Below are 109,227 nucleotides of genomic sequence, written 5' to 3' on the forward strand. Positions count from 1 at the left end.
AAGGCGGCGCGACGCATCAGCCCTTTTTCTCCGCCACATAGGCGTCGACATTTTGCGCGAGCACGTCGAGCGGGACGTTGCCGCCCTCGACGACGACATTGTCGAAATCGCGGAGGTCATATTTCGCGCCCAACGCCTTTTGCGCCAGCCCGCGCTGCCGCACGATCTCGCTGTGCCCGACCTTGTAGCCGCACGCCTGCCCGGCCCAGCTGCAATAGCGGTCGACCTCGCTCGACACCTCGAGCGGGTTCGAGCCATTTTCCTTGACGAAAAACTCGACGCCCTGCTCGCGTGTCCAGCGCTTGGCGTGGATGCCGGTGTCGACGACGAGGCGGCAGGCGCGGAATGCCAGCGACTGGAGATAGCCCAGACGCCCGACCTCGAAATCGTCGTAGAGGCCAAGCTCATCGGCGAGTTGCTCGGCATAGAGCGCCCAGCCTTCGGAGTAAGCATTGAACGCCAGCATCGTGCGAATGAGCGGCATCTGGTTCGCATATTCGCCCTGCCACACATGGCCGGGAATCGCCTCGTGCATCGTCAAATCGGGGAGCGAATACTTGCTGTGCAGCTCTGTGGTGCGCAGGTTGATCCAGAATTTGCCCGGCACCGTCCCGTCGATCGATCCCGCGCCGCCATAGGCCGCAGGTGCACCGGGTTCTTCGGCCAGCGGCAGGCGCTTCACCTCGACATTGCCCTTTACCAGCGTGCGGAACGCGCGCGGTAGCTGCGCGCGGATCTTGCCGAGCCAAGTCTGGATATAGGCGGTGATTTCGGCGCGACCCGCGTCGTTGTCGGGGAACTTATATTTGGGATCCTTGGCGAGCGCGTTCATGCGGTCGCCGACCGAGCCTTGCGTATAACCAAGCTTCTTGAGGATCGGATCCATCCTGCCGTGGAGTTCGGCGAGTTCATGGCGGCCCATCTGGTGGACCTCTTCGGGCGTCATCCGCGTCGTCGTCGAAGCGCGCAATGCCCAGGCGTAGAATTCGTCGCCGCCGGGACGCGCCCACATGCCCGCGTCCATCGTCGCCTTCGCGCGCTGCGCCTTGAGTTCGGCGAGCTGGCGTTCGAGCGCCGCAGCGACGGGACCCTGCACGATCTTCGCCGAGCGTGTCGACCAGTCGCCCGCGATCTTCGCTTCGCCCGTGCGGCGGACGAGGCTTTCGACCATCGATCCGCCCGCTTTTGCGTCGGCGATCGTTGCTTCCATCTGCTTCACCGCCTTGTCGATCAAGAAGGCAGGGGCGATCAGCCCTTGTCCGCCGGCGGCTTTCAGCCGGCCGGTCTCACCGTCGAGGACGCCGGGGAAAGCGTTGAGGCGCGACAGATAGGCTTCGGCGTCGGCGGTATTTTTCACCGGATGATCGCTGTCGAGGAATTTGGGGACGTCGAGATAGGCGCCGACATTCTGGATCACGACATAGGGCGTGTTGCGCCAGCCGCCGACCGCGACGTCGCCATAGGGCAGGGCAAAGCCGTCGAGCGCAACGCCATAGGCGCTCTCCACGACCGCAAGGCTGGTGCGCGTCTTGTGATCGAGCCCTGCCTTGTCGAACGCGCGGACGCGCGCGACATCGGCCTTCAGCGTATCGGCGACGGCTTTCTGGCCTGCTGCAGACCGGTCGCCGAGCTTGCCGCGTTCGGCCGCGCGTGCACCGGTGTCGATGCCGAGCGAAGTCGCACCTTCGGGCGAGAGCGCGAGCAGATTGTCGGCGATCGAATCGAGCAGTTGCTGCGCGTCGCTCTTTGGCGCCGACTGAAGAGCGGCTGCGGGACCGGCGATGGCAAGCCCCGCGGTGCCCGCGCCGAGCGTGGCAAGCGTCTGGCGGCGACTGACGGGGGTGGAAAGCGGATTAGACACGGGCAGCTCCCTGGCGACTTGTTTCTTGTGAAACCTGTCTAGGCACACCCGCGCGGCGGTCAACGAAAAGGGGCCGGGAAAGCTTGCGCTCTCCCGACCCCCGTCGAAAATTATCGGCTGTCTATCAGTCGGTAAGATCGGCGGGCACCTTGCCGCCGTTCGCCGCGAGTTCGCGCATAACCGCCTTGTGCAGCCAGATGTTCATTTCGGCGCTGCCGTCGAGTTCGCCGGTGTAACCCAGTTCCTGCGCCAGTTCCTTGCGGTTGGCGAGGCTCGAATCAATGCCGAGCAGCTTCATGAGGTCGACGATAGACGTGCGCCAGTTGAGATCCTGTCCGGCGTTCGCGGCCTCGGCGGTGAGGATGGCATCGACATCGACGGGCGCGGCGGCGGCCGCGGCCATGGCTTGCGTCGCGGCGTCCAGCGCGGTGCCGACGGGGCTGGGCGCGGCCGGGGCGGCGGGTTCTGCGGCGACGGCCTTCTTGCCGAAGATGGCGTCCTTGATCTTGCCGAAAATGCTCATTGTTTAGCTCCCACTAGAAACCATGGCGCATCGCCGAAAGGCGAGTCGTACAGTCGCAGGCTAGGACTATGCATTTGAGAATGACAGCCAAATGAACGACTCCTCCTCGTCCTGCCTGCTGCTATACTCATTTGCATCGGCGCGGCGTCCGATCCGTGCCGAAGCGGGAGTATGACGACATGAATCTCACCGACATATTGGCGCAAGCCGGCGGCATCGAATCGATGGCGAAGGAGCTGGGCATTCCTCCCGCGATGGCGAAACAGGGCGCCGACGCGCTGCTTCCCGCGATTCTCGGCGGATTCAAAAAGCAGGCTCAATCGGCCGGCGGCGGAGCCGAAGGGCTTGGAGCGCTTGGAGGTCTCCTCGGCCAACTCGGCGGCGGCGGCCTGCTCGACTCGGTACTCGGATCGCAGCCGACTCCCGTTCAACAGGGCAATGATGTGCTTGGGCAGATTTTCGGGTCGAAAGATGTGAGCCGCACTGTCGCAGGGCAGGCCGCAGCACAGACCGGACTCGATTCGGGCATTCTCAAACAGATGCTGCCGATGCTCGCGATGATGGTTGCGGGCTATATGGCGAAGCAGGGCGGCCAGTCCGGCGAAAGCGGCGGACTTTCCGGCGGTCTGGGCGGCATGCTCGGCAATGTGCTCGGCGGCGCGATGGGCGGCGGCGCGGCGCCATCGGCGGGAGGCCTTGGCGGTTTGGGAAAAATGCTCGACATGGACGGCGACGGCAATCCGCTCGACGATATCATGGGCATGGTCAACAAGATGCGGGGATAGGCGGCCGCAGTCGGACGGTTCCCTTTCGACCGATTGCTGCCGTCCACGTCCTCGTCACCCCGGACTTGATCCGGGGTCCCGCTTGAAGTCGATGCCAGTGAGTGCGTCAAAAAAGCGGGATCCCGGGTCAAGCCCGGGATGACGGAAGTGGGGGGAGGCAACGCCCGCTCCCCACCCCTAAGCCGCCATGTCGCCTCAGCTCACCGCGCGATCGGCTTTACGCTGCCATCAGGCGCAATTCCTCACGGAAATCCTCGTCCACCCCGATGCGGCTTCGCATCGGGGTGACGGCGCCATCGGAATCGGCGTCGCCTTCCTCGAACAGCGCGCAGGGCGCTTCGCCGCCGCGCGCGAGGCTGTAACGCGGCGCGACCTTGCCGGTGGGCTTGAAACCAAGCTTGCGCAGCACCGCACCCGACGCCGGATTGTCGAGGAAATGGCCCGCCGACAGTTTCGGCAGGTTCATTGCCCGCGCGATATGGACGAGCTGACGCCCCGCCTCGGTCGCGAAACCCAGGCCCCAATAGGGACGGGCGATCCAATATCCCATTTCGGGGCCGCCTTCGGGGCTCGGCGAAATGCCGCAGCCGCCGACAAGGCGCGGCGCGCCGCCGGTGCGGGCAAAGATCAGGAAACGCGGCTGGTCGGGGTCGAGCGGTTTGCTCAGAAACTCCTGCGCCTGATCCTCGCCATAGGGCCAGGGTGCGGTCGCGAGGTTGCGGACCACCGCCTCTTCGCCGATCGCTTGGGCGAGCGCGGGGGCGTCTTCCAGCCAGCCGGGCCGCAGCAACAGTCTTTCGGTACGCGCGAACATCTTTTCTAACTCCCAATTGCCTGTCGCCTTGGCGCCAGATGGTGACGCTTTGACGACATTCGATACGGAGGGAGATGGATGGCCCGATTTTCGCGCCTGACCGCTAGAGCGCGGATTTCAGGCAAGAAAAAAGGGAGCCCGGGGTGACCCGTCTCCCTCTTTTCGAACTGGTTTCCGCTTGGGGCGGAAAGGACCGTTCCGGGTCATCCCTGGTGGACGACCCTGGAAGATCGTCCTTATTCGGCGGCTTCCGCCATGGCGTCGACCGACACATATTTGCGGCCAAGCTTGCCATCGTGGAATCGGACCTGGCCGTCGGCGGTTGCGAACAGCGTGTGGTCCTTGCCCATGCCAACGTTGACGCCCGGGTAGACCCGGGTGCCGCGCTGGCGCACGATAATGTTGCCGCCGATCACTTCCTGACCGCCGAACTTCTTCACGCCAAGGCGGCGGCCGGCTGAGTCGCGACCGTTGCGCGAAGAACCGCCTGCTTTCTTATGTGCCATGACTGATGCTCCTTAATTCGTTCGTTCGAGAGGCCGAGCCGCGTTGCCGCGCTCAGGCTTCCTTCTTGGGGGCTGCCTTCTTGGCAGCGGGCTTCTTTGCGGGCGCTTCGGCAGCGGCTTCGGCCTTCGGAGCAGCAGCCTTTTTAGGTGCGGCTTCCTTGGCGGGTGCTGCAGCCTTGGCTTCGGCAGCCGGAGCGGCCTCAGCCTTCGGAGCGGCTTCCTTCTTCGGCGCGGCCTTCTTGGCATCGCCGACAGCGAGGATGCGCAGCAGCGTCAGCGACTGACGGTGACCGTTGCGGCGACGGTAGTTATGCCGGCGGCGCTTCTTGAAGACGATGACCTTTTCGCCGCGCGTCTGGGCGATGATCTCGGCCGAAACGACGAGGCCTTCGGCGCTCTTCACTTCGCCGCCGTCACCGGCCAGCAGGATGTCGCCCAGCGACACGGTGTCGCCAGCTTCGCCGTCGATCTTTTCAACGGCGATCTTGTCTCCAGCGGCGACGCGATACTGCTTGCCGCCCGTGCGCACGATTGCGAACATGGTCTTCCATCCAATCAGAAACTAAAACACCCACGCTGCCAGTCACCCGCCAAAGCAGGCGATTTTTCCGGCATGCGGGAAAGTCAGCGCCACTAGCGAGACAGGGCGTCGCTGTCAACCGCCAAATCCCGTGCTTTTCGTCCAAAAGCGCGGGGCGAGGTCGATTATCGCCCACGCTGCCGATTCGGCACTTGCTGCGCCGTCGGTGCGCCCATATCAGGGACGGCAATGAAGCGCGCCCTTCTTTTTGCCCCGCTGCTCCTGTCGCTGCCCGCTTGCGCCGGGACACAGGCCAATGATGGCCCCTCGCTCGCGAAGCGCGCGGTCGAGGGGCGATTCGATGTCGCGCCGCCCGCGGTCGTCGTCGCGCCGCCGGGGCCGCTGCCCACCGACCTTGCCGGACGTCTCCAGCGCTGGGAAGCTGATGGTGCTGCCGGGCAGCAAGCCTTTGCCGCCGAGCGCGCCGCGACGGCATCGGCGGTTTCGGCCGCCGCAGGTGCTCCCGTCTCCAGCGAGCGCTGGGTCGTGGCGCAACAAGCGATTACGCGCCTGATCGCCGCGCGCGCGCCGCTCACGACGGCGCTTGCCGACATCGATCGTCTCTATATCGAGCGCAGTGTCGACGATCAGATCGACGGGCTTCCGGACATTTATGCGCTGCGCGACCGGCTCGCCGATCTCGCCTCGACGCAGGATGCGGTGCTGGAGGCGCTGAACGCGCAACTGCCGGGGCAGTAGTTTATATCCTCCCGTCGCTTTGCGGCAGGGAGGATCATCGTGCCTATTGGTTCAGCCCATGTTTCTTCAGCGCGTGGCGAATCTGGTCGTAACTCAGCGCCAGCGCCTCGGCGGCGACTTTCTGGTTGAAACGGCAGCGCGCCATCGTGTCCGACAATATCTGCTTTTCATAAGCGTCGACCGCCGCCCGCAGGTCGCTGACCGAGCCTGACGGCGCGGTCGCAGGCGCTTGCACCGCGTCGCTCGCGGGGCCCGGCGCAGACGCTTCGGATTTTGCGGGCGCCTTGCGCACCACCGGCTGCCAGGGGCTCGCGAACGGATCGAAGCTCAGCGCATCGACCGGCTTTTCGGGGTCGGCCCATCGATAGATTGCGCGTTCGATGACGTTCCTCAATTCGCGGACATTGCCGGGCCAGTCGTGCCCCTCCATAGCCGCGAGCGCGCGCGGCCCGAAGCCGGGCCATTCGTCCCAGCCGATCACCGCCGCCATGCGTTGGCCGAAATAGGTAGCCAGCACCTCGATATCGCCTTCGCGCGCGCGCAAGGGGGGCAGGGTGATGACTTCGAACGACAGTCGGTCGAGCAGGTCGGCGCGGAAGCGATTGTCCTCGACCAGCGCGGGCAGATGTTCGTTGGTCGCCGCGACGATGCGCACATCGACGCGAATCGGACGCGACGATCCGACGCGCGTCACCTCGCCATATTCGACCGCACGCAGCAGCCGTTCCTGCGCGCCCATCGACATCGTTGCGAGTTCGTCGAGAAACAGCGTGCCACCGTCGGCTTCTTCGAAACGTCCTGCACGCGTGCGCGTCGCGCCGGTGAAGGCGCCGGCCTCGTGCCCGAAAAGTTCGGACTCGATCAGCGTTTCGGGCATCGCCGCGCAGTTCATGATGACATAGGGGCGATCCCAGCGTGTCGACAGGCGGTGGAGGCGCTCGGCGATGAGTTCCTTGCCCGTCCCGCGCTCGCCGATCACGAGCACCGGACGGTCGAGCGAGGCGGCGAGGCTGGCGCGTTCGACCGCGTCCTGAAATGCCGCCGACTGGCCAATGAATTGCGTCTCGCGTTCCATTCCCAATCATTGGCAAATTTTCCCGTTGATTGGCAAGTTAAATCGATTGAAGGCTCGATTTGCGAGTGAAGTTCGGCGGTTTTGTGCGCCTTTGCGCAATTGGCACGCCTCCTGCAAAGATTTCTGTGAACCGGCGCACGATGCGTCGGTGCAGCGAAAAACACAGGGAAGGTTGATCCATGAAAACGATGTTTGCCCAGGCCGCCACTTTCGCGCTCAGCGCGGCCGGAGCGCTGGCCATTCTCGTCGGCGTGATCGACCAGCCCCAGGTTGCTGCCAGCGTCACCGGCACCCCCGCCGGCCCGCTGGTTGCCGCTGTCATGTCCCCGGCGGTCAGCGCTTTGGCCTGACCGGCACTGGTGCCGGGGCACTCTCCCCCCTTGCCCCGCCCCGGCACCAGCTTTTTATAAAAGACAATGGTCTCAAGATTTTCGACAGGAGTTTCAAAATGGGTATTTTTTCACGAACCCGCGACATCATCGCCGCCAACGTCACCGACCTGCTCGACCGGGCCGAAGACCCGGAAAAGATGATCCGCCAGATCATCTTCGAGATGAACGAAACGCTCGTCGAAGTCCGCGCTTCCGCCGCCCGCACGATCGCGGACCAGAAGGAAATGCGCCGCCATATCGCCAAGCTCGAAAGCCTGCAGGATAGCTGGAAGGAAAAGGCCGAACTCGCACTGTCGAAGGACCGCGAAGACCTCGCCACCGCTGCGCTCGTCGAAAAGCAAAAGGCTGGCGACATGGCGGAGAAGCTGAAAGCCGAGATTGCCGTCCTCGATGACGCGCTGACCGGTTATGAAGCCGATATCACCAAGCTGCAGAAAAAACTCAGCGAAGCGCGCGCGCGCCAGTCGAGTGTCGTCAACCGCCTCGAAAGCGCCGAGAACCGCTACAAGCTGCGCGAGATGACGAACGGCGACCGGGTCGAAGATGCCTTCTCGCGCTTCGAGATCCTCGAACGCCGCGTCGACGAAGCCGAAGGCCGCGCCGATGCGCTGGGCCTTGGCTATAAAAAGTCGCTCGACGAGGAAATCGCCGAACTGCAGGCCGCCGACAAGGTCGCCGACGAACTCGCCGCGCTGAAAGCCGCGCAGGCCAGCAAACAGTAAGGAGCCTGACCGATGGAAGAGATCATTATCGTCCCGATCGTTATCGGAACCCTCTTCCTCGGTCTGCCCTGGCTGATCCTCCACTACATCACGAAGTGGAAGCAGGCCAAGACACTGACCGGGGAAGACGAACAACTGCTCGACGAACTTTACGATACCGCACGGCGCCTCGAAAATCGCCTGCACACTGTCGAACGCATCATCAGCGCCGACCATCCCGACTTCCGCCCCGCGGTACGCAGCGATGAAGAGCTGGCGCAACTCGAAAACAACAGCCGGAGGAACTGAGATGTCTGCCAGCCGCACAAAATTCTACCTCGACAAGCAGAACGCCAAATGGAGCGGTGTGTGCGCCGGGATCGCCGACTATAGTGGGATCGATGTCCTCTGGGTTCGCGTCGGGGCGGTGCTCCTCACGCTGATGGGCGGCTTCCCCTGGACGCTGATCGCTTACTGGATGGTTGCATGGATGGGCACGCCCAAGCCGTTCGCGCTCTATGGTTCGACCGAGGAAGCGAAATTCTGGCAGGGGGTGCGAAGCAATCCGACGGCATCGACCCGCGACATCAAGTCGCGCTTCCGCGACATCGACCGCCGGCTTGCCGACATCGAGCAATATTACACGAGCCACAATCGCCGCCTCGCCGACGAGATCGACGCGCTGCGCTGAGCGGCACCCAAAGATCCTTGGGGCGCAAACAGGGAGATAGAAAATGAATTTCGGTGGTACCGGTTTTGTCCTCGCCATCATCGCATTGTCGATCGGCGGCTGGATGTTCACCACCTGGATCCGCGCAAAGCACGGCTATCCCGTTGAGAATGAATGGGGCGGCACGGTTCATCGAACCGACCCCGACGCTGATCGAAAAATCGCCCTGCTGACCGATGACAACGCCAAGCTGGCGGGGCAGGTCAGCCGGCTGGAAGAGCGGATCTCGGTGCTCGAACGCATCGCGACCGAGAACAACGGTCAGGCGGCGCAGCTCGCCGACCAGATCGACCGCCTGCGCTGAGAGGATTTGAGAGCATGAATCTGGATGTCCTGAATACCATCGCCCCCGTCGCCGCCGTCGTCGGCCTGGCCGGGGTCGGCGGTTGGGTCTTCACGACCTGGATCCGCGTCAAGAATGGCTATCCGCTCGAAAACAGCTGGGGCAAGGCGATCTATCCCAAGACCAGCGACGAAGCGATGGAACGCGTCAAGCTGATCAGCCAGGAAAATGCCCAACTGCGCGCCGAACTTGGTTCGGTGAAAGATCGCCTCGCGGTGATCGAGCGCATCGTCACCGACGAGGGCCACCGGCTGAGCCACGAGATCGAGGCGCTGCGGCGCCCGTCGAACTGAGGAAACGGAATATGGAAGCGATTGTCATCCTCATTATCGTCGTCGGTCTGCCCGTCACGCTCGGCATCGGCTACGCTGCCTATGAACGCCACCTCAAGTTCAAGGAACGGCAGTTCAAGGCGATCACCAACGAGACCGCCGAAAAGGCCGCGCAATATGCGGCGCAAACTGAACGGCTGGAGGCACGCGTCCGCGTTCTCGAGCGCATCGTTACCGACAAGGGAATTGATGTCGCCGACGAGATCGAAAAGCTGCGCGACGCCCCGCTGAACTGAATAATAAACGAAAGGATTCTTCCCCATGAACCCCTTTGAAATGGTCATCGGCATCGTTCTGATCGTGACGATCGGCAGCATCATTCGCGCCAAGCACGGCATCCGCCGCGACAATAAGGGCAATGAATTTTTTGTCGGCAACGCTGCGGACAATGCAGAGACCAAGGCGCTGCAGGCCGAAATCCGCGCGCTCAAGGATCGCATCCAGGTGCTTGAACGCATCGCCACCGACAATAATCGCGCCGTTACGCTCGATCAGGAAATCGAGAAGCTGCGCGACAGCAGCAAAATCTGAATGCCGGAAAAGGAGCAACGCTCATGGCTTTCATCACTCCAGACTTCACTGCCGCGGCCGTCGCGCTCACCGCGCTGAGCATCGTCAGCCTTGTCGCGCTCCGCGGCTGGCGCGACTGGATCCAGCTCAAGCGTGAGGAGCTCGCCGCGGGGCACGCGCCGCTGGCGCAGGATCCCGGCGTTCCGCACGCCGGGTCGCGGATCGAGATCGCCGACCTTAAGGAACGGCTGCGCAAGCTCGAAGCCATCGCGGCGGGGGTCGACCTTTAAACACCCCGCCCCGCGCGGCACCGGCCCGCTCCCCTGTCAGGCGCCATCCGTCCGGCGGCTGACAGGGGAGCGGGCCGATGTTGTTTCGGGGCCTTCCAACCCGGCGCCATCTGTGCGAGGGGCGCGGCCATGCGCAGTCTCGACGACATCTTCGAAGAATATGAGTTTCTCGACGGCGACGATCGCTATCGCCTGTTGATCGACCTCGGCCGGACGCTCGAGCCGATGCCCGACGCCCTTAAGACCGATGCGACACTGGTGCGCGGCTGCTCGGCGAGCGTCTGGGTCTATCCGGTCCCGCGCGAGGACGGACAGCTACATTTTCTCGCCGACAGCAATGCGGCGATTACCAAAGGGATCGTCGCGCTCGTGCTGGCCGCGGTGCAGGACAAGTCCGCGGCCGAAGTGGCCGACATGGACGTCGCCGCAGCGCTCGCCCCCTTCGACCTCACGCGCCAGCTATCGTCGAACCGCACGCAGGGCGTTCCGAACATGATCGCGCTGGTTCAGGATACTGCGCGCCGCATCGCCGCGGACTGATTTCCCCTGCCGCCATCGGCGCGGCTTGTCATTTCGCCACGCGCAAGAAAAAAGGGCGCGGGAGTTTCCTCCCGCGCCCTTTTCTTTCGGTCGAAGCCGGATGGCTTAGAAGTTGACCTTCACACCGACGCGGATGCCATACAGCGACACGCGGTTCGTGAGCACTTCGTTCGGTGCAAGAACGTTGCTGTAGCGATACTGCGCACAGGTTTGTGACAAGGACGCCGTCGTTCCCGCCGTTCCCGTCGGAGTAGCAGCCGTCAGGCAGGTAACCCGCGCGATCGCCGCGTTGTACGGGAAGTCGACCTGACGAAGCGAACCCCAATCGCTATCGATCAGGTTCAGGACATTCTCGACGTCGGCGAACAGCTTGAACTTCGCATTGCCGACAAAGGCCGGAATTTCCTGGCTAAAGTGGAGATCGACCTTGAAGAAATCGGGCGAGGTCTGGCTGTTCTTCTTCACGATCCGGCCGCGATATTTTTCGAGGCCGAGCTGCGAAATGAGGTTGTTGAACGCCGTCTCGCTAGCGGCCGAGTCGAAGCTGACCTTCGAATCGCCTCCGGCCGTCGGAACATACAGCAGCATGTTGCCAAGGTTCCCGACCGTGCCGAAGGTGGTGCCACGATTGCCACTGTTGTCCAGCATCGTCGCGCTGTACGGCCGGCCCGAACGATATTCGCCGAACAGGCTGATGCGCGTTTCATTGTCGCCAAAGAAGTCACGCTTGAAGTCCGCGCTGAACTTCCACTGATGGGTATATTCATAGATCGACCGGCCATAGGCTGCACGGTTCGGGTCCACGAAGGCGTTGTTGCCATAGTTCGACGACGAGGTCGAAGAGGTCATGGCCCCTTCATCCTTGACGTTCGAATAGGTGTAGCTGCCGTCGATCGACAAGCCGAAGTCCCAAGCCTTGGCGAAACGGGCGGTCGCAAAGAAGGAGCGACCCTTTTCGCTGTTGGTCAGTTGAAGATCGCGGTTAGTCGTGGCCGGGCCAAGCACATTATAACGCGGGCGACCGTCGGGCAGTGTGCCGTTCGGTACCGAACGCAGGTCGGTCCACGTGTAACCATAGATGTTCTTGTCGTACAGGAACTGGCCACCAACGAACCAGCCGTCGCCGATTTCATAGTCGGCCTGCAGCGAGGCCTTCCACTTGCGCGCGACCTTCAGGTCGGGATCGATATTATCGGTCGGCGCGAGGCTCTGCGAACCGCCAATGAGGAAGGTGTCGACACTGCTCGGAATGGTGCCGCCGGTAATACCGTTCAGCGCATTACAGGTGGCCGAAGCCGCGCAGTTCGTGCGGTTGATATCGACCGAGTTGGTGAGCAGGCCGGTGTTCGAGAAGCTGTTCGACAGATAGACGTCGGGCGTGCCGCCCGAGAAGATGCCGACGCCGCCACGGACGATCAGCTTGTCGGTGGCCTGCCAGTTGAAACCGAAGCGCGGCTGAAGAACGTCGCGGCCGTTGAAGGTTTCGCGGTTGTGGAAACCATAGCGTGCCAGGAAGTTGGGGTTCAGCGGCGGCTTCACATCGTTGCCGAACAGGTCGTAACGAACGCCGAGCGACAGCGTGAGATCGGGGGTGACCTGCCAGTCGTCCTGGATGCCAACGGTATAGTTCTGCGTGCTGAAACGGGCTGCGGCATCGTCCGGGTCGAGGCTTGGCACCGCGTTGCCGTAGCGCAGACGATTCGCATTGCCGGCGGCGAAATCGGCGAGGCTGTCGAAATAGAAATCGCCGAGCGAACGCTGCACAAACAGGTTGTAAACCGACACATCGGTGTAACCCGCGAGCAGGCGGAACGAATGATTGCCGGCGTCGAGGCGCGCCGTCAGGTCGAACGACAGGTTTTCGGTGTTCAGGTCGTTTGAATGGCGGCTGACGTCGGGACCGAAGAACAGGCGCGTGCCGTTGCAGCCCGTTGCCGTGCTGGCGCTGGTTGCAACGGGATCGGTGCAGACCTCCATCTGCGCGAAATCGCGGCCGCCGAAAGGCGTTTGGTCGCGATTATAGTCGCGGTATGAAGCGCGGAAGGTCGTTGAGAAACTGTCCGACCAGGTCGAGTTCAGTTCGAACGCCCCCGAATTGACTTCTTCGGCCAACTCATAGCCGTTCGACTGGAAACCCAGCGCGAAGGGCGTGGTCAGGAAGGTGTTCTGCTGGAACTGCTGCGTGCCGACGTTGCGGATATAGGTCAGCGACGCGCGCTGCGTGTCGCTGATGTTCCAGTCGAGCTTGCCGATGATCTTTTCATCTTCCTCGGTGGCGTTTGGCGACAGGCCAAGCGTGTCATAGCCATAGCGCGACTGCGCGATGCTGCTGACCTGGTCGATCACCGCCTGCGTCAGGCCGGGGACCTGATTGGCGAAGCCCGGACCAAAGCCGCTGTCGAACGGATCAGTTTCCTTGGTCTTTTCATAGGCAAGCATGAAGAACAGCTTGTCCTTGATCAGCGGGCCGCTGAGGTTGGCGCCATATTGCTTGCTGTCGAAATCAAGATTGACGTCGCGGCCACGGGTGCGGTTGCCGGTCAGACTGTCGTCAGTATAAGTGAAGAAAGCGCCGCCGTGGAACTTGTTGCCGCCCGAGCGGAGAATGACATTGACCGCGCCGCCCTGGAAATCGCCCTCGGCGATGTCGAACGGTGCGACCTTCACGGAGAATTGCTCGATCGCGTCGAAGGGAACCGGGCCGCGCGAGGTCGGCAGGCCGCCGTTGTTGAGGCCGAAGTCGTCGCTCATCTGGACGCCGTCGACCGAGAAGCGGTTTAGACGGCCGTTGTTGCCGGCGACTTCGATCGTGCGGGCGTTCGTCAGGTCGAGCGTGACGAGCGGGTCACGGCGCGCAAGGTCGCGGATATCACGGTTGATCGAGGCGGCGCCTTCGATCGCTTCGCGGTTGAGCGCGGTGATCGGGCCGTTCGAGGTTTCGACTGCGCCCTTGACCGACGATGCCGTCACGACAATCGCCGTGTCTTCGAGCGTGATCGGCAGGCGGAAAGGCTGACCGGCCTGCAGGAAGAGATCGGTAACCTGCGCACTGTCGAACCCGTCAGAGGTTACTTCGACCGTGTAGGGGCCGCCAACGCGAAGGCCATTGGCGCCGAAATTGCCGCTGCCGTCAGTGGTTGTGCGCGATACGGTGCCCGACGGGACGTGCGTCACGGAAACGGTCGCTCCGGCGACCGGCCCGCTTGCCGATTCGACGGTACCGCGAACCGACGATGAGGTTTCCTGGGCGGCCGCGGGAGCGGCGAGCGCAACGCTCATGCTGAGCGCAGCAGCGCTCGCAGCCAGATAGTGACGGAAATGCATTTGGATTGTCCCCTTTGGTGGTGCATTTGGCAGGCGCCCGAATGGGGCGCGCCTGACCTGCGAGCGCCCCTGAAGCCCGCATGTGGCACGATTGTGACAGCAATTGTGACAGTGCAAGTGGGGAGGGGCGCGCGGGTCAGCTCGGGGCTAAAAAAGCGCTATTTTCCGTCGCGCAGCAAATTTTATCCACAGGCGCAGATGTGTTTTTTCCGGAAACTGTTGCTGCAATGCAACATAAAAGGGCGCCTCGAAAGGCGCCCCATTTGCGACTCAGGCGGCGTCGCCGGCCGCTTCCTTCGCCTTGTCGGCATAGACGCGCACGGGATCCTTGCGGCCTTCGACAACATCCTTGTCGACGACGATCTCGACCACATCGGTCAGGTCGGGCAGGTCGAACATCGTGTCGAGCAGGATCGCCTCGACGATCGAGCGCAATCCGCGCGCGCCGGTCTTGCGTTCGATCGCCTTCTTGGCGACCGCGACGAGCGCGTCGTCGGTGAAGGTCAGCGCAACTTCTTCAAGGTCGAACAGCTTCTTATACTGCTTGACCAGCGCGTTCTTGGGCTCACCAAGAATCTTGACCAGCGCATCGACATCGAGATCCTCAAGCGTCGCGATGACCGGCAGGCGGCCGACAAATTCGGGGATAAGGCCGAACTTGAGGAGATCCTCTGGCTCGATCTGCTTCAATACTTCGCCGCTGCGGCGCTCGTCGGGGCCGGCGACATGCGCGCCGAAACCGATCGACTTGCCCTGCAGGCGGTCGCCGATGATCTTTTCGAGGCCGCTGAACGCGCCGCCCGCGATGAACAGGATGTTCGTCGTGTCGACCTGGAGGAATTCCTGCTGCGGATGCTTACGGCCGCCCTGCGGCGGAACGCTCGCGGTGGTGCCTTCCATCAGCTTCAGAAGCGCCTGCTGCACGCCTTCGCCCGACACATCGCGCGTGATCGACGGATTTTCGGCCTTGCGGCTGATCTTGTCGATTTCGTCGATATAGACGATGCCGCGCTGCGCCTTTTCGACATTATAGTCGCTGGCCTGCAGCAGCTTCAGGATGATGTTCTCGACATCCTCGCCGACATAGCCCGCCTCGGTCAGTGTCGTGGCATCGGCCATGGTGAAGGGCACGTCGAGGAAGCGTGCCAGCGTCTGCGCGAGCAGCGTCTTGCCGCTGCCGGTCGGGCCGACGAGAAGGATGTTCGACTTCGCCAGTTCGACGTCGTCGCCGCGCCCGCTGTTCGCCAGGCGCTTGTAATGGTTGTGCACCGCGACCGACAGCACGCGCTTGGCGGTGTTCTGGCCGATCACATAGGAATCGAGATGCTGGCAGATTTCGAGCGGCGTCGGCACCGCGCCGTCCTTGCGCGCGGCGATACCGCCCTTGATCTCTTCGCGGATGATGTCGTTGCACAGCTCGACGCATTCGTCGCAGATGAACACGGTCGGCCCGGCAATCAGCTTGCGGACTTCGTGCTGCGACTTGCCGCAGAAGGAGCAGTAAAGGGTGCTCTTGCTGTCCGAGCCACTCAATTTCGTCATAAACATTCCTATGGCGGGCCCAAAAGGGGCGTCGCCTTTCTTATCCTAGCCCCCGGTCACCCAATTACAATATGGCAATTGGGTGACATCGGTTCAATGTCCAGCCTGGCACCGAGGTACCAAGCGGACGTCAAGAAACGCGGTTACCGGGAACTTTCGTCGGCATGCCGAGTCGTCCCGCGCCCGTATCAGGGCGTCGGGCCTTCGCTCACGTCCTTCGCCGCGTCATCGCCGGGCAGGCCCGGACGGCGGTCGTAGACATGGTCGACGAGACCGAATTCCTTCGCCTCGTCGGCTTCGAGGAACGTGTCGCGATCCATCGCCTTTTCGATCTCTTTCAGCGACTTGCCGGTATATTTTACATAGAGATCGTTCATCCGCTTGCGGATGCGCAGGATTTCCTTGGCCTGGATTTCGATATCCGACGCCATGCCGCGCGCGCCGCCCGAAGGCTGGTGAACCATCACGCGGGCGTTGGTGAGCGCGACGCGCATCCCGGGTTCGCCTGCGGCAAGAAGGAAGCTGCCCATCGACGCTGCCTGGCCGATGCACACCGTGCCGACGCGCGGACGGATATATTGCATCGTGTCGTGGATCGCCATGCCCGCCGTGACGACACCGCCCGGCGAGTTGATGTACATATAGATGTCCTTCTTCGGATTTTCCGATTCGAGGAACAGGAGCTGGGCGACGATCAGCGAGGCCATATTGTCCTCGACCTCTCCAGTGACGAAGACGATCCGTTCGCGCAGCAGGCGGGAGAAAATATCGAAGCTGCGTTCGCCGCGGCTCGTCTGCTCGACGACGACGGGAACCAGAGCGGCGAGCGGGTCGATCATTGGAAATTCGTCCTTATGTTTATCGGGACGCCGCACCGGAGAATCCGGCAGGCTGGCCCCTCTAGGCTCCTACATCGTCGCCAAGCGGAGCTCTTTCAAGGGGGCAAAAAGAAGGGGCGGGAAAGTCCCGCCCCGTTCCGATTGTCCGATTTCGGTTCAGTCGCCTTCGCCGGGTTCCGGCGAGAAGAGCGTCTCGAACTTGTTCTCGACGCCCTTGAATTCATCGGCATCGGCCGGCGTTTCTTTCTTGACCGTGATGTTCGGCCATTCGGCGCTGAACTTGCTGTTCACTTCGAGCCATTTTTCGAGCCCGCTCTCGGTGTCGGGCAGGATCGCCTCGGCCGGGCATTCGGGTTCGCACACGCCGCAGTCGATGCATTCATTGGGGTTGATGACGAGCATATTCTCGCCCTCATAGAAACAGTCGACGGGGCACACCTCGACACAGTCCATATATTTGCACCGGACGCAGGCATCGGTGACGACATAGGTCATGGGTTCAGCTCCCTTTGTCGGCGGCACCCTTGCCGTCCGACATCCATCGGAAACGCCTCTATTCCGCGTTGACGCGGCACGTCAACGCAAAGCGACAGTTGCGAATCACTCTCACTCGATACGCAAAAGCGCCGGCTTTCGGGTGACAGCTTTTCCTGTCGGCCCAATAGCTCAGCTGGAGGCGGCGGGCGTCTGCGCCTCAAGGCGAACGTAGCAGGCCTGCGCCTCAGGCGCGGGGCCGCGGCGCAGGGGGATCGACAGCAGGCGGATCACCTCGATCCGTTCGCCGACGGGTAGCACCAGCGTCGCCCCGGCATGCACCGCGCACGACGAGCGCGTGATCCGCCGCCCATCTAGCCGGATATGCCCCGCCTCGACCATCGCCTGCGCGACGCTGCGCGAGCGGGCGAAGCGCAGGAACCATAGCAGCTTGTCCAGCCGGATACTCCCTGCGGCGCCCGGACTCGCCATCAGTCTTTGCGGGCGTCCGCGAGGAGCGCGGCGAGGCCCGCGAAGGGGCTGTTGGGCGAGGGGCCACGACGCGGCTGCCTCTCAGGACGATCGGGACGCGGTGGGCGCGGTCCATCGATCCTGGGCTTGTCCGGCTTGCCACGCTTGCCCTTTACCTGATGGGCAGGCGCGCGCCGGGCCTCGCCGTTCGCCGCGGGACGCTGCGGCGCGTCGGCATTCTTGCGATGCGGGTGCGGCTTCCGGCGCGGCCTTTTCTCGGGCTTGCGCAGCCCCGACCAGCGCCAGCGCTGGAGCGCGGGCTCGCCCACGGCGCGAAAGCCGAAGCTGCCGAGTAGCGCGCGGCGCGTTTCCTCGTCGAGCCCGAGCGAGGTCGCGAGGGCCGGGTCGATGATGAAGCCGGGGGGGAGGGCGGAGGGATGGCCTTCGCTGTCGTCATTGCCGTGGTCGTCGTGATGCTCGTCGCGCCCGGCGAGCGGTGCGGTCGGCGGCGCTGCGGCCTGCATTCGCGCGGCGTGCGCCTGGCGTGCGAGCTTTTCGGCCATGTCGATGCGCAGCCAGCCCGACGCGCAGCGGCGGAAGCCCGCGATCACCAATCCGGCGTGGCTGCCTGTTTTTTGCAGCACTGCGCCGTGCGGCGGCAGCGCGGGAACGGTCGCGCCTTGCTGTGCGGCGGTCAGCGCGGCGCGCCAGCGTACCGCCTCCGGCTTCAAGAGCAGCGGGTGGAACAGGTCGAGCGACCCGATCGTGAAGCCAAGCTTTCGCAGTTGGGGGCGTTCTTCGGGGGTAAGGGCGCTGAGCTGATCCTCGACGGCCGCGCGGCCGATCGTGCCGCTGTTGTCGGTGAGCGCCGCAAGCAGCGCCCGCACGCGCGGCGGGGTGAATAGGTCACCCGCCGCCTCGCCCATCGCGGCAAGCGGCCCCGCATGACGCGCGAGCTGCGCGGCGACGAAGCGCTGCAACCGTTCGGAAATCGCCTGCACCTGATGAAGCTCGAGCCGCCGCAACGAGGGGTCGATCTGGATCGCCGGCTGGACGAGCGTCGGCCCGCGCGCGAGCGTTGCAATGGCATGGCCATGCCAGGCAAGGCGCGGCACCGTCCCCGGTTCGGCGATCAGCGACAGCGCGCTGTCGTCACCCTCGGCAAGCGCGGTCGCGCGGCGCGCGAGTTCGGCGCGCAGATGTTTCTCGGCCGCCGCGAGCAGCATGCGATGATCACTCGCCTTGGCCACCGGATCGACCTTGAACTGAAAGCCCTTCAGCGTGCCGATCGGCTCGCCGTCGACCGCGACGGTGCCATCGGCGCCGACAGCGACCGGCAAGGCGGCGTCGCGCTGCCCCGCGTCGCGGAGCAACAGGGCGAGTCGCCGGTCGACGAAACGCTGCGCAAGCGCCGCGTGCAGCGCGTCGGACAATCGCGATTCGAGCGCCTGCGTCCGTTCGGTCCAGCCCGCCGCGCCCGCGATCCAGTCGCCGCGCTGTGCGATGAAGCAGAGTGTCCGCACCGCGGCGATGCGGCTCGCGAGTTGGTCGATATCGCCCTCGACGTCGCTCAGCCGGGCAAGGCGCCGCGCGAACCAGTCGGGGTCGATCATGCCGTCGCCGGTCGTGCGCCACTGCCACAGCTTGAACACGGTGCGGCTGTGATGCTCGGCGCCCAATTGCTCGAAATCGGGAAGCCCGCATACGTCCCACAGGCGCTGCACCGCGTCGAAATCGCCGCCGCGCGCGCGCACTTCCATATCGCCCGCCAGATGCTTGAGCACCGCGATATCGACCGCCTCCGGGGCTGTGCGAAGCATCGGCTGCGTCGGCGGCTGCGCAAGGTCGGACAGGAGCTGGTCGAGCGATCCGAAGCCCGGCGTCGGGTTGCGCCAGAACAGGCTTGGTAGTGGCGGGAAATGATGCCCCTCGATCGCCGCGATTTCCTCGGGCGTGAAGCCGCCTTGCGGCAGGCCGACGGTGCCGAAGCTGCCGTCCTGCTGGTGCCGCCCGGCACGGCCCGCGATCTGCGCCATTTCAGAAATCGTCAGCCGCCGCAGGCGCCGTCCGTCGAATTTCTGCAGGCTAGCGAAGGCGACGTGCTGGACGTTCAGGTTCAGGCCCATGCCGATCGCGTCGGTTGCAACGAGATAGTCGACCTCGCCCGCCTCGAACATCGCAACCTGGGCATTGCGCGTCCGCGGGCTGAGTGCGCCCATCACCACCGCCGCGCCCCCCGAAAAGCGGCGCAGCATTTCGGCGATCGCATACACCTCCTCGGCCGAGAAGGCGACGATCGCGGACCGCTTGGGCAGGCGCGACAGCTTCGACGATCCCGCATAGCTCAAGGTCGAAAAGCGGGGCCGGGTGATGATCTCGGCCTCGGGCACCAACCCCTTGACCAGTCCCCTTATGCTCGCCGAGCCCAGGATCATCGTTTCTTCGCGCCCGCGTGCGCGCAGCAGCCGGTCGGTGAAGACATGGCCGCGTTCGGGGTCGGCGCCCAGCTGCGCCTCGTCGATCCCGACGAAGGCGACGTCGCGCTCGACGGGCAAAGCCTCCATCGTACCGAGCAGGTAGCGGGCATCGGGCGGGATGATTCGCTCTTCGCCGGTGACCAGCCCGACCTGCGCCGGGCCCTTGATCGCGACCACCCGGTCGTAAACCTCGCGCGCCAGCAGGCGCAGCGGAAAGCCGATCATGCCGCTCGAATGGGCGGTCAGGCGCTCAACCGCCAAATGGGTTTTGCCGGTGTTGGTGGGGCCAAGGACAGCCTTGACCGGCTGGGAAGAGGAAGAGGTCATTTTCTTGAAAGCCACGCTGGCATGCGCGGGGTCCACGCGCAACAGCCTATCGTCGAACCGCAGGGTGGAGGCCGATTTTTCCCGCAGTGTTGCATAATATCCCGACCCCGCCACGCCTCGCCGCAACGAACTGCGGCAAATCCGCCATTAAATTGACTTTAACGACCTTTCTTTACAGACAACGCCTCGAAAACATCATTCGGCGGCCGGGTGTAGGGTTTGGTTGCCGAGCGGGGGTTGCAATTTGTTTCAGCGTCACGAACCGATCGCGGGGATGTCCGGCAACGCGGCCGCCCTCACGATGTCGCAGGCGATCCCGCTGCGGCGCGCCGATTCCGATGCCGAACCGCAGCTCGGCTGGCGCGACCGGCTGGCGCAGTTCGACCTCGTTCCCGACCTTGGCGACAATATCGGTTCGGCGGAGTGGTGGCGCGGTCTTGCGACATTAACCTTGCTCTGCGGAACGGCGATCGCGACCTTCCCCGGAATCCAGCCGTTCGAGATCGGGGGCACGCCTGCGCTCGATGCCGCCGATTTCAACGAAGCGCGTGCGCAGATGATCGTGCCGCTCGCGTTCGGCGGCGACACGGGGCGCCATATGGCGGCGACCGACGCGGTTCGCCCGCTGACGCAAACCCCCGAACGCCCGCAAATCGAGCTGACCGCCACGCTTGGCCGCGGTGACAGCTTCGCGCGCCTGCTCGAACGCTCGGGCGTCGGCAGCAGCGAGGCGCAGGCGCTCGCAAATCAGGTGTCGGGCGCGGTTCCGCTCGCCGATATCGCGCCGGGCACGCGCATCGACTTGATCCTTGGCCGCCGTGCCGCGCGGACCATGCCGCGCCCGGTAGAGGCGCTGGCCATGCGTGCGCGCTTCGACCTCCGCATCGAGATGGAGCGGCAGGGCGGCCAGCTGGTGATGCGCCGCATTCCGATCGCGGTCGACGCGACGCCGCTGCGCATCCGCGGCCGGGTCGGCGACAGCCTTTACCGTTCGGCGCGCGCCGCCGGGGCGCCGCCCGCGGCGATCCAGTCCTATCTGCGCGTCGTCGGCAAACAGATTTCGGTCGGCAGCGATATCCGCGCCGGCGATGAGTTCGACATCATCGTCGACCATCGCCGCGCCGAAACGGGTGAGAGCGAGACGGGCAAGCTGCTCTATGCCGGGCTGATCCGGGGCGGAAAATCAAAGCTTTCGATGCTCGAATGGAATGTCGACGGCCGGACCCAATGGTTCGAGGCATCGGGGGTCGGCGAACAGCGCGGCGGGATGGCGCGGCCGACCAACGGACGCGTCACGTCGACCTTCGGCATGCGCCGCCACCCGATTCTCGGGTATAAGCGCATGCACAGCGGCATGGATTTCGGCGGCGGCTATGGCGCGCCGATCTATGCCGTCACCGACGGCATCGTGACGATTGCCGGTCGCCATGGCGGCTTCGGCAATTATGTGAAGCTCAACCATGGCAACGGGCTTGGCACAGGCTATGGCCATATGAGCCGCATCGCGGTGCGGCCCGGCCAGCGCGTCAATCGCGGGCAGGTGATCGGCTATATCGGCTCGACCGGCCTCTCGACTGGTCCGCACCTCCACTACGAACTCTATCGCAACGGCCGCGCGGTGAACCCGTCGTCGGTGACTTTCGTTACCCGCGCGCTGCTCGAGGGCAAGGCGCTCGCCGATTTCCGCGCGCGCATTCGATCGCTGACGTCGATCGCGCCCGGCGCCGCGCTGACCCCGATCGCGCCGAAACAGGTCGAGGGACCGAAGCTCGGCAGCCTCGCCGACGTCGCCTCGAAACGCGCGGGCGACGGGATTTGAATATGCTCAAGCCCTCCCCTTGAGGGGAGGGGCTATAGAAGAAACATTTGCCCCGCGGCCCGGCGCCGCTATGCACCCCGCATGACCCAAGCCGCTTTCCCCGACCTGCGCCTGCGCCGCACCCGCCGCACCGGCTGGAGCCGCGCGATGGTGCGCGAAACCCAGCTTTCGCCTTCGAACCTGATCTGGCCGCTCTTCGTCGCCGATGGTTCGGGCACCGAGGAACCGATATCGAGCCTTCCCGGCGTATCGCGCTGGTCGGTCGACCTGCTCGTCGAACGCGCGCGTGACGCGGTTGCCGCGGGCATCCCGTGCCTCGCGCTCTTTCCATATACGCAGCCCGAGCGGCGCAGCGCGGACGGCGGCGAGGCGCTTAATCCCGACAATCTCATGTGCCGCGCCACCGCCGCGATCAAGCAGGCGCTCGGCGACGATATCGGCATTCTTACCGACGTCGCACTCGATCCCTATACCAGCCATGGGCAGGACGGGCTGATCGACGATGCGGGCTATGTGCTCAACGACGAAACGGTCGAGGTGCTGGTCGGGCAGGCGCTCAACCAGGCACGCGCCGGGGCCGACATCATCGCTCCCAGCGACATGATGGACGGCCGCATCGGTGCGATCCGGCAGGCGCTGGAGGCCGAGGGCTTCGGGCATGTCCAGATCATGAGCTACGCCGCCAAATATGCCTCGGCCTTCTATGGCCCGTTCCGCGACGCGGTCGGTTCGCGCGGGCTGCTGAAAGGCGACAAGAAGACCTATCAGATGGATCCCGCGAACAGCGAGGAAGCCTTGCGCGAAGTGGCGCAGGACCTCGCCGAGGGTGCGGACAGCGTGATGGTGAAGCCCGGCCTGCCCTATCTCGACATCGTCCGCGCGGTGAAGGACAATTTTGCCGTGCCCGTCTATGCCTATCAGGTGTCGGGCGAATATGCGATGATCGAGGCCGCGGCTGCCGCGGGTGCGGGCGACCGCGATGCGCTCGTTTTCGAAACCTTGCTTGCGTTCCGCCGTGCGGGCGCATCGGGGGTTTTGAGCTATCACGCGCTGCACGCGGCGCGGCTCCTCGGCGCCTGACAATATGATCGCTTCCGCATCGCCGCGCCGCTGGCTGTTCGTGCTGACGATCCTCGTCGGCAGTTTCCTCCTCTTCCTCGTCCAGCCGATGGTCGCGCGCATGGTGCTGCCCAAGCTGGGCGGCGCGCCCGCGGTGTGGAACAGCGCGATGCTCGTCTATCAGGCGCTGCTGCTTGGCGGCTATGCCTATGCTCATTGGCTGGGCCGGTTCACTGTGCGGCGTCAGGCGACGATTCACCTCGCGCTATTTCTCGTCGCGGCGCTGTGGCTCCCGATCGGTATTGCGCAGATCGCGCCGCCCGGGCCAGGGCAGGAGGCGCTGTGGGTGCCCTTGCTTCTGCTTGCGTCGATCGGCCCCGTTTTCTTTGTGGTATCGGCGCAGGCGCCGCTGATGCAGCGCTGGTTCGCCGCCGACACGCGCGCAGGCGATCCCTATTATCTCTACGCGGCGTCGAACCTCGGCAGCTTTGCCGGCCTCATCAGCTATCCGGCGCTCGTCGAACCGACGATGCCGCTTGCGACGCAAAGCTGGGGCTGGACTGCGGGTTACGCGCTGCTCGTCCTGCTCGTCGCGGGCGCGGCTGCAGCGCGTTGGCAGGGCGGCGCCGAAGCCCATGCGGCGGCCACCGACGAACCGCGTCCGACGCTGCGGCGTCAGCTCCACTGGTTGCTGATCGCGGCGGTGCCGTCGGGGCTGATGCTGTCGACGACGACGCATCTCACCACCGACATCGTCGCGATGCCCCTGCTCTGGGTGTTGCCGCTCGGCCTCTATCTCCTGAGCTTCGTGATCGCGTTTTCGACGATGGAGCGGCCGACGCAGATCGTCACGCTGGTTGCGCCCGTCGTGCTGCTCGCGGTCGGCGGACTTGGGCTGCTCAGCTCGGGCGGCGGGTCGATGATGGTCGCGCTCGCCAGCCTCGCGATGCTGTTCGTCGTCGCGACCGCGCTCCACGGCTATCTCTATCATCTTCGGCCGGGGGCGCAGTATCTGACGCTTTTCTACCTCATCATGTCGGCAGGCGGCGTGCTCGGCGGGTTGTTCGCCGCGCTGTTCGCGCCGCTGATCTTCGATTGGGTGTATGAGCATCCGATCCTGATCCTCGCTGCGGGGGTGCTGTTGCCGCTCCCCGCGCTGCTCCCGTGGGACAAATGGTTGGGGCTCGAGGCGAAGACGGCGCGGATTACTGCGGCAGTTCTCGTCCTGATCGCCGCCTTCGGCGCCTGGCATATGGTCGGCGATTGGACCGGCCGGCTCGACGGCGCGACGACCTCGTGGGGCATCGCGATCTTCGTCATCGGCATCCTCGTCATCGGCTGGCGCTGGGCCTTTGTGCCCGTGCTCGGATTGCTCATGATCGGCGTCGGCGGCTGGGACACGATTCAGGAAAGCTTCACCGACGCGCGCGTCCGCAGCTATTTCGGCGTTTATACCGTCACCGACTATCCCCAGTCGAACCAGCGCCGCCTGGCGCATGGCACGACGCTCCACGGCCTCCAGCGCACCGACGCCGCGCACCGGCGCGATCCGACGACCTATTATGGTCATCAGTCGGGGGTCGGGCTGACGCTCGACAAGGCTGGGGCGCTCGCGGGACCGGGTGCGTCGATCGGCATCGTCGGGCTGGGGGCGGGCACGCTCGCCTGTTATCGCAAGCCTGGCCAGCATTGGACGATCTTCGAAATCGATCCGGTGATGGTCGATATTGCGCGCGATCCGTCCAAATTCACTTTCCTGTCGGATTGCGCGGGTGACACGCCGATCGTCATCGGCGACGCGCGGCTGCAACTCGCCAACCAACCCGCGGGGCGCTTCGACGTCATCGTCATCGACGCCTTCTCGTCCGACGCGATCCCGCTGCACCTGCTGACCGAAGAGGCGATCGGCATCTATGCGCGCGCGATGAAGCCCGACGGCATATTGCTCATCCACATCTCGAACCGTTTCTTCGATCTGGAGCCGGTGCTGGCGGCGGAGGCGAAGGCGCGGGGCTGGACCAGTGCGATCCGCATGGACCCCGGCCCGATCGGCGACGAATATGGCGACCTCACCGGATCGAACTGGGTCGCGCTGACCGCGACGCCTGCCCGGATGCAACAATTGACCGGCGGCATTCGTCCGCGCAAGGACGCGATGGACCTCGATGCGTGGGTGCCGCTGGCGGCGCGTCCCGGTTTCGAGCGCTGGACCGACGATTATGCCTCGACGCTACCGGTGCTGATCTGGAAGAATATCATCGGAGGCCGCGACGAATGACCTATCAGGACGTCAGCATCATCAGCGTGAACGGCAAGACGCCGCAGATCGACCCCAGCGCCTTTATCGCGCCGGGGTGCCGGATCATCGGCGACGTGACGATCGGGCCCGATGTCAGCATCTGGTATAATTGCGTGCTGCGCGCCGATGTCAGCCGCATCGTCGTCGGCGCGCGCTCGAACATCCAGGACGGCAGCGTCGTCCATTGCGACGGCCAGATGCCGCACCGCCCCGACGGCTTCCCGACGATCATCGGCGAGGATGTGCTGATCGGCCATATGGCGATGGTGCATGGCTGCACGCTGGCGGATCGCGCCTTCGTGGGCCTCAAGGCGACGGTGATGAACGGGTGCCGCATCGGCAGCGACGCGATGCTCGCCGCGGGTGCGCTGCTGACCGAGAACAAGGAAATTCCGGGGCGTGAGCTATGGGCCGGATCGCCCGCGCGGCGCGTGCGCGAGATCGACGATGCGCAGGCTGCGGGAATGCAGATGGGCGTCGCGCATTATGTGATGAACGGCCGCATGCACAAGGCGGCGATCGAGGGCTGATGGCCCAAGAAAAAGGGCGCCCTGGTTTCCTGGGACGCCCTTTCGACTAGCTTCGCTGACTTAGCTGAAGTTCACCATCGCATAGAGCATCGGGATCGACAGCAAGGTGTTGGTCCGCGAAAAGATCATCGCGGTCTTTGCGGCCTTCGCCTTGGTCGCATCGTCGGCCTCGACGATGCCCAGCGCCTTCTTCTGGTTCGGCCAGATCACGAACCACACGTTGAACGCCATGATCAGGCCCAGCCACATGCCGACGCCGATCAGCTTGTACGGGTCCTGGAGCCCCAGCGCGGGTGCCAGATATTTGGCGTGGCCGGCGATCGCGAGGCCGAGCAGCACGGTGACCAGCGCCGCCCAGCGGAACCAGAACAGCGCGGCGGGCGCGATATGCTTGCCGACGGCGGGTTTCAGTTCGGCCGGGATTTTCGGCATCGTCGGAATCTGGACGAAGTTGAAATAGTAAAGCAGGCCGATCCACAGCACGCCGAAGAAGGTGTGCAGCCAGCGCATGATCGCGTTGCCCGCCGCGACCCCATCCTCAAAATTCTGGCCGTTGAGGCAGAGCATCAGGATGATCGCAAGCACAAGGCCGGTGCCCAGTACGGCGTGCAGATTTCCGAAAAATTTGTCCATGGCAGTTCCCCCTATTTTGTCGCGGCGCCCGCGTGCGACCCGGTGCCGGTGACGCAGCTATGCCAGTCCGAGAGGGAAATGCATCAATTTTTGTCGGTTGCAGGCTCTTCCGGCACCGCGAGCCCGTTCTTGAGCATCACAGGAACCTGGCTGAAAGTGAAGAGGAAGGAGAGGGCGGTGACGCCCCAGACCTTGATCGTCAGCCACAGATCGAAGCTCATCTGCTTCGCCTGGATCAGCTCGTACATCACATGATTGGCGATGCCGAGCGCGGCAAAGAATATCCCCCAGTTGCGCGAGAGCAACAGCCAGCCGCGGTCGGTCAGCCCCTCGAGCGCCGATTGCAGCAGATATTTGAGCATCGGTTTTTTGAACCACACGCCGCCGAGCAGCAGCACGGCGAAGGCGGCATAGATGATCGTCGGCTTCATCACGATGAAACGCTCGTCGTGAAACCAGATCGTCAGCGCGCCGAAACCGAGGACGAGGATGCTCGACATCCACAGCATCGGCGAAATCTTGCCGAGCTTCCATTTCGACACGATCATCGCAATGACGATCGCGATCATGAACGCCACCGTGCCCTTGATCGCCGCAGTCGTCGCGGCGAACCCGCCTTCACCGCCGGACGAGAATTTATAGGCAAGGAAGAAGACGAGCAAAGGCCCGAAATCGATGACGAAGTTGAGCCATCCATGCTTTGCCGGCGGCGGTGCCGGGACGGCTTCGGGGCCAGAGGGAAGCACGTCGCTCATCGGATATTTCCTGCAATAATGGCTGCGATCTCGTCCGCATCGAACGGGCGAAGGTCGTCGATGGTTTCGCCAATGCCGATCGCATGGATGGGAAGCCCGTGGCGCTCGGCGGCGGACACGAGCACACCGCCGCGCGCGGTGCCGTCGAGTTTGGTCATGACGAGGCCGGTTACCCCCGCAACCTCTCGGAAAACGTCGATCTGCGACAGCGCATTCTGCCCCGTCGTCGCGTCGAGCACGAGCACGACGTCGTGCGGCGCGGCGGGATTGAGCCGGCCAAGCACGCGCTTGATCTTGGCAAGCTCGTCCATCAGTTCGCGCTTGTTCTGGAGCCGCCCGGCGGTGTCGACGATCAGCACGTCGATCCCGGTCGCGGTCGCCTGTTTCACCGCGTCGAACACGATGCCCGCGCTGTCGCCGCCTTCGGGGCCCGCCATGATCGGCACGCCCAGCCGTTCGGCCCAGACCTTGAGCTGGCCGATCGCTGCCGCGCGAAAGGTGTCGCCTGCCACGAGCATCACGCCATAATCCTGCTCCTGGAACAGATGCGCGAGCTTGGCGATGGTGGTGGTCTTGCCCGACCCGTTGACCCCGATCACCAGAATGACCTGCGGACGCGGAAAGGCGTCGATGTCGAGCGGTTCGGCAACGGGACGCAGGACGGCCGCGATTTCGTCGGCGACGACCTTGCGCAGTTCCTCGGTTCCGTTCGCGGCGATATCGCGGCGTTCGGCCAGGCGGCCGCGAATGCGGTCGGCCATCGCGGGGCCAAGGTCGGCGGTGATCAGCGCTTCCTCGATCCGGTCGAGATCATCCTCGTCTAGCCGCGCCTTGCCGGTCAGCCCGGCCAGATTCTCGCCGAGCCGTTCGGAGGTACGGCGAAATCCGCCAAGTAGCCTTTCGCTCCAGCTTTTGCCGGTCATGCGGCGATGTCCTTTTCCTCAATTGGGGTTGCGACCATGCGGTCGCCCTCGCGCGCCGACAGGCGCACGTCAATGATAGTACCGGGCGCCACCGGCGTGGTCAGCGCCACGGCGGCGAAATTTTCGGCATGGCCGCTGACGCCGTCGCGTTCGACGAGCATCGATGCGGTATGGCCGATCTGTGTATCCAGCCAGTCCTGCCGCCGCCGGGCATTGGCCTCGCGCAGGATCGCCGCCCGCTCGCGCGCGATGGTGCGCCCGACCTGCGGCATGCGGGCGGCGGGCGTCCCGGCGCGCGGGCTGTATGGAAAGATATGGCCGAACATGATGTCGCAATCGTCGATCAGCGCCAGCGAGTTGGCGAACATCGCTTCGTCCTCGGTCGGAAAGCCCGCGATCAGGTCGGCACCGATGGCGATCTCCGCGCGCGCGGCCTTCAATCGCTCGATCAACGCAACGGCATCAGCGCGGCGGTGGCGGCGCTTCATGCGCGTCAGCACCATATCATCGCCCGCCTGCAGCGACAGATGGACATGCGGCATCACGCGCGTTTCCTCGGTCAGCAGCGCGAAAAGCGCATCGTCGATCCGGTTTGGGTCGAGCGACGAAAGGCGCAGTCGTTCGACCGGCAAAGCGAGCAATGCCTCGACCAGCGCGGCCAATGTCGTACCGCTGTCGTCGCCATAGCTGGCGAGGTCGACGCCGGTCAGGATGATCTCGCGCTGGCCGCGGTCGAGAGCGGTTTGTGCGGATGCGACGACTGCATCGACGCTTGCCGACCGCGCCGTCCCACGCGCCAGCACCGTCGCGCAAAAGGTACAGCTATGCGAACAGCCGGTCTGGACACCAAGGAAAGCGCGGGCATGATCGGCGCCTGAAAGGGCGGGGCTATAGGGAAAGAAAGCCTGTCCCTGCGAAGGCAGGGGCCCATCTCCCGCCGGTTCGAGCTGGAGCTCGCCAACGATGGTTCCCCGCCCGCGCGAGGACGCGGTGCTTTCATAGCTCTGGGCCAAGCCCTTGGCATCGTTGCTCACCACCCGCGCGCCCATCGCGGCGAAGGCGCCGCGTTCGAGCTCCGCCGCGCACCCGGTCACCACCACCTCGGTTCCGGGCCGCTCGCGCAGGGCGCGGCGCACTGCCTGCCGCGCCTGCCGCACCGCCTCGTCGGTCACGGCGCAGCTATTGAAGACGGTTATGCTCTGCGCACCCGCCGCCGCGACGGCCGAGCGGATGGCTTCACCCTCGGCGATGTTCAGCCGACAACCGAAATTGACGACCTCTTGCCGGTCGGCGAGGGTGGTGCTCATCCGAACTGCGCCCAGTCGGTCTCGCCTTCATAGACGCGCGTCGCGGCGCCGCTCATCACGATCGGCTCGCCCGGCGCCCAGCGGATGATAAGGTCGCCGCCGGGGAGCGATATGGTGACGGGCGATTGCACCTTGCCTGCGCGGATTGCCGCAACCGCAGTCGCGCATGCGCCGGTACCGCATGCCTGCGTCAGCCCGACGCCGCGTTCCCAGACGCGTAGCTGCAACTGGTTTTCGCCGTCGAGGCTGGCGACATTGACGTTGACGCGCTCGGGAAACAGCGGGTCGGTCTCGATCCGGGGCCCCAACTCGTCGAGTGCGACCGCGTCGGCCTCGGGCACGAAAAAGATGATATGCGGATTGCCGACATTGACCGCCGCGCCATGTTCCAGCTCGTCCCACGCGACGGGCATGTCGCGTGTGTCCATCGGCATCGCAAGCGGGATATGTTCCCAGTCGAATTCGGGTTCGCCGAGTACGACTTCGGCGCCGCCGTCGGCCGGCGTGACGCGCAGCATACCGCCCAGCGTCTCGATCACCGCGGGCTTGCCGATCAGCGTCGCGACGCAGCGCGTCGCATTGCCGCATGCCTCGACCTCGCCGCCGTCGGCGTTGAAGATGCGCATCTTCACGTCCGCGCTGGTCGACGGTTCGAGCAGGATCAGCTGGTCGCACCCGATGCCGTGGCGCCGATCGGCGATTGCATGCGCGCGTGCCGGCGTCATTTCGACGGGCGCCACGCGCGCGTCGATCACGACAAAGTCGTTGCCGAGGCCGTGCATCTTGGTGAAGCGGTCTGCCATAGGGCGCATTTAGGGGGGGAGGGCAGCGAAGTCTAGCGATGTGGGCGGGCATCCCCTCGCTCCCGCGAAGGCGAGGGCCGCGAGAGGTTTAAAGCGGCAGCGATGCGAAAGGTCTACGGCGACCCCCGCCTCGCGGGGGTGACGAACAGGTTACGCCGATTTGCGCAGCCGTTCGTCCTCGCCGGCGTCGGGACCGGCGGGCGGCACCATGGGGGCGCGGAGCAGGCCGCGCTCGGCAAGCAACCGTTCGGTGTCGGCGGCCGACGCGGCACGGCCGAAATACCAGCCCTGACCCTTCGAACAGCCGAGCCGCGTCAGTTCGATCGCGGTGGCCTCGTCCTCGACGCCTTCGGCGGTTATCGGCATCGCGAGGCTTTCGCCCAGTCGCACGATAGCAATGACGATTGCCTGCGCATCGGGGCTGCCCCGCATCGCAGCGATGAAGCTGCGGTCGATCTTGATCCGATCGAACGGCAGCGCACGCAGATGCGACAGCGAGCTGTAGCCGGTGCCGAAATCGTCGAGGCTCAGCGACACACCCTGATTCTTCAGGCTGGTGACGATCGATCGCACCAGCGGCAGATTTTCGAACAGCGAGCTTTCGGTGATCTCTACCTCGAGCTGCGCCGCCGGGAAACCGACCTCGACGAGCAGCTTGGTCAGCTTCTGGCTGAACCACGGGTCTTTCAGTTGCTGCGGCGAGATGTTGACCGCAAGCATGATCGACGGGTCCCAGCGTTTGGCGACTTCCATCGCCTCGCGGATGACCTGCAGCGACAATTCGCCTATCAGGCCGCTTTCCTCGGCAACGGGAATAAAGCGTTCCGGCGGGATCATCCCATATTCGGGCGATTCCCAGCGCATGAGCATCTCGAAACCGAGCAGTCTCCCACTGGCGATATCCACCTGCGGCTCGAAATGGGGGACGAACTCGCCGCGCGGCATGCCGTCGCGAATGCCCGTTTCGATCTGGTTGCGCACCTGCACCGCCATTTCCATTCCGGCCTCGAACCAGCAGAAGCGATTCCGGCCTTCGTCCTTGCAATTATACATTGCGATGTCGGCCTGACGGACCATCGTTTCCATTGTGACGCTGGCATCGCTGGCGAGCGATAGGCCGAGCGACGCGCCGACCCGAATCTGCTGCGCATCGTGCGCGATAACATTGTCGAGCGCCATGACGAGTTCGGCCGCCAGGGCGTCGATGTCGGCGCGCGCCGCAGGCTCGAACGCCAGCATCGCGACGAACTCGTCGCCACCGAGCCGCGCCTTGGTGGCATTTGGCGGTAGTACCGCCGAGATACGTTCGGCTGCGACCTGCAGCACGCGGTCCCCCGCCGCGTGACCATGAATGTCGTTGACGGTCTTGAAGTGATCGAGGTCGAGCAGGAACAGTGCGACTTGGCGCTTTTCGGCGATCGCGTTCGCGATCTGCAGTTGTCCAGTCGCGAGCAGGGCCCGGCGATTGAGGAAACCCGTCAGCGGGTCGGTGTCGGCGAGGTAGCGCGCGCGCTGTTCGGCTTCGGTGCGCTCGAGGATTTCGCGGTTGAGATCCTTGTAGCGGCGCCAGCCGAAGAGAATCAGCGCGACATTGAGAATGAGCGCCGTCGCCAGCGCCCGGTCGGGACCACCGCCGATGCCGATCAATGCACGCACCGCCGCCTGCATCACATTGCTGCCCGTCCCCACGAACAGCAGGATCGCGGCGACGACTATGCCACCGGCAATGATATCGCGTTTTGCGCCCTCGCTTCGGTCGAATGGCTTCGGCGTCGCTGTCATATGAATTTGTCCCACCCTCGCCGGTTCTATGGGGCAAAGCGGTGAAATTTGGGTTAAGTGCGCTTCGGCGCGGCACCTTGCCTTTGCGTGCGCTTTTGTGTAGAGGCCGCCGCGTTCGCGCGCATCTTGCGCACGGGCATATCGATGTCCGCGACGGAAAGTCTGTCCACGGATAGCCGCTGGTTGGCGAGGTTTCGCTCACCGGCGTCTTTTGCGTTGCGGGCCTCGTAAGCAAGGATTTGAGGCGCATGTTCGACAGTCTGAGCAATCGGCTTGGCGATGTTTTCGGGAAGCTCCGCGGTCGCGGCGCGCTGACCGAGGCCGACGTGCGCGCCGCGATGCGCGAAGTGCGAATCGCTCTGCTAGAGGCGGACGTCGCGCTGCCCGTCGTGCGCAGTTTCGTCGATCAGGTCACCGAACTCGCGATCGGCCAGAATGTCCTGCGCTCGGTCACGCCGGGGCAGCAGGTCGTCAAGATCGTCAGCGACGCGCTGACCGAAATGCTCGGTTCCGAAACCGCCGAGCTCGAGCTGGCCGTCACCCCGCCCGCCGTGATCATGATGGTCGGCTTGCAGGGTTCGGGTAAGACGACCACCACCGCGAAGATCGCGAAGCGGCTGAAGGAAAAAGAGCGCAAGAAGGTGCTGATGGCGTCGCTCGACGTCAATCGCCCCGCCGCGCAGGAACAGCTTGCCGTCCTCGGCCAGCAGATCGACGTCGCGACCCTGCCGATCGTCGCGGGGCAGCAGCCGGTCGAGATTGCGCAGCGCGCGATGCAGGCGGCGAAGCTTCAGGGTTATGACGTCCTGATGCTCGACACCGCGGGCCGCCTCCACGTCGACCAGCAGTTGATGGACGAAATGCAGGCGGTGTCGCGCACGGCGAACCCTGCCGAAACGCTGCTCGTCGTCGACAGCCTCACCGGCCAGGACGCGGTACAGGTTGCGCAGCGCTTCACCGATCAGGTGCCGCTCACCGGCGTCGTGCTCACCCGCATGGACGGCGATGCGCGGGGCGGTGCCGCGCTCTCGATGCGCGCGGTCACTGGCAAGCCGATCAAATTCGCGGGCACGGGCGAAAAGCTCGACGGGCTCGAGCTCTTTCAGCCCTCGCGCATCGCGGGCCGCATCCTCGGCATGGGCGACGTCGTCAGCCTCGTCGAACGCGCCGCCGAAACGATCCAGGCCGAAGAGGCCGAGGCGATGGCGGCGAAGATGGCCAAGGGCCAGTTCGACCTCAACGACCTCCGCACCCAATTGAACCAGATGCGTCGCATGGGCGGCCTCGGCGCGCTCGCCGGCATGATTCCGGGGATCAAGAAGGCGCAGGCGCAGATGGCGGCCGGTGCTGCCGACGACAAGATGCTCATCCACTTCGACGCGATCATGGGATCGATGACCCCCAAGGAGCGCGCGAAGCCCGAAATCCTGACCGCGAAGCGCAAGATCCGTATCGCCAACGGGTCGGGCACCACGGTGCAGCAGGTCAACAAGGTGCTGAAGATGCATCAGGAAATGTCCAGCGCGATGAAGAAGATCCGCAAGATGGGCGGGCTCAAGGGCCTCGGCGCGCTGTTCGGCAAGGGCGGCGGCATTCCCGGAATGGGCGGCGGCGGAATGGGTGGCGGTGGCCTCCCCGGTCTTGGTGGGGGCGGATCGATCCCGCCTGAACTCGCCAATTTGATGAATAAAAAGAAGTGACGACCCCAACAGGTCGTCATCCCGGCGCAGGCCGGGATCCAGTGAATTAAAACCCGAATTTGAACATTAAACTCTGAAGGAAAATATCATGGCAACCTCTATTCGCCTCGCACGCGGCGGTTCGAAAAAGCGTCCCTATTACAAGATCGTCGTCGCCGATTCGCGCAGCCCGCGCGACGGCCGTTTCATCGAGCGTATCGGCAGCTACAACCCGCTGCTCGCCAAGGACAATCCGGAGCGCGTGAAGCTCGATGCCGACCGTGCGAAGCATTGGGTTTCGGTTGGCGCGCAGCCGACCGACCGCGTCGCCCGCTTCCTCGACGCCGCTGGCGTTCTCGAACGCGCTGCCCGCAACAACCCGAACAAGGCTGTCCCCGGCGAAAAGGCCAAGGAACGCGCCGAAGAAAAGGCCCAGAAGCTGGCTGACGCCGAAGAAGCCGCAGCCGCTGCTGCCGCCGCTCCGGCCCCGGAACCCGAAGCTGCTGAAGAAGCCGCTCCGGAAGTGGCCGCTGAAGAAGCGCCCGCCGCTGAAGAAGCCGCCGCTCCCGAAGCCGCTGAATCGGACGCAACCGGTTCGGTGAAGAGCGAAGCGACCGCCGAAGCCGTTGCCGAAGCCGTCGCCGACGAAACCCCGGCCGACGCGACCGCCGAAGACGCGACCGCGATCGCCGAAGAAGTCGCCGAAGGCGGCCCGGTTGCTGCCGAAGCCGAAGAAGCTCCGGCCGCCGAAGCTGGCGAAGAAAAGGCCGAAGGCTAAGCCTTGGCCGACGCGAATCGCCCTGTCACCCTCGCCGCCATCGCCGGCGCGCATGGGGTGCGGGGCGAGGTGCGTCTCAAGCTATTTGGTGAAGGCGCGGAGGCTCTCCGCGCCTTTTCCGTTTTCGATGCGGGCGACCGCACGCTCACGTTGAAATCGGTCCGTCCCGCCAATCAGGGTGCGGTCGCGACCTTCGCCGAAATCGCCGACCGCAGCGCTGCCGAGGCCTTGCGCGGAACGGTGTTGACGGTGCCGCGCTCGGCGCTGCCCGCTCTGGGCGAGGGCGAATATTATCACCACGACCTGCTCGGCCTGCCATGCGTGTCGACCGACGGCGTCGCCATCGGCCATGTTGCCGCGGTCGAGAATTTCGGCGCTGGTGACATTCTCGAAATCGAGAAGCCCGACCGCAAACGTTTCATGGTTCCGATGACGGCGCAGGCCGTGCCGGCGTGGAACGACGACGGCGTCACCGTGAACGCCGCGTTCGTCGAGTAACGATATCCCCATATTTCCATCGCCACCCCGGGCTTGACCCGGGTCCCGCTTCTTCTGCTCATCGGAGCCCGAAGCGGGGGTTGACCTCAAGAGCGGGACCCCGGATCAAGTCCGGGGTGACGGACGAATTGTCGCGCCATCTTTTGGAGAGAGAGAATCGTCATGCGCTTGAAATCGGGTCTCGTTTTTGCTGCCATCCTTGGCTCGTTCGCTCCCGCTCACGCCCAGCAATCCGCCCCCAAAACCCTCGACCAACTCGCCCCCGAGATCGACACGCTCTTTGCCAGATATCAAGCCGAGCAGCACATCCCCGGCCTGGTCTACGGCGTCGTCAAGGACGGCAAGCTCGCTTATGTGAAGGGCATCGGCGTTCAGAACATCGCCGACAAGCGCGCCGTCACTCCCGACAGCCTGTTTCGCATCGCCTCGATGACCAAGGCGTTCACCGCGCTGTCGATCCTGAAGCTGCGCGATGACGGCAAGCTTCGCCTCGACGACCTCGCTGAGCAATATGTGCCCGAAATGAAGGGCTGGACCTACCCGACCAAGGACAGCCCGCGCATAAGGGTCAGGGATCTGCTCCAACATGTCGGCGGCTTCGTCACCGATGATCCGTGGGGCGATCGCCAGCAAGTGCTGCCGCAAGACGAATTCACGAAGATGATCGCCGCGGGCGTGCCGTTCAGCCGCGTACCGCAGAGCCAGCATGAATATTCGAACTTCGGCTATGCCTTGCTCGGTCGGATCGTCGCCAACGCCTCGGGCATGCCCTACACCGACTATGTCCGGCAGACGATCCTGAACCCTCTCGGCATGACCCGCAGCGGCTTTGACGCGCCGAAGGCTCCAAAGGCGCGCTACGCCCTTGGCTATCGCTGGGAAAATGAGAAATGGACCGCCGAGCCCGAGATGGTCGACGGGGCGTTCAACAGCATGGGCGGGTTGCAGGTCAGCGCGAACGACTATGCCAAATGGGTCGCCTTCCTGCTCTCGGCCTGGCCAGCGCGCGACGATGCCGACACCGGGCCGGTCAAGCGGTCGACGGTGCGCGAGATCGCACAGGGCTCGAACTTCGTCTCGGTGACGAACCGCATCGGCGCCAGCGGCGCTACGGCGTGCAAGCAGGCCGCGGCTTACGGCATGGGCTGGCGCGTTGCGCAGGATTGCGACCTTGGCCTGACGCTCGCGCACGGCGGCGGATATCCGGGCTATGGCAGTCATGTGATGCTGATGCCCGATTATGGAATCGGCGTCTTTGCGCTGTCGAACCGGACCTATGCCGGCCCGTCGGCCCCCGCGTGGGACACCGCGGTCGCAATCGACAAGGCGGGCCTGTTGGAAACGCGCCCCGTTCCGGTATCGCCGGCGGTGGCAGAGGCCTATGCGGCAGCAAGGGCGGCTTATGCCGCCGGCGATCTCGGCCCGCTACAGGGCCGGCTCGCGATGAACTTCCTCCTCGATCGTTCGGCCGCCAACTGGAAGGCCGAATTCGCGAAGTTGAAAGCCGAGGTAGGGGCGTGCCCCACCGACGAGCCGCTGGCGCCGACCGGCGCGATGTCGGCTGCCTTCCGCCTCAACTGCGAAAAGGGCAAGCTCGACGGGCAATTGCTGCTCGCCCCGACGAAGCCGGCGACGATCCAGGCGCTGCGCTTGCGCGTCGTGCCGCCCGAGGCGAACTGATGTCGACGGGGTGAGGCCTTTGCAAGGGACAGCCTCACCCCGTTTTCGCCCTGGACCTTTGAGAGGGGGGAGCAGGGTTCTTATCGCGGACGCTTATCGTGCCCGGCGCAGGCGGACGCCGCAGCGCGCGGCGGCACGGGTGAAGACGCTGTCTTCGCCGGGTGCGGTCGGCAGGGCGATCCACTCGCCGAGGCGGCGGAACGGGGTTGCGAGCCAGTGAAGGCCGCGGGTGATATCGGCGCTGAAATGATCATGACCGTCATTCCAGGCGCGCATGAACTGCTCGTCTTTCATCGTTCATTTCCTTTCGCTTGGGTGCATCCTAATTGCCCTCCCGCGCGCCGCAGCGCCAACAAAAGGCGTAGACCATATTATAAGCTGGCCTTATAAGGTCGTATGTCCCGACTGCCGCCCCTTTCCGCCGTGCGCACCTTCGAAGCCGCCGGTCGTTTGCAGAATTTCTCGCGCGCTGCCGAAGAGCTGGGACTGACGCAAGCTGCAGTCAGTTATCAAATCCGCCAATTGGAGGATCGGCTCGGCCGCGCGCTGTTCGTGCGTGAGAAAGGGCGCGTGCGCCTTTCCGAAACGGGCCAGCGGCTGCTGCCCGCGATCAGCAACGCCTTTGCCACCATGGGGGACGCCTTTGCCGCGCTCGGCAGCGACGAGGCCGACGTGCTGACGATCAATGCCGCGACCAGCTTTGGCGGCACCTGGCTCAGCGCGCGTATCGGCAGCTTCCAGCTCCAATATCCCGAACTCGCGGTGCGCATGGCGATGAGCAATGATCTGATCGATTTCGACGCCTCGAACGTCGATGTCGCGATCCGCATCGGCAAGGGCGCGTGGCCGGGGCTGCGCAGCGATTTCCTGATGCGCCAATATCTCGCGCCGATCGCCTCGCCCGCTTTCATCGCCGAGCACGACATAAACGAGCCCGCCGACCTGCTCCGCGTCCAGCGCCTTGCGCCGAACGATAGCTGGTGGGCCGAATGGTTCGCGCTGGCCGGGGTCGCGACACCGCCGGTGCTCTCACGTCGCGGGATCGAACTCGACAGCCAGTTGCAGGAGGCGAGCGCGGTGCAAGCGGGATTCGGCGTCGCGATGATGACCCCGCTCTATTGGCAGGGCGAATTGGCGAGCGGCCGCATGGTCCAGCCCTTTGACACATTCTATGTATCGAAGGGCTCGGGCATGTGGCTCGTCCACCGCGACAACCGCATCGGAGTGCGCAAGATCGAACGCTTCCGCGAATGGCTGCACGCCGAAATCGAGAAAGATCGCCACCTGCTGCCCGACGCGGTATGGGAGCCGCCGTTATGACCTTCACTGCCGTCCCCCTGACCCTCTACCCCGACATGTTCCCCGGCCCGCTGGGGCACAGTATGGCGGGGCGCGCGCTCGAAAGCGGGACGTGGAACTGCGCGCCGGTGCAGATCCGGGATTTCGCCACGGACAAGCATCGGACCGTCGACGACACGCCGGCGGGTGGCGGCGCGGGGATGGTGCTGAAGGCCGACGTGCTCGGCGCCGCGGTCGACCATGCCGTGGCGGCCCATCCGGGTCTGCCGATCCTGGCGATGACCCCGCGCGGGACGCCGGTCACGCAGGCGCGCGTGCGCCAGCTTTCGGCGGGTCCGGGCGCGATCATCCTGTGCGGCCGCTTCGAGGGTTTCGACGAACGCATCTTTGCCGCGCGCGATATCGAGGAAGTCTCGATGGGCGACATCATCCTGTCGGGGGGCGAGATGGGCGCGCTGTTGCTGCTCGATGCCTGCATCCGGCTGCTTCCCGGCGTGATGGGCGCCTCGGCCAGCGGCGACGATGAATCGTTCGAGCAGGGGCTGCTCGAATATCCGCACTACACAAGGCCGGTGAACTGGGAGGGGCATGACATTCCCGACGTGCTGCGTTCGGGCGATCACAAGAAGATTGCGAGCTGGCGCCGCGAACAGGCCGAGCACGATACGCGGGCGCGGCGCCCCGACCTGTGGGCGGCCTATGTCGCCGCGCGCGACGGGCGATAGCGCAGCAGCACCCACGGCACCTTCGCGCTGTCGAACATCAACCGGCTCTTTTGCTGGGTGAACGGCGGCATATGATCGCCGACGATCAATATGTCGGTCGGCGGGAAATCGGGGCGGCTCGCCATGTCGGCGAGCGCCGCTGCCGTGTCGTCCCAGACGGCGAAGAGGCGGCAGACCTGCGGATAATCGCCGTCGAGCACGGGGCCTAGCTGGCGGCAATTCTCGGTACGCAGCTCCGCATTGGCGACCACCGGCAGGTGCGAATTGAGCGTCAGCCAGTAGATGAACTGCGGCTCTTTCGCCGCGGCCAGGTCGCGCCCGATCAGCCGCGGTATGTCGCGATCGCATGCGCCGGGAAAGACATTGGGGCAATGCCCCGCGCCCTGCGCCTCGATTTGGTCGCGGAAGCTCATCCCCTCGAACCCGATCAGCGGATACCAGCGATCGCGGTCGAAGAATTTCGGCGAAAAGCCGTGATAGGCGTGCGTGGCATAGCCGCGCCGCGCAAGGGTCGCGGGCAGGCAATCGGGGTCGCGCGCGACGATCTCCTTATAATCGCCCCAGCGCTGACACAGCTCGCGAATCTCGCCCTTGGTCGTCGAGTTATAGAAGGTCGTGCTGCCCTGGCTAATCGCGAAGCGTTCGGCGAGTTCGGGGCGCGTCCAGATCGCGTCGAGCCGGTCGCGCAGCGTCGCCTCGGTCGGCAGTCCCATCGCCTCGACGACGACGATCATCACGTTCCGCTTGCCGTCCGCGAGCTTCAGGAAATCGGTCTGGCGCGTCGCCGAGGTGAAGGGGGCATCGGCGGGCGCCAGCCGGTTATAGGCGGTCGACCCCTCGCGCGCCCGGATATAGTCGGCCTGCGCCAGCGTATAGGTGAGCGCGGCAGCGGCGATCATCCATTGCAGCCCGCGCAAATTCTGCTGTCTGCGAAGCTGCCGCGCAGCAAAGCCGAGAACCGCGATCAACAGGCCGGCCCCGACCATATATTCGGGCGAAGCGGCGGGGCGCAGATCGAGCACCAATGCGATGACCGACAGGATCACGCTGATGTCCATGTTGAACATGCTCGCGATGAAAACGAGCGTCAGATAGAGGAGAAGGCCGAAAAAGGCGGCGACGCGAAACCAGTAGCCGAACCAGCAGGCCACGAAGCCGACCGCGCCGCAGAGCATGATCTCGCCCGCGCGCATCGGCCCGCCCATGATCGTGATCGGCAGGAAGGGAAGGTTGGGCAGCACCAGCCAGCACAGCGCCCAGTTGAGGAACGCCGTCAGCCCCACACCGTCGGCGGGCGCAAAAGCGCGGCTCGCGAGCGGCTTTATGGCATTCATGTGCAGCATCGGGTCCCTTCCGTGCCGTCCATGGCGGATTTTGGTTAATGTCGGTTTAAATCGGCCGCGTGCGTCATCCGCCGAACCCCTTGCATTTCGCGCCTTTCCAGCGTAGTGGCCCCGGCTTCAAGTGGAACCGGGCGAATCGCGTTCATCGCGCATGCCTGTCGTCCGCTTATCCCCGACCGGATATCCGGACGGGGCGCAGGGTTTCCGAAGTGCTGCGATCGGGAAACCTTGCCGATAAAAACGGTTAAGCAGGCCGGACCTTTGGGAGCGTCATATCGATGCTCGGGACCGACCTGCCTCTGGCGCGCGGCGAAAAGAAAAGGACTAGAGGACATGAACCTCATCCAGACGATCGAAGCCGAAGAAATCGCCAAAGCGGCGAAGACCATTCCGACCTTCCGTCCCGGCGACACGCTGAAAGTCGGCGTGAAGGTGGTCGAAGGCGAACGCACCCGCGTCCAGAATTTCGAAGGCGTGTGCATCGCACGCTCGAACAAGGGCATGGGCTCCAACTTCACCGTGCGCAAAATGTCGTTCGGCGAAGGTGTCGAGCGCGTGTTCCCGCTCTATTCGCCCAACATCGACTCGATTACCGTCGTCCGTAAGGGCGCTGTCCGTCGTGCGAAGCTTTACTATCTGCGTGGACGCACTGGTAAATCGGCACGTATTGCGGAGCGCCGCGAATACCGGTCGGAAGCCGGCGAAGGCTAAGGGGAGCTTCTCCACACCAAAGCCGAAACAGCTTTCAAAAACGACCGGTTCCGCCAACAGGCAGAGCCGGTCGTTTTCATTTGGGCAAAGCGAATTTGATGCAGCAGTCCGTCCTCCCGTTCCAGCCGACGCGGCGCGCCTTCCTTGGCGCGGTGCTTGCGTTCGGCGTGTCGGGGGAGGCGATGGCGCTCACCAGCGCGCAGCGCCTTGTGATCGCGGCGCGGCGGCAGGTCGGCGTGACGCTGACGTACGATCCGGCCTATACCGTGCTGCGCTTTCCGAACGGCGACGTCGACCGCGCCAAGGGCGTGTGCACCGACGTCGTGATCCGCGCCTTTCGCGATGCGCTAGGCGCCGACCTTCAGGCCCTTGTAAACGCCGACATGCGCGCCAATTTTACTGCCTATCCCAAAAATTGGGGGCTCGGCCGCCCCGACCGCAACATCGACCATCGCCGCGTACCCAATCTCGCGACCTATTGGCGCAGACAGGGCGCGGCGCTGCCCGTCACCGACGACCCGGCCGACTGGCGGCCGGGCGACATCTTCACCCAGATGGTCGGCGGCCGGCTGCCGCACACGGGCATCGTATCCGACCGCAAGGATACGACCGGCGTGCCGCTGGTGCTCCACAATATCGGCGGTGGCACGCGCGAGGAGGATGCCTTGTTCAAGCATCGGCTCACCGGCCATTTTCGCTGGAAAGTCTGAGTTTAAGTTACGTTTTCAACCGAGTTCTTGCCTTGAGGAGTGAGTAAATGGGTTATCGTATCGTAGTCGCCGGAGCCACGGGCAATGTCGGGCGCGAAGTGCTCGCCATTCTCGCCGAGCGCGAATTTCCGTACGACGAACTGGCGGCGGTCGCATCGTCGCGCAGCCAGGGCGACGAGATCGAAATCGGCGATACCGGTAAGACCGTTAAGTGCCAGAATATCGAGAATTTCGACTGGTCGGGCTGGGACATGGCGATTTTCGCGATCGGCAGCGATGCAACCGCGATCCATGCGCCCAAGGCCGCCGCCGCCGGCTGCGTCGTGATCGACAACAGCTCGCTCTATCGCATGGACCCCGACGTGCCGCTGATCGTGCCCGAAGTGAACCCCGATGCGATCGACGGCTATACCAAGCGCAACATCATCGCGAACCCCAACTGCTCGACCGCGCAGATGGTCGTCGCACTGAAGCCGCTCCACGATGCCGCGAAGATCAAGCGCGTCGTCGTCTCGACCTATCAATCGGTGTCGGGCGCGGGCAAGTCGGGCATGGATGAGCTGTGGAACCAGACGCGCCAGATCTTCGTCGGCGACGAGAAGGATGTGCAGAAATTCACCAAGCAGATCGCCTTCAACGTCATCCCGCACATCGACAAGTTCCTCGACGACGGTTCGACCAAGGAAGAGTGGAAGATGGTCGTCGAGACCAAGAAGATCCTCGATCCCAAGATCAAGGTCACGGCGACCTGCGTCCGCGTCCCCGTCTTCGTCGGCCATTCGGAAGCGATCAACATCGAGATGGAAGACGAGCTGTCGGCCGAGGATGCGCAGCGCATCCTGCGCGAAGCGCCCGGCGTGGTGCTCCACGACAAGCGTGAGGATGGCGGCTACATCACCCCCGTCGAATGCGTCGGCGATTTCGCGACCTTCGTGTCGCGCGTCCGTGAAGACCCGACGGTCGAAAACGGCCTCAACCTCTGGTGCGTCAGCGACAACCTGCGCAAGGGTGCGGCGCTGAACGCGGTGCAGATCGCCGAACTGCTCGGCCGCCGGCACCTCAAGAAGGGTTGAAACTAATCCTCCCTGTCGCGAAGCGATGGGGAGGGGGACCGCTCGCGAAGCGAGTGGTGGAGGGGCTGTGACGGCAACGTCAAGAGCCCCTCCGTCAGCCTCTTCGAGGCTGCCACCTCCCCATGCCTGCGGCACAGGGAGGATCCCTTGGCGCTGGCGTGTCATTCAAGCTATGCCTCTGAAATGACCAGCCCCTATGCCTTCACCCGTGCCCTCTGCCGCGCTCCTGCCCGATCCGCTGTGAAGGGCATCCGCGCCGATGGCGGCCCCGATCCTGATTTCTACGGCCTCGTCGCCGAGCATGAGGCCTATGTCGCGACGCTGCGCACCCTCGGCCTCGCGGTCGAGGTCCTCGAACCCCTCGACGATTTCCCCGACGCGCTGTTCACCGAAGATGTCGCGCTGACCTTTCCGGCGGGTGCCATCCTGCTTCGCCCCGGTGCGCCAACGCGCGCGGGCGAGGTCGAACATATCCGCGCTCCGCTCGCCGCGCATCATCCGCGTCTCCTCGAAATGACGGGCCCCGGCTACGCCGACGGCGGCGACATATTGCGCCTCGCCGACCGCGTGATCATCGGCCTTTCGGCACGCACCGACCGCGTCGGCGCCGAGGAACTCGCCGCGCTGCTCGGCACGCTCGGCTACCCTGCCGAGATCGCCGAAACGCCGCCGGGCGTGCTGCACTTCAAGACCGGCTGCGGGCTGATCGACGACCGCACGATCCTCGCCGTCCCCGCGCTCGCCGATTGTCCGCAGTTCGCCGGGCTGGAGGTCGTGACGACCCCGCCGGGCGAGGAGCCTTCGGCGAACATCCTGCGCATTCGCGACACCGTCCTCGTCGGCGACCGCTGGCCCGCGACGCACGCGCTGCTCGCCGCGCTGGGCATCGAAATCCGTCCGCTACCCACCGACCAGATCGCGCATATCGACGCGGGACTTAGCTGCATGTCGCTGCGCTGGTGACGCATCGAAAATGTCTGTCCTACAATGTCTTGCTGCATTAGGTCATCGATATGATACCCGCCCCGACCTTCCACCCGATACATGCATTTGCGAGTGAAGTTAGGCAGTTTTCCGTCACTTCTGACTCGACGGATTTCGGTCGATGACGGGTGGAGCGGCGCAATCCAAAACTCAAAAACGCCTTCTGGGCCTGCTCCTCGCGCTCCTCCTCCTCGCGCAGATCGACCAGCCCTATCCCGAGGTCGCGTTGCTCCAGCACATCCCGACGATGCTGTTGATTGTGGCGGGGCCGCTGCTGCTCCGCCGCTGGCCGCTGTCGACCGCCTCGGTCGCGTGCATCGTGGCCTTCATGGCGCTCCACACGCTTGGCGGACGATACGCCTATAGCAATGTCCCCTATGACGACTGGGCGCGCGCGCTGACTGGAACGAGCCTCTCCGACGCCTTTGGCTGGACGCGCAATCATTATGACCGCCTCGTCCATTTCGCCTTTGGCGCGCTGTCGGTCGTTCCGGTCGCCGAGATTGCGCGGCGGTGGGGTGGGCTTTCGCGGTACGGCGCGACGTTAACCGTGCTTGCTTGGGTATTGGCGATATCCTGCCTTTACGAAATCTTCGAATGGCTGCTCACCATCGTCGCGGCGGGCGAAACCGCCGACCGCTATAACGGGCAGCAAGGCGATATCTGGGACGCGCAAAAGGATATGGCGCTTGCGACCCTCGGTGCGATACTGGTGCTCGCGATACCGCACCGCGACAGGAGATAGGCATGCGCAAGTTCATAACCCTCGCAATGATCGGCCTGCTCGCTGCGTGCAAACCCGCCGCCGACAAGGCCCCGGCCGATGCCGATCCGGTCGCGCCGCCGGTGCCCGAGGCAAAGAACGACGGCCCGAACGCTGCGACCATGGCGGTCAGCCTCGACGGCGAGGGGCTGCGCTTCGTCGACAAGGCCAGCGGCAAGACCAGCCTGCTCGCCTTCGGCGTCCCGCGCGCGCAGGCGGAGACCGCGCTCGCCAATGTCGCGGGCAAGGAGGACGACCGCAGCACCAACGAGGAATGCGGCGCGGGCCCGATGGAATTCACGCGCTACGATGCGATGACGCTCAATTTCCAGGACGGCAAGTTCGCCGGCTGGTTCCTCGGCAACGAACCCGGCGCCGCAACCTATTCGACGATGAGCGGCATCGGCATCGGCACGACGCGCGCCAAGGCGGCGGAGTCGGTGTCGATCGTCGACCTCGAGGACAGCACGCTGGGCGAGGAATTCAGCATCGGCACCGGTGACAATGTCATCGGCGGCATGTTCGCGGCGCCCGGCGATGCGGCAAAGGTCGACGCGCTGTTCGCCGGCACCAACTGCTTCTTCCGCTGACATGGCGACCGAAATCACCGGCGGCTGCCGCTGCGGCCAACTGCGTTACAGCTTCGAGCAGGACGGGCCGCTGCTCAACTATTGCTGCCACTGCCTCGACTGCCAGAAATCGACCGCGAGCGCCTTCGCCGATCAACTGATCGTGTCGACCGACGCGCTCACGCTGACCGGACGGCGCGTGACCTATTCGACCGAGCGCCCGTCGGGCGGGACGACGACGAACCAGCACTGCCCCGACTGTTTCAGCCGCGTTTGCAATGCGAACACCGTCTATCCCGCGATGACGATCGTGCGCGCCGGCACGCTCGACGATCCGTCGGACCTCGAACCCTTCGCGCATATGTGGACCAGCCGGAAACGCGGCTGGATCGCAATCGACCCGGCGGTGCCGACCTTCGAGGAAACCCCCGACCCCGGGGAATTCATGCGGCTTGCGATGGAGCGCCGCGCGGGCTGAACGGCTGGAGGCGACTGGAAGCCACGCTCTTCCATATCGTCACCCCGGACTTGATCCGGGGTCCCGCTTTTTGACGCACTCACTGGCTTCGGCCTCAAGCGGGATCCCGGGTCAAGCCCGGGATGACGGAAGTGGGGGACGGGATGTCCGCTCCCCACCCCAAAGCCGACACCCCACTAATGCCCCATATCCGCCGCCGACGCCCTCGGCCCGCCTGGCTTCGGCGGGCGTAGCAGCAGGACCAGCGGCACCGACGCCAGCGTCACCCACATCATCAGCCAGAAATCGTCGATATAGGCGACCATCGCCGCTTGCCGATTTATCTCGGCGTTGACCATCGCCATCGCCGCGTCGCCCGCGATGCCGAACCGGTCGGCGGTCGACGGATCGAGCAGGGCGACCGAGCTGTTGGTGACATGCGCCGCCAGATCCTCGTGGCTCCGCTGGATATTCGCGCCGAGCAGGGTGGTGACGATCGAGATGCCGACCGACGCCCCGATGCTGCGAAACAGGTTGAGCAGGCTCGACCCGTCGGTGCGATATTGCGGCTGGATCGTCGCGAACGCCATGGTGTTGAGCGGGATGAAGATCAGCCCCATGCCGAGCCCCTGTACCAGCCCGCTGATGATCACCGGCCGCATCCCCATTTCAAGCGACCAATGGCTCATCTGCCACAGCGAATAGGCCGCGATCAGCAGGCCGGTGCCGACCATCCAGCGCGCGTCGATCTTTCCAAGCAATTGTCCCGCGACCCACATGCTGGCGAGAATGCCGATCCCGCGCAGCGCGAGCACCACGCCCGTGTCGATCACCGGCCAGCCGAAGAGATTCTGCAGCATCGGCGGCAGCAATGCCATCGACGCAAACATCACGACGCCGATCACGATCATGAACCCCATTGCAGTGACGAGGTTGCGGTCGGCGAGCATCAGGCGGCTGAACAAGGGAGCGCGCGCGGTGAACATATGGACGATGAACATCCACAGGCACGAAATGGCGACGCCCAGCTCGATCCAGATTTCGATGCTGTCGAACCAGTCGAGATGCGCGCCGCGATCGAGCATAAGCTGCAATGCAGCAAGACCCAGCGCCAACATCGAGAAGCCGAACAGGTCGAACCGCCGCGTGATGCTTTTGGTCTTGGGCAGTAGCGCCCACATCATTGCGAGCGTGAGCAGCCCAACGGGCAGGTTGACGTAAAAGACCCAGCGCCAGTTGACGCTTTCAGTCAGCCAGCCGCCCAATATCGGTCCCAGGATCGGCCCGATCATGATCCCCATGCCCCAGATGGACATCGCGCGCGCGTGGCGTTCGGGCGGGTTGATGTCGAGCATCACCGACTGCGACAGCGGCCCGATAAAGGCGGCGCTGACCCCTTGCAGGAAGCGGAAAGCGACCATTTGTTCGAGCGTCTGCGCCGCGCCGCACGCCATCGATGCGACGATGAAGCCTGCGACTGCCGCCATGAACAATTCGCGCCGTCCGATGCGGTCGGCGAGCCATCCGGTGATCGGCATCGCGACGGCCGAGGCGAGGATATAGCTCGTCAATACCCACGTCACCGTCTCGCTCGTCGCGCCGAGCGCCGATTGCATATGCGGGATGGCGACGTTGGCGATCGTCGTGTCGAGGATCTGCATGATCGACGCGCCCATGACGGCGACCGTCAGCAGCCCGCGATAACGCACGCGCTCGTGCAGCGGGATCGAATCGTCGTCGGGAAGCGCCGCGGCGGCGGAGCGGCGGGGGAGGGCGTTGCTCGCCATGCTTTACCCTAAAAAATGTCGTCATTCCCGCGAAAGCGGGAACCCAGCGAGCAAATGTCGCAATTGGGTTCCCGCTTTTGCAGGAATGACGAAGGGAGGGGGAGAGGGAGCATCCCGCTTACTTCGTAAACACCCGCACGTCGGCCGACAGCCCGGCGATCATGTCGCGCGCGGGCTTTTCGTCGAAGGCGATGCGGACGGGCACCCGCTGCGTCACCTTGACCCAGTTGCCGGTCGCATTCTGCGCGGGCAGGACCGAAAATTCGCTGCCCGTGCCTGCGCCGATCGTCAGCACATGACCGCGCACCTTTACGCCGGGATAGGCGTCGAAGCTGATTTCGGCGCGCTGGCCGACGCGCATGTCGGCGAGATCGGTTTCCTTGAAATTGGCCTCGACCCACGGATGCGTGGTGTCGACGAGCGTCACCGCGGGAAGCCCCGCGACCATCATTTGGCCGACCTGCAACCGGTCCGACTGCGCGATACGGCCGGCGCTCGGTGCGCGAACGGTGGTGCGGCCGAGGTTCACCTGCGCCTGCGATCGCTGGACGCGCGCCGCCTCGACCTGCGGGTTGATCCCGCTCGACGGGCCGGCGGCGAGCTTGGTCCGTGCTTCGGTGGCGGCGGCCTCGGCTTGGCGGACGCTCTCGCGCGCTTGGCTGAGCGCGTGGCGCGAAGCATCATAGGCGGCCTTGGTCGTGAAGCCCTTTTCCATCAGCGCTGCCTGGCGGTCGAAGGTCACCTGTGCGAATTTGACGTCCTCGCGCGCCGCGGCGATGTCGACGTTCGATGTGTTCGCGCTCGCCGAAAGATTGCCGACCTCGACCTCGGCGGCGTCGATCGCCGCAGTCGCTTGCGCGACGGTCAGTGCATATGGCTCGCCGTCGATGCGGAACAGAAGCTGGCCTGCGGCGACTTGCTGGCCGTCGCGCACCGCGACCTCGGTAATCCGCCCCCCCACTTCGGCGGCGACCGAGACCTTGTCCATCTGGACATAGGCATTGTCGGTCGACACCGACCCGCCGCTCGTCAGCCACCAGCCGGCGCCGCCCGCGATCAGCGCCAGGGGCAGGCCGAACATCAGGATGCGCGTGCGCCAGCTTGCCTTCGGCGCGGCCTCGGTTTCGAGTGCCGGGCTCGGCAAAGGATCGGCCTTCGGCGCCGCTTTGGGCGGGGCAGCGTTTTCGGCTTTTGGGCGGGATGGGGAGAGCTGGTCCATCAGGCGGTCTCTTTTTCTTTTTGGCAGATGCGGCGGGATAAATTGGCGCGGACACGCTCGACGAGGCTGGTGAGCTGCTCGACTTCGGCGGCGCTCAATCCTTCGATCGCCTCGGCGGTCAGCGCGTCTGCAATGGGGCGCATCCCGCTCAGAAGCTCGCCCGCGCGCGGCGTCAGGTACAACTGCCAGGCACGGCGATCGGCGGGGTCGGCGCGGCGTTCGACCAATTCGGCCTCGACCAGCCGGTCGACCATGCGCGACAGCGTGATCGGTTCGACCTCGATCAGTTCGGCGAGCGGACCCTGGCGAATCCCTTCATGGCGCTTGAGATAGGTGATCAGCCGCCATTGCAGCGCAGTGATCCCGCTGTCCTTCGTGCGCGCGTTGAACGAACGCCGGAACAGGCGTGCGCTGTCGTTCAAAAGGAATCCGATCGTCTCACTCATGTCATACGACATAATAGCAATTGCTACTAAATTCAATGCACGCTGCGCGGCACTTTCGCTAACTTCCGCATCGGACCAATCGCCCGCCCTCTCCCCCTTGCCGCCCGCAAATCCATGCGGCAGGATGACGTCATGACATTGACCGCCGACCTCTTTTGGTCCTTTCGTTCGCCGTACAGCTACCTCGCTATCGGCCGATATCGCGCCCTTGCGGCGAGCCATGACGTGACGATCAATCTGCGCCCCGTCTATCCGCTCGCGATCCGTCAGCCCGACTTCTTCGAACGCAACCATCCCAACTGGCTGAGCTATACGGTGCGCGACATGATCCGCGTTGCGCAGTTTCATGGCATTCCTTTTGGCCCGCCGCGCCCCGACCCGATCGTGCAGGATATGACGACCCGCGCGATCGCGGCCGAGCAGCCCTATATTTATCGCCTGACGCGGCTGGGGCAGGCGGCGTCGCGGCGCGGCAAGAGCCTTGCCTTTGCGCATGAGGCTGCGCAGCTCATCTGGGGCGGGGCGCAGGATTGGCATCTCGGCGACCATCTGGCGGGGGCGGCGAAGCGCGCCGGTCTCGACCTCGCCGAACTTGACGCCGAAGCCGTGAGCGACGCCGAGTTACTCGACAACGAGATTGCGGCGAATCAAGTCGCGCTCGAAATCGCTGGCCATTGGGGCGTGCCGACATTGGTGTTCGATGGCGAACCCTTCTTCGGCCAGGACCGCATTGAAATGGCGAAGTGGCGGATGGAGCAAAAGGGGCTGCGCCCGCGCTGATCGGCGCTTGCCGAACGGGGCGTGAAGGGCGCATAGCGCGGCGCATGACGAACGAACCGCAATATTTCGACGCGCGCGACGGCGTGCAACTGGCGTGGCGCGAAATGGGGGAAGGGCGGCCGCTCTTCTTGCTTCACGGCTTGTTCTCGAATGCCGAGGTCAACTGGATCAAGTTCGGCACTGCGGCGCGCGTCGCTGCCGAGGGGTACCGCGTGATCATGCCTGACCTGCGCATTCACGGGTCGAGCGATGCGCCGCACGAGGAAGAACATTACCCGCCCGACGTGCTGGTCCATGACCTGCAGGATCTGGTTGCGCATCTTGGCCTCGGCGATTTCGATCTCGGCGGTTTTTCGCTCGGCGCGCGGACCAGCGCGCGCGCGGTGGTCGCGGGGATGCGACCAGGGCGGCTGATCCTTGGCGGCATGGGGCTGGCGGGGCTGGCCGGCTGGCAGCGGCGCGGGCGCTTCTTCAAACGCGTGATCGCCGAATATGAAACCGCGAAGCGCGGCGACGACACTTGGCTGTCGATCCAGTTCATGAAGACGATGAAGGTCGACCGCATCGCGGCGGGGCACCTGCTCGACAGCTTTACCGACACGACCCCCGAAATGCTGGCGGCGTTGACGATGCCGACGCTCGTCGTGTGCGGCGAGCAGGATCAGGATAATGGTTCGGCCGAGGAACTGGTCGCAGCGCTGCCCGAGGCGCGGCTGGCGACGATTCCGGGGACGCATATGTCGAGCGTGACGCAGCCCGAGCTGGGCGAAGCTATCGCGGCCTTTCTCGCGGCTTGACCGGACTCGCGGCAAGCGCCTAGCTGTTCCGATGCGCCGTAGAGCGCTGCGATAACATTCCAGAGGACGCACCCCATGAAAGCCATGATTTCAACGCTGTCGCTTGCCCTGTCGCTCGCGGTGGCGACCCCCGCTTTTGCCCAGACTGCGCCGACGGCCGCCGATGCCGAGGCCTTTATCGCGTCGGTCGAAAAGGACCTGTTCGACTATACGGTCGAGGCGAGCCAGGTGAACTGGGTCAACAGCACCTACCTGACCGAAGATACCGATGCGATGGCGTCGCGGATCAACGCGGTGGGCACCGAAAAATCGGTCAAATATGCTCTCGAGGCCGCCAAATATAAGGACGTCGCGGGGCTCAGCGCCGACACGAAGCGCAAGCTCGACATATTGCGCACCGGCATCGTGCTGCCCGCGCCGACGACGCCGGGCGCCGCGACCGAGCTCAACACGATCGCGACCGACCTGCAGTCGCAGTATGGCAAGGGCCGCGGCACGCTGAACGGCAAGGAAATCTCGGGATCGGATATCGAGGCCGAGATGGGCAATCTGCAGAATACGCCCGCGCAATTCGCCGAAATGTGGACGAGCTGGCACGACAAGGTCGGCGCGCCGATGAAGGACGATTACGCCAAGATGGTCGGCATCGCGAACGCCGGCGCCAAGGAATTGGGTTTCGCCGACACCGGCGCGATGTGGCGTTCGGGTTACGACATGCCGCCCGAAGAGTTCGCGAAGGTCACCGAGCAGATCTGGAGTGACATGAAGCCGCTTTACGTGGCGCTCCACACCTATGTCCGCTGGAAACTGAACGAGAAATATGGCGACGCGGTACAGCCCAAGACGGGCCCGATCCGCGCCGACCTGCTCGGCAATATGTGGGCGCAGGAATGGGGCAATATCTACCCGCTCGTCGCGCCCGCGGGGACGGGCGACCTCGGTTATGATATCGGCGACCTGCTCACCGCACAGGGCAAGGGTCCGCTGGACATGGTCAAGGCGGGCGAGAATTTCTACTCGTCGCTCGGCATGGCGCCATTGCCCGAAACTTTCTGGAAGCGCAGCCAGTTCCTGAAACCCGCGGATCGCGAAGTCGTGTGCCACGCCTCGGCATGGGACGTCGATAACAAGGACGATATCCGCATCAAGATGTGCATCAAGGTGAATGCCGACGACTTCATCACGATCCATCACGAACTCGGGCACAATTATTATCAGCGTGCGTACAACAAGCAGCCGTTCCTCTATCTCAACGGCGCGAACGACGGCTTCCATGAGGCGATCGGCGATTTCGTCGCGCTGTCGATTACTCCGCAATATCTGGTCGACATCGGCCTGCTCGACAAGGCGAAGGTGCCGAGCGCCGACAAGGACGTCGGCTTGCTGCTGCGTCAGGCGATGGACAAGGTCGCGTTCCTGCCCTTCGGCCTGCTCGTCGACCGCTGGCGCTGGGGCGTTTTCGACGGTTCGATCCAGCCCGCCGACTACAACAAGAAGTGGACCGAGCTGCGCACCCAATATCAGGGCATCGTCCCGCCGGGTGAGCGGCCTGCGAATGCGTTCGATGCGGGTGCTAAATTCCATATCCCGGGCAACACGCCCTACACGCGCTATTTCCTCGCACGCGTGCTGCAGTTCCAATTCTATCAGGCGGCGTGCAAGCAGGCCGGGTGGAAGGGGCCGCTCCACCGCTGTTCCTTCTATGGCAACAAGGATGTCGGCGCGAAGCTGAATGCGATGCTCGAAATGGGTGCGTCGAAGCCCTGGCCCGATGCGCTGCAGGCGTTCACCGGCAGCCGGGAGATGTCGGGCAAGGCGATGGCCGACTATTTCGCGCCGTTGAAGAAATGGCTCGACGCCCAGAACAAGGGCAAGCCGCAAGGCTGGTGAGCCGCCCTTGGGCAGACAGCAGAAGGGCCGGGGAGTGATCTCCGGCCCTTTGTTTTTGGACGGCTGTTGAGAATGCCCGCATTGGGGTGGTGAGCTGACGTTGCCCTCTTTGGACATCGCCCGGCTAGATATTACAAAGTTCAGTAAAGTTCAGCCCTATGAGCGCCCCGATTTGCAAGTCGCGGAGTGCTGGATGTGCGCGGCACGTCCGATCATAGTCGCACCCGCAAGCAGGCAGCGACCGCTTTTTGTTCACTGAATGAAAGAGCCAGATGAGGGCTGGCACAGCCGGATAATGTAGGAAAGACCTAATTTGAAGGCGATGTTTGTTTTGGGGTGGGGAGCGGACATCCCGTCCCCCACTCCCGTCATCCCGGGCTTGACCCGGGATCCCGCTTTTTTTGCGCGCCCAATGGCTTCGACCTCAAGCGGGACCCCGGATCAAGTCCGGGGTGACGAAAAGGATTGGTCTGCAACCGGTCGCTTTGAGCTCCGCCCTTTCTCCGTTCGTGTCGAGCGAAGTCGAGACATCCATCGACGAAACGCCCAGCCCGATGGGCATCTCGACTGCGCTCGATGCGAACGGTTTAGATTGGGTGGAGTGTCCGCTTCCGGTCGAAATCTGCCATCGTCGAACTCATTGCGCCTCGATCGACTGTTTGAAGCGGGCGAGCCGCGCGCTCGCGGCGGCGGCGTGCGGGCCGATCCAGCGGTCGTGGATGTCCTGGATCGGCATCGCGTTGAGGTGGTTCCAGCGCTCGCGACCGCGGCGTTCGGCGATGACGAGGCCGGCATCCTCCAGAACCTTCAGATGTTGCATAACGGTGCAGCGGTCGATGTTGGCGAAGTTGCTGCACAGCGTGCCGGTGGTGAGCGGCTGATCTTTGAGATCGTCGAGTATCTGGCGGCGGACATGCGAGGACAAGGCCTTGAAAACGCGATCATATTCTTCGTGGATTGACATGTTATAAATATATAACATAATGATGAAGAATCAAGCGGAGATTGTCGATGGAGTTGAAGTTCAGGGTTGCGGCGCGGATTGCGAAGCCGGTGCACGAGGTGTTCGAGGCGGTTGCCGACCCCGCGAAGCTGTCGAACTATTTCACGACCGGCGGCGCCAAGGGGCGGCTGGAGACGGGCGCGACGGTGGAATGGGATTTCCACGATTTCCCGGGCGCATTTCCCGTCTATGTGATCGAGGTCGTCGATGACGAGAAGATTGTCCTCGAATGGCAGGCGAACGAGGGCGAGGCGCCGAATGTCGAGGGCGGCGAGTTGAAGGACGCCGATTATCGCACACGCGTGACGATGAGCTTCAAGGAACTCGACGACGGCCGTACATTGGTCGAGATCGCCGAGGAAGGCTGGCGCGAAAATCAGGGCGCGCTAAGCGCCTCCTACGGCAATTGCCAGGGCTGGTCGCAGATGCTGTGCGCGCTGAAGGCGTGGATCGAGCACGGCATCAATCTACGCGAGGGCATGTATAAATAGCGAGCCGATCCCGTCTGTCGTGCGGCGATAGGGAGGATTTCTAGTCAGGATATTCCATCCGCAGCGGGCGCGAGCCGATCGGGGCGCCGGTGTTGGCGTCGACGACGACCGGCCGCACCGCCTTGCCCGTTTCGACGTCGAGATGGCGGCTGAGCGCGCCGGCGCCATTATATTTGCGGCCCCATGCGCCGATCGCCATCAGGATCGGTAGAAAGTCGCGCCCCGCGTCGGTGAGCAGATATTCGTCGCGCGGCGGGCGCTGGCTGTAGCGCTTTTTCTCGATCAGTCCCGCTTCGGTCAGCGCCGACAGACGCCGCGACAAGATGTTTGGCGCGATGCCGAGGCTGGAGCGGAGCTGTTCGTAGCGCGTCAGTCCCCGCTCGATATCGCGCAGCACCAACATGCTCCAGCGGTCGCCGACGCGCATCAGCCCGCGGTCGACGGGGCAGGTACCCAAATTATTTTCGTCCGTACTCATTGAAGTCATATGGAGCAGTCACTATCATTTTGCAAGTGACCCACTCAGGGCCGCCTGCAAAGGAGACTGAAGATGACTATCCCCACTGGAACGGCCCTGATCACGGGCGCCTCGACCGGCCTTGGCGCCGTTTATGCCGACCGCCTGGCAAAGCGCGGGCACGACCTGATCCTCGTCGCGCGCAACGGAGCGCAGATGGAAGAACTGGCTGCGAAGCTGCGTGCCGAAACCGGCGTCCAAGTCGATGTGATCGCCGCGGATCTGACCAAGAGCGACGATGTGACGCGGATTGAGCAGCGCCTGATCGACGATGCGGCGATCACGCTGTTCGTGAACAATGCAGGCATGTCGCTGAATGGCGGCACGCTGGAAAATAGCGCCGCCGAGATCGAGACGATCATCGCGCTCAACGTCACGGCCGCAGCGCGGCTTGCGATCGCGGCGGGCAAGGCGTTTGGCGTGCGCGGCAAAGGCGCGATCGTCAACATCGCCTCGGTGCTCGCGCTGGCCCCCGAAACATTCGAAGGCGTGTACAGCGGGTCGAAGGCATTTCTGCTCAACCTCAGCCACGCGCTCGCAACCACCGGCCGCGAAAAGGGCTTCCATGTCCAGGCGGTGCTCCCCGGTGCGACGCGCACCGAAATTTGGGAGCGTTCGGGCAAGGATGTCGATGCCTTCCCCGCCGAGATGGTGATGAGCGCGGGCGACCTTGTCGATGCTGCGTTGCTCGGACTCGATCGGGGTGAGGAGGTAACGATACCCCCGCTCGCCGACGAAGGGCAGTGGAAGGATTATTATGCGGCGCGGCTTGCCATGGGGCCGAACCTGTCGAAGCGTGATCTGGCGCCGCGTTATCGGGTGAGCGAAGCGGTTTGAGGGAAAAGGGGCGGCTGACGAGAGAAGGCCGCCCTCTCACATCCCCGGGTGACGAATGATAGTGGTTGCCAGATGGGGCCGTCCCCTTGCCCAAGTCCGCCCCCATGCCCTATCGCGCTGCCATGGCAACGAAGAAGGACAGTCCCGGACAAAGCACGCGTGAGAAGCTGATCGACGCGGCGTTCCGCGCGGTCGCGCGCAACGGGCTTGCCGACACCAATGTCAAATCGATCGCGGCCGAGGCGGGGGTCAATCCCGGCCTGCTCCATTATCATTTCGCCAGCAAGGATGCCTTGATCGAGGCGGCAATCGAGAGCGCAACCGCGCGCTATTTGGCCGAGATCGACGCGTTGATCGAAACGACCCCGAGGGCCGACCTGTTCGATGCCTATGCCGCTTTCGCCGCGGCGACGCTCGACGCCAACCGCGACCTTTTCCGCGTCCGGCTGGCGCTCGGCGCGCGCGCTGGCGCGTCGGCGCCCCGATCTCGCCGCGATGAGCTTTGACCCCGGCTATGTTCCGTGGACCGGGCTGGCGCGGTCGAGCGGGAAGATTGTGTCTTCGCTGGTCAGCCTGATCCTGCCGCTGACGATGAAAAGCGACCGGAAAAGCACGATTGCACTGTCGGGCAAATATCTTGCGGCGCTGGCGGCGGACCCCGCCTATGCCGAGGCGCATGGCGATTACTGGTCGGTGCGCAATCCGGCGCTGGTGCGGATCGAGCCGTCGGCGCTGGCGCGCGACGATGCGGCGTGCGCGAAGCTGTGGGATGATTGTGTGGGGTTGTTGGGGTTGGAGGGGTAGCTATGGCCGGTTTCGGCCGGGAGTTGCCATCGCCACTTTTCGTCGTTCCCGCGAAAGCGGGAACCCAGCGACAACGCCGGCTCGCTGGATTCCCGCTTTCGCGGGAATGACGAAGCTGGAGTAGGAACCGTCGGCTAACGACCGATTGCGGACCCTGCCATCCTCGTCACCCCGGACTTGATCCGGGGTCCTGCTTGAGGCCGAAGCCAGTGAGTGCGTCAAAAAGCGGGATCCCGGGTCAAGCCCGGGATGACGGAAGTAGGGGACGGGGTGTCCGCTCCCCAATACAAAACAAACATCGCCTTCAATTAGGTCTTTCCTACATTATTCGGCCGTGCCAGCCTTCATCCGGCTCTTTCATTCGGTGAACAAAAAGGTGGTCGCTGCCCGGCTTGCGGGTCCGACCATGATCGGACGTGCCGCGCACATCCAGCACGCCGCGACTTGCAAATCGGCGCGCTCATAGGGCTGAACTTTCCTGAACTTTGGAATATTGCGCGGCCCTTGCGCCGACCCGATCCGGATCCAGCCGGGCGATGTCCAACGAGGGCAGCGACAGCTCGCCACGCCAAAGCGGACACCGATCAGGCGGAAGGCCTTGTCCTCAATGCCAGGGCGAGGTTCGCACGCTCCAATATACGATATAGAGCAGCCCCGCCCAGAGCAGCAGGATGAACGCCATGCCGGTCCGGCTCGACGGCCGCTCGCTGGCGGCCTCGGCAGACGCGTGGAGTTCGGCCCATAACGGGGCGGGGATCAGCCGGCGGACGGCGAGCAGGCCGAGCGGCACGATGACGAGGTCGTCGAGCCAGCCGAGCACGGGAATGAAATCGGGAATGAGGTCGATCGGCGATAGCGCATAGGCCGCGACCGCGACCGCTAGGATGCGCGCGAGCATCGGCACGCGCGGGTCGCGGGCGGCGAGCCAGGCGGCATGCGCCTCGACCGCGAGGCGGTGGCCAAGATCGCCGATGCGTTCGGAAAGGGATTTGCCGGTCATCGCTTCCCTCATTACTGTCCCCGCATGGCTATCCAACTGAAAAGCGCACGCGTTGAACGCTGGCCCGTCGCGGGGGCGTTCGTGATCAGCCGCGGATCCAAGACCCATGTCGATGTCGTCGTCGCCGAAGTCGAGGGCGATGGCGCCTATGGGCGCGGCGAGGGGACGCCGATCTATTATCTGGGAGAGGATGCCGCGGCGTGCCGCGACCAGATATTGCGCGTGGCGCCGCATATCGCCGACATGGGCGCGGCCGAGGCGCGCGCGGCGGTGCAGGAACTGATGGCGCCGGGCGCCGCGCGCAACGCGCTCGATTGCGCGCTATGGGACCTTGAGGCGCGGCAGCGCGGCCTCAGGCTGTGGCAGGTCGCGGGGTGCGACGGCGCGCCGACGTCGCGCGTCACCGCCTATACGATCTCGCTCGGCACGCCAGGGGCAATGGCCGAACAGGCGGCAACGGCCGCCGCCGACGGTTATCGACTGCTGAAGATCAAGCTGACCGGCGAGGGCGACCGGCTTCGCGTCGCGGGCGTGCGAAAGGGGGCGCCCGAGGCGCGGCTGATCGTCGACGCGAACGAAAGCTGGGGCGAGATCGATATATTGAGCGAGACCGAGGCGCTCGCCGACATGGGGGTCGAGATGATCGAGCAGCCGGTCCCCGTCGGCGCCGATGCCTTGCTCGATCCAGTCTATGCGCCGCTGCCCTTCGTTGCCGACGAAAGCTGCCAGACCGCCGCCGACATCGCGCGGATCGGGCCCTTTTACGACGGGGTGAACATCAAGCTCGACAAGGCGGGCGGGCTGACCGAGGCACTGAAAATCGCCGACGCGGCCGACGCGGCGGGGCTGTCGATCATGGTCGGCTGCATGTTGTCGACCAGCCTCGCGATCGCGCCGGCGTTCGTGCTGGCGCAGCGCGCGCGCTGGGTCGACCTCGACGGCCCCGCGCTGCTGGAGCGGGACCGCGAGGGCGGGTTCGAATATCGCGAGGGGCGGATTGGTATCTAAAGCGCCACTTCCGCATGCTGGCCGAGTTCGCCTTCCTTCATCGTCATACCCGTCGCGAGTTTGAACAAACCCTTGATGCTTGGGTCGGCGGTCCAGATTTCGGCATTGTCGAGGTCGAAGCGCAGCAGGACGAGCTTGGGGTCGTCCTTGCCGCCTTCATACCAGGCCGCGATGCTGTTGTTCCACAGCTTGTCGAGGACCGCGCGGTTACTTTCGCGAACGAGCGTTCCCGAAATGCAGGCGAAGAGGTCATGGCCCTTGGCGGCGAACTGCGCCATCGCGGGGCCGCCGCCGGCGAGCCGGTTGTCGGTCGCGGTGAAGAACCAGAAGGCGCTGTTGGCGTCCTTGTCGAGTTGCGCGTTCATAGGGATATGATGCTCGCGCTCGCCGGTGGCGCCGACCATGACATAAGGGCTGTCGGCCAGCGCCTTCCAGAACTGCTTTTTGATATCGTCGCTCATCGAAAGGCTCCTTCGTGCCCCCCGACGATCGATCAACGCGGCAAATGCATGGTTGTTGCCCGGTTCAGCGCATCCGCGGCTCCGCATAGCTGACGACCTCATATTCGATGCCGTCGGGGTCGAAGAAATAGAAGCGGCGGCCAGGTTCGTAATCGCCGTGGTTGAACGGCGTCAGCCCGACCGCCTTCACGCGCATCTCGATCGTATCGAGATCGTCGACTTGCACCCCGACATGGTTGAGCGGTGCGCCCTTTGGATATTGCACATCGGCGTGTTGGCCGTCGGGGCCGGTGTAGAGCGCGACATAGGCGGCGTCGCTGCCAAGGTGGATCGTGCGCCCGCCGTCGCGCGCGGGGCCGCGCCAGCGTTCGTGCCAGCCGAAGATCGCCGAGAGGATCCCCGCAGTGCGGTCGGGGTCGCTGACCGTCAGATTTACATGTTCGATGAAGGGGTGCGCCACCAATATTCTCCTGATTCGCGTTGACGCCCGGCTTATGAAAGCTCAAGTCAGGTTTAGATCAAGGATAAATGGCGCGCCGATCGATTTGGGCCGTCATTGCGAGCGAAGCGGGCCGCGGGCGACCGCAGGTCAACCAATCCAGAGCGGCTCTCGCATGACCTGGATTGCCGTGTCGCTTCGCTCCTTGCATTGACGGAGGAAGGGCATGCACAGAACAGACCTGATCGCGATCGGCGAACTCGCATCGCGTACCGGCGTCGCGGTTTCGGCGATCCGCTTTTATGAGGCAAAGGGGCTGATCGAGGCGCTGCGCACCGGCGGCGGGCAGCGGCGGTTCCTGCGCGCCGATATCCGCCGTGTGTCCTTCATCCTGATCGCGCAGCAATTGGGGCTGAGCCTTGAGGAGATTGCCGCCGAGCTGGCGCAGCTTCCGGCGGGGCGAACGCCCAATGGGGCCGACTGGACGCGGATCAGCACCGGGCTGAAGGCGCGGATCGACGCGCAGATCGCGGCGCTCCAACGGACGCGCGAACTGCTGGGCAATTGCATCGGCTGCGGATGCCTGTCGCTGAAGAAATGCGGGCTGTACAACCGCGACGACAAGGCGGCGCAGCGCGGGGCCGGGCCGCGCTATGTGCTGGGCGACCGGTCGGGGGAGATTGCCGAGGTCGGGTGACGCTTGCCCGGCCGGGGCATGATATGTAGTATCACTTTTATGCTAACTGTCTGGAGAGGTTGAATGAAAGCGCTTTATGCCGCCTTGCTCGCCGTTGCCGCGACAAATGCTACGCCAAGCTTTGCGGCGCCTGCCGCATCCCCACTGATTGGCAGTTGGGCCGTCGACACGTCGCGCCTGACGATGCCGCCCGAGGCGCGGCCGAAAAGCGTTACCATCAGCTATGACGATGTCGGCGGCGGCAAGTGGCGGACGAATGTCGAGGTCGTGTTGCCCGACGGAAAGAAGGTCCAGGCGATCTCGACCTATGTCCCCGACGGCACGGCGACGCCGGTCGAGGGCAATTTGGAGGCCGACATGGCAGCAACGCGGCTGCCCGAACCCGGCGTGATGGTGACCGCGCTCGCGCTGCGCGGTAATCCCGGATCGATGCGGACCTATACCGTGTCAGCCGACGGCAAGACGATGACCGAGACGGTGGTCTATTTCACGCAGGAAGGCGTGCCCGCGATGCGGACGAACCATTTCAATCGGGTGCGCTGAGGGCGATTGCCGGAGGCGGGTTTGGGGTGGGGGTTGTCGTTCCATCACCGACGTCCGTCATCCCGGTCTTGACCCGGGATCCCGCTTTTACGCGCATCGACCGGCCTTCGACTTCACGCGGGACCCCGGGTCAAGTCGAACGAGCCACGTGTCGCGTTCGAGGGTGACGATGATGGGGAGGTCTGCAACCGGTCGCTTTGAGCTCCGCCCTTTCTCCGTTCGTGTCGAGCGAAGTCGAGACACCCATCGACGAAACGCCCAGCCCGAGGGGCATCTCGACTTCGCTCGATGCGAACGGGCCGAGAAGCCAGAGCGCTGCAATCGGTCGTTTCTTCACTCTCGTCATCCCGGGCTTGACCCGGGATCCCGCTTTTTTTGACGCACCCACTGACTTCGACATCAAGCGGGACCCCGGATCAAGTCCGGGGTGACGATGATAGAGTCTGTCCGCAACCGGTCGTTAGCGGCAGCTGATCAAACGGCGGGCAGCTTTTCAATCTCCGGTGCGCCGGCGAGGCAGGGGCCGAGTTTGGCGCCGAGGGTGCGGAAATGGTCCGATGCGCGGTGCGCCTCGACCGCCGCGTCGTCGTCATAGCATTCGAGCACCTTGTACACACCGGTTTCGGCGGTGCGGAACAGCTTGTAATAGCTGTTGCCGGGCTCGTTCGCGCGCACCGCAGGGGCGAGTTCGGCGAACACGCCCTCGAATTCGGCTTCCTTGCCGGGCTGGACGCGCAGCGTTGCGATCACACCGATACCACTCATGTCTCTCTCCTGAATTCAGGCCTTGAGGTCGGGGTCGACGGTCCAGCCGTCCTCGACCTGAATGCCGAAGCTGTTCAAAATCATCGATACTTGCGTGTATTGGCCGACGGTCATCACCAGATCCATGCGGCCCTTGTCGCCGAGCGGCGCCAGCGCCGCCCAGCTTGCGTCGGTGACGAAATGATTGCCGGTCAGATCGTCGGTGGCGCGGAGCATCGCGCGGTCGAGGTCGTTCCAGCCGTCGGCGTCGGGCCCGGCCTTGATGCGCGCGATCTCGTCTTCGGTGAGCCCGCAGTCGAGCCCGATGCGCTTGTGCTGCGTCCACTCATAGCCCGATCGGCAATTATAGCCGGTGCGCAGGATGACGAGTTCGCGGTCGCGCGGCGAAAGCGCGTTGCGTTTTGACAGGATGTAATTGCCCCAGCCGAGAAAGGCGGTCAGCGCCTTGGGCGCATGGGCAAGGGTGCGGAAGATGTTCAGGATCTTGCCGCCCCCGACCTTGCCGCCTTCGGAGGCAAGGAAGGGTTCGAGCGCGGTGCGCTGATCGGCATCGAGCCGGTCCAAATCGACCGGCTCGATACGCGGTTGGCGGAGTCTCACTTAAAGGGGCCGCAAATCAGAAGACCTCGAACAGGCCTGCTGCGCCCTGGCCGCCGCCGATGCACATCGTCACAACGGCGTATTTCACGCCGCGGCGCTTGCCCTCGATCAGTGCGTGGCCAACGCAGCGCGCGCCGGTCATGCCGAAGGGGTGGCCGATCGAGATCGAGCCGCCGTTGACGTTGAGCAGCTCGTTCGGAATGCCGAGCTGATCGCGGCAATAGAGGACCTGCACGGCAAAGGCTTCGTTGAGTTCCCAGAGGCCGATGTCGTCCATCTTGAGGTCGAAGCGTTCGAGCAGCTTCGGGATCGCGAAGACGGGGCCGATGCCCATTTCGTCGGGCTCGGTGCCCGCGACCGCCATGCCGACATAACGGCCGAGCGGCTGGAGGCCCTTCTTCTCGGCAACCTTGGCTTCCATCAGCACCGCGGCCGATGCGCCGTCGGCGAGCTGGCTGGCGTTGCCCGCAGTGATCGAGAAGCCTTCGCCCATCACGGGCTTCAGGCTGAGCAGCCCTTCGAGCGTCGTGTCGGGACGGTTGCACTCGTCCTTGTTGGCGACGACGTCCTTGAAGCTGACTTCCTTCGTTTCCTTGTCGACGACCGCCATGGTCGCATTGCAGGCGACGATCTCGTCGTCATATTTGCCCGCAGCCTGTGCCGCGGCCGTGCGCTGCTGCGACTGGAACGAATATTCGTCCTGATATTCGCGGCTGATGTTGTAGCGCTTGGCGACGACCTCTGCCGTGCCGATCATCGGCATATAGGTGTCCTTGTGCATCGCGATCAGCTCGGCGTCGGTTTCGATGAACACCTTGCCGCTGCCGCTGACCTTCGAGATCGATTCGATGCCGCCGGCGACCGCGATATCCTGACGGTCGACGATGATCTGCTTTGCGGCGGTGGCGATCGTCATCAAGCCCGACGAGCATTGGCGGTCGATCGACATGCCGGGGACGGTGACGGGCAGGCCGGCGCGCAGCGCGATCAGGCGCGCGACGTTCATCGTCTGCGAGCCCTGCTGCATCGCGGCGCCGAACAGCACGTCGTCGATCTCGCCGCCCTCGATGCCGGCGCGCTCGACCGCGGCGCGGACCGCATGGGCGCCCAGCGTCGGTGCAAGCGTGTTGTTGAACGAACCGCGTGCCGCCTTGGTCAGCGGGGTGCGGGCGGTGGAGACGATAACTGCGTCACGCATGTTTGGAGTCCTTTTCGTTGGTTCCGGTTATCTTAACGGGGGAGGTCCGCTGGCAAAGCTATGCTTTAGACGAAGAACTGGCTGATCCATTCGGCGATCAGGGCGGGCTTTTCCTCGCCCTCAATCTCGACCGTCACTTCGTTGGTCTGTTGCCACTGGCCGGGGCGCTTTTCTTCCAGCTCTAGCAGTTTCACATGGCTGCGCACGCGCTTGCCCGAGCGGACAGGCGACAGGAAGCGGACCTTGTTGCAGCCGTAGTTGACGCCCATCTTCACGCCGCCGACCTTGGGGCCGTCGGTGCTCGCGCCGAGCATCGGCATCAGCGACAGGGTGAGGAAGCCATGCGCGATCGTGCCGCCAAAGGGCGTCAGCTTCGCCTTTTCGTCGTCGATATGGATGAACTGATGGTCGCCGGTCGCGTCGGCAAACTTGTTGATCATCTCCTGATCGACGAGCACCCAGTCCGACGTGCCGAGATGCTCGCCGACTTTGGTTTGCAGTTCCTGCGGCGTGATGGTGGCCATATTCATCCCCTCAATAGCTGGTTCGGGGCGCGTTCTAGGCCTCTCTTGACGCGTTGCACAAGGGCCAAGCCCCGCAGCCGCGGCGCCGTAGCGTCAGCCGGGCTTTGCTGCCTTTGCCGCCGCCGCCCTGGGCTTTGGAGACTCGGGATAGGGCATGATCATGGTCCCGTCGGGCGCCGCGGTAAAGCTGGTCTGCGTCGGATAGGCAAAGCTGTATCCCGCGCGCGTCATCGCGTCGAACAGGCGGATGGCGATATCGGTCCGCGCCGCGGCGACTTCGTCGAACTGGTCGCTGAACACGTCGAAAAGCAGCTCAAAATCGAGGCTCGACGGGCCGAAGCTCAGGAAGCTGGAGCGGATGAACTCCTGGCCGCCCGCGACGACCTGTTCCTCGAGCAAGGCCGGCAGGTCGCGCAGCATCTCGGGCGTCGTCTGATAGATGACGCCGATCTTGAAGGTGATCCGGCGGCGATGGAGATGCGCGAAATTGGTGATCTCCTTGCTCAGGAGATTGGTGTTCGAGATGACCAGCAACTCGCCGTTGAGCGAGCGGAGGCGCGTGCTCTTCAGCCCGATACGCTCGACCGTCGCGGTGCTCATGTCATATTTGATCGTTTCGCCGACCCGGAACGGGCGGTCGAAGATGATCGACAGCGAGGCAAAGAGATCCGAGAAAATGCCCTGCGCCGCGAGGCCGATCGCGATGCCGCCGATGCCGAGACCGGCGATCAGGCCGGTGACATTCACCCCCATATTGTCGAGGATGACGATCGTCGCGATCGCGAACAGCGCGACGCTGATCAGCAGGCGGATGATGCCCATCGCATTGCTGAGCGTCTCGTTATTACCCTCCGCGGCGCGGCGCTGGATCAGCCCGAGGACGATCTCGCGCGCCCAGATCGCGACCTGCAGCACGACCGCGACGGTAAAGGCGAACTGGATGATCTGCATGATCACCGCGGGCGGCTGCGCATAGCCCGCGACCATGCGGATCGCGATGATCGCGAGCACGGTCGACTTGGTCTTGTGGATCACGCGGCCGGCGATGTGGGTCAGCGTCAGCTCGCCTTCGGCCGATTGCGCGTGCTTTAGCGCGAAGGTGCGGACCATCGACAAGATGAAATAGATGAGCAGCCCGGCGCCGATCGCGATGCCGATCTGTAGCCAGTGGCTGTTCACCCACGCGACGCTGAGATCCCAATAGCGCTGGAGGTCGTCGAGCGGGTTGGTTGGGGCGGCCTTTGCGGGCGCGGCTTTCGGGGCAGCATTGGTCGCGGCGGCGAACAGGGAGAAGGTCACGTCAGGTCCTCTTGGGTCGGATCAGGCGGATTGAAGCAGCACCGCGGCCGCGGGTGCCTGCTCCAGATAGGTCAAAAATCCGCGTTCGTAACGCGAAAGATAGCGGGCCGCGCGCGGGAGCTTGCCGACCGCAGCGGCAAAGTCCTCACGCGCCTGCGCCGCAGCAAGCATCGCGGGGTGGACATAGGCCTTGCGCGCGATGGCGGGTGTGTTGCCGAGGCGATCGGCGACATGTTCGAGCATCGCTTTCAACGTCGGCGGCTGGGGCGCGTCGTAGAGGAAGGCGAAGGCCTCGACGCTCGCGGTCCATGTGCGGAAATGCTTGGCGCTGAATTCGTCGCCCATCGCTTCGCGAATATAGGCGTTCACATCTTCGGAGGCGACGGCGCAGACGCCGTCGCCATCGTCATATTGGAAGAGATTCTGACCGGGCAGGTCCTGAAGCCGGCGGACGAGCGTCGTCAGGCTGCGGTCGCTGATCGTCACCTCACGCTTGGCGCCGCCTTTGGCGATATATTTGAGGCGGAGCGTCTTGCCCGAGAGTTTGGCATGGCGCTGGCGCAGCGTCGTTGCGCCGAAGCTTTTGTTCGCCGCGACATATTGTTCGTTCCCGACGCGCAGCGCGGCAAGGTCCAGCAACCGCACCACCGCCGCGACGACGCGTTCGGAACATAGCGTCCGGCGATTCAGATCGTCTTCGAGGCGCGCGCGCAGCAACGGCAGCGCATGGCCGAAGGCGGCGCAGCGGTCATATTTGTCGGCCTCACGCGCGATGCGAAATTCGGGATGATAGCGATATTGCTTGCGCCCGCGTGCGTCGTATCCGGTCGCGAGGATATGGCCGTTGGGGGCGGGGCAGAACCACGCATCCTCATAGGCCGGCGGCAGCGCGATCGCGTTGAGGCGGTCGATCTCGTCGCGGTCGCGGATGACCTTTCCCTTGGCGTCGCGATAAAGCCAACCGACGCCCGAGCGCGTGCGGCTGATGCCGGGCAGGCTGTCGTCGACATGGATCAGGCGCGGGGCGGGCATGGGGCATTAGCGCCCCGGAGGCCCGGTTGGTTCCGGCCGAACGGTTTCAGGGTCAGCCGGCGTTCGGCATCATATGCCGCGCGGGTACCTGCGCCGGGCGATCGGTCAGCGGGCGCCATCCCGCCTCCTGTTCGCGGCGGCGGCAATAGGTCGACAGCCCCATTTCGAGCGCGAGCATCATGTAGATGAACGGCTGGAAGGCGATGCTGACGAACAGCGATCCGATCATATAGGTGATGTGACCATGCTGAAGCGCGGTCGCGAGCGGTGCGATCCACTGCTCCTCGGCGCGCCGTGTCTTGAGGTAACGCCGTCGCAGCTGCTCCATCCGGAAGAGTCCGGTGACGTGCAGGATCAGCCACAGCGCCAAACCGGGATAGCCCTGTTCGCCCAGCATCTCGAAATAGCTGGAATGGAAGGCGCGCGACTTTTCATCGTGCACGGTCGCCTCGGCCGCCATCGGCTGGTTCGGATCATAGGCGCCGCCCGTCGTTTCGACGCGCAGCGAGTTTTGCAAATAGGCGTTGAAGCCGCCGCCGAACGGATTGTCCTTCACATATTCCCAGGTCCACGCCCACACCGCGACGCGCGTCGAGGCGGATTGGTCCGATTTATAGCCCTGGATCGTTTCCATCCGCTGGGTGAAGCTTTGCGGCAGAAAGGGCACGACCGCGAGCGCGAGCAGCGCAGCCCCCGCCATATAGAGGAGCCGATGCTTGACCGCGCGCAGCGACAGGATCGCAAGCACGACAAGGCAGACGAGCCCGGTGCGCGCCTGTGTCCCGACGGGCAGCAGCGCACAGGCAAAGACGAGCGCGAAGCAGAAGAGCGACACGCGCCAGTCGGGCGGGAAGATGGTGCCGTGGCGGCGATACCAGAGGATCAGCGGGATGATCGATATGCCGACCGCCGACATGATCGACCCTTCGTAAAGGCCGTAATTTTCAGCGAGCAGCAGTTGCAGCGAGCCATATCCGCCGCCGCCGCCCGCCGTCTTGATCCCGCCCGCGATCGCGATCGCGCCCGCCGACAGGAGCATGATGACGATCAGCGCCTCGATACGCAATTTGGTGCGCAGCGTGAGGGGCAAGAAAATCGCCCAGACCAGCGCCTTCCACACCCAGCTCCATTTGTCCGCGGCCTCGACCGGAAAGTCGGCGTTGATCGTCGTCATCCAGCAATAGAACATCAGGATCAGCAGAAGGATTTGCCGGCCCGACCACCGTGTATCGCGCTTGTCATCGGCTACCAGCCAGCCCACGATCGCAAGTCCGAAGACGATCAGCGAGACGGGGATCGAGTTGATCAGGAAATAGCTCAAACGCTGCGGCGCGACGATGTCGATGTAGCAAAAGCAGAGTATGAACAGGAACGGCTTGCGAAAGCCGATCCCGATGAAGGCAAACAGAAAGGCGACGAACGCGATGTCACGCATCGGCGCGGACATCCGGTTCGGCGCGTTCGGCGTCGCGGCGCTGTTGCCATAGCTGTCGCGGGCTCACCTCGCGATCGAGATCGTCGCGATAGAGCAGGCGCCAGAGCGCAATCGCCATCAGGACGTGAGTCAGGGCAATGGAAAAATTGTCGACCATATAAGGTGTTGCCTACGCTATCTGGGTTGACGCCGCGTTAAGCCTTGTCTGCGAAAGACCTGCTCGATGACCCGAATTTTGCACGTTCTCGACCATAGCCTGCCCGCGCATAGCGGCTACACCTTTCGCACGCGCGCCCTGATGAAGGCGCAGGTGGCGAAGGGATGGGAGGTCGCGGGCGTGACCGGCGTGCGCCACCCTGAACCCGGCGCTGATGGCGAAACCGTCGACGGGCTGACTTTCTATCGCACCCCGCCGATCGCGTCCGCGCCGCCGCCGATCCGCGAATGGCGCGAGATCGGCGCGCTGGCGAAGCGCGTCGAGGCGTTGGCGAAAATATGGAAGCCCGATGTACTCCATGCGCATTCGCCGGTGCTCGACGGGCTCGCGGCGCTGCGCGTCGGCAAGAAGCTGGGCATTCCGGTCATCTATGAAATTCGCGCCTTTTGGGAGGATGCGTCAGTCGGCAACGGTACGGGGCGCGAGGGTAGCTTGCGTTACTGGCTGACCAAACAGCTTGAAACGCATGCGGTGAAATCGGCCGATGCGGTGGCGGTGATCTGCGAAGGGCTGCGCGGCGACTTGATCGCGCGCGGGATCGACGCGGACAAGATCACCGTCTCCCCAAATGGCGTCGACCTTGAGCTGTTCGGCGATCCGCCGCCACGCGACGATGCGCTTGCCGACGCGCTGGGTCTTTCCGTCGACGACGCGATCATCGGCTATATCGGCAGCTTTTACGACTATGAGGGCATTGACGATCTGATCGCCGCGATGCCCGCACTCGTCGCTGCGCAGCCGACGGCGCGCCTGCTCCTTGTCGGCGGCGGCCCGATGGAGGCAGCGCTGAAGGCGCAGGCAGCAGCATCGCCGGCCGCCGAACATATATATTTCGTCGGCCGCGTGCCGCACCAGGAGGTCGAGCGTTATTATTCGCTGATCGATATCCTTGCTTATCCGCGCAAGAAGATGCGGCTGACCGACCTGGTAACGCCGTTGAAGCCGCTCGAGGCGATGGCGCAGGGCAAGCTGGTGGCAGCGTCCGATGTCGGCGGGCACCGCGAACTGATCGAGGATGGCGCGACGGGGACGCTGTTCGCGCCCGACGACCCTGCCGCGATCGCCGACGCGCTCGCCAAGCTGCTGGAAAATCGGACAATGTGGCCGGACCGGCGACGCACGGCGCGTATTTTTGTCGAAAGTCATCGTAACTGGTCATCAAACATTTTACGTTACGAGCCAGTTTACCAGCGATTGTTGCGCGACGCCTGAGTGCGGCGCCTGTAAGTGAAGCGGATGGCCCGCCGGGGCCGATGGATTTGAAACGATATGGAAGAGACGAGCGAGAACCGGGCCAAGACGACGGCGATCGCGCTGCTGCGCGCGCTTCAGCCCGCGATTCCGGCGGTGATCGGCGCTGCGGCGCTGACCTTTCTGTTCGCTGCGGTCATGCCCTTTTCCTGGGTTTCGGCGATTAGCTGGAACCTTTATCTCGACCGCCTCTCCGACCTGTTCGTCCAGCCTATCGGCAATGGCGGACGGCTTGCGCTCGCGTTCGGCATGTCGGCATTTGCCGCGGTCATCGCGGGCCTTGTCGCACTTGTGATCGCAAAGCCCGAAGCGGCAGGGCTGTCCGCGCTGCGCAATCCTTTCCGCCGCGCGTCGACGGTGGCGGATGACGACGAGCCCGTTCTGACGCGCCGCCGCGTCGACGTACATCCCGACGACCCACCGCGCCCGCCGATCCGTGCGGGCCGCGACCTGCCCGCGGGCGGGCTGGGGCCGGTGCGATCGCCCGGCGCCTATGAAGCTGCCGAATTCGACCCCTGGCCCGGCAAGGAAGCGGCCGAAGCCGAGGACGAACTGGTGCTCGCCGATCTTGCACCCGAAGAGGAATTCGAGGGCGAGGCGCCCTGGCTGCAACCCGCCGAGATGACGTCGCCGCCGCCGATGCCAGATCCCGCCGACAAATCGCTCGGCGCGATGGTCGCGCGCTTCGAGGCGGGGTTGACCCGGCGTCGGCAGGCTACGCCTCCTTCGACGGCGGCCATCCCGGTCCCCGAAGCCGCGAACGCCGAAGAGCAGGAGCTCGAGGTCGATTTCGCGCTCGAGGCTGCGCTCAGCACGCTTCAACGCATGACGCGCCAGTCGGTAGGCTAATCCTCGACCGTCAGGATTTCGATCCGCAGCATATCCGGATTCGCTTCGCACTCGACCACGACATCGGCGACAATATGCCCCGGCAGCGACCATTCGATCGCGCCGAGCCGGTCGTGCAGTGCACGGCGCACCATCTCCGCATCGCCCGTCGTCAGCGTGCAGGGGAATATGTGACGTGCGCCGACGAAGCTCGCGCTCGCCCACGGGCGAAAGGTCGAGGCGCCGGGTGTAATCCCTTCCTGTAATTCGCGCATGAGCAGGCGGCGCAACCGCCGGTGCGGACAGCCGGGGCGCGGCGGCCGTGCGGGGGACCAGCGCATCATGCTGCTACTCCCGCCTCTAGCCGGCGCCCGGCACGCGTCCGGCGGTCGCCGCACGGCGCGACCTGGCCCGCTCGGCAGTCCGCGCGCCATTTGTTCATGAAATGTTCCACACGGCATATCAATTCGCGCCCCGGTTCGCGCCCGCTCCGGAGGTCGGCGACAAGGCGTGGATCGCGAACCGCGGCGCGGCCGAACACGCTCGGCGGCATCGCCGATTCTTTCAGAAAGGCGTCGATCCGTTGCAACAGGCTGCGCTCCATCATTTCCTCCCGATTGGCTCAAAACCGGGCGACTCACCCGATAGGATATTTCCTATTTGATGCCGCATTTCCTGCTTGTCTAGGAAAAATCCTCTTGCTAGGAACGAAATAGGAAGGACCAGCCCCAAGCGACCCATGGCCGACTATGTTCAGGATCCGCGCGCCGCGCTCGACCGTCTCTTGACCGACAAGGGGATCGACTATGCGCGCCTGTCGCAGGTGATCGGGCGCAATCCTGCCTATATCCAGCAATATATAAAACGCGGCTCGCCGCGGCGGCTTGCCGAACAGGACCGGGCGCGCATCGCGGCCTATCTTGGCGTTTCCGAAGCGCTGCTTGGCGGCCCGGTGCAGCGCGTCGCCACCGCGGCGAGGGGTCGGGGTCCCGGCATGATATTGGTGCCGAAGCTTGCGATCGGTGCGTCGGCAGGCGCTGGGGCGAGCGTCGATGGCGAGCCGGTGGAAGGTGAGGTCGCGTTCGACCCCAAATGGCTGCGCGAGCTGGGCGCCGATCCGCGCGCGCTCAGCATCATTCGCGTCGAGGGCGATTCGATGGCGCCGACACTGAACGATGGCGACGACATATTGGTCGACGGCGGCGACGCTGCGGCGCGACTACGCGACGGCATCTATGTGCTGCGCATGGACGATGTGCTGATGGTGAAGCGCGTCGCGCGCTCGCCGGGCCAGGGGCGCATCTCGGTGATCAGCGACAATCCGCATTATCGCAGCTGGGATGACCTGCCGATGGCGTCGGTGCAGTTGGTCGGCCGTGTCGTATGGACGGGCCGGCGGGTGCGATAAGCGGCTTAGCGCGGGGCCGCCATCAAGGCTTCGATCTCATGCTCGAGCACTTCGGCGCGCTGGCATTGGTCTTCGTTGCCGTCACGGCATTTTTCGGCCGCCTTGTCGCGCTGGCGCGACAGCTTGCCCATCTGCTCCTCGCGTTTGCGCATTTCGCGCCCGCGGTTGCGGTCCGCTTCGTCCTGGCTGGTGGTCGACCAGTCGGCGACCTGGCCGACGGCTTTGACCGGAGCCGTGACCACGGTCTTCACCGCGCTGACGCAACCGGTGAGCAATGGCGCGGCCATGACCGCAATGATGATAGCGCGCATTTCATTCTCCTCACCGACGCCGCGCAATCGCATAATCCTCTCGATCTGAACAGGATATTGCGACGGGGTGACGTGACACTTCGGCCATGTGTCACATCACTGAAATAAATGGTTAAATTCGTGTTTACCAAGTCGTTCTAGGTCGGGGCGCGAACGGTCGCAACATGAAGAGAGTCGAATGAACGCCATGGGATATGCCTTTACGCCAGCGTCGGGCCACGCGTCCGCGATCGGCGCCGATGCGCATATGTCCGAGGTCATCGACCTGTTCCGCGGCAATCCGCAGCTCCGCGCGCTTGCGGTGATCGATGGCGAAGACCGGCCGGTGGGGATCATTCGCGAACAGCGCGTGCGCGAGCTGTTGTTCTGCCCCTTCTGGTTTTCGCTGATGCAGAACCCGACGATCGGCGGTTCGATCGCCTCGATGATCGAACAATGCCCTGTCGCCGACGTGACGCGATCGACCACCGATTTATTGCGTATCGTCGCGCAATCGCCGGGGCAGCAGGAATTGATTCTCGTGCGCGCAGGGCGTTTCGTCGAGACGCTCGACAGCGGGCAACTCGCGAAGCTCGCGATGCTGCGCGACGTCGAAGTCGCACAGGAACGTGCGGCGCGCGCGACGCATATCGACGATGCCGGGCGGCGGTTCCAACAGGAGATAAGCGCGCTTACCGAACGGCTGTCCGAGATGGCGCGCAAGGTCGAGACAGTCGCCGCCACCTTGTCCGAACGCGCGCAGCAAACGGGGCGCGACGCAGTCACCGTCGCGGGCGCGACGGCGCAGACGCTTGCCGGACTGCAGGACCTTGGCGACCGGGGTCATGCACTCGCCGCGACGATGGCGAGGATCGTCGACGACGGATCGCGCGCACGCGCGGTCCGCGGCGACGCGCACCGCAAGATCAAGCTTGCGAGCGAGCGGGCTGTCGCGCTGAAAGCGGCGAGCCAGTCGATCGAGCAGATGCTTGCCCTGATCATCGACATGGCGAGCCGGACCAACATGCTGGCACTCAATGCGGGGATTGAGGCGGCGCGTGCCGGCGATGCCGGCCGCGGCTTTGCCGTGGTAGCGTCGGAAGTGAAGACGCTGGCCAGCCAGACGCGGTCCGCCGCCGGCGATATCACCCAATATGTCGACCGCATCCGCGATATTGTCGAACAGGTCGCGGCGGGGTTTGTCGAGGTCGAGAAGGCGATCGACGCGAACAACGGTTTTTCCGATGCAATCGACCATGCGGTCGACGGGCAGAGCGCGACGACGCTGACGATTGCCAGCTATGTCGAACAGGCCGTCTTTGCGGGCCGCGAGATCGACGCGCGCGTCCGTGAGATCGGATATGGCGCGAGCGCGGTCGGCGACGGCGCGCAGTCGCTGGGTCAATTGTCCGCCGGGCTGAGCGAGGCCGCATTGTCGCTGCACCAGCGCGCGCGCAACTTCGTCGAAACGGTCGCTGCGGCCTGATTCATCGCGCTCGGACAAGGGCTTGCCCGACGGCGCAACCCTGATAGGATGAACCCCGCGCCGGAGGCGTCTGAGGCCACCGGCGGGGAGGAGGGTCATCATGACGAATATCCAAAAGGGTCTGGCCGAGTTTATCGGCACGTTCTGGCTTGTGTTCGGCGGCTGCGGCAGCGCGGTCCTCGCTGCGGCATTCCCCGATGTCGGCATTGGATTGCTTGGCGTATCGCTTGCCTTCGGCTTGACGGTCGTCACCATGGCTTATGCGATCGGGCATATTTCGGGCTGTCACCTCAACCCGGCGGTCACGGTGGGGCTGTGGGCGGGTGGGCGTTTCGACGCGCGCGATATTCCGCTCTATGTCATCGCACAGGTGCTGGGCGCGATCGTCGCGGCCTTCCTGCTCTTCTATGTCGCCAGCGGCAGTCCTGCCTATGATCTCGCCACCAAAGGCCTTGCCGCCAATGGTTTCGGCGCGGGTTCGCCGGGAGGCTATGACATCTGGTCGGGCTTCATTATCGAAATCGTGCTGACAGCCTTTTTCCTGTGGATCATCATGGGGGCGACCGATGGGCGTGCGCCAGCGGGCTTTGCGCCGATCGCGATCGGCCTTGCACTGACGCTGATCCACCTCATCTCGATCCCGGTTACGAACACCTCGGTCAACCCGGCGCGCAGCACCGGCCCGGCGCTCGTCGTCGGCGGCATCGCCCTTCAGCAACTATGGCTGTTCTGGGTCGCGCCGTTGATCGGCGGGGCGATCGGCGGCCTGCTTTACAAGACGCTAGGCGCCGACAGATTCCCGAAACCGAATATCGAGGGCGAATAATCGCCGATCCGGCGGGGGCCTGGGGCCTCCGCCGGCCTTATTTCAGCAGGTCGACCGCAAAGGCGCGCACTTGGTCGGCCATGTCGGGGCGCGCCAGCGCGACCGCGAGATTGGCCTGGATATATCCGGCCTTCGATCCGCAGTCATAGCGCGCGCCGTCGAAGGTGACGGCGTGGAAGGGCAGGTTGCCGATCATCGTCGCCATCGCATCGGTTAGCTGGATTTCGCCGCCCGCGCCCTTTTCCTGGCGTTCGAGTAGCCGCATCACTTCGGGCTGGAGGATATAGCGGCCCGAAATGATCAGATTCGATGGCGCTTCGGCGACCGGCGGTTTTTCGACGAGGCCGCGGACTTCGGTCAGCGCCCCGTCGCGCGCGCCGGGCGCGATGACGCCATAGGAGGACACCTGCTCGTGCGGCACTTCGAGCACCGAGATCAGGTTGCCGCCGACCTTTTGATACGCATCGACCATCTGCTTCATGCAACCAGGCGAGCCGTGCATGAATTCGTCGGGAAGGAAGATCGCAAACGGCTCGTCCCCGACGATATCGCGCGCGCACCAGATGGCATGGCCCAGGCCCAACGGTTCCTGTTGCCGCACATAGGCGCAGGCGCCGGGGCCGAGGCGGGTCGGTTCGAGGACGGACAGATCCTTGCCGCGTTCCGACATCGTCTTTTCGAGTTCGAAGGCGACGTCGAAATGATCCTCGATCGCGCTCTTGCCGCGACCGGTGACGAAGATCATCTGTTCGATCCCCGCCTCGCGCGCTTCGTCGACCGCGTACTGAATCAGCGGCCGGTCGACGACAGGCAGCATTTCCTTGGGGATCGCCTTGGTCGCGGGCAGGAAGCGGGTGCCGAGACCGGCGACGGGAAAGACGGCTTTGCGGATCGGTTTCATACGCGAGGGCTTAGCGGCGAACTTCGATCAAGAAAAGGGCGCGGACTGCGCCGCGCGCCGCGTCACTGCGGCGTGACGATCACGACGACGCGCCGATTGTCCTGCCGCCCCTCCGGCGTTGCGTTGCTCGACAGCGGCAGGGTCTCCCCGCGGCCGACGATCTGATCCGCGGTAAACTGCATGCCGCCCGCCTGCATCGGCCCCGCGACGGCCTGCGCCCGCGCCTGCGACAGCGTCAGATTATAGGCCGAGGTGCCCGTCGAATCGGTGTGACCTTCGATCCGCGCGGTCGGGATGCCGACCGCGACGAGTTTCGCGGCGATATCGGTGATGCGCTGTTGCTGCTCGGGCGTCACGCTGCTCTCGTTCGATGGGAAAAGCAGTCGTTCGGGCATGCTCAGCATCCAGCCGGGGCCGGTTTCGACGAAGCCCTGCGACTGGAGGACCGCAATCTGCGCGGCGTTGAAACCGGTCATTGGCGGCACGCTTTGGCACGCCGCGAGCAAGGCGGCGAAGCCGATGAGGAAGAGGGTCCGGATCGATCGGGGGAAATCAAGGTTCACGGCGTCACTCCGTTTGTCATCAGATGGAACGGTTGGTCAGCTTGTCGGCATACATCGCCGCGTCGGCGGCGGTCAGCAGCGCGGTGGCGTTGCTGCCATCGTCGGGAAAGACCGCGACCCCGACGCTGACCGCCGCGCGATAGGTCGCGCCGCCCGGCAGCGCGATGGGCTGCGACACGCAGGCGCGGATGCGGTTTGCGAGATCGTCGGGAACGGCTTCGCTGTCGAGCGGGTCGATGAGGACGATGAATTCGTCTCCGCCGATCCGCGCAGCGAAATCGCCCTTGCGAAGCGTGTCCTTGATGCACGACGACAGCGCCACGAGCACGGTGTCGCCCGCCGCATGGCCGAAATTGTCGTTCGCCGCCTTGAAATTGTCGGCGTCGATGAAGAGCAGGGCAAAGCGGTCGCCGCGGCCCTCCGCCACCTGGATGCGCTTCGTCAGTTGCTCGTCGAAGGCAGCGCGGTTCGGCATCGCGGTCAGCGTGTCATGCGAGGCGCGGTGCGCGAGCATGGCGCGCTCGCTTTCCATATGGCCCTGCCACCCCTGCAATTCGTCGAGCAGCGAATTGATGTCGCCGCCCAGCCGGTCGAGTTCGGCAATGCCAAGCGGCTTGACCCGCTTGTCGAAGCGCCGGTGCAGCCGCACGTCGTGGGCGACGGTCGCGATTTCGTTGAGCGGCTTGACGAGTTCATATTCGAACCGCCGCGCGAGGAAGATGGTGCCGAACGCGGTGATGAGCAGGCAGCCGAGGCCGGCAAGCAGGCCGAGGCGGACATAATCGACCAACGTCGAGCTGTCGCCCCACACCTCGATCTTGCCGATCGCCGATCCGTTGCGCTGGACGGTGACGGCAAAGGGGCGGGGGAAGAAGATGCGGGTCAGGATCGGCGCCGGATCGGCGACGGGCGAGGTCCATTCGGTGACCGGCCGGCCGACGTCGTTGAGCACGCGAAGCCGGGCGATCCCGGGAATGCGAGTCAGCGGCTCAAGCCCCTCGCGGACCGCCTGCGGATCGTTGAATACCAGCGCGGGTTCGACGCCATAGGCGCCGAGCTGTGCGGCGAGTTCCATATTGCGGTCGGCATAGCCGCGCAGCGCGGTGACACCCGCGAGCAGGATGGTCAGGCCCGAGAGCGCGACTGCGAACAGTGTGATGCCGAAATGAAAGCGCGACAGCAGCTTTTGCAGCGTCGTGCGGGCGCCGATCCGTTCGACGGGGGGCGGGGTGGCTGCTGGGCCGGTCATGACGTCCCCCCTTCGCCGACGCCAATCCGTAACACGCGCGGGTCGATCCGGAGTGGGCCGCGACCGATCGCGTCGATATTGACCGAAAAGCTGAGGCTTCCCGCCTTGTTGTTCAGGCAGAACATCGCGCCATAGATGCAGGCGGCATCGTCGTCGGTGATGGTGAGGACCGGGCGCCCACGCACCCAGGCGATCAACTGCCGGCGGTCGGCAACGGGCATCCGGCCGAGAAACAGGATATCGCAGTCGGGGTTCACGGCGGCCGCGGCGATCCGGCGAACCGTGACCGAACCGGGGCCCGGCACATCAGGGGCCATGCGATCGGCCAGTCGCGGCGTTCCGACCATGCACATGATGCGTCCGGTCGGCGGCGCGGCGTCGGGCCAGCGCGCATAGCTGACAATGCCGCCAACCATCCGGTTGACGGCGCGCGTCATTCCGCCGTTGCTGTCTTCGACGATTGTCTGGCTTGCGGCCTGCGCCGCCATGTGCGGTGCCGTGACCAACGTGCCAATCAGAAACAGTGATGCCAGCACCCGGCAGCGCCCCCAACTGCGTTTCAGGGGCATCCTGCCCCAGCGAAGGCGCGTCCGCTAGTCAAAACAATTGGAAAGTCAATGAAAACTGACGTCATGCGGCCATCTTGCAACAGCGGCCGCATGACTGGTCGAACGATTACGCGCTACGCAAACGATCACTGAATCCTTTGCGCAATTTGGCCAGTTTCGGCGGGATGACCGCCATGCAATAGGGATTGCGTTGACCTTCGCCTTCCCAATAGGCCTGATGATAATCCTCTGCCGGATACCATTCGGACGCGCTCTCGATCGTGGTGACGATCGGTGCGGGCCAGTCAGCGGCCGCACGATCGATCCCCGCACGCGCCGCATCGGCCTGCGCCGCATCGAGCGGGAAGAGCGCGCTGCGGTACTGGGTGCCGATGTCGTTGCCCTGGCGGTTGAGCGTCGTCGGATCGTGCGTTGCAAAATGAACGTCGAGCAGGTCGTCGTATGAAATGACGGCGGGGTCGAATGTAATGCGAATCGCTTCGGCATGGCCGGTATCGCCGCCGCACACCTGCTTGTAGGTCGGGTTGGCGACCGATCCGCCGATATAGCCGCTCTCGACGCTCTCGACGCCTTCGAGCGACTGGAACACCGCTTCGGTGCACCAGAAGCAGCCTCCGGCAAAAATGGCGGTCTCTTGGGTCATGGGCGTCGATCCTTGTTGGGAAAGGGGGATTGTCCGCAAAATAGGATGTGCGCGCACCTATTCCAAGGGCGCCGGCTCACCGATCAGCGGTGGGCGGAGCGGCTGGCCCGCGGTGCGCGCGGCAGCGACCGCCGCCGCTTCGGCTTCGAGCGCGGCGACGCGTTCGCGCCAGGGCGGGTGTGTGCCCGCCTGGAACAGCGGCCGGCCCTTTCGTTGGCCAAAGCGGGTCCAGAACCGCGCGGCTGACGCGGGGTCGTAACCCGCACCGGCCAGCAGCCACACCGACAGCCGGTCAGCCTCGACCTCAGTCTGTCTGAACAAGCGGGCGTTGCGGCCGAACTGCTTACCGAGCCCGCGATCGACCCCCGCCGCGTCGAGCCGGGCCCGGTGGTGCAGGATATTGTGCGCGAGTTCGTGCGCGATCGCCGCCGCAAGTTCTTGGTCATCGGATGCGAAATCGGCGAGTCCCTGATTAACGAGGACCATTCGCCCATCGGCGACGGCGGCAGGCCTGTCGCTGGTTTCGACACGAAAATCGCTGATGCATCCGGCCACGGGCGTGACGCTGACGATGCGTCCTGCACCGATGTGGAGCGTCAATGGAGTGCCAGCGGGTAGCGCGGCGAGGCTCGTTTCGATCGCGGTGATCCGCGCAAAAGGATGGTCCCCGACGCCGTCAGGGACGGGGGCGCTGCCGATGCCCGTCACCGGCGTGCCGACGGTCATTCCGGCCGATGCAGCAGGAGAGGCTGGCGCGAGCGCGGCAATATAGGCGTGATTATGATCATCCGCGCCATAGGCCGCGAGAGCTTCGGAGCGGCGGTCCGCCGCATAAAGGCGCGGGTCGCCCCATATCCATCCGAACTGCGGCTGGCGCGCCGGGCACCAGGCGGCATTGGCGACCGTCAGGCGAAAGCCGATCGCCGCGACGCGCGCCTCCGTTGCCGCCAATGCGGCATAAGGCGATTGTTCGGCAGGGGCCGCCGCGAAGACGGGCGCAGCCATCGACAGCGACAGGATAAGGAAGATCGATCGGGCGCGGCGCAGCATCGCAATAGCCCTATCAAGGCGCGCCTGTCGGGGCCATGAATTTCCCTTGGCGGCCGGTTTCCGACCTCTTGCCTATCGCCCGGCAAGCGCCGATAGGGCGGGCAATGACGCACGCCTCTGTCTTGCCGGCGCCTGCCGCCCGCCAACCCCGCCCCGCCGCGCTGGCCCGCTGGCTCTGGGCAGTCGCTCTCCTGGTCATCATCGTGGTCGGGGTCGGCGGCATCACCCGCCTGACTGAATCCGGGCTTTCGATTACCGAATGGCGCCCCGTTTCGGGCGTGCTGCCGCCGCTGAGCGAGGCCGGCTGGATCGCCGAGTTCGAGAAATATAAGCGGATCCCGGAATATAAGGCGATCAACCTCGGCATGACGCTTGAGGGTTTCAAGGCGATCTTCTTCTGGGAATGGCTGCACCGCATTCTCGGCCGCCTCGTCGGTATGGCGCTGCTGCTTCCGCTGATCTGGTTTGCATGGCGCCGCGCGATTCCCACCGGCTATGGCTGGCGGCTGCTCGCGCTCGCCGCGCTCGTCGGGTTGCAGGGCGCGATCGGCTGGTGGATGGTCGCCTCCGGCCTCGAATATCGCACCGACGTCAGCCATTTCCGCCTTGCGACGCATTTGCTGACCGCACTGTTCCTGCTTGCAGGGCTGGTGTGGACGGCGCGCGACCTCGATAGGTTGGCGCGCGATCCCGCGGCGCGTCCGGCGCGCCTGACCGGACCTGCGCTGGGGGTCGTCGCGATCCTCTTCGTCCAGTTGCTGCTCGGTGCATGGGTTGCGGGGCTCAATGCCGGCTATGTCGCCAGTAGCTGGCCGTTGATGAACGATCACTTCGTCCCCGAGGGCATCGACTGGGCGGGCGGCGCGTGGCTTGCCCTCACGAACGATCCCTTCCTGATCCATTTTCTCCATCGCTGGTGGTCGTGGATCGCGGCGCTCGCTCTGCTCCTGCTTGCACGCACATTGGCAAAGCGCGGCGCGCGGATCGAGGCGCGGCTGCTCGTCGCCGTCGTCGCGGCGCAGATGCTCCTCGGCATCTGGACCGTCGTGTCGGGCGTGTCGATGTGGGTTGCCGTGTGGCATCAGGTGACCGGTGCGATCCTGGTCGCCATAGCTGCCGCGGGGCTTCACCGGCTGGGTCGCCGGCCGGCATGATATCGGCTCCACGCCGGCGCGGTGCAGGCGCCGGAGATCGCTCCGTGGGCACGCGGGTATCATAATACCTGTCAGCAAAGCCGCGATCTTCTTGACTTTCTGACGCGCTTTCGCCATTGGCCCGCTCCGAAGCGCCGCTTCGTCCATTTGGGACAGGCGGCGCGGTTTGTTTCGGGGCGCTGTTGCTCCGGTCCATATCTGTCAAGGAGCGTGCCATGAAGGCGCTGACCAAGACGACCGTTTCGGCGAATGCCGCCACGGTCGAAAAGAAATGGGTGCTGATCGACGCCGAAGGTCTCGTCGTGGGCCGCGTCGCCTCGATCATCGCCAACATCCTGCGCGGCAAGCACAAGCCGTCGTTCACCCCGCACGTCGATTGCGGTGACAATGTCATCGTCATCAATGCGGAGAAGGTGGCGTTCACCGGCAAGAAGCTGCAGGACAAGCGTTACTACAAGCACACCGGCTATGCCGGCGGCATCAAGGAAACGAGCCCCGCGAAGATCCTCGAAGGCCGTTTCCCCGAGCGCGTGCTCGAAAAGGCCGTCGAACGCATGATCCCGCGCGGCCCGCTCGGTCGCCAGCAGATGCGCAACCTGCGTATCTTCGCCGGGGCTGAACATCCGCATGAAGGGCAGAGCCCCGAAGTGATCGACGTCGCGTCGATGAACCGCAAGAACAAGGTGGGTGCATAATGGCTGACGAACAGACCATGACCGATCTCAAGGATCTCGCCGGCGCCGTCGAAGGCACCGTCGCTGCTCCGGTCTCGAACGCGCCGCTGCGTGAAAAGATCGTCGACAAGCAGGGCCGCGCCTATGCGACCGGCCGCCGCAAGGACGCCGTTGCTCGCGTGTGGGTCAAGCCCGGCACCGGCAAGATCACCGTCAACGGCCGTGACCAGGAAGTCTATTTCGCACGTCCGACGCTGCGTCTTGTCATCAACCAGCCCTTCGGTCTGACCGAGCGCGTTGGCCAGTATGACGTGATCGCAACCGTCAAGGGCGGTGGCCTCTCGGGCCAGGCGGGCGCCGTGCTGCACGGCATCGCGCAGGCACTGACCCGCTTCGAACCCGCGCTGCGCGGCGTTGTGAAGACGGCCGGCTTCCTGACCCGCGACAGCCGCGCCGTCGAGCGTAAGAAATATGGCAAGGCCAAGGCCCGCCGTAGCTTCCAGTTCTCGAAGCGCTAATCAGTTTTCCGTCGACGGACGGACAAGGGAAGGGCGGTCCGGCAACGGGCCGCCCTTTTCCGTTGTGCGTTGAAGAAGCAGGCCGGGTGCCATAGATTGGCGCGATGGTTTTCGACCTTCGCAGAGCCCTCCTGGCCAAGGAGGAAAAGGATTCGGCGCGGCTGATGGATTTCGAATTCCGCCAGCGCGCGCGCAGTTTTCGTTTGCTTGCTGCCATACTCGATATCGACCCCGCGGCGCTGGTGCGCGAAATCGCGCAGCATGACGATCCGGCGATCCTCGATGCGCTCGCGAACGACCTGCCGATGTCGCGCGAGGAGCTTGGTCTTCACTACGCCAGATGCCGTGCCGACGCTTATGCCCAGCTCGTCGGCGAACTGGGCGACCCGACACCGCATCGGCTCGGCTAAAGCAGGTCGAGGCTTCCCAGCGCTAACGCCTGCCGCGCCGGACGTTCGGCCATCACCGCGAACATCTCGTCGCCGCGTTCGGTACGCTCGACGCTCATCGACGCGAAGACGGCCATGAAATAGCCGCTGAGCGCGCCGACGCGATAGTCCGTCCACAGACCCGCCGCGTCGGGCGCTATGCCGCGCCGTTCCAGCGCGGCGATCCAGTGATCGAACGCCGGCCGGTCGGCGGCCGCGCGCTCGAACGGGTCGGCGATGCTGGTTCCGACCAGATAGGCGAGGTCGGTGGCGCCGCTGCCGCGCCCCAGCGTCTGCCAGTCGACGAGCCAGCAGCTCTCGCCGTCGGGGGCGAACAGGATATTGTCGATGCGCAGGTCGCCATGGACGATCGTCCGCGCGGCGGTCTGACGCGAAAGATAGGCGTCGAGCCGCTGGGCGATCCCGGCGCCGAGGTCGAGCACTTCGGGGTCGAGCCGCTCGGCATAGCGTTCGCGAAACCCCGCATAGAGCTGCGGGAACAGCGCGCGGATCACGTCGCCATTGTCGCGTGCAAGCCAGGGCAGCGTGTCGAGCCGCGGATCGTTCCACAGCAGGGCGTGCAGCCCGGCCGCCGCCTCGATGCAGGGAATAAGGCCCGCGAGGCCCAGCCCCGCGAGCTGGTCGCCCTGTCCTGCCGGAGCGAGATCCGAGAGGATCAGGACGAAATCGACATCGTCCTCGGCAATCTCCGCATGGTGACACAAGGGTGCGGCGACGCCGCTCCCCGCCGCGAGTTCGCGGTACCAACTCACCTCTTTGACGTAGGTGCCCGTCAGCTTGGCGATATGGCGGCTGGCGTCATCATGGCTCGGGCATTTGGCGACGACGGTCGATGGCGCGCCCACGTTTCCCGCCCAGTCCAGCGTCAGGCGAAAACTGTCGCACATCTGTCCGGTACCGACCTTGGCGACGGTGAAGCCGCGCAGCGCTTCGGGGGCCTGTCCCAGCGCCCGGGCCAGCCACGCGGGCGACATCGCATCGGGCGAGGTCGGGAAGCTCACCGCGCCGGGTCCATCAGGCCTGACAAGCCGGTGGGTTCATGCGGGCCGACGAACAATTGTTCGAGCACGCCGACCCCGCGATGCGTGGCGGCGCCATCGGCCAGTTCGGCGGTGACCAGCGCCTGGATATGCATCGCCAGCGGATTGCCCCAGCCGCGCTCGGCTTCCGAGAGGCTGTCGTGTGCGACGGCGAGTTCGGGGCCGTGGTCGAGACCGTGGCCCCAGACGGGATGCGTATAGCCGAGCCCGCTCATTGCGAAGACCGGCCCGGCGGGCGTCAACGTCAGCGAGCGACCGTTCCCCAGGTCGGCGATCATCCTGGCGATCCGCCGCGATCCCGCTTGCCAATCGGCGCTGAAGGTAGCGGCGTCGAAATGCCGCTCGGTCCCGCCATCGCCCGCGATGACGGCCCGGCGGTTCCACGGATTTCCGGCGCCGTCGTCGTTGCTGTGAAAGAAGAGCGAGCTGTCTTTGAAATTGCACGGCGTCCACAGCCAGAAGAATTGGGTGAAATTGCCCTCGGGCGGCGGCTGCGGTTCGCTTGCGCCGACGGGCCGTACACCCCAGCTACGGTCCCGCGTGCCCGTCCAATCGGCGCCGACGTCGACGCGCCGGCCATCGACCGACAGCCAGCCCGACCAGCGGCCGTTCTGCGTCATCCGCGTATAGTCCATGAACAGGCGCGTGCCGTTGCGGCGGATGAAACGCGGTTCCTCGATCGGGAAATGGCGGCCAGTGAAGCGCAACTCGCCCGCGAGCGGCCCGTCGTTCGGCGCGATGGTCAGCGTGACGATTTCGAGCGGCATGTTGATGTCGAGCGCGATCGGCCCGACCGACAGATCCAGACGCTCGCCCCCCGATCGCCGGCTCGCGCGAAGGTTATGCTGCACCCCGTCAATAATGACGCAGAAGCTGGCGTCGACGATGCCGAGCTGCGGATAGAAGCCCATCGCCGCGGCGAAGAAGACCGAACCGTCGGGCGAATAGCCGTTGAAGAAATAGCGGTCGTAAAAGTTGCGATCCGTCCCGGCGAACGCAATCGGTTCGCTGGTCTGGTGCAACGGAAAATCGTCGCCTCGTGTCAGCATATGTCCTCATCCCGTTTTTTCTTGCAACGTAACGGGATGACACGCGGCGTCAATGCACCGGTGGATCGACCGGCGGCACCGCCGCAACGGGTGCGACCGGCTCACCGGGTTCGCGCGGCGGCAGCGCGTCGGGCGGGACTTCGTCGATCTGCATATCGGGGGTCGAGACATGCTCGAGGTTGCGCACGCGCACGCCGATCTCCGCGCCTTCGACGGTCAGGTCGTTGAAGCTGGGTGGGGTCGAACGGATGCGCTGCGACAGCGTGCCCGCGCCGATCATGCGGACGGGACCGGCCGCCGTTTCCTTCACCAGGTCGAAGGCATCGTGGACATGGCCGGTGAGCACGGCCGCGACGCCGCGCTCGGCCAGTGCAGCGAGCGCGCGCTCGCCGCCGCGGGTCAGCGCGCGGCCCTTCGTGCCCGCTTCGACCAGCGGGTGGTGCGCGGTGACCAATATCGTCGTACCGCGCGGTAGCGCGTCGATCGCTGTGAGCGTCTTTTCCAGCGCTTGGCGCGTCACCCATCCCTTTGACCAGTCGAGTCGCCATTGCGCACGCGCCGTGGTCTTGAGCGGCACCACCGCGACGCCCGCCAGATCGAGTTCGCGCTCGACCAGCCGCTCGATCCCGCGAATGCGGCGATAGGGATAGAAGAAGCGTTCCAGGGGGTTGAAATAGGGCAGGTCGTGATTGCCGACCTCGACCGTCACCTTGACGTCGAGCGCGCCGATCCAGTCGCACGCCGCAGCGAACTCGCGGCTGCGCGCGCGCATCGTAAGGTCGCCGGTAATCAGCACGGCGTCAGGCCGGTCGGCCCGGACGCAATCGGTGAACCAGCCGAGCGCGGTGCGATCCTCCAGCCCGAAATGCAGGTCGCTGATGTGGAAGAGGCGCGTCATGTGGCAGCGGGCGCCGTGGCGAGGAATGCGAGCGGGCTCGCCTCCAGGCGATAGGTCGCCCCCGACGGCAGTTCGGCGGGTTCGCCGTCGAGAAGCAGGCCAATCGACCCTTTACCCTCGATGACGACTGCGCGGCGTTCGGACAGGTCGACGCTTGGTCCCTCACGAAAATCGCCACCGAGCCAGGCGATCCCGTGGCTCAGGATCGATCCCGCGCTGTCGGTGATCAGCCCCTCGGCAAGGATGCGGTCGGGTTTCGGCGTCAGGTTGATCGCCTGGAACGACTGGTCCGACCCGCGAATGCGCACGCCGTCGCCATGGAGCGTCGCGTCGATCGCTCCGGGGATGGTCTCGGCAAGACCGCTGAGGCTGAGCGAACGGAATTGCTCGCGCACCTCGGCCCATGCGGTCGTCGGCCCGGCGATCACACCGATATAGGCGCGGCCGGCGTCGCTGAGGATGGTCGGCGGATGGACCATGCGCGCCTTGCCCGCGAGCGCGTCCTGCAAGATATCCTCGGGACCGCGATCGCCGTGCAGCGTCTTGTGGAACAGGTTGAGCGTTCCGCCGGGGAGCGGGAGCATCGCGCCGTCCCATGTTTCAAGCTTGCTCGCGGCGGCGTTGAGCGTGCCGTCGCCGCTCAGGACCAGCAGCAGGTCGACGTTCGCATCGTCGAGTATGGCCACTGTCGGCAGTTCGGCGTCCGGAAGTGTGACGGTGCGGACGAGCGGTGTCCCCGCGGCATCGCATATCTCGCTCAAGCGGCCGACGAGAGCCTCGTCGGAACTGCCGCTACGCAGGTTACAAACAAGGGCGGGGCGGGAGAAGGCGTTGGTCATCGCCCTGTCCTACGCGCGAATGCGGAAAAGGTGGCGCGCTTCATTTCACCCTTTCGTCACCCGGACCCTTCGACAGGCTCAGGACAGGCTTGATCCGGGGTGACGAAAAACTGAGATACAGTCCTTTCGCCCCCGCTTGTTCCCGGAACCGCCGCCCTGTAGGGCGCGAATGATGACGGGGCCGGTTTCCAAAGGACGACGGTTGATCAAATTCCTTTTCGTGGTGCTGTTGCTTGTGTTGCTGTTCGGCGGCGGCGCCAAGATGATCGTCGCGGGCGGCGCCAAATCGCTCAACATGGCCGACCGGCTGCTCGGGCAGGGCGATGGCGCACGGTTGCTGCTCGCCGATCAGCCCTATGGCCGCGGCCCGCGTCAGTCGCTCGACATCTGGGTGCCCGAAAACGCCAAGGCGGACGACCGGCTGCCGGTGGTCGTCTTCTTTTACGGCGGCGGCTGGGACAGCGGTGATCGCGACAGCTATGGTTTTGCCGGACGCGCGCTGGCGCGGCAGGGTTTCGTCGTCGTGATCCCCGACTATCGCCTTGTGCCCAAGGCGCATTGGCCCGACTTTATCGAAGATAGCGCCGCGGCGGTCGCGTGGACGCACGAGCATATCGCCAAGCTCGGCGGCGACCCCGACCGGATCGCGTTGATGGGCCATTCGGCGGGCGCCTATAATGCCGCGATGCTGGCGCTCGACCCGCAATGGCTGCGCGCGGCAAGGAGCGATCCGTCGGTCATCCGCGGCGTCGCGGGACTCGCCGGACCCTATGACTTCCTGCCGCTCGAAAAGGGCGGCCGCGGCGACCGGGCGATGGGCAAGGTCAAGCCGATCGAGAAGACGCAGCCGATCCACTTCGCGCGCGGCGATGCGCCGCCTTTGTGGCTCGCGACGGGCGACGAGGATGACACGGTGCGCCCGCGCAACAGCCAGAACCTCGCCGCGGCGATCGAAAAGGCGGGTGGTCCGGTGACGCTGCGCATCTATCCCGGCATGGGGCATACCGGCGTCGTGATGGCGCTTGCCGCGCCGTTCCAGAACAAGGGGCCGGTGCTCGAAGAGGCGACCGATTTCCTGCGCGGCGTGACCGGTCGCCGCATTGCGCCCGCTTCGGAAGCGGCACAGTGAGCGCGCCGATCCCGGCGATCGTGCTGGCGGGTAGCCGGCCCGGTCCCGACCCATTGCTCACCGGCAGCGGCGTATCGACCAAAGCCTTGCTGCCGATCGCGGGGCAGGCGATGCTTGTCCATGTTGTGCGAGCGCTTCGCGCCTCGGCCGAAATCGGCGCGATCACGATCCTGGCGCAGAATAGTGCAGAGCTGGCGGCCGAACCGGGGTTGGCCGGGCTCGCCAACCTGCATTTCGCCGATTCGGGGCAGGGGATCAGCAGCTCGCTTGCCGCCGCGCTGCCGCCGGGCGACGATCCGTTGCTCGTCACCACCGCCGACAATGTGTTGCTTACGCCGTCGATGATCGCCGAATTTCTTGGCGGCGCTACGGACAGCGATGTCGCGGTCGCGATGGTCGAGCGCGACGTGCTGCTCGCGCGCTATCCTCAGTCGAAGCGCACTTGGCTGAAATTTCGTGGCGGCTGGTGGTCTGGCGCGAACATGTTCCGGCTGCGCGGACGCCGTGTGCTGCCCTTGCTCGATTTCTGGGGGCGCATCGAACGCGACCGCAAGAAGGGGCTGAAGATCGTGGCCGCTTTCGGCCCGTGGCTGCTCATCGGGGCGCTGCTCCGCCTCTTTACGATCCAGCAGGGCGTGGCGCGCGCGTTGCTGCGTTTCGGGCTGAGGGCAAAGGTCGTGCCGATGTCCGAACCCGAGGCGTGCATCGATGCCGACAAGCCCGCAGACATCGAACTGATCGAAGCGATATTTGCCGCGCGGCGGCAAGGCGCTATAGGGCAGCCCCTATGACCATCGACAAAGCCATCATCCTGTCGGCCGGACAGGGCTCGCGCCTTCTGCCGCTGACCCGCGACATCCCCAAATGCCTGATCGAGTTCAACGGCCGCAGCCTCATCAGCTGGCAGGTCGCGGCGCTCGTCGCGAACGGGATCAAGGATATCGTCGTCGTCACGGGTTTCCGGACCGAACGCGTCGAGGATCATGCGCTGCAGCTTTACCGCGACACCGGCGCGCGGATCCGCACCCTGTTCAATCCTTTCTTTCAGGTCGCCGACAATCTTGGCACCTGCTGGATCGCGCGCGAGGAGATGGACCGCGACTTCATCATCCTCAACGGCGACACCATCATCTCGGACGAAATCGTCGCAAAGCTGATCGCGGGCGCGAACGAGCCGATCAACGTCACCGTCGACGTCAAGGCCGACTATGACGACGACGACATGAAGGTGAACCGCGACGCCGAGGGACGCCTTCACCACATCGGCAAGCGGCTGTTGCCGCCAGACACCAATGCGGAATCGATCGGCATGCTTGCCTTTGTCGGCGACGGCCCGTCGATATTCCGCAACCAGGTCGACCAGATGATGCGCACCCCCGACGGGGTCGAGCGCTGGTATCTGCGCGCGATCGACATCATCGCGAAGGGCAACCGTGTCGGCACCGTGTCGATCGAAGGCCTGGAATGGCAGGAAGTCGATTTCCCGCAGGACGTCGAAGCTGCCGATGCGCTTACTGCGAAATGGGCCGCCGAAGGCCGCTACGCGAAATAGGGTTTGAGCCAGCCGGCGATTGCGGCGATCTGCGCCTCGTCGAGCTTCACGGCCTGCCCGAGATCGGGTTGCGCTGGCCAACCGGCGTCGGCGACCGTGAGCCCTGCGCCCGAACGTTCGCCCTCATAGCGCGGCAGCACGTGGAAATGGACGTGCGGGTCGACCATCATCAGCATCAGATAGTTGATCTTGGCATAGCCGACGGCCTGCGTCAGTGCCCCCTCGATCGCGGCGGTCGCCACTTTGAGTTCGGCATGCGCTGCGGCAGGCAGGTCGCCGAAGGCTATCGCGTCGGACTTCGCCGCCAACACGAGCGCACCGAGCGTCGGCTGCGCGGGGCGCAGCAGGACGACCCAATGATCATATTCGGCGATCAGCGTCGCTGGGTGGCCGAATTTGGCGATGGTCTGGTTCATGCTTCCTCCATCCAGCTCACGATCGGGCGACCCGAACGCTTCACGGCATAGGCCTGCACCAGTCGCACGGCGTGGACGACCAGCGAAATGACGGTCCACCAGGCAACTGCGATCAGGCCGGTATCGGGGCGGCCGGCTAGCGTCGCGAGAAAGAGTATCGCGAAATTGGGGTTGCGCCGCGCGGTGACCAGCCGGAACTGGCTGTCGAACTTTTGCCAGACATGGATATCCATGCCGAAATCCTTGATGAACAGCCCCTCGATCACGCGCTGGAGTATATAGCCTGCGACGACGGCGAGCATGACGAGCAGGAAGGTCTGGTTCGACAGCGCAAGGCCCCATGTGCCGAGCCCGACGCCCCAGAAATACCACCAGAAGGGCGGGTGGACCAGGTCGACGCCATGGTCGGCGACATTGCCCCATTTCGACGAGGTGATCGTGCAGCGCGCGAGCTTTCCGTCGACGGTGTCGAGCACCATGAAGATGAAGCCCGCGAGCATGCCTTCCCAATAATGGCCATAGGCGAACAAATAGGTCGCATAGACGCAGAGCGTTGCGCCGATCGCAGTGACCATATTCGGGGTCATGCCGATACTCGCGGCGCCGCGCGTCAGCCACAGCGCGAGTTCGGGCCACAGATATTTGGTCAGCGCATCGGTGACGCCTTTGTACGCGCCGAAATAGCTCTTCCGCTCGATCTCGCGCCGCGTTTCAGGCGTCAGCCGCTGGATGAAGGGGCAGTCGAGCTTGCGGAGCTGGCGGTTGTAGATTTGCGGATTGCCCCGATAGTCGATGATCGTCAGCGTATCGCGGTGTGCCGCGATATCCTCGGCCCGCATGCCGCCGGTCAGATGCGCCATCACCAGCGCGTCGCCGTCCATGACCACGGTGCCGGGCAGCGTCAGGATATGGCGAAGCCACACGGGGTCGAAGACATAATCGAGATTGACGTAGAGCTGCGCGCCCGACGGGCCGACGCTCTCGGGCAAACCTTCGGCGCGGGCCAGCCGCCGCAGCCGCTCGGCATTGGTCATGCCCCACAGCAAGGTCGAATTTTCGCCGATCGGCGTCAGGGCGGGCAGGGACTTGGCGTCGGTCATCTGCCGCTCTTATCCTGCCCGGCGTCCATTGCAAGGAAGCGGAGGATCGCTTCGGCGCCGCGCCGCGCCGCGCCCTCCGGGTTGCCGCCGATCGATTCCGCCAGCCTTTCGCATTGAGCGGCGGCATAAAGCGGATGTCGGGCGTGGGCCTGATCGAGCGCCGCAGGCAAGTCGGCAAGATCGCTCACGACATCGCCGAGCGTCCAGAACAGATAGTCGGGATCGCCCCGCCACTCGACGCCGTAGGCGTTCAAAAAAAGGCATGGGCGCTGCGTCGCGAGAAACTCGTAAACCTGACTGCTGACGTCGCCAAGATAGATGTCGGCGCCGCTCGTATAGCTCATGTCGAACAGTCGGTCGGACGCGAGGTCGATCGCTATCTTGCCGGGCACCGCCAGCTCGGTCACCGCCACGCGCTCGGCATCGCTCGCTTCGGCGAACAGGCGTACATGCGGCGCGACGACAAGATTATAGCGGTCCTGCGCAGAAAACCAGTCGATGACATCGCGCCCGAACCGGTCCCACGACGACAGGTCGCGTTTGAAATGCGGCGCATAAAGGACGGTCGGACGGCCGTTTGCGAACAGCGGTTCGCGCGTCGCCTGCAGCCGCGGCATCAGGTCGAGCTTCACATAGCCGTTGACCGCATAGCGGCCCGGCTGGATCGTCCCGGCGTCGATCAGGCGCTGTTCGCTCTTTTCCCCCGCGACGAGGACGAAATCGAAATGCCGGTCGCGCGGATCGAGCATGATCGCGCGGTCGCCAGCGCCGTGCGGGGTAAAGATCAGCCGCGTCTTGCGCGGCAGGAAATGCCGGATCGCGGTGGTCGTCCGTTCGGGCACGACGATCGCGTCGAACTGGCGCAGATAGGGAAGCGCATCGATCAGGATCGGCAGCCGTGGGTGCCGGAACAATCCCTTATCGCGCAGCCAGCGGGCGAAACCCCTCTGGCCAAGCAGGGTGATGTGCGGCGCAAACCCCGGGTAGGCGTGTGTGACCTGTTCGACGACGCGCAGATGGTCCGGGCTTGCGACGGCGACTTCGACCGCCTGTCCTGCGGCGGCCATTTCGGCGGCAACGGGCAGTGCGTGGAAGACGTGATGTGGCTCACCGATGAAGAGGAACAGGATGCGCATCAACGGACCTCGGCCACCGCTGCATCCTCGAAATCGGCGGCATGCCAGCCATATTTTGCGGCCAGCCGGACATACTTGTCGCCGCGCCCGACGAGCCAGGCTTCGCTAGCGAGCGCAAAGGTTGGCGCGTCGCTGACATGGTCCGAATAGGCCCGGATATGGGCGGTCCCGTCCTTGGCGTTGGCCGCGAGCCATTCCGCAACCCGCCGCGCTTTTTCATCGCCATAGCAATTCGGCCCGTCGAGCATGGGAAGCCAGTTGCCCGCACTGTCGCGGAGGTGGCGCGAGGCGACAATGGCGTCGAAGCCCAGCGCATCGGCTATCGCGCCTGCATAAAATTCGGGCGCCGCGGTCGCCATCAGCAGTCGATATCCCTCGGCCCGGTCGCGCTTGATACAGGCGGCTGCTCCCGGCGGTACGTCGCGCGGGACGCGCCAGGCGGCAAAGGCGGCGGCGAGGCTTTCGGCGCGCGCAGGCGTGATCGCTCCGCCCAGCATCAGGCGGATCGAGGCGGGCTTGAAGCGGTCGCGGCCGTAAAGGCGCAGGGCGTAACCGATCATCAGCGCGGCGAGCGCGGGGAGCAGCAGCAGGCGCCATGCGGCCTCGCGCCATGCGGCCCACAGCAGGAACAGCGTGAAGGTGGGGGTGCGCAGCACGGTGCGGTCGAGATCGTAGATCGCGATACGGATGGGTAGCGGGTCGGTCATGCGTCTTCGTGTTTGAACAGTCGGAGTTTGCGGCCGGTCTTCCCCAGCGACATGCGATCGGCAAGCGGCAGCGCAAAGCGGAGGGCCAGCCAGATCGAAGCCACCGCGGTCAGGAGGAGCAGCGGCAGGGAAAGCCAGTCAGGGAGGAGGTCGACGAGCACGGCCACCGTGCCCGCGACGAGCGTGATTGCAATTCCGCGCAGCGCCACCGCCGGAAACTGCGCGTCAAAGGGCTGGAGCTTTTCGGTGATTGCGAGCTGGAGCGTCGGGATCGCGGCCATCACGACGAGACCGATGGCGGTCGCCAGCGTAACGCCGGTCAGCGGATCGAGATGGCCGACGATCAGCCACCCCGAACCGATCGCAACCGCGACGCCAACGATGCTCGCGGTGAGTTGCTGCCGGAACGCGGCGACGACCTGCAGCACCGGTGACGAAATGCCGAGCACCGCTTCGGCGGCGCGCGCGAACAGCAAGATGACGAGTGCGGCTTGGGCTGTCAGCGCTCCGTGTCCGAACAACCCGAGCAACGACGCGCTACCCGCTGCGAGCACTGCGGCGAGCGGTAGCGCGATCGCCGAGATCAGCCGCGTCGCATAGGCGTAGATGTCGGCGACTTGCCGCCGGTCCTCGCGTTCGGCGCTCGCGGCGAGCGGCGCCATGACATAGGTGAAGGCGATGCGAACCAACTGAACGACGCTCGACAGTTTGCGCGCGATCGTGAAGAGGCCCGCCGCGGCGGCGCCCGCCGCCCCTGGAAGCAGGAGATTGAGGATTAGCGCCGGTGCGTCGCCAAACAACCGCCCGATGATGTTGGACGGCAGGATGGAAAGACCGGCCCAGAAGGTGTCGCGCGCCGTATTGCCGACCTTTGGCGGGCGGGCGACGTCAGCAAAGCTATAATGACGCGCGAGCAGGCGAATGCTGAGCGCGGCCGTCCCCGCCAGGGAACAGAGATGCGCCATGAATAGGCCTTCGAGGCCGAGGCCACCGGCAAAGAACAGTCCGGCGAACACCAGCCGCATCACCTGTTCCCATACGATCCGCAGTCTGATTTCGGCGCCGAACACCATGCGCGCACGCAGCGCCGATGTCGCGATTTCGACAAAAGCCCACAGCGGCAGCGCCCATATGAAGGTACGGATCGCGGGGGTGACGAGTTCGCGATCATGGTCCGCGACGTTCAGCAGCGGGCCGAGATCGGCGGCAAAGACGGCTATGATGGCCGCGACGACGATGCATGGGCCGACGCCAAAGACCATTGCGGTGCGCAACGCCGCTGCGGCCTCGGCATCGCTTGCCGATTGCGGTACCGTGCGCTGCATCGCGCTCGTCATGCCAAGGTCGAAGATATTTTCGAGCAGGTTCACGGCCGCCCACAGCACGGCATAGAGACCATAGCCCGCAAGGCCGAACATCAGCACGTAGAGCGGTTGCGCGACGATCTCGACCACTGCGCCGAGGCGCGCCAGCACGGTCGTGCCGAGCCCGCGCGCGACGCTGCGGCTGGTTATGGCGGGTTGGGCGACGTCTTCGCTCATCGTTGCCGCACCTAGCGGCTCGTCCGCTGCGCCGCCAGCGGCTTTCGCGCGATCACCCCGCTTCACCCCCTTGTCGACTCCGGCAATCGGGTCTAGGCAGCGCGCAATTGCATAGGGAAGACCGCGATATGGCTCAATTTGTCCTGCCCAAGAACAGCCGCCCGCAAAAGACGGGCAACGTCCACAAGGCCGAGGGCGCGACCGCCGTGAAGAAATTCAAGGTCTATCGGTACGACCCCGACAAGGGCCAGAATCCGCATTTCGACACGTTCGAGATCGACACCGAAAAATGCGGCCCGATGGTGCTCGATGCGCTCATCAAGATGAAGAGCGAGCAGGATTCGACGCTGACCTTCCGCCGTTCGTGCCGCGAGGGCATCTGCGGTAGCTGTTCGATGAACATGAACGGCAAGAACGGTCTCGCCTGTACGACCGCGATCGAGGATCTGAAGGGCGACATCACGATCACCCCGCTGCCCTCGATGGATGTCATCAAGGATCTCGTCCCCGACTTCACGCATTTCTATGCGCAATATGCGTCGATCGAGCCCTGGCTCAAGACCAAGACGACGACGCCGAGCGGCAAGGAACGGCTGCAGTCGCCCGAAGAGCGCGAGAAGCTCGACGGCCTCTACGAGTGTATCCTGTGCGCCTGCTGCTCGACGAGCTGCCCGAGCTATTGGTGGAACAGCGACAAGTTCCTCGGCCCCGCGATCCTGCTTCAGGCGTATCGCTGGCTGGCCGACAGCCGCGACGAAATGACCGGCGAGCGGCTTGACGAGCTGGAAGATCCGTTCCGCCTCTATCGCTGTCACACGATCATGAACTGCGCGAACGCCTGCCCCAAGGGCCTGAGCCCCGCGCGCGCGATCGCCGAGATCAAGAAGCTGGAAGCCGAGCGGCACGTCTGATGCGGCGGTGGCTGCCGGCGCTGTTCGCGCTGGCGCTCGTCGGCTGCGCCGCCAATCCCAAGGTCGAATATGCCGCGATGCCGCGCACCTATGCGCATGGCATTGGCGGGGCGACCTTTCTGGTCGGCGGCGGCTTCGACCCCGGCCGCTCGCCCGACGGTAACAGCCTGATCCTTTACGGGCCCGAGGGCGCCTTTGTCATCGACACAGGGCGCCATGCCGAGCATCTGACGGCGATCAAGCAGGGGTTGAGCGGGATCGGCATGACGCCCGTCGCGATCATCAACACGCACTGGCATCTCGATCATGTCAGCGGCAATCCCGAGCTCAAAGCGGCCTTTCCCGATATCAAAGTCTATGGCACGTCGGCGATCGACGGCGCGTTGGCTGGCTTCCTCGCGAAGAGCGCTGAATCGTCGCGCAAGGCGCTGGCCGAAGGCAGCATCCCGCCAAGCGCGATTGCGGAGGTCGAGGGCGATCTTGCGACCATCGCGCGCGGCGCCGAGCTGCGGCCCGACGTTATAGTCGACGAATCGCGCGACCTGGCGATTGCGGGCCGGCCGCTGTCGCTGCGCGTCGCGCCCCATGCCGTGACCGAACGCGACCTCTGGATTTACGATGCGGCGGAGAAGCGTGCGATCGTCGGCGATCTGGTGACCGTTCCCGTCCCCTTCCTCGACACGGCCTGTCCCGAAGGCTGGTTGAATGCGCTCGATGCGGTCGCCGCGTCGGGCGCCGAGCAGATCGTGCCCGGCCACGGACCGATCATGGCAATCGCCGATTTCAACCGCTGGCGCGTTGCGTTCGGCGATTTTATCGCTTGCGCCAACGGAACGGGCGCGCTTGAGACCTGTTCAGCCGGCTGGCTCGCGGGCGCTGCAAAATGGATCGGCAGCGATACCGCGCGGGCGAAGGCGATGGCCGATTATTATGGCGAGCTTGTGCGCTCGAAGAAATTGGACGGATATTGCAAGGTATGAACGACGGGATCGAGGAACCGAAGCGCCGCGAATATTTCAGCGCCGAGGAACTGGATGGCGGCTGGATCAGCTGGGATCTCAAGGACGCGACGCGGTTCAACAGCTTCATCGAGCCGCTGACGGTGCGGGTCGAACCGCCGACCGCCGATGGTCGCCCGTGCGCGCGGGTGCGGATGCTGCCCGAACGTAAGCACAGCAACCTCGGCGATAATGTACATGGCGCGGTAACGTTGGCGCTCGTCGATATCGCGCTGTTCGCGGCGTCGCATCAGTTCGGTTCGCTCAATGCCGGCCATTCGGTGACACTCGACCTCTCGACGCAGTTCGTCGGTGCGGGCCGCGTGGGCGAGCCGCTCGACGCGGTGGTCGAGCTGGTGCGCGAGACCGGGCGGCTGATCTTCCTGCGCGGGCTCGTCGTGCAGGGCGAGGGCGACAGCCATATCGTGCTGAGCTTCGCCGGGACGATCCGCAAGGCAAGCAACAAGTGACCACCGTCCTTGCGGCCTATGACGCGCTCGTCGCGGCAGGCGAACTTCGCGCCGATCCAGAACAGCGCGCCGCCGCCGAGCGGCTGAACCGGCTGCAGGCCGAACTCGAAGCGGTGCCGAAGCGCGGCAGCCTGCTCTGGCGGCTGACAGGCCGCAAGCCCGAGGCGCTGCGCGGCGTCTATCTGTGGGGTGCGGTCGGGCGCGGCAAGTCGATGCTGATGGATTTATTCTACGACCAACTCGCCATCCAGCGGAAGCGGCGCGTCCATTTCCACGCCTTCATGCTCGACGTTCACGCGCGGATGCGCGAGGTGCGCAAGAGTGAGAGCGGCGACCCGATCCCGCTTGTCGCCGACGCACTCGCCGAAAACACGCGCTGCCTCGCCTTTGACGAGATGGTCGTGAACAACAGCGCCGATGCGATGATCCTCTCGCGCCTGTTCACCGCGCTGATCGACCGCGGGGTGACGATGGTCGCGACCTCGAACCGCCCGCCGAAAGATCTCTATAAGGATGGGCTCAATCGCGAGCATTTCCTGCCCTTCATCGCGCTCGTCGAGGAACGGCTCGACGTGATGAGTTTGAACGGTCCGACCGACTATCGCCGCGACCGGCTCGGCGACGGCGCGCGCTGGTTCGTTCCCGCCGACGATGCGGCGAGCGCGGCACTGTCGGCCGCCTTCTTCCGCCTGACCGACTATCCGCCCGAGGATCGCGCGCATGTCCCGACGCTCGAACTCGATGTCGGTGGCGGGCGGACGCTCCATGTTCCGAAGGCATTGAAGGGCGTCGCGGTCTTTTCGTTCAAAAGGCTTTGCGGCGAGGCGCGCGGTGCCGCCGATTATCTGGCGGTCGCGCGGCATTTCCACGCCGTCATCATCGTCGGCATCCCACGCATGGGGCCTGAAAACCGCAACGAGGCGGCGCGGTTCGTCACGCTGATCGACGCGCTGTACGAATATAAGGTCAAGCTGCTCGCGAGCGCGGCGGCGATGCCCGACCAGCTTTATATCGCGGGCGACGGGGCGTTCGAGTTCGAACGTACGGCAAGCCGGCTCGCCGAGATGCAGTCCGACGACTATCTTGCGCTAGGCCACGGCCAGGAAGACGCCGCCTAATATCTTGCCCCACCGCGACGAATTGACCGTCACATAAATGAGGTCGCGGACATAGCGCACCTCGTGCGCCAGATGGCCGTAAGCCTGTTCGATCGTGCGGCGCAGCGTGCGCAGCGGCTTCGGCGCCGCGACTGCGATCCGTGCCGGGCGCTCGGGCGGTCCGGGCAGCGTCGCAAATCCGCCGCTGGTGACGCGCGTGTCTTCCGCGACCGCGCGGCACAGCGCCTCCATCCGCGAAATCGCGAGGCCATTGGGAACCTGGCGGTCGCGGCTCAGCAATTCGAAGCTGTGGCTGAACGCCGAAAACTGGATCGCGCCGCTTGCCGCGCTATGGCCCAGCGCGTCGCGCATTTCCTCTTCGGACATCGCGCAAAGCTGTGCCGGGCGAAAGCGGCTTGCGGTATCCATCAGCCCGCTGACCGGTACTTCGCAGACTCCGTGATGCGTGCGCATGCCAAGATTGCCGGCATCGAGTGAGATGTCGCATCCATGGCCCTGATACGCGCCGTTGAAGCTGCTATCGAAACGGAACCCCAGGGCGGCGAGCGCGCGCAGCGTGTCGTCGTTGGCGCCGAAATTGCCGGCGCGAAAGGCGGTGGGTTTCGGTGCGCCTGCGCCCATCAGTATGTCGCGGGCGAGGGCGATCAGTTTTTTCTGCGCGGCGAGGGGGAAATCGCCGATATTGCGGCCGGTCAGCCTTCCGACCGGGTTGAAGCGCGCGAAGGCGAGCCATTCGGTGTGGATATGGACCTGCACCTCGTGCCCACGCGCGACCACCGGCCGGACGATCGCGTCGATCACCTCGGGGCCATAGACCAGCGCCGGCATCGGATCGATGAAGAAAACCCCGGTCAGCCCGTGGCGTTCGAGCATATCCATCTGAAAATTTATGCCGAAATCGCCGTCGCGGCAGCGGCCGAGGATCGAACTTTCGAAATTGGCGCGCGCGTCGGCGCCGCGCTGGTAAAGGCCGGCGGACAATTCGGTATCGAAGCTGATGATTGCCCGAGTCACGCCCCGCGCCTAGCAGGGCTGCGATAAGGGAGGGTTAACCGGCGCCCTCGGGATATCCCGTCCGATGCACCATGCGCGGCAGCGAACAAGCTGGCCGAAGGTCCAGCTTTCGCGCGGGACAGGAAGATGTCAGCATCGCGAAATCATCATATGCTTGTCGTACTTCGCATCCATTTCCATATGGACAGGAGTCTCGCAACGAGGCTTATAGTTATTGCGAACTATTAGCAAAGAAAGGCTGTTTTTCGTCCTTTTCGCGGTTGTTTCCTTAAGGGAATCGGCGTAGGGGCGTCGCCAGTCTTGGGACCGGAGCGGAGCTTTAGCCCGTGCTCCCGCCGGTCTGTGAACCAATTGCCGGGCTTGCCAGGAAGGGAGTGCCGCGCGCCATGGGACGCAAGAAGATCGCTTTGATCGGAGCCGGGAATATCGGCGGAACGTTGGCGCTGCTCGCCGCGCAGAAGGAATTGGGCGACGTCGTCCTGTTCGACGTCGTCGAGGGCGTGCCGCAGGGCAAGGCGCTCGACCTGTCGCAGGTCGGCCCGATCGCTGGCTTTGACGCGAAGATCACCGGCTCGAACGACTATGCCGACATTGCCGGCGCCGACGTCATCATCGTCACCGCCGGTGTGGCCCGCAAGCCGGGCATGAGCCGCGACGACCTGCTCGGCATCAACCTGAAGGTCATGAAGGCCGTCGGCGAAGGCATCAAGGCCAACGCCCCCGACGCCTTCGTCATCTGCATCACCAACCCGCTCGATGCCATGGTGTGGGCGCTGCGCGAATTCTCGGGTCTGCCGCACAACAAGGTCGTCGGCATGGCCGGCGTGCTCGATTCGGCGCGCTTCAGCCACTTCATCGCCGACGAGTTCGACGTGTCGGTAAAGGACGTGAACACCTTCGTGCTCGGCGGCCACGGCGACACGATGGTTCCCGTCGTCCGTTACTCGACCGTCAACGGCATCCCCGTTCCCGACCTCGTCAAGATGGGCCTGTCGTCGCAGGAAAAAATCGACGCGATCGTCAAGCGCACGCGCGGCGGCGGCGGCGAAATCGTCGCGCTGCTCGGCACCGGCTCGGCCTTCTATGCGCCCGCAGCCTCAGGCATCGCGATGGCTGAAGCCTATCTGGGTGACCAGAAGCGCATCCTGCCTTCGGCCGCTTATGTCGACGGCCAGTACGGCCTCGACGGCCTGTATGTCGGCGTGCCCGTCGTGATCGGTGCCGGCGGCGTCGAAAAGATCGTCGAAATCGAACTGGACGATGCCGACAAGGCCGGCCTGCAGGTCTCGGTCGACGCGGTCAAGGAACTGCTCGACGCGTGCAAGGCGCTGGATCCCAGCCTCGCCTGATCCCTTTTGGCTGGCCAGACGCTTTGCGTCGGGCCGGCCGGCTCTCCCCAGGAGAATAGAATATGTCCATCCTCATCGACAAGAATACCAAGGTCATCACGCAAGGGATGACCGGTGCCACCGGCACTTTCCACACCGAACAGGCGCTCGCCTATGGCACGCAGATGGTCGGCGGCGTGACCCCGGGCAAGGGCGGCACGACGCACATCGGCCTGCCGATGTTCAACACGGTCGAGGAAGCGAAGCACGCGACCGGCGCGACCGCATCGGTCATCTATGTGCCGCCGCCGTTCGCCGCCGATTCGATCCTCGAGGCGATCGATGCCGAGATCGAGCTGATCGTCGCGATCACCGAAGGCATTCCGGTGCTCGACATGGTCAAGGTGAAGCGCGCGCTTTCGGGTTCGAAGTCGCGCCTGATCGGCCCGAACTGCCCCGGCGTCCTGACCCCCGAAGAGTGCAAGATCGGCATCATGCCCGGCAACATCTTCAAGAAGGGCAGCGTCGGCGTCGTCTCGCGCTCGGGCACGCTCACCTATGAAGCCGTGTTCCAGACCTCGAACGTCGGCCTGGGCCAGACCACCGCGGTCGGCATCGGCGGCGACCCGGTCAACGGCACGAACTTCATCGACGTGCTCGAACTCTTCCTCGCCGACGAAGCGACCAAGTCGATCATCATGATCGGCGAAATCGGCGGCGACGCCGAAGAGCAGGCCGCACAGTTCCTGATCGACGAAGCCAAGCGCGGCCGCAAAAAGCCGATGGCCGGCTTCATCGCGGGCCGCACGGCGCCTCCGGGCCGCCGCATGGGCCATGCCGGCGCGATCGTGTCGGGCGGCAAGGGCGACGCCGAAAGCAAGATCGCGGCGATGGAAGCCGCAGGCATCAAGGTGTCGGCGAGCCCGTCGGAACTTGGCACGACGCTTGCCGAAGTGCTGAAGGAACGCGTCTGATCGGACGGCCCGCCGGCACCCTTTGCCGGCGGGCCTCCGCTCCCCATATGAAACCCACCCCTACCTCCCCGTGGAAAAGCAGATGAACCTCGAACGACAAAGCTTCGACATCGACGAGCCGCAGGCCGGCCCGAGCTGGGCGCCGAAGAACTGGCCCCAGATCGACAGCGACGACCTGACCGCCGCGCTCGACCCGCAGCAGATGCAGGTCGCGGTGAAGGCCGCCGCCGCCAAGGCGGGCGCCCCGCTGTCGAACGCCGAAGTCGAGCGCGCAGCGGACGATTCGATCCGCGCGATGATGCTGATCCGCACCTATCGCGTGCGCGGGCATCTTGCCGCCAACCTCGATCCGCTCGGCCTCAGCCAGCGCGAACTGCCCGCCGACCTCACGCCCGAATATCACGGCTTCGTCGGTGCCGACCTCGACCGTCCGGTGTGGCTCGGCGGCGCGCTCGGCCTCGAGCGTGCGACGGTGCGCGAGATCGTCGCGATCCTGCGCGCCAATTACTGCGGCAACGTCGGCCTCGAATATATGCACATCGCGGACATCGAGGAGCGGCAGTTCCTGCAGGAACGGATGGAAGGCGCCGACAAGATCATCGAATTCTCGGTCGAGGGCAAGCGCGCCATCCTGAGCAAGGTGATCCAGGCCGAGGAGTGGGAGAAATTCCTCGCGCGCAAATATGTCGGTACCAAGCGTTTCGGCCTCGACGGCGGCGAGAGCATGATCCCCGCGATGGAAGCCATCATCAAATATGGCGCCCAGTACGGCGTGCGCGAGATCGTCTATGGCATGGCGCACCGCGGGCGCCTCAACATGCTCGCGAACGTCATGGCAAAGCCCTATCAGGTGATTTTCCACGAATTCGCCGGCGGATCGGCGAACCCCGACGACATCGGCGGCTCGGGCGACGTCAAATATCACCTCGGCACCTCGACCGACCGCGAGTTCGGCGGTGCGTCGGTGCATATGTCTCTCGTTCCCAACCCCTCGCACCTCGAAGCCGCTGACCCGGTCGTTCTCGGCAAGGTCCGCGCGCAGCAGGTCGTGCGCGACGACCTTGAAAAGCATGAGCAGGTGCTGCCCGTGCTGATCCACGGCGACGCGGCGTTCGCGGGGCAGGGGATCGTCTGGGAATGCCTCGGCTTCTCGGGCATCCGCGGTTATAATACCGGCGGCTGCATCCACTTCATCGTCAACAACCAGATCGGTTTCACGACCAGCCCGCAGTTCGCGCGCTCGTCGCCCTATCCGTCGGACGTCGCAAAGGGCGTGATGGCGCCGATCCTGCACGTCAACGGCGACGATCCCGAAGCGGTGACCTTTGCGTGCAAGCTTGCGATCGATTTCCGCCAGCAGTTCAAGCGCGATGTCGTGATCGACATGTGGTGCTATCGCCGCTTCGGCCATAACGAAGGCGACGAGCCTTCGTTCACCCAGCCGCTGATGTACGGCGTCATTCGCCAGCATCCGCCGGTGTCGCAGCTTTGCGCCGCGAAGCTGGAGGCTGAAGGCGTGATCGACGCGGGCTGGGCCGATGCCCGCCGCGCTGAATTCACCACGCGTCTCGAAGATGATTTCGAAGCGGCCAAGAGCTATAAGCCCAACAAGGCCGACTGGTTCGCGGGCCGCTGGTCGGGGCTGCACGCCCCTGCCGATCCCGAAAATGCGCGCCGCAATATTGCGACCGGCGTCTCGGACAAATTGTTCGATTCGATCGGCCGCACGTTGACGACGATCCCCGCCGACGTCGAAGTCCACAAGACGCTTCGCCGCGTGATCGACGCACGCGGCGCGATGTTCGCCGACAAGAGCGACGGCGAAGTGTTCGACTGGGCGACCGCCGAAAGCCTCGCCTTTGGTACGTTGCTCAGCGAAGGCTATCAGGTCCGCCTGTCGGGTCAGGATTCGGGGCGCGGCACCTTCAGCCAGCGTCACGCGGTCTGGGTCGACCAGAGGACCGAGGATAAATATGTCCCGCTGACGACCGTGCCGCACGGCCGGTTCGAAGTGCTCGACAGCCCGCTGTCCGAATATGGCGTGCTCGGCTTCGAATATGGCTATGCGATGGCCGATCCGAAGAGCCTCGTGCTCTGGGAAGCGCAGTTCGGCGACTTCGCCAACGGCGCGCAGATCATGATCGACCAGTTCATCGCGTCGGGCGAAGCCAAATGGCTGCGCGCCAACGGACTCGTGCTGCTGCTGCCGCACGGTTATGAAGGGCAGGGGCCGGAACATAGCTCGGCGCGTCTCGAGCGCTTCCTGCAACTCTGCGCCGGCGACAACATCCAGGTGTGCAATATTTCGACCCCGTCGAACTATTTCCACGTCCTGCGCCGTCAGATGCTGCGTCCGTTCCGCAAGCCGCTCATCATCATGACGCCGAAGTCGCTGCTCCGTCACAAGCTGGCGGTGTCGCAGCGTTCGGACTTCATCGGCGACGCGCATTTCCGCCGCCTGATGTCGGATCGCACGCCGCCCGCCGACAAGGACGTCAAGCGCGTCGTCCTCTGCTCGGGCAAGGTCGGCTACGACCTGATGGAAGCGCGCGATGCCGCAGGCCTCGCCGACACCACGATCGTGCGCGTCGAGCAGATCTATCCCTTCCCGGGTGAGCCGCTCAGCGTCCGCCTGAAGCGGATGCCGAACCTCGAAGAGGTCGTCTGGGCGCAGGAAGAGCCGCGCAACAATGGTGCCTGGTTCTTCGTCAATGAACTGATCGAGGAAGCGCTGACCAATGCCGGCCACAAGGGCATGCGGCCGCGCTACGCCGGCCGTGCCGCTGCGGCCTCGCCCGCGACGGGCCTGATGAGCCGTCACCAGACCGAACAGTCGGCTCTCGTCGCCGATGCGCTCGGCCTGTCGGTTCGCGCCGAAATCCGCCGTACCAAGAACAAAGCCTGAGCCCAAAGCTTAAGTCCCCAAGGAACTGCACCTATGAGCACCGAAGTCAAAGTCCCCACGCTGGGCGAAAGCGTTACCGAAGCGACGATCGGCGAATGGCTGAAAAAGCCCGGCGAAGCCGTTGCGCTCGACGAGCCCATCGCGAGCCTTGAAACCGACAAGGTTGCGGTCGAGGTTCCCTCGCCCGTTGCCGGCGTGATGGGCCAGCAGCTCGCCGCGGTCGGCGATACGGTCAATGTCGGCGCGGCGATCGCGACGATCGAGGCCGGCGGTGCGGCCGCTGCTCCGGCACCTGCCGCCGCCGCGCCTGCTCCCGCACCGGCTGCCAAGGCCGAAGCTGCTGCGCCTGCGCCTGCCGCGACCGCAGCACCCGCCGGCGAAAGCGTCGACACGGTCACGACCATGTCGCCCGCGGTTCGCCGCCTCGTGCTCGAGCATGGCGTCGACCCCACGAAGATTCAGGGCAGCGGCAAGGACGGCCGCCTGACCAAGGAAGATGTGCTCGCCGCCGCGAACAACGCGCCCGCTGCCGCCCCGGCTCCCGCTGCTGCCGCTGCCGCGCCTGTCGCAAGCGGCACCCCCGGTCGCCACGAAGAGCGCGTCAAGATGACGCGTATGCGCCAGACGATCGCAAAGCGTCTGAAGGCCGCGCAGGATACCGCCGCGATGCTGACGACGTTCAACGACGTCGACATGTCGGCGGTGATGGCGACGCGCGACAAATATCGCGAAAGCTTCGAAAAGAAGCACGGCGTCCGTCTGGGCTTCATGAGCTTCTTCACCAAGGCGGTCGCGCTTGCCGCGCATGACATTCCGGCGGTCAACGCCCGCATCGACGGCGACGAAATCGTCTATCACGACTATCTCGACGTGTCGGTCGCGGTCAGCGCGCCGAACGGCCTTGTCGTTCCCGTCGTGCGCAACGCCGACAGCCTGTCGTTCGCCGACATCGAAAAGGCGATTGCCGACCTTGGCAAGCGTGCCAAGGACGGCACGCTCACGATCGACGACATGACCGGCGGCACCTTCACCATCTCGAACGGCGGCGTGTTCGGCGGCCTGATGTCGACCCCGATCATCAACCCGCCGCAGTCGGCGGTGCTCGGCCTCCACCGCATCGAGGATCGTCCGGTCGTCCGCAATGGAGAGATCGTGATCCGTCCGATGATGTATCTCGCGATGAGCTATGACCACCGCCTGATCGACGGCCGCGAGGCAGTGACCTTCCTCAAGACGATCAAGGAAGCGATCGAGGATCCGACGCGCCTTCTGATCGATCTTTGATCCGATGATCGCCCTCTCTGCCCGACCGATTCTGGCCTTTGCCTTCGCCGCTGCCCTCGCGGGCTGCAGCGAGGGCGAAAGCCGCATGCAGAAGGGGTTCGAGGACGGGCTCAAGACCAGCTTCGTCGAAAGCTTCGGTGAATCGTGCCGCGCGGCGGCGGAGGGTAGCGGGGCGCCGGCAGACCTTGCCGCCAAGGTGTGCAAATGTACGGCCGACGAATTGATCAAGAAATATAGCGCATCGGAACTGATCGGCCTGTCGCAGGAAATGGCGGCCCCGGTTATGAAAGCATGCGCTGCGAAATCCGGGCTGCCTATTTGAGCGGATTCGCTCTTCCGGGTGCTCAGGCAGAAATTGAGGTAGATTGAACATGGCTGATTACGACTACGACGTCCTTGTCATCGGTGCCGGCCCCGGCGGCTATGTCGCGGCGATCCGCGCGGCGCAGCTTGGCCTCAAGACCGCGTGCGCCGAAGGGCGCGAGACGCTGGGCGGCACCTGCCTCAACGTCGGCTGTATCCCCTCGAAGGCGATGCTCCATGCGTCCGAATATTTCGAGGCTGCAGCGGGTGGCGCGATGGCGGCGATGGGCATCAAGGTAAAGCCCGAACTCGACCTCGGCACGATGCACGGCCAGCGCAAGGATGCCGTGAAGGGCCTGACCGGCGGCATCGAATTCTTGTTTAAGAAGAACAAGGTCGACTGGCTGAAGGGCTATGCGCAGTTTACCTCGAAGGACACGGTCGAGGTTGCGGGCAAGTCGGTGCGCGCCAAGAATATCATCATCGCCACCGGCTCGTCGGTGACGCCGCTTCCGGGCGTTGAAGTCGATAACGACAAGCAGATCATCGTCGATTCGACCGGCGCGCTCGAACTTGCGAAGGTTCCGGGTCACATGGTCGTCATCGGCGGCGGCGTGATCGGGCTCGAACTCGGCAGCGTGTGGCGCCGTCTGGGCGCCAAGGTCACCGTCGTCGAATATCTCGACCAGATCCTGCCCGGCATGGACGGTGACGTCCGCAAGGAAGCGAACAAGATCTTCAAGAAGCAGGGCATGGAATTCAAGCTCAAGACCAAGGTCACGTCGGCCGCGGTCAAGGGCAAGAAGGCCGTGCTGACGCTAGAACCCGCCGCTGGCGGTGACGCCGAAACGCTCGAGGCCGATGTCGTGCTGGTATCGATCGGGCGCCGCCCGAACACCGACGGCCTGGCGCTCGACAAGGCGGGCCTCGCGGTCAACCAGCGCGGCCAGATCGAAACCGACCATGATTTCAGCACGCAGGTCCCCGGCATCTGGGCGATCGGTGACGTGATCCCGGGCCCGATGCTCGCGCACAAGGCGGAAGACGAGGGCATCGCCTGCGCCGAGAATATCGCCGGGCTGACCGGCATCGTGAACCACGACGTCATCCCGTCGGTCGTCTATACGTGGCCCGAAATCGCCGGCGTCGGCCTGACCGAAGAGCAGGCGAAGGAGCGTGGCGAGGTGAAGGTCGGTAAATTCCCGATGCTCGCGAACAGTCGAGCCAAGACCAATCATGAGCCCGACGGTTTTGTGAAGGTGATCGCCGACGCCAAGAGCGACCGCGTGCTTGGCGTGTGGTGCATCGCAAGCGTCGCCGGCACGATGATCGCGCAGGCCGCGCAGGCGATGGAATTCGGTGCGACGTCGGAAGATATCGCTTACACCTGCCACGCGCATCCGACGCACAGCGAGGCGATCAAGGAAGCCGCGATGGCGGTGACGGGCAAACCGATCCACGTCTGATGAACTAAATGGGGGAGAGAGAATGATGGCGAAGCACGGGCTCTGGGCAGCGGCTTCGCTGACCCTATCCCTCATGGCGACCAGCGCGCAGGCGGCACCCGATCTAAATGCCGCGAATGCGCGGCTGACGGCGCTGCTCGACAAAAATTACCCAGCGCTCGACGCGCTCTATAGGGATCTCCACCAGAATCCCGAACTTGGGCTGCAGGAGGTCCGCACCGCGGGCATCCTTGCGCAACATCTCCGCAAGGCGGGCTTCACCGTGACCGAAAAGGTCGGCGGCACCGGCGTCGTTGGCGTGCTCAAGAATGGCGCAGGTCCGACGATCCTGATCCGCGCCGACATGGACGCGCTGCCGATGGAGGAAAAGACCGGGCTCGCCTGGTCGAGCAAAGCGCGCGCGACCTATGAGGGCAAGGATGTGCCCGTCATGCACGCGTGCGGCCACGACACGCATGTCGCCTATCTTGTCGGCGTCGCGCAGGCGCTTGCTGCGATGCGCGATAGCTGGTCGGGCACCGTGGTGCTGATCGGCCAGCCCGCCGAGGAAATTTTGAAAGGCGCGAAAGCGATGCTCGACGACGGGCTGCTGACGCGCTTTCCCAAACCCGACTATGGCTTCGCGGCGCATGTGCTGAACGGCCCGACGGGCACGATCGCGATCAAGGCGGGCACGGCCTTCTCGGCATCGGACAGCTATTCGATCACCTTCCACGGTCGCGGCGGACATGGATCGATGCCCTCAATGGCGCTCGACCCGATCCCGATCGCGGCGCGCTTCGTCACCGATGTGCAGACGGTGATCAGCCGCGAGAAGGACCCGGGCGCCTTCGGCGTGCTGACGATCGGTGCGATCAATGCGGGTAGCGCCCCCAACATCATCCCCGACAGCGCCGAGGTGAAAGTCAACATCCGCTCGCTGACCCCTGAAGTGCGACAGTTGCTGCGCTCGGGCGCCGAGCGGTCGGCGAAGGCGGCTGCGATGATGGGTAACGCCCCCGAACCGACGATCACCTATCTGACCGGCACGGCGAGCCTTGTGAACAACGAATCGATGGCGGCGAACGGCCTCGCGACGCTCAAGCCAGTGTTCGGCGAGCGGCTGCTATTTGCCCCCGCCAGTGCGGCGCCGGTGTCGGCGAGCGAGGATTATTCGGAGTTTGTCGATGCGGGCATTCCGTCGCTCTATTTCGCGATCGGCGGTTATGATCCCGCCGTGCTCGCCGATTTGAAGGCCAAGGGCCAGCCGGTGCCGACCAACCACTCGCCCTTCTTTGCGCCCAAGGCCGAACCGGTGATCCGGAATGCCGTCGCGGCGATCGTGCTGTCGGTCATCGGCGGCGTGCGCCCCGACGCCAAATAGGCACGCGATCTTGTTCGAGATCGACAATGCGCTGATCGTCCGGCTGCTCGACCTCGTCGGCATCGGCGTCTTCGCGCTGTCGGGCGCGCTGATGGCGGTGCGTTTGCGTCAGACGCTGGTCACCGCCGCCTTCTTTGCGCTGGTGACCGGGGTGGGCGGTGGCAGCGTGCGCGATCTCCTGATCGGCGCTCCGGTTTTTTGGGTGCAGGACGGCGCGATTGCGGCAGTATGCATTGCGATCGCGCTGATCGTCTGGCTGACGCCCGAACGCTGGTGGCAGGGACAATTGCTCGAATGGGCCGACGCAGTGGGCCTTGCTGCCTATGCCGTGTTCGGGACGGCGAAGGCGCTGGCGTGGGGCGTCCCGCCGGTGCCTGCCTTGATGATGGGCGTGATAACCGGCTGCGTCGGCGGCACGATCCGCGACATCCTCGCCGGGGTGCCGTCGATCATCATGCGGCCCGAAGTCTATGTGACCGCGGCGGCGCTCGCGTCGGGGCTGTTTTTGCTGCTGCAGTGGCTTGGTACCGGGACGCCCGTCGCGGCGGTGACGGGCGCGATCGCGGGCTTCATCCTGCGCGGCGCGGCGATCCGCTGGTCGCTTGCGCTACCCGCTTATCGCGATCCCAAAAGCCGATAGACTTGCCAAATCGAGAAACTCTGTCAGTTTCGCCTTATGAACAGTGATGTCAGCACCATCGCCCGCCGTGTGCGCGATCAGGCGCGCGCCTTGCCCGACCTGTTCGGCCGTTTCGATTTCGACAAGGCGCCTGAGCGATGGGCGCCCGAGGTCGACGCGGTCAGCGAGCTGAGCCGCGTTCGCAGCATCGACCGCGCCGACTATCTGGACGATCCCGATCTGCTTGGCCGTATCCGCGAATATACGATGCTGGGCGACCGGACTGGCGATGCCTATGCCGCATTGATGCCGCGCCTTGGTTTTCAGCAGACCGTCGCGATGCTGGTCGATGCATGCGACAAGGGCGTCGAAGCGGTCCTGGACGCGCCGCCCGAACTCGCGGCGCTGATCCGCGAAATGGAACAAAAGCCCGACTGGCTCGACATGAAGCTGGTCGAGGAGGGCGCGGCTTATGAGCGCAACGCCACCGCGAACCTCTCGCCCTTTCTGATCCGCGGCGCCTTCATCGCGACCTTCCTCAACAAATATTCGGCGCTGCCGATGGCGCTCACCGGGACGCTGGGCCAGGCGACCGCCGCGCGGCGGGTGAAGGAAACCGCGACCTTCTTTGCGACAACCGCGCTTCCCGGCGCGCTCGATCGCTTCGGGCCTGGATTCAAGGCGGCGGCGATGGTGCGGCTGATGCACTCGATGGTGCGCGTCAACGTCCTGTCGCGTCCCGGCATGTGGGATACCGAAACCTATGGCATGCCGATCCCGCAGCTCGACCAGATGCCCGCGGGGCTGATCCCCGTCTATTTCCTCTCGCAGGAGGTGTTGGCGAAGGGCCGGACCAGCTTTACCCGGCTCGAACGTGGGCGCGTCGAACTCGCGCGTTACCGCTGCTATCTGCTCGGCCTGCCCGAGGATTTGCTCGCCGATACGCCGCAGGAGATTGTCCGCATCTGGCGCACGCGCAGCGCGACGCTCCGCTACGAATATGACGATCAGGTCTGCGGCGGGCTGCTCCGCGCGACGATGGACGCCGAACTGTCGAAAGACCGTTCGCCCAAAGGGCAGGTCAAACGCCGCCTCGAATATTCGGTGAGCCGCGTTTTCTTCGTAAAAGCCTTTCTTGCGGGCGACGAGGAGCGCGCTGCCAATGTCGGCGTGCCGGTGCGGCGCCGCGATCACCTCATTTATGGCGCGACGATGCTCGGCATCGCGGGGCGCATGGCGGCCTATCGTGTCGCCTCGCGCCTTCCCGTCATCCGTCATCTCGCCGACCGGCGCCTCGTCCACCGGATCGAGCGCCAGCTTGCCGAATATGGCCGCGCCGAATTCACATCCGACGCCGCGCACTACAAGCCCGCGACGGCGAGCTAGTCCTTTCAGCAAAGGAATTTCATGAAGACCGAACAGGCGACCGTTAACGGCATCAACATCACCTATGAGGACAAGGGGCCGCGCAATGCGCCCGTCATCCTGCTGGTCATGGGCCTTGGGGGCCAATTGACGCTCTGGCCCGACGAATTCGTCGACGCGCTGAACGAACGCGGCTTTCGTACCATCCGCTACGACAATCGCGATGTCGGCCTTTCGACGCGCTTCGATGCCGCAGGGGTGCCGAACGTCAAATGGATGATCGTCAAATCGGTGATCGGCCTGCCGGTGCGCCCCGCCTATACGCTGGCCGACATGGCCGCCGACGGCATAGGCTTGCTCGATCATCTTGGCGTCCAGCGTGCGCATGTCGTCGGCGTTTCGATGGGCGGTATGATCGCGCAGCATATCGCCGCGCGCTATCCCGATCGCGTGCTCTCATTGACGTCGGTGATGTCGACCACCGGCAACCGCCGCCTTCCGCGCGCACAGAAGGAGGCGATGCGCGTGCTCGCCAACCGCCCGATGAATGGTGATAAAGAGGCGCTGATCGCTTATTCGGTCGGCGCGGCGCGTGTGATCGGCAGCCCAGGCTATCCATCGACCGAAGAACGTCTCCAGCGCCGCGTGCGTGCCGACTTCGAACGCGGCTGGTATCCGCAAGGCGTCGCGCGCCAGATGGCGGCGATCGTTGCCGATGGCGACCGGCGCCCGCTATTGAA

General features: G+C 64.7%; 120 protein-coding genes and 2 pseudogenes (2 of these 122 running past the window's edge). 66 read left to right on the forward strand and 56 right to left on the reverse strand.

The features are described 5' to 3' along the window. The 3 genes from KEC45_RS00490 to KEC45_RS00500 all read right to left on the reverse strand — a co-directional run. Positions 1–17, reverse strand: the start of a protein-coding gene (locus KEC45_RS00490; protein ID WP_062185167.1) for a DUF2268 domain-containing putative Zn-dependent protease. It extends 916 nt beyond the left edge of the window; 17 of the gene's 933 nt are visible here — the first part of the coding sequence; it begins with the start codon at positions 15–17; its stop codon lies beyond the left edge, outside the window. After that, positions 17–1,861, reverse strand: a complete 1,845-nt coding sequence (locus tag KEC45_RS00495) for a DUF885 family protein (protein WP_062185164.1) — start codon at positions 1,859–1,861, stop codon at positions 17–19. The genes KEC45_RS00490 and KEC45_RS00495 overlap by 1 nt, the downstream gene beginning before the upstream one ends. A 124-nt stretch (positions 1,862–1,985) precedes the next feature. Further along, positions 1,986–2,384, reverse strand: a complete 399-nt coding sequence (locus tag KEC45_RS00500; protein ID WP_039577117.1) for a DUF3597 domain-containing protein — start codon at positions 2,382–2,384, stop codon at positions 1,986–1,988. Positions 2,385–2,563: 179 nt separating this feature from the next. Here KEC45_RS00500 and KEC45_RS00505 point away from each other — a divergent pair, with 179 nt between their 5' ends. Further along, positions 2,564–3,169: a DUF937 domain-containing protein gene (locus KEC45_RS00505; RefSeq protein WP_062185161.1), complete on the forward strand. Its 606-nt coding sequence runs from the start codon at positions 2,564–2,566 to the stop codon at positions 3,167–3,169. 217 nt (positions 3,170–3,386) lie between these two features. On the opposite strand, the gene KEC45_RS00510 is transcribed toward KEC45_RS00505, so the two are convergent. The 3 genes from KEC45_RS00510 to rplU all read right to left on the reverse strand — a co-directional run bounded on the left by KEC45_RS00510 (position 3,387) and on the right by rplU (position 5,030). Beyond that, positions 3,387–3,983 (reverse strand): GNAT family N-acetyltransferase, encoded by a 597-nt coding sequence (locus KEC45_RS00510; RefSeq protein WP_062185159.1) that lies wholly within the window; start codon positions 3,981–3,983, stop codon positions 3,387–3,389. Positions 3,984–4,219: 236 nt separating this feature from the next. Then, positions 4,220–4,489, reverse strand: a complete 270-nt coding sequence (rpmA, locus tag KEC45_RS00515) for a 50S ribosomal protein L27 (RefSeq protein WP_062185156.1) — start codon at positions 4,487–4,489, stop codon at positions 4,220–4,222. A 52-nt stretch (positions 4,490–4,541) separates the two neighbouring features. Beyond that, a complete protein-coding gene (gene rplU / locus KEC45_RS00520) occupies positions 4,542–5,030 on the reverse strand; it encodes a 50S ribosomal protein L21 (RefSeq protein ID WP_062185155.1) in 489 nt (162 codons plus the stop codon). Between the two features lie 228 nt (positions 5,031–5,258). Here rplU and KEC45_RS00525 point away from each other — a divergent pair, with 228 nt between their 5' ends. Continuing rightward, on the forward strand, positions 5,259–5,768 hold the full coding sequence (locus tag KEC45_RS00525; RefSeq protein WP_062185153.1) for a hypothetical protein: 510 nt from the start codon (positions 5,259–5,261) through the stop codon (positions 5,766–5,768). Between the two features lie 43 nt (positions 5,769–5,811). Here the strand turns inward: KEC45_RS00525 and pspF are convergent, their stop codons facing one another. Beyond that, on the reverse strand, positions 5,812–6,843 hold the full coding sequence (gene pspF, locus KEC45_RS00530; RefSeq protein ID WP_062185151.1) for a phage shock protein operon transcriptional activator: 1,032 nt from the start codon (positions 6,841–6,843) through the stop codon (positions 5,812–5,814). A gap of 179 nt (positions 6,844–7,022) precedes the next feature. Here pspF and KEC45_RS00535 point away from each other — a divergent pair, with 179 nt between their 5' ends. The 10 genes from KEC45_RS00535 (at position 7,023) to KEC45_RS00580 (ending at position 10,681) form a co-directional block, all read left to right on the forward strand. Then, positions 7,023–7,193, forward strand: a complete 171-nt coding sequence (locus tag KEC45_RS00535; RefSeq protein WP_193749205.1) for a hypothetical protein — start codon at positions 7,023–7,025, stop codon at positions 7,191–7,193. A gap of 98 nt (positions 7,194–7,291) precedes the next feature. Next, positions 7,292–7,957, forward strand: a complete 666-nt coding sequence (pspA, locus tag KEC45_RS00540) for a phage shock protein PspA (RefSeq protein ID WP_062185149.1) — start codon at positions 7,292–7,294, stop codon at positions 7,955–7,957. Between the two features lie 12 nt (positions 7,958–7,969). Continuing rightward, positions 7,970–8,245, forward strand: coding sequence for an envelope stress response membrane protein PspB (gene pspB, locus KEC45_RS00545; protein ID WP_056367989.1), 276 nt, complete (start codon positions 7,970–7,972; stop codon positions 8,243–8,245). A 1-nt stretch (position 8,246) separates the two neighbouring features. Further along, positions 8,247–8,627 (forward strand): envelope stress response membrane protein PspC, encoded by a 381-nt coding sequence (gene pspC, locus KEC45_RS00550; protein ID WP_062185147.1) that lies wholly within the window; start codon positions 8,247–8,249, stop codon positions 8,625–8,627. 43 nt (positions 8,628–8,670) lie between these two features. Continuing rightward, the gene (locus KEC45_RS00555; protein WP_062185144.1) at positions 8,671–8,970 is read left to right on the forward strand and encodes a hypothetical protein; all 300 of its coding nucleotides are present in this window, start codon (positions 8,671–8,673) and stop codon (positions 8,968–8,970) included. 14 nt (positions 8,971–8,984) lie between these two features. Continuing rightward, positions 8,985–9,302: a hypothetical protein gene (locus KEC45_RS00560; RefSeq protein WP_062185141.1), complete on the forward strand. Its 318-nt coding sequence runs from the start codon at positions 8,985–8,987 to the stop codon at positions 9,300–9,302. 11 nt (positions 9,303–9,313) lie between these two features. Next, entirely contained in the window at positions 9,314–9,577 is a 264-nt protein-coding gene (locus KEC45_RS00565) for a hypothetical protein (RefSeq protein WP_039577096.1), read from the forward strand. A gap of 25 nt (positions 9,578–9,602) precedes the next feature. Continuing rightward, positions 9,603–9,872: a hypothetical protein gene (locus tag KEC45_RS00570; RefSeq protein ID WP_062185139.1), complete on the forward strand. Its 270-nt coding sequence runs from the start codon at positions 9,603–9,605 to the stop codon at positions 9,870–9,872. A 23-nt stretch (positions 9,873–9,895) separates the two neighbouring features. Beyond that, positions 9,896–10,141, forward strand: coding sequence for a hypothetical protein (locus KEC45_RS00575; protein WP_062185136.1), 246 nt, complete (start codon positions 9,896–9,898; stop codon positions 10,139–10,141). 129 nt (positions 10,142–10,270) lie between these two features. Continuing rightward, on the forward strand, positions 10,271–10,681 hold the full coding sequence (locus KEC45_RS00580) for a SufE family protein (protein ID WP_062185133.1): 411 nt from the start codon (positions 10,271–10,273) through the stop codon (positions 10,679–10,681). A 105-nt stretch (positions 10,682–10,786) separates the two neighbouring features. Here the strand turns inward: KEC45_RS00580 and KEC45_RS00585 are convergent, their stop codons facing one another. The 6 genes from KEC45_RS00585 to KEC45_RS00610 all read right to left on the reverse strand — a co-directional run bounded on the left by KEC45_RS00585 (position 10,787) and on the right by KEC45_RS00610 (position 20,135). Then, positions 10,787–14,005, reverse strand: coding sequence for a TonB-dependent receptor (locus tag KEC45_RS00585; protein ID WP_252171306.1), 3,219 nt, complete (start codon positions 14,003–14,005; stop codon positions 10,787–10,789). 270 nt (positions 14,006–14,275) lie between these two features. Continuing rightward, the gene (clpX, locus tag KEC45_RS00590) at positions 14,276–15,547 is read right to left on the reverse strand and encodes an ATP-dependent Clp protease ATP-binding subunit ClpX (RefSeq protein ID WP_062186880.1); all 1,272 of its coding nucleotides are present in this window, start codon (positions 15,545–15,547) and stop codon (positions 14,276–14,278) included. 188 nt (positions 15,548–15,735) lie between these two features. Further along, complete coding sequence (gene clpP, locus KEC45_RS00595) at positions 15,736–16,386, reverse strand: ATP-dependent Clp endopeptidase proteolytic subunit ClpP (protein WP_062185127.1); 651 nt, start codon at positions 16,384–16,386, stop codon at positions 15,736–15,738. A gap of 156 nt (positions 16,387–16,542) precedes the next feature. Next, positions 16,543–16,881 carry a ferredoxin FdxA gene (gene fdxA / locus KEC45_RS00600; protein WP_037513620.1) on the reverse strand — a complete coding sequence of 113 codons (339 nt, stop codon included), beginning with the start codon at positions 16,879–16,881 and terminating at the stop codon, positions 16,543–16,545. A gap of 171 nt (positions 16,882–17,052) precedes the next feature. After that, positions 17,053–17,352 (reverse strand): RNA-binding S4 domain-containing protein, encoded by a 300-nt coding sequence (locus tag KEC45_RS00605; RefSeq protein ID WP_062185124.1) that lies wholly within the window; start codon positions 17,350–17,352, stop codon positions 17,053–17,055. Next, positions 17,352–20,135 (reverse strand): helicase-related protein, encoded by a 2,784-nt coding sequence (locus KEC45_RS00610; protein WP_252172050.1) that lies wholly within the window; start codon positions 20,133–20,135, stop codon positions 17,352–17,354. Before KEC45_RS00610 ends, KEC45_RS00605 begins: the two co-directional genes overlap by 1 nt. A gap of 274 nt (positions 20,136–20,409) precedes the next feature. Between KEC45_RS00610 and KEC45_RS00615 the strand changes: the two genes are divergently transcribed. The 4 genes from KEC45_RS00615 (at position 20,410) to KEC45_RS00630 (ending at position 25,842) form a co-directional block, all read left to right on the forward strand. Next, the gene (locus KEC45_RS00615; RefSeq protein WP_062185121.1) at positions 20,410–21,954 is read left to right on the forward strand and encodes a M23 family metallopeptidase; all 1,545 of its coding nucleotides are present in this window, start codon (positions 20,410–20,412) and stop codon (positions 21,952–21,954) included. Between the two features lie 81 nt (positions 21,955–22,035). Next, the gene (gene hemB / locus KEC45_RS00620; protein WP_062185118.1) at positions 22,036–23,034 is read left to right on the forward strand and encodes a porphobilinogen synthase; all 999 of its coding nucleotides are present in this window, start codon (positions 22,036–22,038) and stop codon (positions 23,032–23,034) included. 4 nt (positions 23,035–23,038) lie between these two features. Continuing rightward, a complete protein-coding gene (locus KEC45_RS00625; RefSeq protein WP_062185115.1) occupies positions 23,039–25,291 on the forward strand; it encodes a fused MFS/spermidine synthase in 2,253 nt (750 codons plus the stop codon). After that, complete coding sequence (locus tag KEC45_RS00630) at positions 25,288–25,842, forward strand: gamma carbonic anhydrase family protein (RefSeq protein WP_062185113.1); 555 nt, start codon at positions 25,288–25,290, stop codon at positions 25,840–25,842. Before KEC45_RS00625 ends, KEC45_RS00630 begins: the two co-directional genes overlap by 4 nt. Positions 25,843–25,902: 60 nt before the next feature. On the opposite strand, the gene KEC45_RS00635 is transcribed toward KEC45_RS00630, so the two are convergent. The 6 genes from KEC45_RS00635 to KEC45_RS00660 all read right to left on the reverse strand — a co-directional run bounded on the left by KEC45_RS00635 (position 25,903) and on the right by KEC45_RS00660 (position 32,045). Further along, complete coding sequence (locus KEC45_RS00635) at positions 25,903–26,475, reverse strand: urate hydroxylase PuuD (protein WP_062185110.1); 573 nt, start codon at positions 26,473–26,475, stop codon at positions 25,903–25,905. 83 nt (positions 26,476–26,558) lie between these two features. Further along, positions 26,559–27,230, reverse strand: a complete 672-nt coding sequence (locus tag KEC45_RS00640) for an inner membrane-spanning protein YciB (RefSeq protein ID WP_062185108.1) — start codon at positions 27,228–27,230, stop codon at positions 26,559–26,561. Then, positions 27,227–28,153, reverse strand: coding sequence for a signal recognition particle-docking protein FtsY (gene ftsY, locus KEC45_RS00645; protein ID WP_062185107.1), 927 nt, complete (start codon positions 28,151–28,153; stop codon positions 27,227–27,229). Before ftsY ends, KEC45_RS00640 begins: the two co-directional genes overlap by 4 nt. Further along, on the reverse strand, positions 28,150–29,460 hold the full coding sequence (locus tag KEC45_RS00650; RefSeq protein WP_062185105.1) for a MiaB/RimO family radical SAM methylthiotransferase: 1,311 nt from the start codon (positions 29,458–29,460) through the stop codon (positions 28,150–28,152). The genes ftsY and KEC45_RS00650 overlap by 4 nt, the downstream gene beginning before the upstream one ends. Further along, positions 29,457–30,263 (reverse strand): diaminopimelate epimerase, encoded by an 807-nt coding sequence (dapF, locus tag KEC45_RS00655; RefSeq protein WP_062185103.1) that lies wholly within the window; start codon positions 30,261–30,263, stop codon positions 29,457–29,459. Before dapF ends, KEC45_RS00650 begins: the two co-directional genes overlap by 4 nt. Before the next feature lie 150 nt (positions 30,264–30,413). Beyond that, a complete protein-coding gene (locus KEC45_RS00660; protein WP_062185101.1) occupies positions 30,414–32,045 on the reverse strand; it encodes a bifunctional diguanylate cyclase/phosphodiesterase in 1,632 nt (543 codons plus the stop codon). A 248-nt stretch (positions 32,046–32,293) separates the two neighbouring features. Between KEC45_RS00660 and ffh the strand changes: the two genes are divergently transcribed. The 4 genes and pseudogenes from ffh to KEC45_RS00680 all read left to right on the forward strand — a co-directional run bounded on the left by ffh (position 32,294) and on the right by KEC45_RS00680 (position 36,680). Further along, positions 32,294–33,745 carry a signal recognition particle protein gene (gene ffh / locus KEC45_RS00665; RefSeq protein ID WP_062185098.1) on the forward strand — a complete coding sequence of 484 codons (1,452 nt, stop codon included), beginning with the start codon at positions 32,294–32,296 and terminating at the stop codon, positions 33,743–33,745. 88 nt (positions 33,746–33,833) lie between these two features. Further along, positions 33,834–34,307, forward strand: a pseudogene (rpsP, locus tag KEC45_RS00670) (30S ribosomal protein S16); the annotation flags it as partial. A 198-nt stretch (positions 34,308–34,505) separates the two neighbouring features. Then, complete coding sequence (rimM, locus tag KEC45_RS00675) at positions 34,506–35,000, forward strand: ribosome maturation factor RimM (RefSeq protein WP_062185093.1); 495 nt, start codon at positions 34,506–34,508, stop codon at positions 34,998–35,000. Between the two features lie 162 nt (positions 35,001–35,162). Continuing rightward, on the forward strand, positions 35,163–36,680 hold the full coding sequence (locus KEC45_RS00680) for a serine hydrolase (RefSeq protein WP_062185090.1): 1,518 nt from the start codon (positions 35,163–35,165) through the stop codon (positions 36,678–36,680). Between the two features lie 93 nt (positions 36,681–36,773). Here KEC45_RS00680 and KEC45_RS00685 read toward each other — a convergent pair whose 3' ends face one another. After that, positions 36,774–36,974 (reverse strand): hypothetical protein, encoded by a 201-nt coding sequence (locus KEC45_RS00685; RefSeq protein WP_062185088.1) that lies wholly within the window; start codon positions 36,972–36,974, stop codon positions 36,774–36,776. Between the two features lie 102 nt (positions 36,975–37,076). Here KEC45_RS00685 and KEC45_RS00690 point away from each other — a divergent pair, with 102 nt between their 5' ends. Both KEC45_RS00690 and trmD read left to right on the forward strand, forming a co-directional pair. Next, positions 37,077–38,000: a LysR substrate-binding domain-containing protein gene (locus tag KEC45_RS00690; protein WP_252171307.1), complete on the forward strand. Its 924-nt coding sequence runs from the start codon at positions 37,077–37,079 to the stop codon at positions 37,998–38,000. Beyond that, a complete protein-coding gene (trmD, locus tag KEC45_RS00695) occupies positions 37,997–38,704 on the forward strand; it encodes a tRNA (guanosine(37)-N1)-methyltransferase TrmD (RefSeq protein ID WP_062185082.1) in 708 nt (235 codons plus the stop codon). The genes KEC45_RS00690 and trmD overlap by 4 nt, the downstream gene beginning before the upstream one ends. On the opposite strand, the gene KEC45_RS00700 is transcribed toward trmD, so the two are convergent. Then, positions 38,677–40,047 (reverse strand): sulfatase-like hydrolase/transferase, encoded by a 1,371-nt coding sequence (locus tag KEC45_RS00700; RefSeq protein ID WP_062185079.1) that lies wholly within the window; start codon positions 40,045–40,047, stop codon positions 38,677–38,679. The two genes, trmD and KEC45_RS00700, sit on opposite strands and share 28 nt — an antisense overlap. Before the next feature lie 191 nt (positions 40,048–40,238). Here KEC45_RS00700 and KEC45_RS00705 point away from each other — a divergent pair. The 8 genes and pseudogenes from KEC45_RS00705 to KEC45_RS00740 form a co-directional block, all read left to right on the forward strand. After that, positions 40,239–40,375 (forward strand): annotated as a pseudogene (locus KEC45_RS00705) (tRNA (guanosine(37)-N1)-methyltransferase TrmD); the annotation flags it as partial. A gap of 5 nt (positions 40,376–40,380) precedes the next feature. Then, on the forward strand, positions 40,381–40,758 hold the full coding sequence (gene rplS, locus KEC45_RS00710; RefSeq protein WP_062185076.1) for a 50S ribosomal protein L19: 378 nt from the start codon (positions 40,381–40,383) through the stop codon (positions 40,756–40,758). Positions 40,759–40,856: 98 nt separating this feature from the next. Then, positions 40,857–41,468 (forward strand): DUF1287 domain-containing protein, encoded by a 612-nt coding sequence (locus tag KEC45_RS00715; protein WP_083435964.1) that lies wholly within the window; start codon positions 40,857–40,859, stop codon positions 41,466–41,468. A 47-nt stretch (positions 41,469–41,515) separates the two neighbouring features. Continuing rightward, positions 41,516–42,541 (forward strand): aspartate-semialdehyde dehydrogenase, encoded by a 1,026-nt coding sequence (locus KEC45_RS00720; protein ID WP_062185073.1) that lies wholly within the window; start codon positions 41,516–41,518, stop codon positions 42,539–42,541. Positions 42,542–42,688: 147 nt separating this feature from the next. Beyond that, a complete protein-coding gene (locus tag KEC45_RS00725; RefSeq protein ID WP_152682474.1) occupies positions 42,689–43,504 on the forward strand; it encodes a dimethylarginine dimethylaminohydrolase family protein in 816 nt (271 codons plus the stop codon). A gap of 142 nt (positions 43,505–43,646) precedes the next feature. Then, a complete protein-coding gene (locus KEC45_RS00730) occupies positions 43,647–44,270 on the forward strand; it encodes a DUF2238 domain-containing protein (RefSeq protein WP_062185068.1) in 624 nt (207 codons plus the stop codon). Between the two features lie 2 nt (positions 44,271–44,272). Further along, the gene (locus tag KEC45_RS00735) at positions 44,273–44,878 is read left to right on the forward strand and encodes a hypothetical protein (RefSeq protein WP_062185065.1); all 606 of its coding nucleotides are present in this window, start codon (positions 44,273–44,275) and stop codon (positions 44,876–44,878) included. A 1-nt stretch (position 44,879) separates the two neighbouring features. Beyond that, positions 44,880–45,335, forward strand: coding sequence for a GFA family protein (locus KEC45_RS00740; RefSeq protein ID WP_062185062.1), 456 nt, complete (start codon positions 44,880–44,882; stop codon positions 45,333–45,335). Positions 45,336–45,511: 176 nt separating this feature from the next. Here KEC45_RS00740 and KEC45_RS00745 read toward each other — a convergent pair whose 3' ends face one another. The 3 genes from KEC45_RS00745 to KEC45_RS00755 form a co-directional block, all read right to left on the reverse strand. Then, on the reverse strand, positions 45,512–47,101 hold the full coding sequence (locus tag KEC45_RS00745; protein ID WP_062185059.1) for an MDR family MFS transporter: 1,590 nt from the start codon (positions 47,099–47,101) through the stop codon (positions 45,512–45,514). 118 nt (positions 47,102–47,219) lie between these two features. Continuing rightward, entirely contained in the window at positions 47,220–48,320 is a 1,101-nt protein-coding gene (locus KEC45_RS00750; protein WP_252171308.1) for an HlyD family secretion protein, read from the reverse strand. Continuing rightward, positions 48,320–48,766 (reverse strand): MarR family winged helix-turn-helix transcriptional regulator, encoded by a 447-nt coding sequence (locus tag KEC45_RS00755; protein WP_062185055.1) that lies wholly within the window; start codon positions 48,764–48,766, stop codon positions 48,320–48,322. Before KEC45_RS00755 ends, KEC45_RS00750 begins: the two co-directional genes overlap by 1 nt. 132 nt (positions 48,767–48,898) lie before the next feature. Here KEC45_RS00755 and KEC45_RS00760 point away from each other — a divergent pair, with 132 nt between their 5' ends. The 3 genes from KEC45_RS00760 (at position 48,899) to KEC45_RS00770 (ending at position 52,233) form a co-directional block, all read left to right on the forward strand. After that, positions 48,899–49,546 carry a 2-hydroxychromene-2-carboxylate isomerase gene (locus KEC45_RS00760; RefSeq protein ID WP_062186872.1) on the forward strand — a complete coding sequence of 216 codons (648 nt, stop codon included), beginning with the start codon at positions 48,899–48,901 and terminating at the stop codon, positions 49,544–49,546. A gap of 44 nt (positions 49,547–49,590) precedes the next feature. Beyond that, on the forward strand, positions 49,591–50,343 hold the full coding sequence (locus tag KEC45_RS00765; protein ID WP_062185052.1) for an alpha/beta fold hydrolase: 753 nt from the start codon (positions 49,591–49,593) through the stop codon (positions 50,341–50,343). 75 nt (positions 50,344–50,418) lie between these two features. Continuing rightward, positions 50,419–52,233 carry a M2 family metallopeptidase gene (locus KEC45_RS00770; RefSeq protein ID WP_062185049.1) on the forward strand — a complete coding sequence of 605 codons (1,815 nt, stop codon included), beginning with the start codon at positions 50,419–50,421 and terminating at the stop codon, positions 52,231–52,233. Positions 52,234–52,870: 637 nt separating this feature from the next. Here KEC45_RS00770 and KEC45_RS00775 read toward each other — a convergent pair. Beyond that, complete coding sequence (locus tag KEC45_RS00775; protein ID WP_062186870.1) at positions 52,871–53,197, reverse strand: helix-turn-helix transcriptional regulator; 327 nt, start codon at positions 53,195–53,197, stop codon at positions 52,871–52,873. 47 nt (positions 53,198–53,244) lie between these two features. Between KEC45_RS00775 and KEC45_RS00780 the strand changes: the two genes are divergently transcribed. Beyond that, entirely contained in the window at positions 53,245–53,727 is a 483-nt protein-coding gene (locus tag KEC45_RS00780) for an SRPBCC family protein (RefSeq protein ID WP_062185047.1), read from the forward strand. A gap of 40 nt (positions 53,728–53,767) precedes the next feature. Here KEC45_RS00780 and KEC45_RS00785 read toward each other — a convergent pair whose 3' ends face one another. Then, positions 53,768–54,205: a helix-turn-helix domain-containing protein gene (locus tag KEC45_RS00785; protein WP_062185044.1), complete on the reverse strand. Its 438-nt coding sequence runs from the start codon at positions 54,203–54,205 to the stop codon at positions 53,768–53,770. A gap of 72 nt (positions 54,206–54,277) precedes the next feature. On the opposite strand from KEC45_RS00785, the gene KEC45_RS00790 reads away from it, so the two are divergent. The 3 genes from KEC45_RS00790 (at position 54,278) to KEC45_RS00800 (ending at position 55,885) form a co-directional block, all read left to right on the forward strand. Then, on the forward strand, positions 54,278–55,081 hold the full coding sequence (locus tag KEC45_RS00790; protein ID WP_062185041.1) for an SDR family oxidoreductase: 804 nt from the start codon (positions 54,278–54,280) through the stop codon (positions 55,079–55,081). Between the two features lie 86 nt (positions 55,082–55,167). Further along, the gene (locus tag KEC45_RS00795; RefSeq protein WP_152682472.1) at positions 55,168–55,587 is read left to right on the forward strand and encodes a TetR/AcrR family transcriptional regulator; all 420 of its coding nucleotides are present in this window, start codon (positions 55,168–55,170) and stop codon (positions 55,585–55,587) included. Continuing rightward, a complete protein-coding gene (locus KEC45_RS00800; protein WP_062185036.1) occupies positions 55,577–55,885 on the forward strand; it encodes a hypothetical protein in 309 nt (102 codons plus the stop codon). Before KEC45_RS00795 ends, KEC45_RS00800 begins: the two co-directional genes overlap by 11 nt. A gap of 604 nt (positions 55,886–56,489) precedes the next feature. Here KEC45_RS00800 and KEC45_RS00805 read toward each other — a convergent pair. Next, positions 56,490–56,885, reverse strand: coding sequence for a YkvA family protein (locus tag KEC45_RS00805; protein WP_083436060.1), 396 nt, complete (start codon positions 56,883–56,885; stop codon positions 56,490–56,492). A gap of 24 nt (positions 56,886–56,909) precedes the next feature. Between KEC45_RS00805 and KEC45_RS00810 the strand changes: the two genes are divergently transcribed. After that, the gene (locus KEC45_RS00810; RefSeq protein ID WP_062185033.1) at positions 56,910–57,893 is read left to right on the forward strand and encodes a dipeptide epimerase; all 984 of its coding nucleotides are present in this window, start codon (positions 56,910–56,912) and stop codon (positions 57,891–57,893) included. On the opposite strand, the gene KEC45_RS00815 is transcribed toward KEC45_RS00810, so the two are convergent. Together KEC45_RS00815 and KEC45_RS00820 are read right to left on the reverse strand one after the other, a co-directional pair. After that, positions 57,890–58,354 (reverse strand): pyridoxamine 5'-phosphate oxidase family protein, encoded by a 465-nt coding sequence (locus KEC45_RS00815; protein ID WP_062186867.1) that lies wholly within the window; start codon positions 58,352–58,354, stop codon positions 57,890–57,892. The two genes, KEC45_RS00810 and KEC45_RS00815, sit on opposite strands and share 4 nt — an antisense overlap. Positions 58,355–58,418: 64 nt before the next feature. Further along, positions 58,419–58,814 carry a VOC family protein gene (locus KEC45_RS00820; protein ID WP_062185031.1) on the reverse strand — a complete coding sequence of 132 codons (396 nt, stop codon included), beginning with the start codon at positions 58,812–58,814 and terminating at the stop codon, positions 58,419–58,421. 205 nt (positions 58,815–59,019) lie between these two features. Between KEC45_RS00820 and soxR the strand changes: the two genes are divergently transcribed. Both soxR and KEC45_RS00830 read left to right on the forward strand, forming a co-directional pair. Beyond that, the gene (gene soxR / locus KEC45_RS00825) at positions 59,020–59,490 is read left to right on the forward strand and encodes a redox-sensitive transcriptional activator SoxR (RefSeq protein ID WP_062185028.1); all 471 of its coding nucleotides are present in this window, start codon (positions 59,020–59,022) and stop codon (positions 59,488–59,490) included. Between the two features lie 63 nt (positions 59,491–59,553). Continuing rightward, positions 59,554–60,033 (forward strand): hypothetical protein, encoded by a 480-nt coding sequence (locus KEC45_RS00830; RefSeq protein ID WP_062185025.1) that lies wholly within the window; start codon positions 59,554–59,556, stop codon positions 60,031–60,033. 474 nt (positions 60,034–60,507) lie between these two features. On the opposite strand, the gene KEC45_RS00835 is transcribed toward KEC45_RS00830, so the two are convergent. The 8 genes from KEC45_RS00835 to KEC45_RS00870 form a co-directional block, all read right to left on the reverse strand. Then, positions 60,508–60,798, reverse strand: a complete 291-nt coding sequence (locus KEC45_RS00835; RefSeq protein ID WP_062185022.1) for a putative quinol monooxygenase — start codon at positions 60,796–60,798, stop codon at positions 60,508–60,510. Between the two features lie 15 nt (positions 60,799–60,813). Continuing rightward, a complete protein-coding gene (locus tag KEC45_RS00840; protein WP_062185019.1) occupies positions 60,814–61,398 on the reverse strand; it encodes a carboxymuconolactone decarboxylase family protein in 585 nt (194 codons plus the stop codon). Positions 61,399–61,414: 16 nt separating this feature from the next. Beyond that, positions 61,415–62,596, reverse strand: coding sequence for an acetyl-CoA C-acyltransferase (locus tag KEC45_RS00845; RefSeq protein ID WP_252171309.1), 1,182 nt, complete (start codon positions 62,594–62,596; stop codon positions 61,415–61,417). Between the two features lie 65 nt (positions 62,597–62,661). After that, entirely contained in the window at positions 62,662–63,120 is a 459-nt protein-coding gene (locus KEC45_RS00850) for a MaoC family dehydratase (protein WP_062186864.1), read from the reverse strand. Between the two features lie 93 nt (positions 63,121–63,213). Continuing rightward, positions 63,214–64,419: a mechanosensitive ion channel family protein gene (locus KEC45_RS00855; RefSeq protein ID WP_062185013.1), complete on the reverse strand. Its 1,206-nt coding sequence runs from the start codon at positions 64,417–64,419 to the stop codon at positions 63,214–63,216. A gap of 21 nt (positions 64,420–64,440) precedes the next feature. Further along, positions 64,441–65,451: a DNA topoisomerase IB gene (locus KEC45_RS00860; protein WP_062185010.1), complete on the reverse strand. Its 1,011-nt coding sequence runs from the start codon at positions 65,449–65,451 to the stop codon at positions 64,441–64,443. 52 nt (positions 65,452–65,503) lie between these two features. Then, positions 65,504–66,886: a putative O-glycosylation ligase, exosortase A system-associated gene (locus tag KEC45_RS00865; protein WP_062186861.1), complete on the reverse strand. Its 1,383-nt coding sequence runs from the start codon at positions 66,884–66,886 to the stop codon at positions 65,504–65,506. After that, complete coding sequence (locus KEC45_RS00870) at positions 66,879–67,043, reverse strand: hypothetical protein (RefSeq protein WP_252171310.1); 165 nt, start codon at positions 67,041–67,043, stop codon at positions 66,879–66,881. Before KEC45_RS00870 ends, KEC45_RS00865 begins: the two co-directional genes overlap by 8 nt. A 66-nt stretch (positions 67,044–67,109) precedes the next feature. Here KEC45_RS00870 and KEC45_RS00875 point away from each other — a divergent pair, with 66 nt between their 5' ends. Next, positions 67,110–68,315, forward strand: coding sequence for a TIGR04063 family PEP-CTERM/XrtA system glycosyltransferase (locus KEC45_RS00875; protein WP_252171311.1), 1,206 nt, complete (start codon positions 67,110–67,112; stop codon positions 68,313–68,315). A gap of 57 nt (positions 68,316–68,372) precedes the next feature. Next, positions 68,373–69,203 carry a hypothetical protein gene (locus KEC45_RS00880; RefSeq protein WP_062185005.1) on the forward strand — a complete coding sequence of 277 codons (831 nt, stop codon included), beginning with the start codon at positions 68,373–68,375 and terminating at the stop codon, positions 69,201–69,203. On the opposite strand, the gene KEC45_RS00885 is transcribed toward KEC45_RS00880, so the two are convergent. Both KEC45_RS00885 and KEC45_RS00890 read right to left on the reverse strand, forming a co-directional pair. Next, positions 69,200–69,526 (reverse strand): hypothetical protein, encoded by a 327-nt coding sequence (locus KEC45_RS00885; protein ID WP_062185002.1) that lies wholly within the window; start codon positions 69,524–69,526, stop codon positions 69,200–69,202. The two genes, KEC45_RS00880 and KEC45_RS00885, sit on opposite strands and share 4 nt — an antisense overlap. Beyond that, entirely contained in the window at positions 69,523–69,786 is a 264-nt protein-coding gene (locus KEC45_RS00890) for a hypothetical protein (protein WP_062185000.1), read from the reverse strand. Before KEC45_RS00890 ends, KEC45_RS00885 begins: the two co-directional genes overlap by 4 nt. A 135-nt stretch (positions 69,787–69,921) precedes the next feature. On the opposite strand from KEC45_RS00890, the gene KEC45_RS00895 reads away from it, so the two are divergent. After that, on the forward strand, positions 69,922–70,590 hold the full coding sequence (locus tag KEC45_RS00895) for a S24 family peptidase (RefSeq protein WP_062184997.1): 669 nt from the start codon (positions 69,922–69,924) through the stop codon (positions 70,588–70,590). 5 nt (positions 70,591–70,595) lie between these two features. On the opposite strand, the gene KEC45_RS00900 is transcribed toward KEC45_RS00895, so the two are convergent. Beyond that, on the reverse strand, positions 70,596–70,901 hold the full coding sequence (locus KEC45_RS00900; RefSeq protein WP_062186859.1) for a hypothetical protein: 306 nt from the start codon (positions 70,899–70,901) through the stop codon (positions 70,596–70,598). A 178-nt stretch (positions 70,902–71,079) separates the two neighbouring features. Here KEC45_RS00900 and KEC45_RS00905 point away from each other — a divergent pair, with 178 nt between their 5' ends. Next, entirely contained in the window at positions 71,080–72,366 is a 1,287-nt protein-coding gene (locus KEC45_RS00905; RefSeq protein WP_238586752.1) for a methyl-accepting chemotaxis protein, read from the forward strand. A 100-nt stretch (positions 72,367–72,466) separates the two neighbouring features. Then, positions 72,467–73,192, forward strand: a complete 726-nt coding sequence (gene aqpZ / locus KEC45_RS00910) for an aquaporin Z (RefSeq protein WP_062184994.1) — start codon at positions 72,467–72,469, stop codon at positions 73,190–73,192. A gap of 37 nt (positions 73,193–73,229) precedes the next feature. Here the strand turns inward: aqpZ and galU are convergent, their stop codons facing one another. The 6 genes from galU to KEC45_RS00940 all read right to left on the reverse strand — a co-directional run bounded on the left by galU (position 73,230) and on the right by KEC45_RS00940 (position 78,167). Next, positions 73,230–74,093: a UTP--glucose-1-phosphate uridylyltransferase GalU gene (gene galU, locus KEC45_RS00915; protein WP_252171312.1), complete on the reverse strand. Its 864-nt coding sequence runs from the start codon at positions 74,091–74,093 to the stop codon at positions 73,230–73,232. A gap of 62 nt (positions 74,094–74,155) precedes the next feature. Next, positions 74,156–74,656: an OmpA family protein gene (locus KEC45_RS00920; protein ID WP_062184988.1), complete on the reverse strand. Its 501-nt coding sequence runs from the start codon at positions 74,654–74,656 to the stop codon at positions 74,156–74,158. 19 nt (positions 74,657–74,675) lie between these two features. Next, a complete protein-coding gene (locus KEC45_RS00925; RefSeq protein ID WP_062184985.1) occupies positions 74,676–75,905 on the reverse strand; it encodes a diguanylate cyclase in 1,230 nt (409 codons plus the stop codon). Next, positions 75,902–76,441 (reverse strand): YfiR family protein, encoded by a 540-nt coding sequence (locus KEC45_RS00930; protein ID WP_062184982.1) that lies wholly within the window; start codon positions 76,439–76,441, stop codon positions 75,902–75,904. The genes KEC45_RS00925 and KEC45_RS00930 overlap by 4 nt, the downstream gene beginning before the upstream one ends. Before the next feature lie 139 nt (positions 76,442–76,580). Further along, positions 76,581–77,117, reverse strand: coding sequence for a peptide-methionine (S)-S-oxide reductase MsrA (msrA, locus tag KEC45_RS00935; protein ID WP_062184979.1), 537 nt, complete (start codon positions 77,115–77,117; stop codon positions 76,581–76,583). Positions 77,118–77,174: 57 nt separating this feature from the next. Then, positions 77,175–78,167 carry a M48 family metallopeptidase gene (locus tag KEC45_RS00940; RefSeq protein WP_062184976.1) on the reverse strand — a complete coding sequence of 331 codons (993 nt, stop codon included), beginning with the start codon at positions 78,165–78,167 and terminating at the stop codon, positions 77,175–77,177. Between the two features lie 104 nt (positions 78,168–78,271). On the opposite strand from KEC45_RS00940, the gene KEC45_RS00945 reads away from it, so the two are divergent. The 4 genes from KEC45_RS00945 to KEC45_RS00960 all read left to right on the forward strand — a co-directional run bounded on the left by KEC45_RS00945 (position 78,272) and on the right by KEC45_RS00960 (position 80,923). Next, on the forward strand, positions 78,272–79,321 hold the full coding sequence (locus KEC45_RS00945) for a COX15/CtaA family protein (protein WP_062184973.1): 1,050 nt from the start codon (positions 78,272–78,274) through the stop codon (positions 79,319–79,321). A 215-nt stretch (positions 79,322–79,536) separates the two neighbouring features. Next, the gene (rplM, locus tag KEC45_RS00950) at positions 79,537–80,016 is read left to right on the forward strand and encodes a 50S ribosomal protein L13 (RefSeq protein ID WP_058537036.1); all 480 of its coding nucleotides are present in this window, start codon (positions 79,537–79,539) and stop codon (positions 80,014–80,016) included. After that, positions 80,016–80,513: a 30S ribosomal protein S9 gene (gene rpsI / locus KEC45_RS00955; protein ID WP_062184970.1), complete on the forward strand. Its 498-nt coding sequence runs from the start codon at positions 80,016–80,018 to the stop codon at positions 80,511–80,513. Before rplM ends, rpsI begins: the two co-directional genes overlap by 1 nt. A 104-nt stretch (positions 80,514–80,617) precedes the next feature. After that, complete coding sequence (locus KEC45_RS00960) at positions 80,618–80,923, forward strand: hypothetical protein (protein WP_062184967.1); 306 nt, start codon at positions 80,618–80,620, stop codon at positions 80,921–80,923. On the opposite strand, the gene KEC45_RS00965 is transcribed toward KEC45_RS00960, so the two are convergent. Genes KEC45_RS00965 through KEC45_RS00980 form a run of 4 tightly spaced genes read right to left on the reverse strand, consistent with a single transcriptional unit; the run spans position 80,920 to position 84,788 of the window. Then, the gene (locus KEC45_RS00965; protein ID WP_062184964.1) at positions 80,920–81,963 is read right to left on the reverse strand and encodes a phosphotransferase family protein; all 1,044 of its coding nucleotides are present in this window, start codon (positions 81,961–81,963) and stop codon (positions 80,920–80,922) included. The genes KEC45_RS00960 and KEC45_RS00965 overlap by 4 nt on opposite strands. Then, positions 81,960–83,051: a hypothetical protein gene (locus tag KEC45_RS00970; protein WP_062184961.1), complete on the reverse strand. Its 1,092-nt coding sequence runs from the start codon at positions 83,049–83,051 to the stop codon at positions 81,960–81,962. The genes KEC45_RS00965 and KEC45_RS00970 overlap by 4 nt, the downstream gene beginning before the upstream one ends. Positions 83,052–83,100: 49 nt before the next feature. Then, positions 83,101–83,949, reverse strand: coding sequence for a metallophosphoesterase (locus KEC45_RS00975; RefSeq protein WP_062184958.1), 849 nt, complete (start codon positions 83,947–83,949; stop codon positions 83,101–83,103). Continuing rightward, positions 83,946–84,788, reverse strand: coding sequence for a diacylglycerol kinase family protein (locus tag KEC45_RS00980; RefSeq protein WP_062184955.1), 843 nt, complete (start codon positions 84,786–84,788; stop codon positions 83,946–83,948). The genes KEC45_RS00975 and KEC45_RS00980 overlap by 4 nt, the downstream gene beginning before the upstream one ends. A gap of 202 nt (positions 84,789–84,990) precedes the next feature. On the opposite strand from KEC45_RS00980, the gene KEC45_RS00985 reads away from it, so the two are divergent. The 3 genes from KEC45_RS00985 to KEC45_RS00995 are packed head-to-tail and all read left to right on the forward strand — an operon-like array spanning position 84,991 to position 87,469. After that, entirely contained in the window at positions 84,991–85,917 is a 927-nt protein-coding gene (locus tag KEC45_RS00985) for an alpha/beta hydrolase (RefSeq protein ID WP_062184952.1), read from the forward strand. Next, positions 85,914–86,708, forward strand: a complete 795-nt coding sequence (locus KEC45_RS00990; protein WP_252171313.1) for a nucleotidyltransferase family protein — start codon at positions 85,914–85,916, stop codon at positions 86,706–86,708. Before KEC45_RS00985 ends, KEC45_RS00990 begins: the two co-directional genes overlap by 4 nt. After that, positions 86,705–87,469, forward strand: coding sequence for a sugar phosphate nucleotidyltransferase (locus KEC45_RS00995; protein ID WP_062184946.1), 765 nt, complete (start codon positions 86,705–86,707; stop codon positions 87,467–87,469). The genes KEC45_RS00990 and KEC45_RS00995 overlap by 4 nt, the downstream gene beginning before the upstream one ends. On the opposite strand, the gene KEC45_RS01000 is transcribed toward KEC45_RS00995, so the two are convergent. From KEC45_RS01000 to KEC45_RS01020, 5 genes are read right to left on the reverse strand one after another with little or no spacing between them, the layout of a single operon-like run. Further along, positions 87,457–87,885, reverse strand: coding sequence for an HIT family protein (locus KEC45_RS01000; RefSeq protein WP_062184943.1), 429 nt, complete (start codon positions 87,883–87,885; stop codon positions 87,457–87,459). The two genes, KEC45_RS00995 and KEC45_RS01000, sit on opposite strands and share 13 nt — an antisense overlap. Then, on the reverse strand, positions 87,882–88,985 hold the full coding sequence (locus KEC45_RS01005; protein ID WP_252171314.1) for a CDP-alcohol phosphatidyltransferase family protein: 1,104 nt from the start codon (positions 88,983–88,985) through the stop codon (positions 87,882–87,884). Before KEC45_RS01005 ends, KEC45_RS01000 begins: the two co-directional genes overlap by 4 nt. Beyond that, positions 88,982–90,121, reverse strand: a complete 1,140-nt coding sequence (locus tag KEC45_RS01010) for a hypothetical protein (protein ID WP_062184936.1) — start codon at positions 90,119–90,121, stop codon at positions 88,982–88,984. Before KEC45_RS01010 ends, KEC45_RS01005 begins: the two co-directional genes overlap by 4 nt. Beyond that, positions 90,121–90,828, reverse strand: a complete 708-nt coding sequence (locus KEC45_RS01015; protein ID WP_062184933.1) for an HAD-IB family phosphatase — start codon at positions 90,826–90,828, stop codon at positions 90,121–90,123. Before KEC45_RS01015 ends, KEC45_RS01010 begins: the two co-directional genes overlap by 1 nt. Beyond that, positions 90,825–92,369, reverse strand: a complete 1,545-nt coding sequence (locus KEC45_RS01020) for a lipopolysaccharide biosynthesis protein (RefSeq protein WP_062186855.1) — start codon at positions 92,367–92,369, stop codon at positions 90,825–90,827. The genes KEC45_RS01015 and KEC45_RS01020 overlap by 4 nt, the downstream gene beginning before the upstream one ends. Before the next feature lie 128 nt (positions 92,370–92,497). Between KEC45_RS01020 and KEC45_RS01025 the strand changes: the two genes are divergently transcribed. The 4 genes from KEC45_RS01025 to zapE are packed head-to-tail and all read left to right on the forward strand — an operon-like array spanning position 92,498 to position 95,866. Next, entirely contained in the window at positions 92,498–93,280 is a 783-nt protein-coding gene (locus KEC45_RS01025; protein ID WP_062184930.1) for a succinate dehydrogenase iron-sulfur subunit, read from the forward strand. Next, complete coding sequence (locus KEC45_RS01030) at positions 93,280–94,260, forward strand: MBL fold metallo-hydrolase (RefSeq protein ID WP_062184927.1); 981 nt, start codon at positions 93,280–93,282, stop codon at positions 94,258–94,260. Before KEC45_RS01025 ends, KEC45_RS01030 begins: the two co-directional genes overlap by 1 nt. Further along, positions 94,257–94,748 (forward strand): PaaI family thioesterase, encoded by a 492-nt coding sequence (locus KEC45_RS01035; protein ID WP_062184924.1) that lies wholly within the window; start codon positions 94,257–94,259, stop codon positions 94,746–94,748. Before KEC45_RS01030 ends, KEC45_RS01035 begins: the two co-directional genes overlap by 4 nt. Continuing rightward, on the forward strand, positions 94,745–95,866 hold the full coding sequence (zapE, locus tag KEC45_RS01040; protein WP_062184921.1) for a cell division protein ZapE: 1,122 nt from the start codon (positions 94,745–94,747) through the stop codon (positions 95,864–95,866). The genes KEC45_RS01035 and zapE overlap by 4 nt, the downstream gene beginning before the upstream one ends. Here the strand turns inward: zapE and KEC45_RS01045 are convergent. Beyond that, the gene (locus tag KEC45_RS01045) at positions 95,837–96,880 is read right to left on the reverse strand and encodes a hypothetical protein (RefSeq protein WP_062184919.1); all 1,044 of its coding nucleotides are present in this window, start codon (positions 96,878–96,880) and stop codon (positions 95,837–95,839) included. The two genes, zapE and KEC45_RS01045, sit on opposite strands and share 30 nt — an antisense overlap. A 386-nt stretch (positions 96,881–97,266) precedes the next feature. Here KEC45_RS01045 and mdh point away from each other — a divergent pair, with 386 nt between their 5' ends. The 10 genes from mdh to KEC45_RS01095 form a co-directional block, all read left to right on the forward strand. Next, positions 97,267–98,229, forward strand: a complete 963-nt coding sequence (gene mdh / locus KEC45_RS01050; RefSeq protein WP_062184916.1) for a malate dehydrogenase — start codon at positions 97,267–97,269, stop codon at positions 98,227–98,229. Positions 98,230–98,291: 62 nt separating this feature from the next. Next, complete coding sequence (sucD, locus tag KEC45_RS01055; RefSeq protein WP_058455589.1) at positions 98,292–99,182, forward strand: succinate--CoA ligase subunit alpha; 891 nt, start codon at positions 98,292–98,294, stop codon at positions 99,180–99,182. 82 nt (positions 99,183–99,264) lie between these two features. Then, complete coding sequence (locus KEC45_RS01060; protein WP_062184913.1) at positions 99,265–102,087, forward strand: 2-oxoglutarate dehydrogenase E1 component; 2,823 nt, start codon at positions 99,265–99,267, stop codon at positions 102,085–102,087. 33 nt (positions 102,088–102,120) lie between these two features. After that, positions 102,121–103,371 carry a 2-oxoglutarate dehydrogenase complex dihydrolipoyllysine-residue succinyltransferase gene (gene odhB, locus KEC45_RS01065; RefSeq protein WP_062184910.1) on the forward strand — a complete coding sequence of 417 codons (1,251 nt, stop codon included), beginning with the start codon at positions 102,121–102,123 and terminating at the stop codon, positions 103,369–103,371. A gap of 85 nt (positions 103,372–103,456) precedes the next feature. After that, on the forward strand, positions 103,457–103,693 hold the full coding sequence (locus KEC45_RS01070) for a hypothetical protein (protein WP_152682470.1): 237 nt from the start codon (positions 103,457–103,459) through the stop codon (positions 103,691–103,693). A 49-nt stretch (positions 103,694–103,742) separates the two neighbouring features. Further along, a complete protein-coding gene (gene lpdA, locus KEC45_RS01075; RefSeq protein ID WP_062184902.1) occupies positions 103,743–105,140 on the forward strand; it encodes a dihydrolipoyl dehydrogenase in 1,398 nt (465 codons plus the stop codon). A 22-nt stretch (positions 105,141–105,162) separates the two neighbouring features. After that, positions 105,163–106,503 (forward strand): amidohydrolase, encoded by a 1,341-nt coding sequence (locus KEC45_RS01080; protein WP_252171315.1) that lies wholly within the window; start codon positions 105,163–105,165, stop codon positions 106,501–106,503. 19 nt (positions 106,504–106,522) lie between these two features. Then, complete coding sequence (locus tag KEC45_RS01085) at positions 106,523–107,143, forward strand: trimeric intracellular cation channel family protein (protein WP_062186853.1); 621 nt, start codon at positions 106,523–106,525, stop codon at positions 107,141–107,143. Between the two features lie 36 nt (positions 107,144–107,179). After that, entirely contained in the window at positions 107,180–108,508 is a 1,329-nt protein-coding gene (locus tag KEC45_RS01090) for an oxygenase MpaB family protein (protein WP_062184896.1), read from the forward strand. Between the two features lie 21 nt (positions 108,509–108,529). Beyond that, a protein-coding gene (locus tag KEC45_RS01095) for an alpha/beta fold hydrolase (RefSeq protein WP_062184893.1) crosses the window boundary here: on the forward strand, positions 108,530–109,227 show its 5' portion. It continues 205 nt past the right edge of the window; the window shows 698 of its 903 coding nt (coding positions 1–698); the start codon lies at positions 108,530–108,532; the stop codon falls past the right edge of the window.

Origin of the sequence: Sphingopyxis sp. USTB-05 (assembly GCF_023822045.1) — a bacterium.
Taxonomy (GTDB): domain Bacteria; phylum Pseudomonadota; class Alphaproteobacteria; order Sphingomonadales; family Sphingomonadaceae; genus Sphingopyxis.

What these genes read in the sequence shown, in the direction of transcription:
- KEC45_RS00500 (WP_039577117.1), bottom strand. Translation starts at nt 2,384, where the DNA reads ATGAGCATTTTCGGCAAGATCAAGGACGCCATCTTCGGCAAGAAGGCC.
- KEC45_RS00505 (WP_062185161.1), top strand. Translation starts at nt 2,564, where the DNA reads ATGAATCTCACCGACATATTGGCGCAAGCCGGCGGCATCGAATCGATG.
- KEC45_RS00510 (WP_062185159.1), bottom strand. Translation starts at nt 3,983, where the DNA reads ATGTTCGCGCGTACCGAAAGACTGTTGCTGCGGCCCGGCTGGCTGGAA.
- rpmA (WP_062185156.1), bottom strand. Translation starts at nt 4,489, where the DNA reads ATGGCACATAAGAAAGCAGGCGGTTCTTCGCGCAACGGTCGCGACTCA.
- rplU (WP_062185155.1), bottom strand. Translation starts at nt 5,030, where the DNA reads ATGTTCGCAATCGTGCGCACGGGCGGCAAGCAGTATCGCGTCGCCGCT.
- KEC45_RS00525 (WP_062185153.1), top strand. Translation starts at nt 5,259, where the DNA reads ATGAAGCGCGCCCTTCTTTTTGCCCCGCTGCTCCTGTCGCTGCCCGCT.
- pspF (WP_062185151.1), bottom strand. Translation starts at nt 6,843, where the DNA reads ATGGAACGCGAGACGCAATTCATTGGCCAGTCGGCGGCATTTCAGGAC.
- KEC45_RS00535 (WP_193749205.1), top strand. Translation starts at nt 7,023, where the DNA reads ATGAAAACGATGTTTGCCCAGGCCGCCACTTTCGCGCTCAGCGCGGCC.
- pspA (WP_062185149.1), top strand. Translation starts at nt 7,292, where the DNA reads ATGGGTATTTTTTCACGAACCCGCGACATCATCGCCGCCAACGTCACC.
- pspB (WP_056367989.1), top strand. Translation starts at nt 7,970, where the DNA reads ATGGAAGAGATCATTATCGTCCCGATCGTTATCGGAACCCTCTTCCTC.
- pspC (WP_062185147.1), top strand. Translation starts at nt 8,247, where the DNA reads ATGTCTGCCAGCCGCACAAAATTCTACCTCGACAAGCAGAACGCCAAA.
- KEC45_RS00555 (WP_062185144.1), top strand. Translation starts at nt 8,671, where the DNA reads ATGAATTTCGGTGGTACCGGTTTTGTCCTCGCCATCATCGCATTGTCG.
- KEC45_RS00560 (WP_062185141.1), top strand. Translation starts at nt 8,985, where the DNA reads ATGAATCTGGATGTCCTGAATACCATCGCCCCCGTCGCCGCCGTCGTC.
- KEC45_RS00565 (WP_039577096.1), top strand. Translation starts at nt 9,314, where the DNA reads ATGGAAGCGATTGTCATCCTCATTATCGTCGTCGGTCTGCCCGTCACG.
- KEC45_RS00570 (WP_062185139.1), top strand. Translation starts at nt 9,603, where the DNA reads ATGAACCCCTTTGAAATGGTCATCGGCATCGTTCTGATCGTGACGATC.
- KEC45_RS00575 (WP_062185136.1), top strand. Translation starts at nt 9,896, where the DNA reads ATGGCTTTCATCACTCCAGACTTCACTGCCGCGGCCGTCGCGCTCACC.
- KEC45_RS00580 (WP_062185133.1), top strand. Translation starts at nt 10,271, where the DNA reads ATGCGCAGTCTCGACGACATCTTCGAAGAATATGAGTTTCTCGACGGC.
- KEC45_RS00585 (WP_252171306.1), bottom strand. Translation starts at nt 14,005, where the DNA reads ATGCATTTCCGTCACTATCTGGCTGCGAGCGCTGCTGCGCTCAGCATG.
- clpX (WP_062186880.1), bottom strand. Translation starts at nt 15,547, where the DNA reads ATGACGAAATTGAGTGGCTCGGACAGCAAGAGCACCCTTTACTGCTCC.
- clpP (WP_062185127.1), bottom strand. Translation starts at nt 16,386, where the DNA reads ATGATCGACCCGCTCGCCGCTCTGGTTCCCGTCGTCGTCGAGCAGACG.
- fdxA (WP_037513620.1), bottom strand. Translation starts at nt 16,881, where the DNA reads ATGACCTATGTCGTCACCGATGCCTGCGTCCGGTGCAAATATATGGAC.
- KEC45_RS00605 (WP_062185124.1), bottom strand. Translation starts at nt 17,352, where the DNA reads ATGGCGAGTCCGGGCGCCGCAGGGAGTATCCGGCTGGACAAGCTGCTA.
- KEC45_RS00610 (WP_252172050.1), bottom strand. Translation starts at nt 20,135, where the DNA reads ATGACCTCTTCCTCTTCCCAGCCGGTCAAGGCTGTCCTTGGCCCCACC.
- KEC45_RS00615 (WP_062185121.1), top strand. Translation starts at nt 20,410, where the DNA reads ATGTCCGGCAACGCGGCCGCCCTCACGATGTCGCAGGCGATCCCGCTG.
- hemB (WP_062185118.1), top strand. Translation starts at nt 22,036, where the DNA reads ATGACCCAAGCCGCTTTCCCCGACCTGCGCCTGCGCCGCACCCGCCGC.
- KEC45_RS00625 (WP_062185115.1), top strand. Translation starts at nt 23,039, where the DNA reads ATGATCGCTTCCGCATCGCCGCGCCGCTGGCTGTTCGTGCTGACGATC.
- KEC45_RS00630 (WP_062185113.1), top strand. Translation starts at nt 25,288, where the DNA reads ATGACCTATCAGGACGTCAGCATCATCAGCGTGAACGGCAAGACGCCG.
- KEC45_RS00635 (WP_062185110.1), bottom strand. Translation starts at nt 26,475, where the DNA reads ATGGACAAATTTTTCGGAAATCTGCACGCCGTACTGGGCACCGGCCTT.
- KEC45_RS00640 (WP_062185108.1), bottom strand. Translation starts at nt 27,230, where the DNA reads ATGAGCGACGTGCTTCCCTCTGGCCCCGAAGCCGTCCCGGCACCGCCG.
- ftsY (WP_062185107.1), bottom strand. Translation starts at nt 28,153, where the DNA reads ATGACCGGCAAAAGCTGGAGCGAAAGGCTACTTGGCGGATTTCGCCGT.
- KEC45_RS00650 (WP_062185105.1), bottom strand. Translation starts at nt 29,460, where the DNA reads ATGAGCACCACCCTCGCCGACCGGCAAGAGGTCGTCAATTTCGGTTGT.
- dapF (WP_062185103.1), bottom strand. Translation starts at nt 30,263, where the DNA reads ATGGCAGACCGCTTCACCAAGATGCACGGCCTCGGCAACGACTTTGTC.
- KEC45_RS00660 (WP_062185101.1), bottom strand. Translation starts at nt 32,045, where the DNA reads ATGACAGCGACGCCGAAGCCATTCGACCGAAGCGAGGGCGCAAAACGC.
- ffh (WP_062185098.1), top strand. Translation starts at nt 32,294, where the DNA reads ATGTTCGACAGTCTGAGCAATCGGCTTGGCGATGTTTTCGGGAAGCTC.
- KEC45_RS00680 (WP_062185090.1), top strand. Translation starts at nt 35,163, where the DNA reads ATGCGCTTGAAATCGGGTCTCGTTTTTGCTGCCATCCTTGGCTCGTTC.
- KEC45_RS00685 (WP_062185088.1), bottom strand. Translation starts at nt 36,974, where the DNA reads ATGAAAGACGAGCAGTTCATGCGCGCCTGGAATGACGGTCATGATCAT.
- KEC45_RS00690 (WP_252171307.1), top strand. Translation starts at nt 37,077, where the DNA reads ATGTCCCGACTGCCGCCCCTTTCCGCCGTGCGCACCTTCGAAGCCGCC.
- trmD (WP_062185082.1), top strand. Translation starts at nt 37,997, where the DNA reads ATGACCTTCACTGCCGTCCCCCTGACCCTCTACCCCGACATGTTCCCC.
- KEC45_RS00700 (WP_062185079.1), bottom strand. Translation starts at nt 40,047, where the DNA reads ATGCTGCACATGAATGCCATAAAGCCGCTCGCGAGCCGCGCTTTTGCG.
- rplS (WP_062185076.1), top strand. Translation starts at nt 40,381, where the DNA reads ATGAACCTCATCCAGACGATCGAAGCCGAAGAAATCGCCAAAGCGGCG.
- KEC45_RS00715 (WP_083435964.1), top strand. Translation starts at nt 40,857, where the DNA reads ATGCAGCAGTCCGTCCTCCCGTTCCAGCCGACGCGGCGCGCCTTCCTT.
- KEC45_RS00720 (WP_062185073.1), top strand. Translation starts at nt 41,516, where the DNA reads ATGGGTTATCGTATCGTAGTCGCCGGAGCCACGGGCAATGTCGGGCGC.
- KEC45_RS00730 (WP_062185068.1), top strand. Translation starts at nt 43,647, where the DNA reads ATGACGGGTGGAGCGGCGCAATCCAAAACTCAAAAACGCCTTCTGGGC.
- KEC45_RS00735 (WP_062185065.1), top strand. Translation starts at nt 44,273, where the DNA reads ATGCGCAAGTTCATAACCCTCGCAATGATCGGCCTGCTCGCTGCGTGC.
- KEC45_RS00740 (WP_062185062.1), top strand. Translation starts at nt 44,880, where the DNA reads ATGGCGACCGAAATCACCGGCGGCTGCCGCTGCGGCCAACTGCGTTAC.
- KEC45_RS00745 (WP_062185059.1), bottom strand. Translation starts at nt 47,101, where the DNA reads ATGGCGAGCAACGCCCTCCCCCGCCGCTCCGCCGCCGCGGCGCTTCCC.
- KEC45_RS00750 (WP_252171308.1), bottom strand. Translation starts at nt 48,320, where the DNA reads ATGGACCAGCTCTCCCCATCCCGCCCAAAAGCCGAAAACGCTGCCCCG.
- KEC45_RS00755 (WP_062185055.1), bottom strand. Translation starts at nt 48,766, where the DNA reads ATGAGTGAGACGATCGGATTCCTTTTGAACGACAGCGCACGCCTGTTC.
- KEC45_RS00760 (WP_062186872.1), top strand. Translation starts at nt 48,899, where the DNA reads ATGACATTGACCGCCGACCTCTTTTGGTCCTTTCGTTCGCCGTACAGC.
- KEC45_RS00765 (WP_062185052.1), top strand. Translation starts at nt 49,591, where the DNA reads ATGACGAACGAACCGCAATATTTCGACGCGCGCGACGGCGTGCAACTG.
- KEC45_RS00770 (WP_062185049.1), top strand. Translation starts at nt 50,419, where the DNA reads ATGAAAGCCATGATTTCAACGCTGTCGCTTGCCCTGTCGCTCGCGGTG.
- KEC45_RS00775 (WP_062186870.1), bottom strand. Translation starts at nt 53,197, where the DNA reads ATGTCAATCCACGAAGAATATGATCGCGTTTTCAAGGCCTTGTCCTCG.
- KEC45_RS00780 (WP_062185047.1), top strand. Translation starts at nt 53,245, where the DNA reads ATGGAGTTGAAGTTCAGGGTTGCGGCGCGGATTGCGAAGCCGGTGCAC.
- KEC45_RS00785 (WP_062185044.1), bottom strand. Translation starts at nt 54,205, where the DNA reads ATGAGTACGGACGAAAATAATTTGGGTACCTGCCCCGTCGACCGCGGG.
- KEC45_RS00790 (WP_062185041.1), top strand. Translation starts at nt 54,278, where the DNA reads ATGACTATCCCCACTGGAACGGCCCTGATCACGGGCGCCTCGACCGGC.
- KEC45_RS00800 (WP_062185036.1), top strand. Translation starts at nt 55,577, where the DNA reads ATGAGCTTTGACCCCGGCTATGTTCCGTGGACCGGGCTGGCGCGGTCG.
- KEC45_RS00805 (WP_083436060.1), bottom strand. Translation starts at nt 56,885, where the DNA reads ATGACCGGCAAATCCCTTTCCGAACGCATCGGCGATCTTGGCCACCGC.
- KEC45_RS00810 (WP_062185033.1), top strand. Translation starts at nt 56,910, where the DNA reads ATGGCTATCCAACTGAAAAGCGCACGCGTTGAACGCTGGCCCGTCGCG.
- KEC45_RS00815 (WP_062186867.1), bottom strand. Translation starts at nt 58,354, where the DNA reads ATGAGCGACGATATCAAAAAGCAGTTCTGGAAGGCGCTGGCCGACAGC.
- soxR (WP_062185028.1), top strand. Translation starts at nt 59,020, where the DNA reads ATGCACAGAACAGACCTGATCGCGATCGGCGAACTCGCATCGCGTACC.
- KEC45_RS00830 (WP_062185025.1), top strand. Translation starts at nt 59,554, where the DNA reads ATGAAAGCGCTTTATGCCGCCTTGCTCGCCGTTGCCGCGACAAATGCT.
- KEC45_RS00835 (WP_062185022.1), bottom strand. Translation starts at nt 60,798, where the DNA reads ATGAGTGGTATCGGTGTGATCGCAACGCTGCGCGTCCAGCCCGGCAAG.
- KEC45_RS00845 (WP_252171309.1), bottom strand. Translation starts at nt 62,596, where the DNA reads ATGCGTGACGCAGTTATCGTCTCCACCGCCCGCACCCCGCTGACCAAG.
- KEC45_RS00850 (WP_062186864.1), bottom strand. Translation starts at nt 63,120, where the DNA reads ATGGCCACCATCACGCCGCAGGAACTGCAAACCAAAGTCGGCGAGCAT.
- KEC45_RS00860 (WP_062185010.1), bottom strand. Translation starts at nt 65,451, where the DNA reads ATGCCCGCCCCGCGCCTGATCCATGTCGACGACAGCCTGCCCGGCATC.
- KEC45_RS00865 (WP_062186861.1), bottom strand. Translation starts at nt 66,886, where the DNA reads ATGCGTGACATCGCGTTCGTCGCCTTTCTGTTTGCCTTCATCGGGATC.
- KEC45_RS00870 (WP_252171310.1), bottom strand. Translation starts at nt 67,043, where the DNA reads ATGGTCGACAATTTTTCCATTGCCCTGACTCACGTCCTGATGGCGATT.
- KEC45_RS00875 (WP_252171311.1), top strand. Translation starts at nt 67,110, where the DNA reads ATGACCCGAATTTTGCACGTTCTCGACCATAGCCTGCCCGCGCATAGC.
- KEC45_RS00880 (WP_062185005.1), top strand. Translation starts at nt 68,373, where the DNA reads ATGGAAGAGACGAGCGAGAACCGGGCCAAGACGACGGCGATCGCGCTG.
- KEC45_RS00885 (WP_062185002.1), bottom strand. Translation starts at nt 69,526, where the DNA reads ATGATGCGCTGGTCCCCCGCACGGCCGCCGCGCCCCGGCTGTCCGCAC.
- KEC45_RS00890 (WP_062185000.1), bottom strand. Translation starts at nt 69,786, where the DNA reads ATGGAGCGCAGCCTGTTGCAACGGATCGACGCCTTTCTGAAAGAATCG.
- KEC45_RS00895 (WP_062184997.1), top strand. Translation starts at nt 69,922, where the DNA reads ATGGCCGACTATGTTCAGGATCCGCGCGCCGCGCTCGACCGTCTCTTG.
- KEC45_RS00900 (WP_062186859.1), bottom strand. Translation starts at nt 70,901, where the DNA reads ATGCGCGCTATCATCATTGCGGTCATGGCCGCGCCATTGCTCACCGGT.
- KEC45_RS00905 (WP_238586752.1), top strand. Translation starts at nt 71,080, where the DNA reads ATGAACGCCATGGGATATGCCTTTACGCCAGCGTCGGGCCACGCGTCC.
- aqpZ (WP_062184994.1), top strand. Translation starts at nt 72,467, where the DNA reads ATGACGAATATCCAAAAGGGTCTGGCCGAGTTTATCGGCACGTTCTGG.
- galU (WP_252171312.1), bottom strand. Translation starts at nt 74,093, where the DNA reads ATGAAACCGATCCGCAAAGCCGTCTTTCCCGTCGCCGGTCTCGGCACC.
- KEC45_RS00925 (WP_062184985.1), bottom strand. Translation starts at nt 75,905, where the DNA reads ATGACCGGCCCAGCAGCCACCCCGCCCCCCGTCGAACGGATCGGCGCC.
- msrA (WP_062184979.1), bottom strand. Translation starts at nt 77,117, where the DNA reads ATGACCCAAGAGACCGCCATTTTTGCCGGAGGCTGCTTCTGGTGCACC.
- KEC45_RS00940 (WP_062184976.1), bottom strand. Translation starts at nt 78,167, where the DNA reads ATGCTGCGCCGCGCCCGATCGATCTTCCTTATCCTGTCGCTGTCGATG.
- KEC45_RS00945 (WP_062184973.1), top strand. Translation starts at nt 78,272, where the DNA reads ATGACGCACGCCTCTGTCTTGCCGGCGCCTGCCGCCCGCCAACCCCGC.
- rplM (WP_058537036.1), top strand. Translation starts at nt 79,537, where the DNA reads ATGAAGGCGCTGACCAAGACGACCGTTTCGGCGAATGCCGCCACGGTC.
- rpsI (WP_062184970.1), top strand. Translation starts at nt 80,016, where the DNA reads ATGGCTGACGAACAGACCATGACCGATCTCAAGGATCTCGCCGGCGCC.
- KEC45_RS00960 (WP_062184967.1), top strand. Translation starts at nt 80,618, where the DNA reads ATGGTTTTCGACCTTCGCAGAGCCCTCCTGGCCAAGGAGGAAAAGGAT.
- KEC45_RS00970 (WP_062184961.1), bottom strand. Translation starts at nt 83,051, where the DNA reads ATGCTGACACGAGGCGACGATTTTCCGTTGCACCAGACCAGCGAACCG.
- KEC45_RS00975 (WP_062184958.1), bottom strand. Translation starts at nt 83,949, where the DNA reads ATGACGCGCCTCTTCCACATCAGCGACCTGCATTTCGGGCTGGAGGAT.
- KEC45_RS00980 (WP_062184955.1), bottom strand. Translation starts at nt 84,788, where the DNA reads ATGACCAACGCCTTCTCCCGCCCCGCCCTTGTTTGTAACCTGCGTAGC.
- KEC45_RS00995 (WP_062184946.1), top strand. Translation starts at nt 86,705, where the DNA reads ATGACCATCGACAAAGCCATCATCCTGTCGGCCGGACAGGGCTCGCGC.
- KEC45_RS01000 (WP_062184943.1), bottom strand. Translation starts at nt 87,885, where the DNA reads ATGAACCAGACCATCGCCAAATTCGGCCACCCAGCGACGCTGATCGCC.
- KEC45_RS01005 (WP_252171314.1), bottom strand. Translation starts at nt 88,985, where the DNA reads ATGACCGACGCCAAGTCCCTGCCCGCCCTGACGCCGATCGGCGAAAAT.
- KEC45_RS01010 (WP_062184936.1), bottom strand. Translation starts at nt 90,121, where the DNA reads ATGCGCATCCTGTTCCTCTTCATCGGTGAGCCACATCACGTCTTCCAC.
- KEC45_RS01015 (WP_062184933.1), bottom strand. Translation starts at nt 90,828, where the DNA reads ATGACCGACCCGCTACCCATCCGTATCGCGATCTACGATCTCGACCGC.
- KEC45_RS01020 (WP_062186855.1), bottom strand. Translation starts at nt 92,369, where the DNA reads ATGAGCGAAGACGTCGCCCAACCCGCCATAACCAGCCGCAGCGTCGCG.
- KEC45_RS01025 (WP_062184930.1), top strand. Translation starts at nt 92,498, where the DNA reads ATGGCTCAATTTGTCCTGCCCAAGAACAGCCGCCCGCAAAAGACGGGC.
- KEC45_RS01030 (WP_062184927.1), top strand. Translation starts at nt 93,280, where the DNA reads ATGCGGCGGTGGCTGCCGGCGCTGTTCGCGCTGGCGCTCGTCGGCTGC.
- KEC45_RS01035 (WP_062184924.1), top strand. Translation starts at nt 94,257, where the DNA reads ATGAACGACGGGATCGAGGAACCGAAGCGCCGCGAATATTTCAGCGCC.
- mdh (WP_062184916.1), top strand. Translation starts at nt 97,267, where the DNA reads ATGGGACGCAAGAAGATCGCTTTGATCGGAGCCGGGAATATCGGCGGA.
- sucD (WP_058455589.1), top strand. Translation starts at nt 98,292, where the DNA reads ATGTCCATCCTCATCGACAAGAATACCAAGGTCATCACGCAAGGGATG.
- KEC45_RS01060 (WP_062184913.1), top strand. Translation starts at nt 99,265, where the DNA reads ATGAACCTCGAACGACAAAGCTTCGACATCGACGAGCCGCAGGCCGGC.
- odhB (WP_062184910.1), top strand. Translation starts at nt 102,121, where the DNA reads ATGAGCACCGAAGTCAAAGTCCCCACGCTGGGCGAAAGCGTTACCGAA.
- KEC45_RS01070 (WP_152682470.1), top strand. Translation starts at nt 103,457, where the DNA reads ATGCAGAAGGGGTTCGAGGACGGGCTCAAGACCAGCTTCGTCGAAAGC.
- lpdA (WP_062184902.1), top strand. Translation starts at nt 103,743, where the DNA reads ATGGCTGATTACGACTACGACGTCCTTGTCATCGGTGCCGGCCCCGGC.
- KEC45_RS01080 (WP_252171315.1), top strand. Translation starts at nt 105,163, where the DNA reads ATGATGGCGAAGCACGGGCTCTGGGCAGCGGCTTCGCTGACCCTATCC.
- KEC45_RS01090 (WP_062184896.1), top strand. Translation starts at nt 107,180, where the DNA reads ATGAACAGTGATGTCAGCACCATCGCCCGCCGTGTGCGCGATCAGGCG.